This is a genomic window from Actinomyces minihominis (assembly GCF_900187855.1).
In the GTDB taxonomy this organism is placed as follows: domain Bacteria; phylum Actinomycetota; class Actinomycetes; order Actinomycetales; family Actinomycetaceae; genus Scrofimicrobium; species Scrofimicrobium minihominis.
The window spans coordinates 115344-230686 of sequence record NZ_FYEG01000002.1; the positions used below are offsets into that span (position 1 = coordinate 115344).

Here is a 115343-nt window from a genome sequence, read left to right on the forward strand (position 1 = left end):
CGGAATCGGTACCTGTTGCATCTTGGCACCCGTGGTTCGCTCGATCTGGTGCAGCCGACGGCGGTCCCGCGGAGTGAAGAAAGTGAGGGAACGACCAGCCCGCCCCGCACGCCCGGTTCGGCCGATGCGGTGGACGTAGATTTCAGGTTCAATCGGTGGCTCATAGTTCACCACCAGACCAATTCGCTCAACATCAAGGCCCCGGGCCGCGACGTCTGTGGCGACCAGGACGTCAAGATCACCGTTTCGCAGTCCCTGAACCAGGCGCTCACGCTCACGCTGGGCGATATCACCCGAGATGCCTGAGGCCCGAATGCCGCGAGACATCAGCGCAAGAGGGATTTCCTCGGCGTCGCGACGGGTGCGAACGAAGACAATGGCAGCCCCGCCCTCTCGTCCCTCGTGGTTACCGCGCATCTCCAGGACCCGTGCTAGGGCCTCGGTGCGCAGGTTCGCCTGCACCAGGGAGTAGGTCTGGTGAATGGTCTTGACGGTGGATGAAGCCGAGGTGACTTCGATCCTCAGAGGATCGGTCAGGTGCTTGGCGGCCACCCGCTCAATCGTCTTGGGCATCGTGGCGGAGAATAGTGCGGTCAGGCGCTCGTCAGGAACCGTCTTCAGGATCGTCTCGACGTCTTCGGCAAACCCCATGCGAAGCATCTCATCGGCCTCATCGAGGACGACGGTGTTCACGGAGGTGAGATCAAGGGCGCCCTTTTCGATCAGGTCCATCAAACGCCCGGGGGTGCCGACGACGACTTGAGCACCCTCTCTTAGGGCACGCAGCTGCGGGCCGTAGGAAGAGCCGCCATAGACGGTGACCATGCGGATCTTGGATTTGGGACCGGCAAGGGTCTCGAGTGCCTCGGTGGTCTGCAGCGCCAGCTCCCTTGTGGGAGCGAGGACGAGTGCGGCAACGCCCTTCTGATTGCCATTGACACGCCCTAGCAAAGGAAGGCCAAAGGCTGCGGTCTTGCCCGTGCCCGTCTGGGCGATTCCGACAACATCCTGCGCGGCCAGAAGGGGCGGGATCGCCGCCTGCTGGATCGGTGTGGGGTGTTTGAACCCCAGTTCATCGAGTACTACCAGTTGGTAACCCGGCAATCCCAGGTCAGCAAATGTGGTCTGGTTCGTCTCTTCAGTCATTTTTCCCCTCGATGGGTCGCCGCAAATGTCGCCACTACCCTCTAATCGCGCCAAGTGACGCCGGGTCAACACTACGCGGGCGACCTCGATAAACCGTGGTCGTGTGAGCACATCCACCCCGGTTTGCCCCCGTAGCGCATGCTCGAAGTCGGTCGGTGAGGCGACAGAGCGTACAATCGGACCAGTCAAATCGCGCCGAGCGCGACCGTGGGAAGGAAACTCTGTGCTACGCACTCACACGATGGACCAGCTTGATCTTGGTCTAGAGGGACAAACTGTCACACTGACCGGCTGGGTGGACCGCCGCCGCGACCACGGTGGAGTGATCTTCATCGACCTGCGCGACTCCAAGGGAATCGCCCAGGTGGTTGTTCGCGATGAAGAGGTCGGACACCAGCTGCGACCCGAGTACGTCCTGAAGGTGACCGGACAGGTTTCCAAGCGTCCCGAAGGTAACGAGAACCCGAACCTCCCTTCGGGCCAGATCGAAATCCTTAGCGATGACGTCGAGATCCTCAACACCGCGGCCCCTTTACCATTCCAGGTCTCCACGCACACCGATGAACCCGGCGCAGGAGAAGAGGTGCGCCTCAAGTACCGTTACCTCGATCTGCGCCGCGCCCCGGTCCAGAAGGCCATCCGCCTCCGTTCCGCGATGTCTCGCGTCACCCGTGAGACTCTCCTCGATGATGACTTTGTCGAGGTCGAGACTCCGACGCTGACTCGTTCCACCCCGGAGGGCGCCCGAGACTTCCTCGTCCCCGCGCGACTAGCCCCCGGATCCTGGTATGCCCTTCCGCAGTCGCCCCAGTTGTTCAAGCAACTCCTCATGGTCGGTGGCATGGAAAAGTACTTCCAGATTGCCCGTTGCTACCGCGATGAAGACTTCCGCGCGGACCGCCAGCCTGAGTTCACCCAGCTCGACGTTGAGATGAGCTTCGTGGATCAGGAGGATGTCCTCACTGAGACAGAGAAGGTTCTCAAGAACATCTGGGCTCTGATTGGCTACGACCTGACCACCCCGATTGCGCGCATGCCGTTCCTCGAGGCAATGGAGCGTTACGGGACCGATAAGCCCGACCTGCGATTCGGCCTCGAACTGGTCAACCTGACCGACTACTTCCAAGACAGCCCCTTCCGCCTTTTCAATGGCGCGCCTTACATCGGTGGGGTCGTCATGCCCGGCGGTGCCTCTCAGCCGCGCCGCACCTTCGACAAGTGGCAGGAATGGGCCAAGTCTCGCGGTGGGAAGGGTCTGGCCTACGTTACTTTCGCCGAGGACGGCACCCTTGGCGGTCCTGTCGCCAAGAACATCTCCGAAGAGGAGAGGACCGGTCTTGCCGAGGCCGTTGGCGCTCAGCCGGGGGACTGTGTCTTCTTCGGTGTTGGCAACCCGGATGATGCCCGCGCACTTCTCGGGGCGGTCCGACTTGAGATCGGACGTCGCCTCGAACTCATGGACCCGAACGAGTGGTCGTTCGTCTGGATCGTTGACGCCCCGATGTTCAAGCCTTCAGCTGCCGCCAAGGCGGAGGGCGATGTTGCACTGGGAGCAAGCGCCTGGACCGCTGTGCACCACGCTTTCACAAGCCCCAAGCCCGAGTACATGGACACGTTCGACAAGGATCCCGGCTCAGCACTGGCAAGTGCCTACGACATTGTTTGCAACGGCAACGAAATCGGGGGTGGCTCGATCCGTATCCACCAGCGCGCCGTTCAGGAGCGCGTTTTCAACGTCATGGGAATCGGCCAGGAAGAGGCGCAGGAGAAGTTTGGGTTCCTGCTGGACGCCTTCCAGTTCGGCGCTCCGCCTCACGGTGGGATTGCGCTGGGTTGGGACCGGATTGCAGCTCTGCTCAGCGGAGCCAACTCAATCCGTGACGTCATTGCCTTCCCGAAATCCGGCGGCGGTTTCGACCCGCTCACGGAGGCTCCGGGTCCGATCGATGCGGCTCAGCGCGCCGAAACCGGAGTGGACTTTACTCCTGAAGAAGAGGACGAAGAGGGCAAAGAGAGCGAAGAGGCGTAGTTTTAGGGTCCGAATGTCGGAGGTCACAGTTAGGCTTAGACCATGAAGACTGTTGAACTGCACCCCGATAACCCCCAACCACGACTCGTTCGACAGATTGTCGATGTTTTGAACGAGGGCGGGACCATCGCGCTACCCACAGATTCCGGGTACGCGGTGGCCTCCAAACTCGCCAACAAGGATGGTCTAGAGACGATTCGCCGTATTCGTCATCTCGATGACAAGCACAACTTCTCCCTGCTTTGCGAGTCTTTCGGGCAGCTTGGCGAACTGGTCATGGTTGATAACAAAGCCTTTCGAACGATCAAAGCTCTAACTCCCGGCCCCTACACCTTCATCCTGCCCGCCACCAAAGAGGTGCCCCGGATGACGCTGGTGAACAAGAAGAAGACGGTTGGCGTTCGCCTTCCTGATCACCGCATCACCCAGGCAATTGTTGAAGAACTGGGAGAGCCGCTGCTTTGCTCAACCCTGATCCTCCCCGGAGAGACAGAGCCGCTTATCTCGTGTGACGAGGTCGTTGAGGCAGTGGGCAATGAGGTGGACATCGTCGTTGACGGACCGGTGGGACTGGCTGGTGCCACCACTGTCATTGACTTTACGGCCGGATACCCCGAGGTGGCTCGGAAGGGCGCCGGCGACACCTCACTGTTCGACTAAATGGGACAGAACAGACTCGCTTCTCCCGAAGATAGAGTTGAGGAATGGATCTATTTGACGCCCTAGGTGTAGATGACTACGGGCTTCCTGAGGTGTCGCCATCCGGACCGCTCGCGGTTCGGATGCGCCCTCGCACAGCTTCGGATCTGCTGGGCCAAGACCATCTGCTCACCCCCGGTTCGCCACTTTCACGCCTCCTTGATGCCGGTTCAACTTCCGTCCCCTCAGTTATCCTCTGGGGGCCTCCCGGGACCGGTAAGACCACGCTGGCCTACCTGATCGCTCGTCAGTCAGGCAGGCGGTTTGCAGAGGTTTCGGCCGTAAGTGCAGGTGTCAAAGAGGTGCGTGAGGTAATTGCTTCCGCAAAGCACGCCCTCGCAGCGACCGGAAAAGAGACTGTGCTTTTCATTGATGAGGTGCACCGCTTTTCAAAATCGCAACAGGATGCTCTCCTTCCAGCGGTTGAAAACCACTGGGTTACCCTCGTTGCAGCTACCACTGAGAACCCTTCGTTCTCAGTTATCTCTCCACTGCTGTCCCGCTCTCTTCTCCTGGTGCTTCGCTCCCTTGATGACAGAGCGATTGCATCCGCGCTGGAACGCGCATTGGCAAGTGCGGATGGACTTGACGGTGCGGTGACTCTGGGAGAGGGAACCCTGGAGGTTTTGATCAGGGTTGCCGGCGGAGATGCCCGCAAGGGGTTGACACTTCTTGAGGCAGCCGCCGCAGTAACTCTCGACCGGGGTGAGACGGTAGTTGAGATTGAGGATGTTTCGACTGCTGCTGCCACGGCCCTGGTCCGCTGGGATCAGGATCAGCACTACGACGTCGCCAGCGCTTTCATCAAGTCGATGAGGGGCTCGGACGTAGATGCGGCTCTTCACTACCTGGCCCGCATGCTAGAGGCGGGGGAGGACCCAAGGTTTATTGCACGCAGGGTGATGATTCATGCCTCAGAGGATGTGGGCATGGCTGATCCCAGCGTCTTACAGACGGCCGTTGCCGCAGCTCAGGCTGTCGCCCTCGTCGGCATGCCCGAAGCCCAAATCATTCTTGCGCAAGCTGTCATAGCCGTGGCCACCGCACCCAAGTCCAATGCCGTTGTGGTTGCTATCGGTGAGGCAATGGCCGATGTTAAGGCCGGTCGTTCGGGTGCTGTGCCCATGCATCTGCGCGACTCTCACTACTTCGGAGCCAAGGGTTTGGGCCACGGCAAGGACTACGTCTACTCCCACGATCAACCCCACGCGATCGCCGCGGGCCAGACCTACCTGCCAGCCGAACTCTCCGGGGTTAGTTACTACCGCCCGACCGGTCGGGGGGAAGAGGCTCGAATCGGAGCTCGTCTAGAGGCAATTCGACGTATCCATGATGAAGCTCAGCACCTGTGAGGTGACTAACCACTCAGCCTAATCACGGTCTCATCTAGGGTTGAGCCACTTCTGTCCAGTAGTATTGCTGACGGTCGTTTTCTCGGCCGCCTGGGGTCTTAGCCGATTGAGTATCATTCTGCCTTCACTTTTGAGGGATTTGGTAACCATGGAGTTGGCCCCATGATTTCGCAGCAGCGAGGTCATGACACTACGAAACAGGAGAAAAAATGGCAGATAATCGTGCCCGCAAGCAGGTGCGCCAATCCCGCGCCCTCGGCATCGCGCTAACCCCGAAGGCAGTTCGCTACTTCGAAAAGCGCCCCTATGGCCCCGGAGAGCACGGCCGTACCCGCCGTCGCCAGGAATCTGACTACGCGGTTCGTCTGAAGGAAAAGCAGCGTCTTCGTGCCCAGTACGGCATTCGTGAAGCACAGATGGCCAACACCTTCAAAGAGGCTCGCGCCATGTCCGGCATGGCCGGTGAGAACCTGGTTTCACTGCTTGAGACCCGACTCGATGCCCTAGTCCTGCGTTCCGGTTTCGCTCGCACCATGGCTCAGGCCCGCCAGGCAGTTGTGCACCGCCACATCATGGTTGACGGCAAGATCGTTGACCGTCCTTCCTTCCGCGTCAAGCCGGGCCAGACCATCCAGGTCAAGCCCAAGTCGCAGACCACAGTTCCGTTTGAGATCGCAGCGGCTGGTGCCCACCAGGAAGTGCTCCCCAAGACTCCGGGTTACCTGGAAGTAGAGATCGCCAACCTGAAGGCCAAGCTGGTTGAAATTCCAAAGCGCGTCGATGTTCCCGTCGAATGCGACGTACAGATGGTTGTTGAGTACTACTCACGCTAAGTCATAAGCAAGGGGAGGACGGAGGCATTCAGCCCCCGTCCTCCTTGCTATTCTCAGACATATATGCCCTGCTAAGAGCCGAGAGAGAGACATGCGCACACACGAGATTCGCGACAGGTGGGTCAACTACTTCGCCGCCAATGGCCACGAAATCCGCCCTTCGGTACCCCTTCTTTCGCCAGAGCCCTCGATTCTCTTCACGATTGCGGGGATGGTCCCTTTCATTCCGTACATTACGGGAGAGGAAGAAGCGCCCTGGCCAAGGGTCGCTTCGGTGCAGAAGTGCATCCGAACCAACGATATTGAGAATGTTGGACACACCTCTCGTCACGGCACCTTCTTCCAGATGAATGGAAACTTCTCCTTTGGCGATTACTTCAAGGAAGGCGCAATCAACTTTGCGCACGACCTCCTCACCGGCTCTGTCGATGAGGGAAAGTACGGCCTTGACGCAGATCGCCTCTGGGTAACTATCTGGGAGGGGGATACCGAGTCCTACGATGTCCTTACCAAGCAGGTGGGAATGGACCCCAGGCACATCGTTCGCCTTTCACGCGACGAAAACTTCTGGTCCACGGGCCAGCCCGGGCCTGCCGGTCCCTGCTGTGAATGGCATTACGATCGGGGACCTGAGTATGGTCCGGAAGCCGTCGGGGGCAATGTAGACCCGGGCGGAGACCGCTACCTTGAGCTGTGGAACCTGGTCTTCGACCAGTACATGCGTGGTCCAGGTGAGGGGCAGGACTATCCGCTCCTTCACGAACTCGAACGTAAGGCCATCGACACGGGTGCTGGGCTCGAGCGTCTCGCCTTGGTTCTTCAGGACAAGCCCAACATGTTTGAAATCGATGAGGTTCGTCCCGTCATCGATCGTGTTGAAGAGATCGCTTCAAAGCGCTACGGAGCCAGCCCGGAAGACGATGTTCTGATGCGCATCATTGCCGATCACGTCCGTTCGTCGATGATGCTGATCAACGACGGTGTTCGTCCGGGTAACGACGGAGCTGGCTACGTTTTGCGCCGACTGGTCCGACGTGCGGTGCGGTCTGTCCGCCTGCTTGGTGTCGATGAGGTCACGCTGCCTGAGCTTCTGCCCGTGTCACGCGATGCAATGTCGCCCTCATACCCGGATCTGATTACCAACTGGGAGACAATCTCTGATGTCGCATACGGGGAAGAGGTCGCGTTCCGCCGCACCCTCGACTCTGGCACCATGATCTTCGAGACAGCTGTGTCATCAGCCCTCAAGTCAGGCACGGATGAGACGCCGATTCTTTCCGGCGAGGAAGCTTTTGCACTTCACGACACCTACGGTTTCCCAATTGATCTAACCCTGGAGATGGCCTCCGAAAAGGGTCTGAAGGTTGATGAGGCTAAGTTCCGTCGCCTGATGGAAGAGCAGAAGGAGCGGGCCCGTGCTGACGCTCGAGCCAAGAAAGCCGGTCACGTCGATGTCAAGGTCTTCCAGGAGATTGCCGAGGGGCTGGGGGGCGGCTCCGAGTTCATCGGCTACGACAGTGCCTCCGGTGAAGCTGAGATTGCGGGTCTCCTTGTCAATGGCGCATCCGTACCGGTTGTCGAAGGACCCCAGCAGGTTGAGCTGATCCTGACCCGGACCCCATTCTACGCTGAAGCCGGCGGACAGCGCGCCGACCAGGGCACCATTCGAACTGAGAACGGTGTCGAACTAGAGGTGTTTGACGTGCAGTCTCCTCTCAAGGGACTGTCGGTTCACCGAGTGATGGTTCCCGAGGGGACCGTTGCGGTAGGGGACAGAGTGTTCTCCCAAATCGATGAGGTACGACGACTGGCAATCGCCCGCGCCCACACCTCGACCCACATCGTTCACAAGGCACTGCATGAGGTCATCTCATCCCAGGCGACCCAGGCAGGATCGGATAACTCTCCGGCTCGGATGCGCCTCGACTTCCGCCACAACAAGGCTCTGACCCCGGGTCAACTTGGGGACATCGAGTCGATGGTCAACGAGAAGATGATGGATGACCTCGAGATTACCGAAACGGTGATGCCACTCGCGAAGGCCAAGGAAATGGGGGCAATGGCCCTCTTCGGAGAGAAGTACGGCAAGGACGTTCGCGTTGTCTCCATTGGCGGCGACTGGTCCATGGAAATCTGCCTGGGAACCCATGTGCCTTCGACCGGCAAAATCGGACGCCTTAATGTGCTCACCGAGTCGTCGATTGGCTCCGGGGTTCGGCGCATCGATGCCCTTGTCTCAGACTCTTCCTACCAGTTCCAGGCTGCGGAGCACGCGCTTGTATCCCAGCTCACAGGTATGCTCCATGGAACCCCCGAAGAACTGCCTGAGAAGATTTCGACCCTGCTTGACAAGATAAAGAACGCCGAGCGTCAGCTGGGTGCACTGCAGAGCCAGGTCCTCCTGTCCCGAGCTGTCGATGTGGCTGAAGGTGCTCGCCGAGTCCACGATGTTCTCGTGGCTACCAGCGATATGGGGACCGTATCAACGACTGATGCAATCCGTGATGTCGCACTGGACGTCCGTAATCGGCTCGGGGACTCTGAGCCCGCGGTGGTGGCACTCACCGGCGTCGTTGGCGACAGGCCCCAGCTGGTCGTTGCGACCAACCAACTGGCCCGTGACAGAGGTATACGGGCCGGAGATCTCGTCCGCAGCGGAGCCAAGACGCTCGGGGGAGGCGGAGGAGGCAAGCCGGACTTCGCCCAGGGGGGTGGAACCGATCCCAATGCGGTTCAGGCTGCCCTCGAGAATGTCGTAACCCAGGTGAGGGGAGTCCTGTCCTGAGGCGCGGGGCTCGGCTGGGACTAGATGTCGGCAAGGCACGCATCGGGGTGGCTTACAGCCCAGGCGATGCCCTTGTGACCATTCCCCTGGACTTCATCCCGGCTCGGCCTCCTGATCGCGCCATACGCCTTGTGAGCAGGCAGGTTGAAGAGAGGGGCGTAGTTGAGGTCGTCATCGGCCTCCCACGCCACCTGAACGGAGCCGAAGGGGAGTCGGCACGCTTCGTTCGAGAGTTTTCCCAGCAACTTGCACGTAAGATTCCTCAGGTAAGACTCTGTCTCGTCGACGAACGACGTTCCACCCTCTCTGCCAAAAGCATGCTTCATGAGGGCGGAGTTCGGGAGCGCGAGCAGAGATCAAAGATAGATTCTGTTGCTGCCCAGGTGATCCTGGAGCACGCCCTCGAACTTGAGCGTGCCACCGGATTGCCACCCGGCGAAGAAGTGGTTGCGGAAGGCAGTAGCAGGAGTGGAACAAGTGAGTAGCGAGAACCCCATGGCAGTGCCCCCTAAACCTTCCGGGAGCCAGTTCCCAACGCGCCGCGACCTTCACCGATCACGGATCCCTAGCAGGGGCGAGCCTCACGAGAGTCAAAATGACTCGAAATCGGAGGAACCTCCAGCGACTTCGGTTCCCCCTTCCACCGGGGTCTTTCCGACCAGGCGCGAACACCTCATCGAAACCGGGGCGCTGCCGCAAGTTCCAGCTCGACGTGCAAAGAAGTCACAGAAGGCCGCCTCCAAAAAGTTTGCGGCAGCCTCTCCACAAACTCCTCCCCAGGCGCCGCCGGCGCGGACCCGTCGTCACGATTCCGGAGCAGTTCCGGTCAAGAACACAGTTCGAGTTCCCGCTCAGAGGAAGGCCAAGAAGGCCCCGAAGTGGCGGGTCGCCCTCATCCTGATTCTTCTCCTCGGATTGGTCGGAGGAGCTGTCTACGTGGCTTGGACAACCCTCGGAGACTCGGGCACCCCAACGAAGGAGTCACTCGATTTCCCGGGTCCTGGAGAGGGAGAGGTTGAGGTCACCATCACCACCGGAGACCTCGGTTCTGACATCGCCCGGTCTCTGGTTGATGCCGGAGTCGTCAAGACGGTGGCGGGCTTTACCCAGGCTTTTGATGGAAACTCTGCGGCCTCGACTATCAAGCCGGGAACCTACACCCTCAAGAAGGGTATGACCTCGGCAGCCGCATTGGCTTGGCTTCTTGACGAGGCCAACAGGCGGGACAACGCGATCACAGTGAATGCCGGGCAAACTGCCGAGCAGATCTTCGAGAAGATGATTTCGGTGGGTGGTTTCACCCAGGAGCAGATCGACGCGGCCCTAGCTGACCCTGCCGCCCTCGGCCTTATTGAAGAGGCGGACGGAAACGTCGAAGGTTGGCTTGCCACCGGATCGTATGAGGTCGCCAACGGTGATGGTCCCACCGAGCTTCTCAGCGCAATGATTGAGCGCACCAAGATGGAACTTACTGAACTCGGAGCCCCCGAGGCTGAGTGGCAGGAAACCCTCATCAAAGCCTCGATTCTCGAGCGTGAGGCCGGCGCCTACGAAGACCTACCCAAGGTCGCGAGGGTGATTGCCAACCGCCTGGAAATGCCGGAAGCTGAGACACGCGGACTGCTGCAAATGGACTCAACTGTCCTCTACGGCGTTGGGAAGTACGGGGGTCTCCCCACGGCTGATGACCTTGCATCAGACAGCCCGTTCAACACCTATAGGTTCCCAGGCCTACCTCCCGCTCCCATTGCCTCGCCCTCTCCAGAAGCCATCGCGGCAACCATTGATCCCGCCGACGGAGACTGGCTCTACTTCGTGACCGTCAACCTGGATACAGGTGAGACGCTGTTTTCCTCGACCCTCGAAGAGCAAACAGAGAACGTGAAGCTACTCAGCCAGTGGTGTGAAGAGAACGAAGGCAGGTGCTAACCTTCCATGACTAAGTGGGCAGCCGTGATTGGATCACCAATCGAACACTCACTTTCTCCGGTCCTGCACTCCAGGGCTTTCAGCCTGCTTGGACTTGATTGGGAGTACCGCAGGTACGAGGTCGGGAAGGAGTCCCTTGCAAGCTTCTTCAGCGAAGTGGATCCGAACTGTGTCGGCCTCAGTGTTACGGCACCCCTGAAGCAGGCGCTTCTCGGGCAGACCGATGTCGCGGACGGCTTGGCAAAGTTGGTCGAGTGCGCCAATACGGTAGCTTTTCTGCCGTCGATGAGTGCCGCGTTCAACACCGATGTCCAGGGAATCGTCGACGCCATCGTCCCCTCGGTCAAGAGTCTGCAGAAGGGCATTCGGCGTTCGCTCCCACTTCTTGTTGAGGATGAGGGCGGACCACTCAGTGGTGCACCAGCACCCGTGGTCCTAGGAACCGGGGCAACGGCCAGCTCCGCACTGGCAGCGCTCAAATCAATCGGAGCAACTCGCGTCTACCTGGTGGGTCGTTCCTTCGCCGGAGCGCAGAACGCATTCTCTATCGGCCTGTCATTAGGCCTCGACGTGCACACTGTTCTGTGGAAAGTGGCTGACAGGTTTGTGGAAGCGTTCAATGAGGCTCCGGTGATGATCTCAACCGTTCCGCCGGCAGCCACCGAAGAGTTCGCTGGACTTCTTACCCCCGGTACCAGCTCAGTGCTTCTCGATGTCACATATTCGGGCGGTGAGTCACCACTCGAGGCAAAGTTCCGTCAGGTCGGAGCAACGGTCACCTCCCCGCTGATGATGCTGACGCACCAGGGACTTGCCCAGGTGAAGATCTGGACCTCTCGTGATGTGCCGTTCCAGCCCGTCTATGAAGCGGTACTCGAGGCCGCGGCGCGCCGGTGACCGGAGAGGCTGTCCAGCTCCTAGCGGCACTGGTAATCCTGACGGCTAACCTCCTGTGGCTGGGACTTACCGGCTCAAGACTTCTTTCTCGCTACCTGCCTGCCGAACGCCTTCGTCCGGTGACGCTGGTGTGGGGAAGTGCTCTAACTGGTTCCTTGGCAATCTACCTCGGAGCGGTCCAGCGTCCTTCGCTCCCGGGAGGTTGGGGATGGGGTGACGCTGGCACAGGAGTCGTCGTTGGTATCGGGGTCGTCCTCACATCACTGGGTTGGATCTCGATTCTGATCGACTCTCGGACCCTGCGCCTGCCCGATCCGATTACCGGGCTCATGGCCCTGGAAGTCCTTCTGTTCGTTCTACTTCCTCCCGCCCTGGGACATGTGGGCTCAGCATGGTTCTGGGCTATCACACTCGGCGCGGTAACTTGGACCGTGCCCCTCGTGGTGGGCTTCAGGTTGGGACAGGTGGGCAGGGGAGACATCAAGCTCGCACCCGTTCTCGGAGCGGCGCTCGCTACCTGTTCCTTCCGGATCGCGGTGCTCGGCCTCTTGGCTGCCTTCACCGTCGCTGCTCTTCGGGCACTGTTTCTCATGGCCCGCCCCGGCTCTCAAACGAGGTTTCCTTTCGGTCCCTACATGGTGGGGTCTGCGCTTGGCTGCTGGGTCCTCGCGGCGGTTGGACCAATGGTGCTCGTCTAGGGGGACTGTGGAAAGCTTGACTCATGATTACTTGGACCACCGCGGGTGAATCACACGGACCCGCCCTCGTTGCCTCCATGCAGGGTGTGCCGGCCGGAGTCCGCGTTGATACCGCTCTGATTGCAGAGGCGTTAAAGGAACGACGCCAAGGTTACGGACGCGGCGCGCGCCAGGCATTTGAACAGGACCGTGTCGAGATCCTCTCGGGGGTGCGCCACGGCTTTACGACAGGGGCACCGATCACCGTCGTCATTCATAACTCTGAGTGGCCCAAGTGGGAGGCCGTCATGGGTGCAGACCCGGTTCCCGCCGAGGCCCTTCAGGTGGATGCGGGTCGGGGAGATGTCAGAGAGATGGCTAGGAATCGCCCCCTAACACGACCTCGTCCGGGCCATGCCGACCTCGCCGGGGGACTGTCATACCGCATGGAGGACGCTCGCAACATCCTTGAACGGGCCTCTGCCCGCGAGACTGCCGCCCGGGTCGCCCTGGGTGCGATTGCACGCCAACTGCTCAGGCAGGTCTGCGGGACAGAGATTGTCTCCCACGTGGTGGGGGTGGGCTCCAGTGCGGTTCCGGTTCCGGACTTGCCGAAACCATCCGAACGGGCGCAACTCCAAGCCTCACCCGTAAGAACATTAAGTCTTGAAGCCGAGCACGCCTACATGGCTGCCATCGATGCAGCCAGCGAAACCCAAGAGACCATCGGCGGCATCGCCGAGGTGATTGCCTACGGCGTTCCCGTCGGCCTCGGCTCCCACGTCTCGTCCGACAGGAAACTGGATGCTGCACTGGCCTGGGGACTCATGAGTATTCAGTCAGCCAAGATGGTAGAGATCGGCGATGGAGCTGAGTCTGCTCGTCGTCTCGGCAGCTCAGCCCACGACAACATTGTCCGCCAAGGCGCCACGATAGCGCGTCAAACCAACCGTGCCGGGGGAATCGAGGGGGGTACATCCAACGGTGAGCCGATTGTGGCCCGAGTGGGTTTCAAACCGATCTCGACAGTTCCTCGTCCACTCCCAACCGTAGACCTGGTCGATGGAACTGCCACATCTGCATTCCACCAGCGCTCCGATACCTGTCAGGTCGTTCCCGGTGCTGTGATTGCTGAGGCGATGGTCGCCCTCGTCCTGGCCCAGAAGCTCACTGAGAGGTTTGGGGGAATGTCCGTGGCCGAGGTCGAAGAACAGCATCGCGCCCAGGAGCAGTACGTGGCGGGCCGCCTAGCACCACCAAGTTGGGGGGCCGCGCAGAATGACTGATTTTCCAAGTGAGGCACCCTGGTACCTCATTGGGCTTCCCGGAAGCGGCAAGTCCAAAGTCGGGTTCAACCTGGCGGCCGTTCTACGCGTACCTCACATCGATATCGACACTGAGATCGAGAGGAAAACCGGCAGGACTGTTGCGGAGATCTTTCGAGACGAAGGTAGAGAGAGATTCCGTGAGCTTGAAGCCCAGGCAATCCTAGAAACCGCCGACTTTCCAGGGGTGGTTTCCCTGGGAGGCGGGGCAATCGAGACCGATGCCGTTGCTGGCTTCCTCCGTGATCAAACGGTCATCTGGGTCGATGCAGACTTCGATGTTCTGGTAGCTCGAGTGGCACGAAGCAACCGTCGCCCGCTGCTGCAGGAAGACCCGGAAGCCCAGCTAGCCGAGCTCAAGGCACGTCGCGACCCCATCTATGCCCGACTGGCAAACTATCGCGTCACTTCCTCCAACGCACCCGCCGAGCGGGTTGTTCAGCAAATCATCAGCATGCTCCTTGGTTGGGAGTACACCCCGGTGAAGGGCAGCCACCGCTATAACGTCCTCACGGGTGTAGGCACAACCGACCTCCTCAAGGGATATCTTCCGCGGGAGGCAACGCGAGCCCTCCTCGTCTATCCCGAGTCTCTGCATGACGCCAGCAGACCGATTGCAAAGGTCCTCGGTGAGGCGGGGGTGACAGTTACCGATTTCTCCCACGTTGATGGGGAGCGGGCAAAAAGCATTGAGACGGTTGTAGAAGCCTGGGATCTCCTAGGCGAAGTGGGCCTCGGAAGACGGGATGTAGTAGTCACCTTCGGGGGAGGGGTCACGACGGACCTGGGTGGGTTCATCGCCGCATCGTGGCTCCGCGGAATTCGTGTCATCCACCTGCCGACCACACTGCTCGCGATGGTCGATGCTGCCCTGGGAGGGAAGACCGGTATTGACACTCCAGCCGGTAAGAACCTGGTGGGAGCATTCCATGACCCCCATGTGGTTCTCGTCGATCTGCTCACCCTGGGATCTCTACCCCAGGCCGAGTACGCTGCGGGCCTTGCCGAGGTGATCAAAACCGGGTTTATCGATGACCCGAAGATACTGCAGATCATTTCAGACCACCCCGAGATCGGCTCAGCGGTGTGGGCAACGGGGGAGGGTCTTCGCACCCTCACCGAAATCGTCTCCAGGTCCATAGCCGTGAAAGCGCGTGTGGTTAGCTCTGATCGCCTCGAGGGCGGCCTACGTGAGATTCTCAACTATGGGCACACGATGGGTCACGCGATCGAGCGCGCAGAGCAGTACACCATGAGGCACGGGGAGGCCGTTGCGATCGGCTCAGTTTTCGCGGCTCACCTGGCACACTCCCTTGGACTGATCCCGGAAAGTGTGGTCGCTGAGCATGAGGAAACTTTCGCCGCTGTCGGTCTTCCCACCCGCTACCGGGGCCAGATCCACGTCCTCATGGAGGGACTGCGCTCCGATAAGAAGGTCCGGCAGGGAAGCTTACGCTTTGTACTCTTAGGGGAGGATGGCAGGCCAACCGTTCGTGAAGTCAGTCCGAACGCAGTGGAGAAGTTGGCAGTTGATATGGGTATGGGAGAAAAGTGAGTTCATTTCCGAGCCTTGTCCTGGTGGGCGCCTCAGGCAGCGGGAAAAGTGAGGTAGCCGAAGCCTTGGGACTCCAACTCGGTCTACCTGTCGTTGAGTCTGAAGAGAATGCGTCACTCATTCTCGGATCTCCCGTGGGAGTCGCCATGACCGATGATCCCGAGTCTGCACTGGAAGCCCTCGCGGTGGCAGCTTGCGAAGTGCTCACCCCCAATGGTCCGGGAGCAGGCTCAATAGTTGTCCTCAGTGCCTCTTCGATACTGAACCCTGAAGTGTTTGAAGGCGTGGTTGAAGCCAAAGCAGGCGGCGCCAGGGTGGTGGGTCTACGTGCCTCGCTGTCGACACTGGTGCGTCGCAACGGTTTGGATGCGCCTCGTCCAGCCGCTCTAGGTACTCCGCGAGCGTGGTTTAGGGCGCAGTTGACCGTTTTAGAAGAGGCATACTCGAAAGTAGTCGACCTTTGGTGCGATACTGATACCTGCGATGGTTCCATGGCCGCTCGTTTGATCACTGCGGAACTCGGAGCTGATTCTCTTATCAAGGCACGAAACTGAACAGAAAGTAGCATCTGTGGCAACAACGAACGACCTCAAGAACGGAATGATCCTCGTCATCGACGGGAACCTCTGGCAGGTGGTTGAGTTCCAGCACGTCAAGCCAGGAAAGGGACCGGCCTTCGTTCGTACCAAGATCCGTAACGTTCTATCGGGCAAGACGGTTGACAAGACCTTCAATGCCGGCGTCAAGGTAGAGACCGCGACTGTCGACCGCCGTGACATGACCTATCTGTACCACGACGGTGAAGACTATGTCTTCATGGACGACTCCACCTACGAACAGCTTCCCCTCTCAGAGACCATCGTTGGGGACGCCCGCAACTTCATGATTGAGAACCAAAGGGCAGTTGTTTCCTTCCACGGTGACCAGGTCCTCTCTGTCGAGCTTCCCATTTCGGTAAACCTGCGCATCACCCACACCGAACCGGGACTGCAGGGCGATCGTTCATCTGCCGGTACCAAGCCTGCGACTCTCGAAACCGGATATGAGATCCAGGTGCCTCTCTACATGGATGAGGACACCCTGATCAAGGTGGATACCCGATCCGGTGACTTCCTCGGTCGCGTCAACGACTAGATTTCGCCCGCCGACTCAAGGCAAGTCCTCCTAGGACAAACTGGGGTACCGCCATAAAGCACTGCAGCGGTACCCCAACTCACGTAACGAAAGGACGGGTGATCCCGGTGGCACATGAACGCGGCAGGTTCACGTCAAGGACCAAGGCTCGTAAGCGCGCTGCGGAGGTCCTTTTTGAGGCAGACCAGAGGGGGATTATCTCCTCACAGGTTGACCTTCTCGACCTCCTTGAAGAGCGCAAGATGGTCAACTCGGCGCCCTCACCCCTTCCCGCGTACACAGTGGCTATTGTCGAGGGCGTTGCAGGCGACCTCGACAGCATTGATCGGTTTATTCGCTCCCACGCCAAGGGGGCCGGGATCGATCGCATTCCGGCGGTGGACCTGGCGGTCATGCGAGTTGCAGTGTGGGAGATGACGTCGAACAGCGAACAGGTTCCCCCTATCTCCGCTATCGACGAGGCCGTTTCCGTTGTCAAACAGATTTCGACCGACACGTCTCCCGCCTATGTCAACGCCGTTCTCGACGCGATCCGCAAGGAAGTTGCCGTAGCGACCCCGGCCACTAAGGGCGAAAAGACTGAGCCTGAGCCCCATCCACAGCCCGCACTGTCACTCGATGACCTCTCCAAAGCCGACTTCGACGTGGATGGACTGCTCGACGAGCTTCTCGATGAGTACTAGCCTGCTCCAGATCTGTTCCTAAGGATTATCTCGCGCGTAACTCCCCGGCGTGCCCTAGGGTTAGTGGTGTTATAGCACCGCCAAAGGGGGATGGACGTGGCACTTCCAAAACTGACCGCAGACCAGCGGCAAGAAGCACTGGCTAAAGCAACGGCCGCTCGCCAGCGCAGGGCTCTTGTAAAACAGAAACTCAAAAGTCGTGACCTGTCGTTAGAGGACTTTTTCACCGAGGCAGATGCCGACCAGGCACTGGGCCGAATGAGGGCCCAGGCAATGCTCGAGTCGATGCCGCGCATCGGCGTGCACCGCGCGAACCAGATCATGGAAGAGGTGGGGATCTCCAAGACTCGCCGCGTCAGTGGGCTCGGTCGAGTGCAGCGAGAGGCTTTGCTGGGGATCTTTGGAGAGTAACGAAGTCAACCAAACCGGGGAGCTGCTCGCAGACTTAGGCCTACCTGGCCAAAACGTGACGGGCGACGCAAAAGTTCTCTCGTGAGTCTCTTTTGTGCCAATCTTGGGTCATGAATGCCGCTCCACTTTTTGTAGTCGCTGGTCCCACTGCCGTTGGCAAGGGAACCGTGGTGCGTCGTCTCCGTGAGATGCACCCGCAGGTTACACTTTCGATCTCGGTTACCACCCGTGAGCCCAGGCCCGGGGAGGTCGACGGTGTGGATTACATCTTCGTCAGTGATGCTCAGTTCGACCGAATGGTCGACAACGGCGATCTGCTTGAGTGGGCCATGGTGCACAACCAGAACCGCTACGGCACCCCGGCAGCGTGGGTGGATGAGCAACGTGAGAATGGCCTGCCGGTCCTACTTGAAGTGGATCTAGCCGGAGCCCGCCAGGTAAAAAGGAAGGTCCCCGGGTGCCGTTCAATCTTTATTGAGCCACCAGCGTGGGAAGACCTCCAGAGGCGTCTCCTTTCCAGGGGGACCGAGACTCTTGAAGAGCAGGCCCGTAGGCTGCGCACTGCCCGTGAGGAACTGGCAGCTGCCGGAGAGTTCGATGTTGTCATCGTCAACCATGATGTCGATCGCACAGCTGTGGAGCTGGCTGAGGCCATGGGCCTGAACTAGAATGACGACGGTATGCGGGCACAAGTCCGCACGACTAATCCGCACGTAGCGGGCAAGAGGAGAAACTATGTCGGGAATCGTTGCCCAACCAGAAGGCATCACCTACCCGCCCATTGATGAGTTGCTTGAGCGCGCCGATTCCAAGTACGCCCTGGTGATTCTTGCCGCCAAACGGGCGCGCCAGATCAACTCATACCGCATGCAGCTTGAGTCGAACATGATCCAGACTGTTGGCCCCGTTGTGCCCTTTGAGGCCGACGATAAGGCCCTGGCAATCTCCCTTCGTGAGATCGTGGAAGACAAGCTGGAACTTGGAAGCAACGACTAGTAGCCGGGCCACCCCCACCGTTGTCATTGGTATTGGTGGGGGAATTGCCGCCTATAAGGTTGCGTTTGTTGTACGCGACTTCCGACGTGCGGGTTGGAAAGTCCATGTCATCCCCACCGAGTCGGCCCTCAATTTTGTCGGCGCCAACACCTGGAGTGAACTTTCTGAGAACCCCGTAACCACCAGTGTGTTCTCAGCTGTGGGTCCGGGTCATATTGAACTCGCCCGACGCGCCGATCTCATCGTCATTGCACCCACGACCGCTAATCTTCTTGCCAAGATTCGCAGCGGGATTGCCGATGATTTGCTCACCACCGTCGTGGCAGCATCAGCCGCTCCCGTCCTCTTGGCTCCGGCCATGCATACCCAGATGTGGCTCAATCCTGCGACACAAGAGAATGTCCAGGTACTTCGGGACAGGGATTTCACCGTCTTGGATCCGGCCACAGGGGAACTCTCTTCCGGTGATACCGGTCCCGGCCGTCTCCCGGATCCCGCCGTTATCACCGAGGCCGCCCTGGCCCTCTGGAATCACCACCAGCAGCGCAGTGAAGAAGGTGCTCTCACCGGGCGCCGCGTAGTTATCACAGCCGGAGGCACCGAAGAGGCTCTTGACCCGGTTCGTTTCCTGACCAACAGATCCTCCGGCTACCAGGGAGTGGCGCTCGCTCAGGCTGCGCTCGACCTCGGGGCGGAAGTGGTTCTAATTAGGGCTGCAATGACTGCCCCCCTGCCAACCGGAAAGCGGTTAACCGTGATTGAGGCACGGTCCGCAGGGGACATGGCGACAGCAGTGCACCGCGCTGTTGAAGACGCTGATGTACTGGTTATGGCCGCCGCGGTCGCTGACTTTACCCCGTCCCAGTTCAGCTCCTCCAAGATCAAAAAGACCGGGGACTCCGACACACTGACCCTTCAACTGTCTCGCACTGAAGATATTCTCGCCGCGGTCGCACGCTCGGCCAATCGGCCCGCAGCTCTTGTCGGTTTCGGCGCTGAGACCGGTTCGAAGGCAGAGGTGTTGGAGTTTGGCGCGGTCAAGGCACGCGCCAAAAAGGCAGATCTACTCGCCGTGAATCAGGTGGGGGAGGGAATTGGATTCGGAGATGTTCCGAACACCCTGCTGTTCTTTGATTCCGACGGGATCCTAACGGGAGAGACGTCTGGCTCAAAGGACCAGGTGGCAGCAGATCTGCTCTCTCGTGTTATCGATATTTTGAAAGAGAAGGACTGACCGTGTCCAGTGCGCTGCGCCCATTTACCTCCGAATCTGTGACAGAGGGGCACCCTGACAAGCTCTGTGACCGGGTTTCAGATGCCATTCTTGACCAGATGCTTGAACAGGATCCGGCCGCTCGCGTGGCTGTCGAAGTCGTAGCTACCAAGGGTCTGGTTCACGTCGTCGGAGAGATCACCACCGACGCCTACGTCGAGATCCCGGCTGTGGTCCGCGAAGAGATCGTCAACATCGGTTACGACTCACATTTTGCCGGTTTTGACGGTAACTCCTGCGGGGTCTCGGTCGCTATCGGCCAGCAGAGCCCCGATATTGCCGGGGGAGTGAACCGATCCCTTGAGAGTCGCGGTCTTCTCGACGAGGTGGTGGACCCACGCGACATTCAGGGGGCCGGCGACCAGGGCATCATGTTTGGCTACGCCTCGGATGAAACCCCTGATCTCATGCCCGCTCCTATCTGGCTGGCCCAGAAACTGGCCATGCGACTCGCTGAAGTCCGCAAGGAAAACGTGGTTGAAGGGCTTCTTCCTGACGGCAAGACGCAGGTCACCCTCCTTTACGAAGGGGACCGCCCGGTCGCGATTGACAACGTGGTTGTGTCTACTCAGCACGTCGAGAACCTGGGAGAGGGCGAACTCGCAGAACTCGTTGGGACCCACGTGATCGATCACGTTTTCCAGGAGAACGGGCTCGACCTCGACCTCAGCAACACGGTTCGTTTGATCAACCCATCCGGGCGCTTTGTTATCGGTGGTCCGGCGGCGGACGCGGGTTTGACCGGTCGCAAGATCATCGTCGATACCTATGGCGGAAGTGCGGCGCACGGTGGCGGAGCCTTCTCCGGTAAGGACCCGTCAAAGGTTGACCGCTCGGCGTCATACGCTGCCCGATGGATAGCCAAGAATGTGGTGGCTGCAGGCCTCGCCAGGCGCTGCCAAATTCAACTGGCCTACGCCATTGGCTCCTCCCGTCCGGTTTCGATTACGGTGGATACCTACGGTACCGGGGTGATTCCAGAAGCAGCTTTGGCCCGTGTTATCGAAGACGTGTTCGACCTGCGCCCCCTCGGTATCATTGAGGATCTGCGTCTCTTGGACACCAGTGCGGTCCGCTACCGAGATACGGCGGCCTACGGACACTTCGGTCGTCCAGGATTCACATGGGAAAACCTGGATCGCACAGACGCTTTGCTTGAGGCCGCGAAGGTTTAGATTTTCTGCATCAGGAAGGGGAGCCAGTGTCTCAACCATCCGATGCTAACCCAGACCTGCTGGAAGAGTTAGAGAGCTTCCCGGAACGAGCTTTCGCGAAGGTAATCGTTGATATTGATGCTCCGCACCTAGATGAGCCATTCGACTACTCAGTTCCCGAGGAGCTCCGAGAAGCGATAGCGGTTGGAACACGCGTCCAGGTACGTTTTGGACGTCGTCGCACCGAGGGATACGTTCGCCATCTTTCCGCCACCAACACCTTCGAGGGGCGACTGCAACCGATCATCAAGCTCGTCACTGAAGTCCCAGTCCTCTCCGAACGGCTTTTCGAGACGATTGACTATCTCGCCGTGCGCTACTGCGTGACGCGAAGCCAACTCATCTCCTTTGTCGTGCCTCCGAGGCGAGCGCGCGTGGAGAAGTCCCTGGCGGATGAGATCACCCGGGCTAGAAGTGACGGTCTTGGAGCATTTGCTCGGGAGGCCCCGGAGCCGACTCGCTCCAGTACGCAGCTCAGGACCGTTGCAACGGTTCTGCCGAGCCACCGAGATGCAATGATTCGTCAGCGGGTCCTCGCAGTTGTCAACGAGGGTAAGAGCGTTCTCGTCCTCGCACCTACGGCTCGAACCAGTCAGGATTTCGCCGAAGGGCTTGCGCGTGAGACTGACCTTCGCGTGGGACACATCGATGCCGAGCAGAGTCCCGACCGGCGCTACCGCGGCTACCTTCGTGCACTACTGGGAGACTACGACGTGGTGGTTGGCTCCCGATCTGCGGTGTGGACCCCGCTTCCCAACCTCGGAAGCATTGTCATCTGGGATGACGGAGATGACAGGTACAGAGAGCAGAGAACCCCGAGGTACGACGCCCTCGACATCGCTGTTTCACGAAGTCACAAGGAACACCTTGGACTGACCTCTCTTGCCTACGCCCGTTCCGTCAAGTCGCAGGCTCTGGTAGAGACCGGATGGGCTCAGGAACTGGTTCCGACGAAAGAGGAGGTTCTCTCCACGGTGCCCCGGGTGGCAATGTTCGACTCGTTCTCGGCCGAAAGGGAGGGTCCGACCGGATTTACCCGCCTTCCAGAAGCCGCCTACCGCATGATCAGGACGGGACTTGAGATGGGTCCCGTCCTCGTCCACGTTCCAGCAGCCGGAGCGGTGACGGAAACCGAGGACGGCTACGTGCGCATAGGATCCGACCGAATCCGCGATGAGCTGGCCCGCGCATTCCCAGACCAACGGGTCACTGCATCCTCTTCAACTGCCGGCCTGCTCCAACGCGTCGATAGTGAGCCCCAGGTCGTGGTCGCAACACCGGGCGCTGAGCCAGTTGCGGACGGGGGATACGTTGCGGTGATAATCACCGGGGCAAGTGGCGTCGCCTACCGCAACAGCCTTGATGGGGCACTGGAGGCGATGAGGCGGTGGATGGATGCACTCGCCCTCAGTCGCCCCCGTTCATCGGCGCTGCTGGTGGGAGAAGTTCAACCGGCGTTGCTGGACTCACTGGTTAGATGGAGTCCCGGGACCTTTGCCCGGGAGGAATGGCAGCGCCGCATGGAGCTGGGTTTCCCCCCGGCCAGATGGGTCGTTTCCATCGAAGGCCCACCTCGAAGCATCAAGTTGGAACTTGATGCGGCAGCGCGGGCTATTGGCGCCCCTGAACTGCACCTCCCCGGGAAACCCTTTCCCGATCTTGCACTGCTCGGTCAATCAAGCCTTACGGGGGAGGATGGTGCACCCCTTGAGAAAGTGGTTCTGTCGGTAGAGGCGCGTAGGATCCAGGCACTGATGCTGGCACTTGGATTGGCGCGCCGTTCTATCAGCCGGGACGGTGGCATACTTCCTCGGTTCGATGTCAACCCCTATTCGCTGGTCGATCCAGCACCATAGTAGAAGAAGGATGAAACTGCTTTGAGTCTTCGAGTTGTCTTTGCCGGGACGCCCGCGGTGGCCGTACCCACCCTTCGAGCGCTCTATGAGTCGGAACACGAGGTCGTTGGGGTTATCACGCGTCCTCCCAAGCGACGTGGTCGCTCCAAGGCCCTCATAGCCAGCGATGTTGCCCAGTTTGCCGACTCGGTCGGGCTGCCTCTGCTTGAGACGGAGCGGCCGGCATCCGAAGAGTCGCTGGCATGGCTCACCTCCCTAGGTGCAGACCTCGGGGTGGTGGTCGCATACGGCGCCCTCCTGCCCCAGCACCTTCTTGATGCTCTGCCCCTCGGATGGATCAACCTGCACTTCTCCGATCTGCCCGATCTGCGGGGGGCAGCCCCGGTTCAGCGAGCACTACTTCGCGGTGACACCTCCCTGACCAGCTCGGTGTTCCAACTCGAAGCTGGAATGGACACCGGCCCCGTTTTCTCCAGGGAGAAGCACGACCTCGGTCCAGAGATTACCTCCGGTGAAGCCCTGGCGAAGATGGCTCTTTCCGGCGCAGAACAGGTCACCGAAGTCGTTGATCTTCTCGCCTCGGGGCGGGCGGTTGCAACCGTTCAGGACACGGGTGTGAACGACACCCGCGTTTCGCTTGCCCCCAAGCTTTCGCGACAGGACGGGTTCGTTGACTTCGTTCGAAGCTCGACTGAGACCAAGGACCAGATACGCGCAGTCTCGCCGGATCCCGGCGCCTGGACTCTACTGCCAGATGGTTCGGTGATGAAGATCAGCGGCGCCACGGTGGTTGAACCGACCGGGTCGACGGGGCTTTCGGGGACGGTATCCTCAACTGGGAAGCAGGTCCTGGTGGCCTGCGGTGAAGGCCAGGTTGCACTTCGTGAGGTGGCTCCCGCTGGGAAGCGCCAGATGGCAGCGATCGACTGGTACCGCGGGGCTCGCCTCGAAGAAGGCGCGCGACTGGGACGGAAGAGGGAAGAGGGGAAGTAGATGGCGCACGGAAGCAACCGGGTTGATCCAGCCCGCCTGGTGGCAGCAGAGGTGCTGATTGAGGTCGAGGAGCAGGGGCGCTTTGCAAACCTGGTTCTGCCGAAGGCGCTGCGCGCCGAGCAGACGAAGAACCGTAAGTTTGACTACCGCGATGCCGCATTCACCTCGGAACTCACCTACGGAACTATCCGCCAGCAGGGGTTTCTCGACTTTGCCCTGGCAAAGCACAGCTCGAAGCCCCTGGTCGACCTCGACACGCCGGTGCTGGTCTGCTTGCGAATGGGCGCCTATCAGCTGCTCTTCATGCGTGTAGCGGACCATGCCGCGCTGTCAGAGACGGTAGAAATTGCGCGGAAACTGACGGGTGAAGGTCCCTCAAAGTTCGTCAACGCTATCCTCCGTTCCCTCCTTCGTGAGGGGAAGGAAGCTGTCTTCGAGAGGGGCGCCCTGATTGGCGATGAACAGACCAGGCTGTCCACCGTGCACTCGCATCCGGGATGGATTGTCTCCGCCATCGGGGATGCTCTGGTCGCGCGGGGGCTTCCCCGTACCGATCTCCCAGAGGCCCTCGAGGCCAACAACCAGGCCCCCCATGTCACCCTGGTGGCCCGCCCCGGACTGATTAGTCCCGGCGCCCTGGCCCAGGAAGTCGAGGATGTACTCGGAGTTGGGACGCGCCAGGGGATGCTGAGCGAGTTTGCCGTCGTCCTCGATAGTGGGGGAGACCCGGGGGCACTTCCGTCCGTGAGAGGGGGGCAGGCCGCCGTCCAGGACGAGGGGTCTCAGCTGGCCGCCATTCTCCTTGCCGAGGCTCCCCTAGACGGTCCAGATCAGAACTGGCTTGACCTCTGCGCGGGCCCCGGGGGCAAGTCCGCCCTTCTGGCCACCCTCGGCGCCGACCGCGGGGTGCAACTTGTTGCCAACGAGGTCAACCCGCTTCGAGCACGCTTGGTCCAGCGTTCAGTGCAGGCTGTTGACAACGTGACGGTGACAAACTCGGACGGACGGAAACTGCAGGTTGATCAGCAGTTTGACCGCGTCTTGGTCGACGCACCCTGCCTTGGGTTGGGCTCGTTGCGCCGCCGCCCCGAATCGCGTTGGCGTCACCACCAGAGTGACTTGGACGAGCTAGTTCCACTCCAAAAAGAGCTGCTTGAGGCGGGCATCCGCCTCGCACGACCCGGGGGCGTGATCGCCTGGGTCACCTGCTCGCCCCACACCGCGGAAACCCTAGCTCAGGTCAACGAGGCCATTGCGACCGGTCTGGTTGAACTTCTCGATGCCTCCAAGCTGGCCCAAGAAATGGTCCCCGAGGATCTGGGACTGGGTGGTGGGGATGAAACAGCCTCCAAGACGGTGCAACTTTGGCCCCATCGCCACGGCAGCGACGCCATGTTTATCGCGCTCCTGCGCCGCAACTAGAACCTTTTGACGAACGTTAGGCAAGATAGATGCACGTAAAGATAGCCCCCTCGATCCTCTCCTGTGATATCGGTTTGCTCAACAGCGAGCTCGATCGAATCGCCAGCGCCGACCTCGTTCATGTTGACGTCATGGACGGTCATTTTGTACCGAACCTGACGTGGGGTCTGCCGGTTGTTGAGGCCGCCGTTCGCCACGGTGGTCTCCCGGTTGACACACACCTGATGATCGAGGACCCCGATCGCTGGGCGGTTGACTATGCCAATGCCGGAGCCAAATCAGTGACATTTCATGCCGAGGCTGTCACGGCTCCCATCACCCTGGCCCGCAGGATTCGCGCGGCGGGTGCGAAGGCCTCCGTTGCCTTTCGTCCCTCAACTGACCCCGGGCCCTACCTCGACTTCATTGATGAGTTCGACATGGTCCTGGTCATGACGGTCGAACCAGGTTTCGGGGGGCAGCGTTTCCTCGATGCAACCCTGCCCAAGATTCGCCGTGTCCGAGAGGCAGTAACCGCTAGTGGGGCACAGGTTCTGATCCAGGTTGACGGCGGCATCGATCGAAAGACCATCATCGGAGCCGCCGAAGCAGGTGCGGATGTCTTTGTTGCGGGTTCCGCGGTCTTTGGGTCAAGTGACCCTGATGCAGAGATCAGGTTCTTGCGCTCTGAAGCCGAACGTATCCTGCGGGGAACACGCTTCTACCAGGCTTAGCCAACAGCGTAGGGCGATTCTTTCGAGGAGTTGGCGCTCCATGACATAATGGGTGCGCAGCTCCGGGGTCGGTGAAAGTCCGAGCCGGCGGTTATAGTCCGCGACCCGCCACAGGCGGTTGAATCGGTGAAACTCCGATACCGACGGTTAAAGTCCGGATGGGAGGAGCGGGTGGTCAAGGATACTTGACGTCACCCTGCCCCGGCGCGGAAAGGTTGCGTTGGCCGGCAAGAGGAAGTCGCCCTCACCATCTCTCAACTGGGTAGCCCCATTGACCCTGGTGATCATCATTGTCGCGCTCTGGTGGTTCCTGACCGCGGTGCAGGACATCGAACCCTGGGTGTTTCCCACTCCCGCTGCATTCATCAGCAAACTGACCACCCTCCTCAGTGAGGGGTGGATGTGGGAGCGCATTGCAGTCACCGCCGGTGAAGCTGTTATTGGCGCTGTCTTCGGAACGGCTGTTGCCCTGCCCCTTGCCTGGGGCATCTTCAACTTTGAGTTCATCAGAGCTGGTGTCGAACCCTTCCTTGGAGCCACCCAGGCGATTCCTGCTATCGCCATTGCACCTCTCCTCGTCCTCTGGATGGGCAATGGTTTTACCCCGATCATTGTGCTCTGCGCACTGATTACCTTCTTTCCGGTCCTCGTCTCGACAACTGTCGGCCTGCGCCAAATGGACCCGGATGTTCTCGATGCCGCGGCCCTTGATGGCGCCCACGGCTTGGCGATGATCCGTTACATAGAGGTGCCTCTTGTGGCTCCCTCCATGCTCGCCGGCATCCGCAACGGCTTTGCACTGTCTGTCACCGGGGCCATTGTGGGTGAGATGGTGATGGGCGGTTCTGGATTGGGCCAAGTCCTCACCCAGCAGCGCCACAACCTCGACACAGCCGGCATGTTTGTCACCGTTTTTGTCCTCGCCGTGCTTGCCATGAGCCTGTATGGCGTGATCTATAGAGTCGAACGCCGGGCCCGCCGTGATATCCGTCCCGAGCGCACGATGCGCCCAGTAGAAAGTGTTTCCCAATGAGCAGTATATTTTCTTCCTCTGGAACAAGGGTTAGGCACCCACTTGCACTTCTCGGAACGGTGGCAGCCACACTGCTTGTTGCAGCAGGTTGCTCCACCGGAGCCGGTGTTTCCGGCCCCGGCGTGGTCGAAGGTACGGGCCAGTCATCCCTGGAAGGGGAGTCTATTGACATTGGCACCGGCGGAGAGGGTGTGACAATCGGCCTTACCTATGTTCCCAATGTGCAGTTCTCACCCGTCTACGTAGCTGCAACGGATGGAATCTTCCGCGCCGCTGGGGTCGGGGTCACCGTGCGTCATCACGGCGCCGATGAGGGACTGTTCACCGCCCTCATGTCAGGGGACGAGGATGTGACGGTCGCCAGTGGTGACGAGGTGCTCCAGGCCCGCACCGCGGGAATGGACCTTGTCTCCATCGGTGCCTACTACCACGACTACCCGGTGGTGATCGTCGTGCGTGAAGACAGTGGCATCGAAACTGTTGCTGATCTAAAGGGTAAGTCGGTCGGGGTACCGGGTGAGTTCGGTTCGAACTGGTTCGGCTTGCTTGCCGCCCTGGAGGGTGCCGATCTAACTCGCTCAGACATCACGGTGGTGCCGGTCGGCTTCACCCAGGCGGCATCACTTGCTTCTTCCAGTGTGGATGCCATTGTCGGTTTCACCAACTCAGATGTCGTGCAGCTTGAAGAGCTCAGTGTTCCCATCCGGGTCATCCCTCTCACCGACGGACCCACCCCCCTGGTGGGGGCGTCGATTGTCACCACCAGTAAGTGGTTGGAGGCTAACCCCAAACTTGCCTCAGCCGTGGTTGACTCAATCACCGCCGGGGCCTCCCGTGTACTTCATAATCCCCAGCACGCCCTTGAGGTCACCACCTCGTGGGATCCGGCCCTGAAAGATCCGCAGACCCGTGCGGGAGCCTCTGCAGTTCTCGAAGCCACACTGCCCCTGTGGCGCGATTCTGCAGGAAAAGCCTCTGGACTACAGGACCTTGAGACCTGGGATGCCATGGGGGTCTTCCTCTCCCAGGTTCTCTCCGAGGCGATTCCTCCGGAAGAGGTCAAGCGGACCGTCACCAACGACTTCGCAACTAACTAGAGTCTGCTCCCGCGGACAGCTCCCCCCGGGTGGTTCGCAAGCCGTTAGTGTTTTCCCATGACCACCTTCGAGAACCTCTTTGCGGAACTGCAAGTCAAGGCCACCGAGCGACCAGAAGACTCGGGAACTGTTCGTGAGCTGGATGCGGGCGTGCATTTCATCGGTAAGAAGATCGTCGAAGAAGCTGCAGAGGTGTGGATGGCTGCAGAGTATGAGTCCCGAGACGACCTGGCCCTCGAGATCTCCCAGCTGCTCTATCACCTCCAGGTGATGATGGTCGCGAAAGATCTTTCCCTTGATGACATCTACAAACACCTGTGAGAACCATGTTGAGAGTTGCTGTGCCCAACAAGGGCTCCCTGTCCGAGTCCGCCGTAGAGCTACTTGCTGAAGCAGGCTACCGAACACGCCGGCGAGGCCGGGAACTGGTTCTCGTCGATGCTGCCAACGACGTAGAGATCTTCTTCCTCCGGCCTAAAGATATTGCCGTCTACGTCGGCCAGGGCCGTATCCAAGCGGGAATCACCGGCCGTGATCTGCTGCTTGACTCGGGTACCGAGGCGATAGAGATGCTCGGGCTCGGTTTTGGTCGCTCACGATTCCGCTTTGCAGCGCCGGCCTCCGAGATCACCGCCCTCGAGGAACTCCAGGGCAGACGAATTGCGGCTTCATATGATCGCCTCGTCACCGAGTACCTCCGGGCCAGAGGGATCGAGGCTCAGGTCATCCACCTGGATGGTGCCGTTGAGTCCTCGGTGCAGCTTGGGGTAGCCGATGCCATAGCCGATGTTGTAGAAACAGGCTCCACCCTCAAGGCTGCCGGCCTCACCGTGTTCGGGCCGACGATTCTAGAGTCCGAAGCGATCTTGATTACCGCCCCCCAGCACCTCTCCGATCCGGCACTCAGGGTCCTGGAGCAAAGACTTCGCGGAGTCATCGTCGCGCGCGATCATGTCCTGATTGACTACAACATTCGTACCGATAACCTTGAAGCCGCTGCGAAACTTGCTCCCGGTTTAGAGTCACCTACAGTTTCAACTCTGGCGGAATCAGACTGGAAGGCTGTCCGCGTCGTGGTGGTACGTCGAGAGATGAATCAGGTCATGGATGCCCTTTTGGATGTGGGGGCAGAGGGGATCATCGTCACCCAGCTAGTTGCCTCTCGACTACGCTAAAGAGGTTATGTCGGCTGAGGTTGGGGGCACTGTGGCGCAGGAGAAAGTTCAGGCACCGCTGAGAATCCTCAACCTGGCTTTAAACCTTCTCAACACGCGGCATGGCCTCACGCGGACAGACCTCATGCGTCTGGTGGCGGGGTACCAAGCGGAGGATGAGGCAAGTGCTCAGCGAATGTTTGAGAGAGATATTGAGCATCTGCGGCGCGCCGGCCTCGTCGTCGAAGTTCGCGATCGTTTCCACAGTGAAGCTACCTACCGCGTTTCGACATCTTCTTTTCCCTCGCAGGCCTCTTTCCTCAGTGAACGTGAGGTCGCGCTTCTCCTCCGTGCTGTCGACTCATGGGAGGGCAGCGGAGCGGTCGTGGCGCTTCGCAACAAGCTTCGCGGTTACACCTCCGGAGCGGTTGAGATTGCTGCCCACCCGACCCGTTTTGTCCTTGAATCAGCAGACGGTCTTGATATCGTGCAAACTGCCATTGCGCAGCGCAGGCCGATTTCTTTCGACTATGTCTCTAAGTCAGGAAGCTCGCAGCGCTCTGTAGCTCCCTGGCAGGTTATCGCCAGGGGCCGTGCTCTCTATCTCTGGGGATTCGACCTTGATGCCTGGGCCCCTCGACTGTTCCGCTTCTCCCGCCTTCGCAGTGCCCCGAAACTAACCGGAGAGGCCGGCGCGGTTGATCCAGAGGGGCCGCTCGAGCCGGTTCCCTTCGACCCCTCGACGTTCCTCATCGAACCGGAGCTCCTGGTGCGCTCTGACTCAGCCCCGATCACGAGGGCACACTCAACTCCTGAACTTGACGACCTCGAGAATGGTGATGACCCATCCTGGCAGAGACGGCGCGGGGTCCTCGATGATGCCGGAGTCTGGGAGGAACGGGCGCTACTCGAAGCCGATAGTGTTCGCATACTTTCCCCAGACTGGCTCAAGAAGACCATTGACAACCAACTTGAGACGGCGCGGGACTGGACGGGGGAGAGCGATGGCTGAGGATACAGTTGCGGCCTTATCTCGTCTGATTTCGCTGGTTCGACTGATCGATAACCAACCTGGGATCACAGTCGGCGAACTCTCGCAGCATTTCGGACGCAGCAAAGCCCGGATCCGTTCCGATATCCGCCTCCTCGATAGAGCCGGCGTGGACGACCTGCTTCCCGGATGCACTTTTGAGATCGACTATGACCTGTTCCTAGAGCAGGATGCGGTGTCACTTCGATCCCCCCTGAACATCGATGCGCCACTACCCATCACCCGCCAGGAGTTCGCAAGCGTTGTCACCGCACTTCAGGCCATGGCTCCGACCCTGGACGAGGACGACCTCCAGCTGCTCCCCCAAACCCTCTCGGCCCTCATTACCGCCCTCGACGCCACAGATGCCGCTGAACTGGGGACGGGATCGGGTCTCACCATCCCTACGATGTCCCAGTCCACACGGCAGATGATTCTGTTGATTCAGAAGGCCATGGTCGAGGGTCGCAGCATCACTTTCAGTTACCTCAACCGTGCCGGTGTCGAGTCGCACCGAGTGGTCACCCCGGAGGCACTGGTTCAAGAACGTGACGGATGGATCGTTCGGGGCATGTGCCACAGGGCGATGGGGGAGCGGAGCTTCCGCCTTGATCGTGCCTCCGGCCTCTCTCTTGCAGATAGCGCAACCTTTGCTCGACGTACCACTAGTCCCACCTCGAATCGCCTTGAGGAAGTAGGAGAAACCGTGACGGTCACACTCTCTAGCGAGGCCGCCTGGGCACTCAAGGAGTCTCCGGCACGCACTGTCAAGACAGCTCGAGATGGCACTATTGTCGCTGTGTTCCAGTCCTGGGACCCGGTTTGGATGCGCACAGAGTTACTCACATTGGCCCCCTACGTCCTCGACGTGTTGCCGCGCGTGTACCTTGAGGAAGCATCAGATTTTGCTCGGCGCGCTCTAGCGAGCCAGGAAAGGGGTCCTCATGGACGAAGTGAAACTTAGCCCCTCACAGCGGATGGAGCGTTTCCGTCGGCAGATGATGGTTGAGGAGTCCGGTCTTCAGCAGTACCTGGACTCCCTGCACTTCTCACCGGATGCCTTCCAAGAGGAAGCTCTCGAAATTCTTGCTACGGGTAGCTCCGTCCTCGTCTGTGCCCCGACCGGTGCTGGTAAAACTGTTGTCGGAGAGGGCGCAGCCTTCATTGCGCGCCAACGCGGACAACGTGTCTTCTACACGACACCAATCAAAGCCCTTTCGAACCAGAAGCTTCGCGACTTTCGTCAACGTTTCGGAGATGACGAAGTCGGGCTCCTCACCGGAGATACCTCGATAAACCCGGATGCCCCTATCGTGGTGATGACGACCGAGGTCCTGCGAAACATGATCTACGCAGGACAGAACCTAGATGATCTGGGCGTTGTGGTCATGGATGAGGTGCACTACCTTTCCGACCGCTTCCGCGGCCCTGTCTGGGAAGAGGTACTGATTCAACTGCCCCAGCATGTCCTCGTCGTGGCACTATCAGCCACCCTCTCAAATGCCCAGGAGTTTGGGCGCTGGGTTGGCGATGTTCGTGGGTCCTGCGAGGTGGTGGTTTCTGACCGACGGCCCGTTCCCCTCTATCAGCACATGATGGTCGGTCCGCGGATCTATGACCTCTACGCCCGCCCACGCGAAGCGGCTGCTGGAAAGGGCTCCAAGCAGATTAATCCAGACCTGCTTGAAGCTATGAACCGTGCCCAAGAACGTGACTTGGAAAAACGCGGGGGACGCGCAAGAGGCAACCGGAGGCGTCCAGCCCCCGTGTCCCGCTTCAGGGTGATTGACCGGCTTCGCTCGCGGAAGCTGCTCCCGGCCATTGTCTTCATCTTCTCTAGAGCAGGTTGTGATGAAGCGGCTTCCGAGGCCGCAACCTACGGCATGAACCTGGTTAACGCGAGCGAGCGAGAGCTGATTCGGGAAGAGATTGACGTTGCTCTTGCCACCATTCCGCCCGAAGACCACGGTCCCCTCGACCTCCACCGTTGGGCCTACACGCTTGAAGAGGGCGTGGCTTGCCACCATGCAGGTCTGTTGCCCCAGCAAAAAGAGGCAGTGGAACGGCTTTTTGCAGCGGGCTTGATCAAAGTTGTCTTCGCTACCGAGACCCTCGCGCTGGGAATCAACATGCCGGCCAAGACGGTCGTAATCGAGTCGATGGAGAAGTGGAACGGTAGTGAACACGTGCGCCTCTCTCCCCGTGAGTACACGCAACTGACCGGCCGGGCGGGACGCCGTGGGATTGATGTGGAAGGTCATGCCGTGGTCCTCCAGAGAGCCGTAGTCACCCCCGAGGAGGTCGTTGAGCTTTCCTCCGGTGGCTCCTATCCTCTGCATAGCGCGTTCCAGCCCAACTACAACATGGCTGTCAACCTTCTTTCACGACTGGACCTGGAAGAGTCACGCGATGTTCTCGAATCATCATTTGCGCAGTTCCAAACTGATGCTTCTGTCGTTAGGGAAGCTCAGAGGTTAAGGCGGGCTAACGCCACCTTGGAAGGCATCGCCAAGAAGCTCTCCTGCGACAGGGGAGATGCAGGGGAGTACTTCGAGCTTCGTGAGCAGATCTCGGCGCTTCAAAAGCATGCTTCAAGGCTTGCTCGAGAGAGTCGCGGTGTCCAGCAGGCGCATATTCTTCGCGACCTCAAAGTCGGGGATGTAGTCCGTTTCCGCCGCGGAAGAAGACTGCGAACCGTGGTGGTCGTGCAGGCTCCCTCCGCAGGATTCGCCACCCCGCTCGCCCGGGTTGTGGGGGATGATGCCAAGCCCGGTAGCATCGGTCCTCACGAGGCCGAAAATGGTCTCGAGGTGCTGGGACGGATGCCCGTTCCCGAGAGGGGTGCAAAGCGACCCTCTGATCGTAAAGACCTTGCAGCTGCGCTGAGACACCACGATTTCACCCGGGACGTGAAACGTAGTCGCCCTCGAGATGATCTGCGTGTCGCGAAGATTCTCGATGAGGTCTCCGACCTTGAACGAAAAATGAGAGAGCACCCGGTTCACAGTTGTCCCGACCGGGAAGCCCACGCGGTACTCGGGCACGATTACGCGCGGGCTCTGCGCGAGCGCAACCGTATTGCCTCCCGGATTAACTCCAGTAGTGCGCAGATTGTCCAAGAGTTCGACCGGGTCTGCACCGTCCTTCGTAAACTGAGCTTCCTCAATGAAAATACCGTCACGAAGCGCGGTAGACGTCTGCGGCGTATCTACGGTGAACGAGACCTGCTCACCGCTCAGATTCTCGCGGAAGGAGCCTGGGATGACCTCAAGCCAGAGGAGCTGGCGGCGATGGTCTGCGCGGTGGTTTACGAACCACGCGGAGACGACGGGGTCTCATCGATTCCTTCGCACTTCCCAACTGCGCGCCTCGAACTGGTGTGGACCGAGACCATGAGGATTTACGAGGAGCTGCATGCGGCAGAGGTCGCTGCGAGCCACGAGGTAACGACACCTCCGGCAGGACAGCTTCTTCCTGAAATGTACCGCTGGGCAAAAGGCGCCTCCCTGGCTTCAATCCTTGAGTCCAGTGAACTGTCCGGAGGCGACTTCGTACGCTGGGTGCGTCAGGTGCTCGATATGCTTGATCAGCTGCGCAGACTGGAAGAGTCTGAGATTCGCAGTGCCGCAACCAAGGCGCGCGATCGTCTTCTACACGGAGTGGTGGCTTGGACAGAGTTCGCGTAACCGGGAACGGTCTTTCAAGACGAAAAACCGCCACTGGTTCCACCTGGGTTGACCTCTTGCTGGTGCTTGTCTCCGGCACCGCTATGTGGGCGGCATTCCCCCCGGTCAATCAGTGGTGGCTGGTGTTTCCTTCGATGGCACTACTGGTTGCCCTGGTCGACCGTATACATCCTTGGCGCGGCGCTGGCTACGCGGGGCTGTGGGCCATGGCCTTCTTTATCCCGCACATCTCCTGGATGGAGACGGCGACGGATGGGACGACCATTTCATGGATTGCTCTGGCCGGCGCGGAAGCCTTCTTCATTGCTCTGTGGGGGCTGTCATTTTCGGCCCTGGGGACTTGGAACTGGGCGAGGACGATCTGGGGGGAAGTTCTTGGGGGAGCGCTGCTCTGGGTCACCTTCGAGGAGGTTCGCTCCAGGGTCCCACTGGGTGGATTTGCCTGGGGGAAACTTGCTTACTCGCAGGTCAATGGGCCTTTGGTCGGTCTGGCACCCCTCGGTGGAGAGATTCTCACTTCCTTCGCAGTAGTAGCGATCGCCATCCTCGTGCGGCGGTCGCTCGGTTTTGGTCGCCTCGGGGCGGGGGAGGACGGCATCGTCGCCCGCCTCGTTTCCCTGGCCACGGCGGTCGTCCTCTTCCTAGCACCAGCCGCCGTTCCCCTTGCGAACTCTCCCGAAGTCGGAGAGATCAAGGTAGCGCTTATCCAGGGCAACGTGGAGATCCCCATGGCCGAAACGTTTGCGATTCCTCGGAAGGTCACTGGCAACCACATTGATCAGACCAGGCAGATACTTGAGGATGGCCACAGCGTTGACCTGATTTTCTGGGGTGAAAATGGGGCGGACCTTGACCCTCGGGTGGATCCGCAGACCGCGGACCTCATCGGAGACGTTTCCCGCGAGTCAGGTGTCCCCATCCTTTTTGGTCTCCTCGAGTATCAGGATGACCTGCGGTACAACTGGATGGGAGTTTGGGACCCCCGCGAGGGACTGCTTGAGGAAATGTACGGCAAACAGCACCCCGTACCGTGGGGGGAGTACGTCCCCATGAGGGCGATCTCAGAGTTTCTCGCCACAGCAACCGCACAGATTAGCGTTGACATGGCTTCCGTCGATAATCCTGCCTACCTCGAGGTTGAACTAGGCGACGGTCGAAACGTGCCCATGGCCATTGGGATCTGCTTTGAGGTGGCCTATGAGCCGCTGATTGCCGAGGGCGTGGCCATGGGAGGTGAGTTGATCGTTATCCCTACCAACAACGCTCAGTTCCAGAACACCGCAGAGTCAGAACAGCAGCTGCAGATGGCACAGTTCCGCGCCGCAGAGTTCTCTCGTGCAACCGTTCAGGTTTCAACCAACGGTGTGTCCGGGGTGATTCGTCCAGACGGATCACTGGTGCAGGTCACGGGAACCCAGGAAGCCGCCTACCTGGTTGATACGCTGCCACTTCGGGACAGCAAGACACCGTTCACCTACGTTGCGGCATTCTTGCCCCAGCTCGTCATGGGCTTGGGACTAACGCTTGCAGCAACAAGCCTCGGCGCGTATGTCTACGCCCGAGGCCGTCGCAAGTTGTAAAGATTTGAGTCGTGACCGCCAACTAGGGTCGACGATAGTCAGTATCGAAAACGAGGTCGCCATTGCGGTACGCCTCGAGCTGCTCCTGGAGAAGCTGGTCAAGTTCTTCCAAGCTACGACGCTCAAGCAACATATCCCAGTGGGTACGTTGTGGCTTGAGCGCCTTGCCTTCTTCCTCTTCGATGACCTCTCCGATAATCTCGGCCATTTCGCCGCAGCGGCACTCCCAGGTGGCGGGCGGTTCAGCATCCAAAGCCATGGCAATCTTGAACTCGTGTCCATTGGCGCAGAGGTACTTGGCCTCAAAGCGGTCGGCGAAGACGACGCCTTCCTCAGACTCCAGCGACTTGGAACCGATTTGCATACCTCTTAGTGCGCGGTCAGCCATAGCAGCGTCTCTTTCTTTCGCGGGCGGGTCACGGCAGAGTATGCCGTGCGACATGACAGTTTACCCCGGCAGGTGTGCCATTCCCAGTGAGCAAGCCAAAGGTGAACACTAGCCACGATCCGATAATGTACATTATGTCAGATTACGGAGAGGAGCTGTTCCCCACGCTCGCCCATCTGGGCGGATCAGTGGATGATTTGGAAACCTCGCGCGCCCTCGACCTCAGAGCGAGCAGTTTCCATTCTGGAGATCCTTACTCCCGGATACCCGGTACGGAGGATGGCCAACACATTTTCCACCCGGTGTTCCGGACCTTCGAGGTGAACACTGACCGTCCCGTCGGCCTCATTACGCACCCATCCCGAAACACCTTCTTCATCGGCGCTCCACATGATTCGGTAGCGAAGTCCCACGCCCTGAACAGTGCCGCGAAGCTTCACGTCCACCGCGTGTACGTGCTGGTGCGGGGACATTACGAAGCCGCTCGGTTGGCCCGTCGGCGACGCGCCTCATCAATGCTGATGACCGAAGGGTCAGACTCAACCGGAAGGGCTGCCAAACTTCCCTCAACCTCACGCCACACGCGACCCACAGCGATGCCAAAGACACCCTGACCGCCCTGGAGTAGATCAACAATCTCATCCGGAGATGAGCACTCATAGACGGAAGCACCGTCGCTCATAAGCGTGATCGAGGCGAGGTCATCAATCCCCCGCTCCGAGAGCTGCTTGACCGCAACGCGCACCTGCTGCAGTGAAATTCCGGTGTCGAGAAGCTTCTTTACGACCTTGAGGACAAGGATGTCCTTAAATGAGTAAAGTCGCTGGCTACCAGATCCGGCCGCAGCTCGCAGGCTGGGTTCTACCAGTCCGGTCCGAGCCCAGTAGTCGAGCTGTCGGTAGGTAATACCTGTCGCTTCGCAGGCAACGGGCCCACGATATCCTGCACTGACATCAATCTGCGCCAAGGGATCGCCAAACAGCATCGGTTGACGTGCCCGGTCTGTCTGAGCAGGTAACTCTGGACTCACGGCATCTCCTTGAATCTTGGCTGACAGTAAAGTCTTCTTAAAGTCGCGGGTGAACCACCCACTGCGACCATCACTTGATAACGATAGCCCTTCCAACCAAGTCTAAGGCTCAAGTTGAAGGTTAGTGTCAGGGCGTGTCGGCATTGGAAAGATCACTCCCCCAGCGCTTCAATGGCGAGTTGAAGCAGGGCGCTGTGAAGAGCCCCCGTGAGCTCTCCCATTTCCTCTGCCTGGGACCTGGCGCGCTCCCGATCTCCGGGTCGATCACGCCGAGTAGTGGAGGAAACTGCCTGGTCAATGATATCTGCACTGCGGTCCGCACCAGCCCGAACGGCGCGGAGGTTTCGGGCAGGGATTCCGGCCGCAACAAGCTGGTTGATCAGCTTGACCACACGGATTGTTGCACTGGGAAACCGCCCACCCAGATCCGGAGAAATGAGACCGAACCTGACGTAGGCCTCCAGTTGCTCACGGCTGCAACCCGACAGCTCACCAAGCTCTCTAACCGTGACGGTTCGAGACTTGTCATGGGCCACGGTTATGCCATCGGAGGTGATCAGGCGTGCCTTCGGGACCAGCTCAACGTCGTGACCGGCATCGAGCGACTGAAGCTCGTCCCCAATCACCTTCAGTGGAGCGTAGGAGTCCCGCTGCTTGGTGAGGATAAAGCGGATTCGCTCGATGTCAGCCTGAGAATACTTGCGGTATCCGGCAGCTGAACGGTGCGGGGTAACCAGACCCTTTTCCTCAAGGAAACGAACCTTAGATACCGTTGTCGCCGGGAACTCCCTCGCCAGGATCTTGACGACCTGACCGATTGAGATGACAGCGTCGCGAGAGACACCCCTGGGCCAGGGCCCCTGGGATGGTCGTTGATCCGCGGAGGCCGCCTCTGTTGCCCTGAGAGCTCCGCTTCGTACCGCGCCCACTACTTGGCGGGTGACGGGTGGTACGTGAGGCGGTACTTCCCCACCTGGACCTCATCGCCGCTCTTCAGAACAGCCTGGTCCACCCTCTCCCGGTTGACATAGGTTCCGTTCAGAGCACCGGAATCCCGAACAATGTGGCCGCCGTCCCTGGCGATGAACTGACAGTGCTTTCGTGAGACCGTGACGTCGTCGAGGAAAATATCGGAGGAGGCCGAACGCCCCGCGTTAGTGGTCTGCTGATCAAGGAGGAAGCGCGCCCCGGAGTTGGGGCCGCGCTGCACAATAAGCAGCGCGCTTCCCTTGGGCAGGGCATCAACGGCTGCCTGATCCCTCATCGACAGGGGTGTTACGGGAATCTCTGAGGCATCAACCTCCTCAGCAGTACCGAAAAATGCTGTGCTGGTTGGATCGAAAGGTGCATCATTAGCCACTTCGTTGTCCTCCTCTACCCTGTCGTTCTCTTGCCAACTTCGAAGGAACGACTCTACAGACTTTCATTATCCTAGCCCGTTTCCTAGCGCGCACCCATCGCTTGAATCACTACTCAAGAAAATCAGCAGGGTGCCCGGTCTGGGCCACTAGTTAGTCACCGGCTGTGCAAACACGGGTTCCGGAGGGTCTACAACAGCAGTAATCTGCAGGTCATCCACCGTTTGCACCAGCACCGTTGCACCGTAAGCACGGTACTGAGATGCGGCTCCGCCACGGATCTCCAGCGCGACTGCCAGGGTTGAGCTATCCCCGATAGCGCGCCATTCATAGGGCGGCTGCAAGACAGTCCCACTGGCCACAATAGAGTCGTTTTCGTCACGCCCGAACCAGGCCCTAGCGTTCAGGCGCACCCCGTTAATTGAGATGCTCTCCGCCCCCGTATTGCGCAGTTCTGCGAGGGTTGTGACGAAAACTGAGACGGGTAGTCGCCCCTCGGGGACACCGACATTGAGAATCACCCCCGGACCTTCAACCGGGATACTTCCCGCGGCGATCTCGGCACGCTGCGTCGCCTGTGCAACTGCATCACGAGCTGTCTGCTGCGCATCGGCGGCCTCTTCAAGATCACTGATCTGCGCCTGCAACTCCCGTCGCTCGTTGCGGAGATTCTGTTCACGCTGGTCCAGGTCGCTGAGAAGTGTCACCAGCTGGTCTTCGTTCAGCCCTGCCAAGGGGTCCGTAGCCTGGGTTCGTACGGTGGTCGTGATGGCAAACCCGACAAGGAGGAACAGCACCAGAAGCAAAAAATGCATTGGGCGAGGTTTCGAAACAAAAGACCTGCCGAATCTCTTCGAACTGAAGCCCTTCGTTCCGTGCGCCGCGTGCTTTCCACTATTCAGACTCATCTCACGCCTTAACGATCAGGCGCCGAATCGATGCCGAGTTACTAAAGATTCGAATGCCGAGGACGACGATGATCGCCGTGGTCATGGCCCCACCAACGCCAAGTTGAACGCCAAGAAAGACCAGGAAGCAGGCTATGAGAACGTTCCAGAAGAATGACGCCATGAAAACGCGGTCGGAAAAGACCCCCTCGAGCCAGGCTCTGAATGCCCCAAAAAGTGCATCCAGCGCTGCCACGACAGCCACTGGAAGGTAGGGCTGAAACTCCGCTGGAATTACTGGGTCGAACACGAGACCCGCAATGACACCGATGATCAGACCGATAACAGCGATCATTTGGGACTCCCTCCTTCTTCCTCTTCCTATGGTGAAAATGTCCGGTCAACTGCTAGCTGATTGGTTGAGACTCCGATGTTGGCAACGGTAGTCCACCGAGCACAAGATTCTCGGCACGATCCTCTCGGATAGTCGCCCCCGTGGCCCGCCGGATATCTTCGATCTGGCCCAAACCAGGTCCAGACTGGAGGCTGTTCATGATGCCCACGGGGTCACCGATAGCCTCAATGACATAGGGGGAGGTAACCGGGATTAGGTTGACAAGAATTAATGAACCCCCGGTGCGAATCGAGGTCTCTGCTCCGAGTCTCTGACCGTTCACCGCGATGGCCTCAGCCCCAGCGGCCCAGAGAAGGTTGGTGACCGCCCGAAGATCGGTATCTCGGAAGCTGCTTGCTTTTCCCGAAAGGGATGTCCCCTCCTCCACAATCGTCACCGTGACCCCGGGTCCCGTCACCTTCGTACTTGCTGCACTAAGCGTCACCGTTGGACTGATCTCACTGACCACACCCTCAAGTTCCCCCTGCTGACGAACCTGCTCCGCAAGGTCCTGATTCTCACTAACAAGCAACTGAACACTCTCCTGCCCCGCGTGAACCTGCTCTGCAAGGAGTAACCGGGGGTCGGTTTCGTCACTGCTCTCTGCCCTTAGGTTAAGCGCAGCAACCGTGATCAAAAAGCCCAAGATGGCAATCAAGAGGCCGATTATCGCGCGTTTCAGAATCGATCTGTGAACCGGTTTCTTTGTCGCGTACTCCGCATATCCCGGATCCAATGCGAACTGTTCGATGTTCTGCAGCAGCAGCATCGAGGCTGCCGGGTTCGGTGCGGCCCCATCCTGCTCGGGACGCACCGGAGGCAGAGTGTGACCCATGCTTCCCCCTTCGACCGGCCGCAGCTACCCACGGGCCTAGAATGAGCCCATGGCATCCTTAACAGAGATTCGTCCCCAGACTACTGCCTGCTCCTTGGACAAGGCACTAAAAGGCACTGGCGCATGGAGGGTTTGGACCGGAGGGGTGGGCTTGATCGAGCCCTCTCAAACCATCCGCGACCTCATGGTCACAGGCGTCACAGTGAGTACAGAAGACGTAGATACCGACTGGGTTTTCGTTGGTGTTCCCGGACTTCGTCGCCACGGCGCAGCTCTCTCGCGCCTCGCGGCAGCGGAGGGAGCCACCGTCGTGGTAACTGACGAGGACGGTGCCAACCTGGCTGCGGACGCGGGCGTGCCCATTATTGTCGTTGATAACCCACGGCGAGCCGCCGGCCTAATAGCCCACAACATCCATTCCGGAGAGCTGGGGGTCCCGAGCAACTTCCTGGTGGCAGGCGTAACCGGAACTAACGGCAAGACCACCACCACTTACTTCCTGCGCGCCGCCCTCGCCTCCAAGCTTGGAAAAATGGGCCTTCTCGGCACCATTGAGGTCGATACTGGCAGCTTCTCCACACTTTCCGAGCGCACCACCCACGAGGCCCCAGTCGTACACAGGGCGCTCGCAGCCACCGCCCAGGCCGGACTCAAGGGAGCAGTCGTCGAAGTCTCCTCGCATGCCATGTCGCTGGATCGAGTTGGTGGGGTTCAGTTCGACCTCGGTGTCTTCACCAATCTCCAGCACGATCATCTCGATTTCTATGACAACAGCATGGACCTTTACTTCGAGGCAAAAGCTCAGCTCTTCGAGGCAGAACGCACCCGCCTGGGGGTCGCCGCGGTTGATGACGCGTACGGTCGTCGCCTGGTCCGGGAAGCCACCACCCCGATGACTGCGGTTCAGGTCCTAACCAACGATGTCATTGAGGGTCTTGATGCTCCCCTGTGGCGCGTTAGCGACATTACTGTCGACCCCTCGGTCGGTGGCAGCTCATTTACCCTCCATTCCCCTGACGGCACGCAGTTTCAGGCGTCATGCCCGATTCCAGGGGTCGTCAACGTGCAGGACGCCGCCCTCGCCATTGTTGGGGCACATCTGCTCGGAGTCAGTGTTGAGGATGCTATTTCCGGAGTGCGTGTCGCTCCCCCGGTGCCGGGACGTATGCAGTGGGTCCCGAGCGCCGAGCACCAGCCGGCCGTGCTCATCGACTACGCCCACACCCCCGAGGCCCTTGAGCACCTGCTTGAAGATATCCGCCCCCTCTGCTCGAAGAACCTGGTTCTGGTCTTCGGAACCGACGGTGATCGAGATGCGACCAAGCGCGTTCCCCTTGGTGAGATTGCGGGCCGCGGAGCCGACCTTATCTGGGTAACCGATGAGAACCCCCGCTGGGAAGATCCCACCATCATGCGCAACCAGCTGCTCGAGGGAATCCGTGCGGTGCGCCCCTCCCTCGACGGTGTCATTGAAGTGACTACCAGCCGCAGGGATGCCGTCCGAGAAGCCATCTACCGCGCGAGCGCCGGAGACGTTGTAATTATCTCTGGAAAGGGTGCGGAACCGTACCAGGACTATCGCGGAGTCCACCACCACTACATGGATGCACCTGTCGCCCGGGAGGTTCTAGATGCCTACATCAATGAACCAAGCGCGCACGCCCCAAACAACTGAAGTCCCGACCTCCTGAGGAATGAAAATGCAAGAGAATCCCCTGGCCGAGCGCGTCCCCTTTGAAGACGGTGAGGAAGAGTTCATCGAGCCCACAGAAGACGAGGTCGATGAGCTAGTCGAGGACGAAGATGCAGAAGAACTCGAACTGCGCCTCAATGCCATGCGCGCTGACCTCGCGATGTACAACCTCGAGGAGGAGGACCTTGCCCTACTGGAGCAGGGCGACGACTGGACGGTCAACTCACTCGAACACTCACCCAAGCCGGTTGTCGCCGTCATTGGACGCCCCAATGTTGGAAAGTCCACCCTGGTCAACCGGGTTCTGGGGCGCCGAGAGGCTGTCGTACAGGACACTCCCGGAGTAACGCGCGACCGCGTTCTCTACGACGCAGAGTGGGCCGGGGTTGACTTCATCCTCGTTGACACGGGTGGTTGGGAAGTCGACGTGAAGGGCCTGGATCGGCAGATCGCCGAGCAGGCAGAGTTAGCCATTGGCCTGGCCGATGTCATCATTTTTGTCGTCGACGCAACCGTGGGGGCAACCTCGACTGACGAGCAGGTCGTTCCCCTGCTGCGTCGAGCCGGAAAGCCCGTGATTCTGGCGGCGAACAAGGCCGACTCGGTACTCCAAGAATCCGATGCAGCCTACCTCTGGTCCCTGGGACTGGGCCAGCCCTACCCGATCTCTGCCCTGCATGGCCGAGGCACGGGAGACATGCTGGACGCCGTAGTTCGGGCACTTCCCGAGGAGGCAGCGATCCCAACAAGGGCACGCTCCTCGCAGATGCGCAGGGTGGCTCTGGTTGGCCGTCCCAATGTCGGCAAGTCATCCCTGCTGAACGCCCTCGCCGGAGAGACCCGCGCCGTCGTGCACGATCTTGCCGGTACGACTCGTGACCCGATTGATGAGGTCGTCGAGTTCGACGGCAGAGAATGGGAGTTCGTAGATACCGCTGGTATCAAACGCAGACTGCACCGCACCAGCGGGGCCGATTACTACGCCTCCCTTCGCACGCAGGCTGCTCTGGAGCGCTCTGAGGTTGCCCTCGTCCTCATCGATGCTTCAGTTCCCCTGACTGAGCAGGATGTCCGTGTGATCCAACAGGCCGTCGATGCGGGTCGGGCCATCGTGATCGTTAACAACAAGTGGGATCTGGTCGATGACGAACAGAGGGTCTCAATCACCAAGCAGGAGGAGCGGGAGTTGGTCCAGGTGGACTGGGCGCCGCGCATCAACCTCTCGGCGAAGACTACCTGGCACGTGAACCGCATTGCACGCGCCCTGGATACGGCACTTGAAGGGTGGGAAACCAGGATCTCGACAGGGAAGCTCAACGCTTTCTTCGGTCGACTTACCGCGGCCCACCCCCATCCCCTGCGCGGGGGACGCCAGCCACGTATTCTCTTTGGGACTCAGGCGTCAACGATGCCCCCCAGGTTTGTACTGTTCACCACGGGCTTCCTGGACCCGGCCTACCGTCGGTTCATCCAGCGCCGACTCCGCGAGGAGTTTGGTTTTAAGGGAACCCCAATTCAGATCTCGGTTCGGGTCAGGGAACGTCGAGCCAGAAAGTAGTGCCCCGCACCGAGGGGCCCCGGAGACTTCGAGCCAAGTGAAGAAGGAACAGCTGTGTTTGGTAGTTACATCGCAATCGGTGATTCATTTACTGAAGGACTGGGCGACGAACGATCTGACGGGACTCTTCGAGGATGGTCCGACCTCCTCGCCGAGGGCTTGGCTGAGGCGCACGCATCGGTTCGAGGGGCTGGCGATCCGGCATTTCGCTATGCCAACCTGGCGATTCGAGGACGGAAGATCGAAGCCATCATTGCGGAGCAGATCGAGCCTGCACTTCGGCAACAGCCAGACCTAGTCTCGTTCAATGCAGGGGGCAACAACATGCTCCGACCCAAGTTCAGTGCCGAGGAAGCCCTGGCAGAGTCACTGGGGGCTGTTGAGCAGCTTGTTGCGGGCGGAAGCCACGTCCTCCTCCTTGCTGGCCCCGATCCCGTCAACAACCTCCCCCTTGGAAAGGTCTTCTCCGAACGAGGCGCCAGATACACGGCACTGACCAGGGAAGAAACCCGGGGAATGGCGGGTGTCACCTTCGTCGATAACTTTAGTGACCGGGCTTTTGAGGATTCGACCTACTGGTCTGAGGATGGTCTTCACCTCTCGAGTGCGGGCCACCTCAGGGTCGCAGCCAACTGCCTCCAAGCACTGGATGTGCAGTTTCCCGCCGACTGGGATGACCCCTGGGACCCGAAACCGGATCGGAAGAACTACCGCTCGGCCCGCTACCTCGGTACACATGTTGCGCCGTGGATCGGTCGGCGCCTGACCGGGCGCTCCTCAGGCGATGGCCGATCGGCCAAACGTCCACTACTGACAGAGGTCGAGGTGCAGCGAAAGGACTAGGTCGGTCGAGGATCCTGCCAGTCCGAATGGTGGCTCGCACTGGGCAAACCCCAGACTTTTGGCACACTTACGGCTAGCCCACCCGCAACTAGAGACAACTTGGAGCTCACCTTGTCGGCACACCCAGAAACTTCCGGACTGATTCATCGCTACATGGACTGGCTGCCGGTCCAGCCGGGTCAGCCGATTATCAGCCTTGGCGAGGGATCCACCCCCCTGGTCTACTGCCGCCATATCTCCAAGCTGGTCAACAACGAGGTCTGGGTCAAGGTCGAGGGCGCCAACCCCACCGGATCGTTTAAGGATCGGGGAATGACCATGGCTGTGACCATGGCGGCGGCACGCGGAGCACAGGCCGTCGTCTGTGCGTCCACCGGCAACACCTCGGCCTCGGCTGCAGCGTACGCGGTGCAGGCCGGAATGACCCCCGTCGTGCTGCTTCCCGCGGGCAAGATCGCCCGTGGCAAGCTGGCCCAGTCGGTGGTCTACGGCGCACGGATCGTTCAGATTGACGGTAACTTCGACGACTGCCTTGACGTGGCACGAAAGTTAGACGCAAACTACCCCATCGCCCTCGTCAATTCGGTGAATCCCGACCGAATCCAGGGGCAGAAGACCGCATCCTTTGAGATTGTCGACAGGTTGGGTGACGCTCCGGATATCCATATCCTCCCCGTGGGTAACGCAGGCAATATCACCGCCTACTGGAAGGGCTTCCGGGAGTACGCAGCAGCCGGTATTTCGTCGCGACTTCCCCAGATGTGGGGTTTTCAGGCGGCTGGGTCCGCCCCGTTTGTCGCCGGACACCCCATTGCGGATCCAGAAACGATTGCCACCGCGATCCGCATTGGCAACCCCGCATCTTGGAACCAGGCGATTGCCGCACGTGACGACTCCGGGGGACGCATCAGCGCCGTCACCGACTCAGAGATCCTGTCAGCACAGGCGCTACTTGCCGCCCAGGAGGGTGTGTTTGTCGAGCCAGCCTCTGCAGCAGGCGTGGCGGGTCTGCTCAAGGCCCACGCCGCCGGAGAGCTACCCACAGGCAAGACCATCACCATTACGGTGACCGGGAACGGTTTGAAGGACATTGACACAGCGCTGCTCGATCGCGACATTGTGGCCGAGGTGCTCCCGGGTGATGTCGAGGTCGTCGCCGCAAGTCTGGGACTCTGAGCCCCATGGTTGAGGTACTCCCTCTCGGACGTTCGGCAACCGTTCTGACGCCGGCCACCACGGCAAACCTGGGTCCGGGGTTTGATGCGCTGGGCCTCGCCTTGAACTGGGTTGATCAAGCTTCTGTCCGCGTGATTGAACGTGGATTCGAACTCACCCTAACCGGTGTGGGATCAGGAAGCCTTCCCCTTGACGAGACCCACCTGGTTGTCTCAACGATCCTTCGTGGACTTGAGAACCTGGGTGTGAAGGCAGGTGGCCTAGCCTTCACAGCACACAACACGATCCCGCTTGCACGTGGTCTCGGATCTTCCTCCGCGGCCATCGCCTCGGGACTGGCGCTGGCGTGGGGTTTGGCCCGTCCTCACCAGCCCCTCGACCGGTACTGGGCATTCACACTTGCCGTCGGTCTGGAGGGACACCCGGACAACGTCGGTCCTGCCATCTATGGCGGCCTCACCATCGGATGGTTCACCGACGGGGTGTGGAAGGTTGTGGGCGCTCCGGTTCATGATGACCTGAGGGTCTGCGCCCTGGTACCCGACACGGTGCTCGAGACAACTACGGCTCGTTCGGTCATGCCCCGGGAGATTCCGCTGAGTGATGCCATCGCCAACTCTGCCCACACCGCCCTGCTGGTCCACGCTTTTTCTGAGGAACCCCGGTTTCTGTTTGATGCCACCTCGGATCGACTCCATCAGGAGTACAGGCGTGCCCTGTACCCGAGTTCCATGGCGCTTGTCGATGTCCTGCGTGATCAGGGCCTAGCCGCATGCATCTCCGGTGCCGGACCAACAGTTGTTCTCCTCCACACTGAGGGTCAGGGGGCACTTGTCGATCTCATACTGGACGGACTCCTGTCAGGTGACTCTGACCTATCCGCCTTCAAACGATACGCACTGGGTGTCGGCGAGGGGGTCCAGGTCCTGCCGCCCTCCCAGTAGGCAGATAAAAGCGGGGCCACCCCGTCGTCCTCGTCGTGGCAGCCCCGCAGTCTCTTTTTCCCTAGTAGCCGTGTTCCTTCGCGACAAGCTCAGCCAGTTCAACCGCGTTGAGTGCGGCTCCCTTTCGAAGATTGTCTGAAGACACGAAGTAGACCAAACCGCGATCACCCGCCACGGACTGATCTCGGCGAACCCGCCCGACGAAGGTTCCGTCACGACCTGCGGCCTCAAGTGGATTCGGCAGGTCGACCAGCTCCACCCCGTCCATATCGGCCAGTGCTGCCACGGCCTCACCAACCGAAATGGGCTTCTCAAACTCTGCATGCACCGTCAGTGAGTGCCCGGAGAAAACTGGGACCCGAACACAGGTGCCGCCAACTGCCAGATCTGGAAGACCGAGGATACGACGCGATTCGTCACGCAGCTTCTGTTCCTCATCGGTCTCGCCGCTGCCGTCCTCAACAAAGTTTCCGGCCTTGGCCACGACGTTGAAGGCGATGGGAGCCGCGTAGACCTTTGGCTGCGCATGATCAACGGCGGAGCCGTCAGTGGAGAGTCCCTCAATGGGCTTGTCTCCCCCAACCACTGCGCGGACCTGGGAACCGAGTTCTTCAACTCCGGCGAGTCCACTGCCGGAGACGGCTTGGAACGTGGTCACACGCAGGGCGCGTAAGCCAGCAAGGTTATCGAGAGCTTTCAGCGAGGGCATCGCTGCCATGGTGGTGCAGTTGGGGTTCGCAACGATTCCCAGGGGGCGATCGAGCATGTCCTTCGGGTTCACCTCGGAGACCACCAGGGGCACCGAAGGGTCCTTTCGCCACCCGGACGAGTTGTCAATGACCACCGCACCAGCCTGCGCAAACAAGGGGGCAAACTGCTTCGAAGCTGTCGCACCCGCAGAGAAAAGGGCCACGTCAATCCCAGTCAGGTCCTCCGGCGTCACCGCCGACACGTCCTCGACGGTAATCTCGCGATCCCGCCAGGTCATCTTTGTGCCCGCTGACCGGGGCGACGAAAAGAGGCGAAGTGATGCAACCGGATAGTCCCGCTGCGCAAGTAGGTCCAGAACGACCCCGCCGACCTGACCCGTTGCACCAACGACCGCAACGTTTAGGCCCTGCTTCTCTGTGGTCATGTTGTTTCCTCTCTCATGACTATGGCTCTCACAGAGTACGAGGACGTTCGGCACACTGAAACGGGCGACCATTCTGCGGACCACCCCTGCGCTCTGCTCGAGGTCGACACCGGGGCCGATAGACTATCGTCATCAAGACCCTGGAGGAAATGTGGAAATCATCGTGCCTCGCGAGTTCCGACTCGAGACCGTGCCGGCAACCATCACGCTGTCAGAAAGTGACCTGGAGGCCCTGGTCGGAGAGTTTCCGGCAGAGCTGACCACTACAGACCGAACGGCCACCTTCAGGTTTGAAAGCCCACGGGCAGCGGCGGACTTTGTTGACTCCCTTGATAACCAGATCCCCTACTCAGCTCGAGAGATGAGCGATGAGGACCAGGAAATCTTTGGAACCCCAAACCTGGGCTCGGTAGCCCGGGACATCATTGGGTCCAAGTCCGCCCACCTTGAAGGTGCAGACAAAAGGGCCCGAGCCTGGGGAGTCGCTGCCTTCTCCGTCGCAGTCTCGGGCACCGTTGTCGCCCTGACGGCACTGGTGATTGGGATTATCTCCATTGCCATCCAGTAGGTGAGCTAGTCGTCGAGGTCGATTGCCTCAAGGACCAGCTGGTAGTCGGGTTCCTGCTTGATCTCAGGAACCTGCTGGGTATAGGAGACGGTTCCGTCCGGTTCAATGACGACCACGGACCTCGAGAGCAGGCCCTGAAGCGGTCCCGTCGTCATGGTCACCCCGTAGTCATCACCGAAGTTTGAGCGGAATGCCGACACGGTGATGGCGTTGTCGATTCCTTCGGCGCCGCAGAAGCGGTCGAAGGCAAACGGCAGATCCTTGGAAACACACAGTACGACGGTGTTTGGAAGCACCGAGGCAATCTGGTTGAACCGTCGCACCGACTGGGCACACACCCCGGTATCCACCGAGGGGAAGATGTCCATGATGATTCGCTTTCCAGCAAAGTCAGCATTCGTCACGACGTCGAGGCCGTTTCCTACCAGTTCGAATCCGGGGGCCTGCGTACCCTTTTCAGGGAGGAAGCCAACTGTCTCTATTTCATTTCCATCAATTGTTATCTTTGCCATGGACCTATCGTCCCACCTGGGCCATCTGAATGCCAGTCTTGCTGTCAGCCTGTCGGGCTTTCTCAAGGTACTCTTGGACATTCGGTAGTCGACCAGTTAGTGCGCGAAGAGCGTAGAGAATTGCTGCCAGGTCAACAAACTCCTGTGTCAGTGCCCCCACCATCGCCGGAATGGCGCCGGTGGCGGCGATCAGCATCAGCCCAATACTCAGGATAATGCCGATCCAAATCGCGGTAAGTGCAACCCGCATGGTCTGCTTGGCGATCGTGTGAGCGTCTGCCACCTTCCAGACCGAGTCGGGAACGATTACGGCATCGGCAGCCTCTCCCGCGGCCGTGGCGCCGCGTGCACCCATGGCAATGCCGACCTCTGATGCTGCGAGGGCTGGAGCGTCGTTCACCCCGTCACCGACCATCAGGGTGGGGCGCGGCTGCAGGCTCTTGACCAGCTTCACCTTCTCTTCGGGGCGCAGCGAGTACTGGACGTTCTCGATGCCTGCTCGAGAGGCAATCTCACGTGCAGTACCCTCCGAATCACCTGTGAGCATCTGGATGTTCTCTACCCCGTGGTCCTTCAGGTAGGCCACCAGTGCCGGAGCGTACTCCCGCATCCTGTCGGCCATGATGATCGCTCCCGCGGAAACCCCGTCAATCGACACGTAAGAGGCGACCTCACCCGGATCCAGGTCTGCCTGCGGCACGGAGGCGGTCGAGCCAGCCGAAACGAGAGCCTCCTGAACGAAGGCTTTGCTGCCAACCACAACGGTTCTTCCACCGATCACCGCGGTGACACCGGAGCCAGCCGACTCTTCAGCCTGATCGGGTACTAAGAGTTTCTCTCCGGCATTCTGGGCTGAACGCACGATTCCCAGAGCGAGAACGTGTCCCGAGTACTGCTCCGCCGAGGCAGCGAGCCGCAGCACCTCGTCCTCACTGAACTCAGAGTCTGCGTCAACCCGGACCACCACTGGGCGACCACCGGTAATGGTGCCGGTCTTATCGAAAGCAGCACTGCGGATGTTGGAGAGGGACTCCATGACTGCTCCACCCTTGAAGATCACACCGTTCTTGGCGCTGCGCGACAGTCCGCCCATGAAGGCAACCGGAGCGGCAATCAGAAGCGGGCAGGGTGTGGCAAGGACGAGTACCTCTGCAAAGCGAACGGGGTCACCGGAGATCATCCAGGCTGCGCCCGCGATAATCAGCGACAGAGCAGTGAAGGGCACCGCGAACCTATCCGCAATCCGCACCACCGGAGCCTTCTGCTTCTCGGCGTCCGCAACCAGGGCAATAATCTGCTGGTACTGCGAGTCCTCGGTGGTACGCACGGCCTCAACTCGGACGGCTTCGTCGCCATTGAGTGACCCGGAGGGAACCTCCTGCCCCTTTCTCAGCTCAACCGGAAGCGACTCTCCGGTGATGGCTGATTCATCAAAGCTACCCCGGGGGCTCACAAGCTTGGCATCTACCGGAACTACTTCACCTGGGCGAACCAGGAGGCGGTCCCCCACCTTCACATCGGTCGCGGGAATGTCCTCAATGGACTCATCCTCGTCGGCTACGCCCGACTTCATCAGGTGGGCGGTTTGGGGTGCTTGTTCGAGCAGTGAAGTCAGAGCACTCCTGGCCCGGTTCGCCGCGTAGTCCTCAAGCGCCTCACCACCGGTCAGCATGAGAACAATGATCATTGAGGCGCCGTACTCGCCCACCGCCAGGGTCGCTACCATCGCGATTACGGCGAGGATATCGAGGCCGAAGTTGCCGCGCAGCATGTCCCGAACCATGTTCACGACAGTCCATGCGACCACTCCACCGACGTAGACGGTCGCAATAACCTGGGCAACTGTGCTGTATCCACTGAGGGCAAGAATGAGGACCAGGAGGCCGAGGGCGAGTGTCACTCCGACCAAAGGGTAGCGGCGCGCTGCATCTCTAATCTTTCTCATGCGGATAGCATTGCCAGTTTTCGGCAAGATTTCAAGGAAGGTAAGGGTTGCCAACCTTAGGACGACAGCCAGCGACACGGCAGCTTCTACGGGCCCAGAACTGCCTCAAGGCCCTATGATTGCAGTGTTCAGGCGGGAGGCTCCGTATCGGTGAGTCCTGACCTACTTATACAGAGGAGACCATTGTGGCGGACAAGACATCTGCAAGTGAGAAGCTGCGCGTAACAATAACCACCTACCGTTGGGGTTTCGGCATTGCGGGCTTGGTAGCAATCGCTATGGGCATCTTTGTCTTGGTGTGGCCGAATGAAATGGTGAAGATCGCTGCCCTGCTAGTAGGGATCTACGCAGTACTTTCCGGACTGGTCTACATCTTCACGGCCATTCGAGCTAAGGAGCTCAAATCACTTGCGCGGATTACCCGCGTGGTTGCGGGCATCGCCTTCATCACGGCCGGTCTTGTCATGCTTAGCTTCCTCAGTGCCTCAGCAGTGGTCCTCGCAAACGTCCTCGGCGTCATCCTGGGTATTTTGTGGATGGTCGAGGGCGTCTCTGCACTTATGCTCTTGCGTGGTCGCGTCGAACAGAACGCTCTGGCAACAGGCTATGCAATCGTTGCGCTTGTAATTGGGGTCTTATTACTACTCACCCCGGTGTGGGGAACCGCGTTCTTGCGCTGGATGATCGGTTTTGGTCTTGTCCTACTGGGCATTGCCCAGGTTTACCGGGCCGCGATGGCATCGCGTGAGATCAAGGTCAATATTGAGGTCAAGGAAGGCTAACGACCGCAAAAGTCGAAGAGGCGCCAGCTCCAAGTGGAGCTGGCGCCTCTCTTCTACTTACGACCGAAGCTGAAGAAGCCGCCCTTTGAGGATTCGGACTTCGGGTGCCCGTCGCACCACTGTCCCTTGGGAACGCTGGCCTTGACTGCGGCCACATGCTGCCCACAGCCACTCCATGTTGTCTTACCGCAGGTCTTGCACTTAACTGGTGAACACATAGTTTTTCAATCCTTTGTTGTTACTTTGTTGAAGTACTGCATCGAGCCTTATTTGATGATCTCAACCTCGGGAATAACGCCCCCGGCAATCGCATCACGAATGGTCAGCATGCCCCCGGACAGATTGCGAACATCATCGAATCCCTCTTGGACGAGGATCCGTTCCGCGAGGAAGGACCGCACACCCGACTGGCAGTGGACCCGGACTGGGCGACCGCCTGCCGCCTCTCGCACCTCGTCAAGGCGTGCCCGCAACTCGGTGTGAGGAATGTTGAGAGCCCCTTCCAGATGCCCTGAAGCAAACTCGCTTACACTGCGAACATCTAAGACCAGGCTGGTCTCTAGAACCTCGGGGATCTCGCTCGCATACCACAGCTTTGTAACCCCATCCATAACATTCTGACCGTAGTAGCCAATCATGTTGACGGGATCCTTGGCGCTGCCGTACGGGGGCGAGTAGGCCAGGTCAACGTCAATGAGATCATCGATCTTGAGTCCGCCGAGCATTGCGGTTGAGATGACATCAATGCGCTTGTCGACACCCTTGGGCCCAACTGCCTGAGCACCGAGGATTGCCCCGTCTTCCTTTGCGAAATGGACGGTGAGGTGGATCTGCACGGCCCCGGGGAAGTATCCGGCGTGGTCCATCGGGTGGGTGTTAGCCGTGTGGTATTCGATTCCCGCAGCATCTAAAGTGCGGGAGTTTGCTCCGACCATCGCTGCGGTGAGGTTACCAACACGGACCACTGCGGTGCCCAGCGGGCGCGCAAACGGTCGGGGCTTTGCCCCTTCCCTGGAGGAGCCTGCAATGTCATCAGCGATGAGGCGCCCAGCCCGGTTGGCTGGTCCTGCTAGCGCAACCGGACGCAGCGCCCCGGTAAGAGGATCGAGAGATGCAACAGCGTCACCACCGGCCCAGACATTCGGGGCGCTGGTACGTCCGTGGTCATCAACGATGAGCGCACCGCGTTCGTTCTTGAGACCAGCTGCGGTGAAGATCTCGGTAGCGGGACGAACCCCGATGGACAGGACAACCAGGTCCGCCTCTACCGAGCTTCCATCGGCCAGGTTGACCTGACCGGAGTCACCCTTCTTTTCGATGGATACTGCCGCGACCCCGTCCCGTACGGTTATGCCAAGGCGGCTGAGTTCGTCTGTAAGGCGCGCGGCAACCTCCGGTTCTGCCGGGGGAAGAACATGGGGGGCCAGCTCAACGATGGTGGTCTTTACTCCCTGTTCTGCCAGCGCCTCGGCAGCTTCCAGTCCGATAAACCCGGCCCCGAGGACGACTGCTTGCTTGACGTCTCCAGCTTCAATCCTTCGGCGCATCTCAAGTGCATCCGGGACGGTGCGAAGGTGCCACACGAGGTCCGAGTCAAACCCGGGAAGGTTGGGTCGCAGAGCCACTGCCCCGGGGGCCAGAACGAGATTGTCGTAGGTCAAGGTTTCCTCCCTGTCCCCGACGCGTACGGTGAGTGCCTTCGCATCCGTATCTAGGGCAACAACATCATGGCCTGTGCGCACATCCAGGTTTAGGGAAGCCTTCAGCTTCTCCGGGGTCTGCACCAACAGCGCGGCGTCATCCTCTATCTCTCCACCCACGTAATATGGCAAACCGCAGTTCGCGTAAGAAACGTAGGGGCCCTGCTCAAGGACAATAATCTCTACGGTTTCATCGAGGCGGCGCAGGCGCGCAGCCGCACTCATCCCTGTTGCTACTCCCCCAACGACAACTGTGCGCATGCGGGTGGTCCTCCTACTGTTCGATTTCAACGTCGATTACTATACCCCATGGGGTATCAAGAGCGGGGTGTGTGGATTGTCTCCACACACCCCAATTAACTCCTGTTAACCACCTGCGCTAGTCGTGCGAATGGCCTTTCAGGACCATACGCATGATCGTCAGATCAAACCCAACAAACTTCACAAACTGCGGGATCAAAGACTTCCTTGCCCGCAAGGTTGCGTCGGTTGGTAGGGGTGCAGCTGCAAGGTCTGCGACTGGTCCCCCAACGTACTTGTCAGTAGTAGTCGACTCCGACATTGTTTCCGCCTTCTCACTTGTCATCTCAATCACTCCGGAATCAAGAACCAGAAGGGGTTAGCCTTCGCCTTGTAGATGAATAGGTAGTGCAACATCAGCTTCACCCAGTGCCCGGACAATCCAATGTCTCCGCGGGTGTCTTTGATGTCGCGACCCGTCGGGTACTTCACGTAGTCAGGTACGACCGGCATCATTGTCATCGCAGCCGCAGAACCCTGGGTCATTCCCGTACCTGCGGACGCGACACACGCGGCCCCCATGTTTGCCATGGAAGCAGATACTGCAGTCGCATTGGGGTCCTTGATTCGCTTAGCGATCGTCTGCGCAACAGCCTTGCCCATGACGCCCGAAGGCATTCCCGTCCTCGGCGGAGCAGGTGCGATCATGGTCCCGTTTGGAGTGGTCCGAGGGCGCGAGATCTGGTGGGGTGGAGCAAACGCAATACCAACTGCAAACACGTTGGGGAACAACGGGGCCTCATAGGTCTTGGGCCAGTCCGCGGCTCGCCACTCCTCGTAAGGCTTCGGCGTGTAGTCGGCGTCAACCTTCATGAATCCGGACGGGGCAAACATCTTTTCAGAGATATCCGTGCCGTCAGCATCGAAGGCCTTGAGTGGGACCCCACCGAACGGGGGAAGCAGCATCGCGAAATCAAATGACAGCTTGTGCTTCTCACCATCGAGCGTCTCATACGTGATGACGCCATCGGCAATCTGTTCGACCGCGGTTCCAAGGATGGCTTCGACGTTGCGCTCCCTGAACAGCGACCCTGTCCACAGTTCAGAAGAGGTCTCAAAACCCCGGTCGACGAAGGTCATGCCATCAACGCCAAAGTCTCCAAGTTCCGCCTCATTTGTGAGGAAGACTAGCCTAACCATGTCGCGAACTCCGGCTCTACGAAGTCGATCGTCGACGTTGAAAACATACTCGAAAGCAGCGCCCTCACAGGTGCATGTGCCATGACCCGTTCCGACCACCGCAACCTGCTTCTGACCCGCTCTGGCACGCTCAATCAGCGCGTCCAACTCCCTTGCCGCATGTACAGCATGGTCGGCGGTGCACACCGAAACAGTCTCACCCTGATCCGGGCCGAGGCCCGGCGTCGCTTCAAAGCGCAGCTTGGGCCCTGTTGCATTGATCAGATAATCGTAAGGGATGCGCGCCCTGCGTCCTTCTTGCCCGGGCAGCGTGCTCTCAACCTCGACGAATCCACTATCGACGCCATCACCACCGTTCGGCCAAATCTGGGTGGCCTTGGCTTGCACCAGGTTGATGCCCTTTTTCTTGTATATCGGGGCAAGCGGAAACAAGACCTTCTGCTGAGGCATTGTTCCAACACCAACCCAGATGTTTGATGGAATCCAGTTCCAGTCCCGATTTGGCGTAACAACCGTTACGCTGTGTTCCTTGCCAAGTATGCGACGCAAATGCAAGGCTGCTGTGTGCCCTGAAACGCCGGCGCCCAACACCACTATGTTGGCCATGCGCATTCTCTCCCTTAATGATGTACGCGTGAACGAGGACGCCGCTCATTCGATGACGTCCTCGTCTCAAGCATACGCCCCCCGGGGTATTTTGGAGCGAGATTACGATTCAGGGAACAATATGGTCCGCCGCGCGGAACAGCTCGTACCATTCAGGACGCGTCAGTTCGACGATTCCATCTGCGATCGAGGACACGCGCCCCGGGTTGGTGGTGCCGAGGACGACCTGCATCTTGGCGGGATGGCGAGTGATCCACGAGGCAGCAATGGCCTCGGGAGAGACACCATACTTCTCAGCCAGCCGATCTATGACCCGGTTGAGCTCCGGGTAGCCCGGGTTATCGAGGAAGACCCCGTCGAAGAACCCGGCCTGATAGGGCGACCAGGCTTGGACGGTAATTCCATTCACCCGGCAGTAATCAAGGATTCCTCCGCCGTCAATGACGACAGACTGGGGGGAACCGATCATGTTTGAGGCGACGCCCTGGGCAATGATGGGTGAGTTCGTGATTGACAGCTGAAGCTGGTTCACCACCAGGGGCCTGGTCACTGCAGTCTTCAAGAAGTCGATCTGACGCGGCGTGTGGTTTGAAACGCCGAAGTAACGAACCTTCCCGCTCTCATACAACTCGTCAAATGCACGGGCAACCTCAGCGGGCTCTACCAGGGCATCGGGACGGTGAAGGAGTAGGAAGTCAATGTAGTCGGTCTTGAGAGCTGCGAGAGAGCCCTCGACCTGTTTCATGATGTGTTCGTAGGAGAAGTCGAAGTAACCTTCATCGCGGACAATGCCGCACTTCGTCTGGAGGATGATCTCTTCGCGTTCCTCACCGGACAGATTGAGGGCCTCTGCGAAGCGGGTTTCACACTGGTGCCAGGCGGATCCGTAGATGTCTGCGTGATCGAAGAAATCGATTCCACCTGCGCGGGCCGCATCGTAGAGTTCTCGAATCTCTGCGTCTGACTTGTCGGAGATGCGCATCTGACCCGATATGACACGGGACGCTACGACATCTGTTTGGGGCATTTTTGCTGTAATCATTGGCGTTCCTTGTACATTGCGACGAGTGCGACCCGTTTTCCGTAAACTATGGGCCATGAACAAAGCATACGAGGCTCTTGAGCCAAACATAAAGGCTGTAAACGAGTTCTGGGCTGGTGCGGTTGATGAGATCGAGGTCCATTCGGACAGCGCTCTGTTCGGCGAGCAGACTCAGGCCGGACTTATTCCTCCCGTCTTCCAGTTTTCTGACAATCGTGAGGACGCCACCCACATGGCACAGTCGGTCCTCAGTGGCAAAACCACCACGCTGACCACCCCCCTGGTTGACTTCACCAGAGAGGGTTTGGCTCTACCCGCGCCGGGCGATATGTCCATCATCTGTGATGGTGACGGCATGCCCGTGGCTCTGGTCTCTGACACTGATGTCAAGACCGAGTGGGATGCCGACAACCCCACCGACAAGGTCGTGGTTGAAACCTTCGAGGTTATCTACCGTTAGCGGACGTGGCCGTCGCCAACCACGATCCACTTGGTTGTCGTCAACTCGGCCAGTCCCATCGGACCGCGCGCATGAAGCTTCTGGGTAGAAATCCCAATCTCAGCGCCCAGTCCGAACTCGCCTCCATCAGTGAACCTGGTGGAGGCGTTGACGTTAACCACCGCAGAGTCGACCTCAGCAATGAACCTCTCACTGGACTGCAGTGAAGAAGTACAGATCGCGTCGGTGTGTCCCGAAGACCACTTCTGGATGTGCTGCAGCGCCTGGTCAAGACTATCGACCACCCTAATTGAGACCTCTAGCGCAAGGTACTCGGTCCCCCAGTCTCCATCGTTGGCCAGCGCAACCTCAACCCCTTCGGGAGCGCGCGCCACCACATCTGCATCTCCGTGGATGACGACCCCTGCTTGACTGAGCCGGGGCAGAAGCTTCGCGAGGAAGCTGTACGCCACCTCCCTGTGGACCAGGATCGACTCGGCTGCGTTGCACACCGAGACCCTGTGAGTCTTCGAGTTCATCACTATTCCTAGCGCCTCGTCCTCGTCCACCCGAGAGTCGACGTAAACGTGACAGTTTCCCACCCCCGTCTCAATGACGGGTACGAGAGACTCACGCACCACGGTCTGAATCAAACCCGCACCACCGCGAGGAACGAGAACATCAACCAGGCCCCGGGCCCGCATTAGAACTACCGACCCCTCACGTCCATAGGCGTCAATCGACTGGACCAGATCGGCAGGAAGTCCCTGTTCAACCAGGGTTTCAGAGATGACAGAGACCAGTGCCGTGTTGCTCTCCAGAGCTGCGCTTCCGCCACGGAGCACCACCGCGTTGCCACTTTTCAGGCCGATACCTGCTGCATCAACGGTGACATTCGGTCGGGCCTCATAGATCATCCCGACGACACCCATGGGAACCCTGACCTGACGCACGCGCATTCCGTTCGGAAGTGTGTAACCACGAATAACATCACCAATGGGGTCACGAAGTGCAGCCAGATCGCGGAGGGCGTCCGCTATCCCATCAAGACGCTCCGGTGTCAGAAGGAGGCGGTCAAGCAGTCCCTCTGATAGTCCCGCGGCCCTTTCCCGATCCATATCTCGGGCGTTCGCCCGCAGAATCAAGTCCTGATTAGCAACCAGTGCGGCTGCTATCGCTTCCAGCGCGCGATCCTTAGTTTGCGTGGAGGCCTGGGCCAGGGTCCGGGCTGCCACTTTTGCTCGCGCAGCAATGTCGAGGACGGCTAACTCGAGAGCATCGGGAGCGGACTGGGAGTTGACGGCATTGTTCACAGTGGTCATGGGACCAACCTAAGCCGCAGTGCCCACCCGCGCTAGCCGGGCCAGAACGTGGACTTTCAGCGAGTCCTGCGGTGTCGTGCCATGACGACCAGCTCATCACGGTGAACCACTTCGTGGGCATAGCGTTCCTCGAGGATCTGCTCCACCTCGTTCATCGAGAGGCCCGCTATCTGGGGAATGCGTGGGGCTGAGAACCCAGCGGTCCCCCGCGCAATGACCGTCCCGTCCTCAGTTGCGATCTCAACCGCATCCCCGACCCTGAAGTTCCCCTCTGAACCGAGGACACCGGCAGGCAGGAGGGATGCGTTCCGGTCGGTCACTGCCCGGGCTGCTCCTTCATCAACGTAGATGCGCCCCTTAATATCCGCGGCGTAAGCCAGCCACAACTGGCGCGCGGGAAGCCGGGTCGCCGTGGTCTCAAACCAAGTGCCCACGTCCTCACCCCGCAGCGCCTCATGAACACTAGCGGCTGAAGTAAGTAGAACCGGCACCCCCGAAGACATGGCAATCGCGGCCGCCTGAATCTTGGTCACCATCCCCCCTGTGCCAAAGGCAGAACCACGGCTGCCAACATCCAGTTGCTCCGCCTCGGTGAAGCTGTGGATCACATCTATCTTCTTGGCATCTGGAAGTCGTGGGTTCCTGTCATAGAGCGCGTCAACATCCGTGAGGAGCACAAGGACATCAGCATGGATAAGATGTGCTGTTAGCGCAGCGAGACGATCATTGTCACCAAACCGGATCTCGTCCGTTGCCACAGTGTCATTCTCATTGACGATGGGCACAACACCGAGCCTAAGCAGTTCGTCCAGGGCTCGACGGGCATTCTTATAGTTGGTCTTACGCAGGACATCCTCGGCGGTGAGGAGAACCTGTCCCACGGTGTAACCCAACTCGGCGAACTGGCGGGTGTACTCGGCGATAAGCAGTCCCTGTCCGACACTGGCGGCAGCTTGCGCCCCCGAAAGGGTTCGGGGTTTTTGCTTGAGCCCAAGGGGTCCCATGGCGGCAGCCTGGGCGCCCGAGGAGACCAGAACAACCTCCTGACCTCTGGTTCGGCACACCGCAATGGCTTCGGACAGCTCCCGAACCCGAATGAGGTCGAGGTGCCCATCGGGTCTGGTCAGCGAGGAGGAACCGACCTTGATTACAATGCGGCGCGCGTTGGGAATAGCAGCTCGAGAAGTAACCGCGGGGGGCTTCACCCCGGTCTTTTCACCCCTGGTCAATGTCACTCCCTGCGCCTCGTACTGTCGAACCAAAGACATAGTAGTTGCTGCGGTGAAGCTGGGAATCGAGAAACTACCTACTGGCTACCCTCGCTCCAGCTCCAAAGCTCCTCCCCGTTCCCATCCGAAATGCGAACCTTCTGCAACCCCTCAAGATCGATCTCGGTACGAATGAACCGTGAGCCATCAGGTTCCGTGGTCTTGTAGATTAGGCGCCTGTTCTCGACGAGGACGGTTTCAGTCTTGGCTGTCACCAACCACGAGTGGCGCCGACGAAGGGCAACGAGTTCGCGGTACTGCCTCAGTACCGGCTGGCCGAAGGGCAAGAGATCGCTCGGGTTCAGCGGCATAGGGGGCCGAACCGCATCATCCCCGGTTGCGGTCTGCTCTTTGATCCCGGTGAATCCCTGCTCATCGCCATAGTAAATCGAGGGGATACCACCGACCGTCATCAGTATCGCAAACGCGATCACGGCTCGATCGAGGCCGAGGGTCGAGGCAATACGACTTACATCGTGGTTACCCACAAAGGTGTTGGGAACGAAGTGGCTCAGGAAGTCATTGTGCCTTCGGAGGCTCCACTCCAACTCGAAGAGGTTTTGGTCCAGCAGGCTGGACCAAATGGCCTTCCACAGCTCATACTGCGTCACGGAGTCGATCTTCGACTCTTCCACAAAAGCCGTGTAGTCACCGTGGATCACCTCCCCTAGGAACCAGGCTTCCGGAAACTCATCACGTAGCGGTGGAATAACCTGCGCCCAGAACCAGGGAGCCACAGAGTACGCAGCATCGAGCCGCCACCCATCAACTCCCCGTTCCAGCCAGTACCGCATAACATCACTGACGTAGTACCTGGTCGCAACACTCGCGTGGTTAAGTCGCACCAGCGCCCCGTGGCCCTCAAACACGCGGAGCTTCGGACCACCGGTGGCGTCCCAGTCAATGTCAAACAGGTCAGACTTTGCCGAGCTGGCTCCGGCCTCGAGTACCTGGCGAAGCTCAGGATGGTCTGAACCAACGTGGCTAAAGACCCCGTCAAGGAGAATGCGAAGGCCGCGTGAACGGCAGGCCGCCACCAGGTAGTCGAAGTCCTCAAGGGTGCCGAGGCGCGGATCAATCTGGAACTGGTTCAAGCTGTCGTACCCGTGGGTTGAAGATGCGAAGATCGGTCCGAGGAGCAGACCGGAAACCCCGAGCTCAACGGCGTAATCAAGCCAGTTGACAAGCTGGCGTAAACGCGGGGAAGCGTCCTCGACTAAGTTGACGTCCCTGATGGGGGCTCCGACAAATCCAAGGGGGTAGACGTGCCACCAGATGGCGTGTTCAACCCAGTTCACAAATAGCTCTCTTTCATCTTCACCAGCAAGCCCAAAACTTTCCCCCCGAGCCTATCCCCTGTCTAGAAGGCGAAGACCGCTGCGATGAAGAGTGCAAAAAGACCCAGGTGGGCAAGACCGGCCTGCACTGACGTTCGACGCCTCGTGTAGGTGACCACCAGCAACGCGACCGTTGCCACAAGGAGTGCAACATCTACCGGGGCGAGACCGAAGGTGACTTCCCTTCCGGTCACGGCTCCGATAACCAGGACGGAGGGAACCGAAAGCCCCACGGTTGAGACAAAAGCTCCGAGGCAGAGGTTGACCACGCGCTGCATCTCATTTGACGCGGCCGCCTTGATCGCGGTGAGGGTCTCCGGGGTAAACACGATGGCGGCTATGACAATCCCCCCGAATGCAACGGGAAGCCCCAGGCCCTGCACACCGAAATCTATGAGGACAGCAAGGTGTTCGGAGAGAAGCGTGATCAGTACGAGCAGTGCGATGAGCAGTCCGAACCTGACGGGAACCGAGTCCCCGATCCGCTGGAGTATTGACTGGGTGGGCCCGACTACCCGAGGTTTAACCCGTCCCGAGGGTTCGTCCTCAAACAACCTCCTCCACCTGCCCATCTGGAGAAACAGGAAGACCCCGTAACCAAAACCCACCACCACCGCCGTGATCAGCGCAGCAGCACTCGGAAACGACGCCGTATAGGGGCGGAACACCAGGGGGCCAAGGAATGTCCACCCGGCCAAAACCACAATTAGGACCAGGTAGATCCGGGTTCCGACAGGGTTGTAGGACTGGGGTCCATTTCGGCGGTACCCCACGACCAGTGCGGTTCCCACCACCAGGTTGAAGATGATCATCATGACCGAGAAGATCGAGTCACGAGCAATCGTCGGTGCCGGGCTGGGTCCCAGGAGCACAGCCGAGATCATCACGACCTCGATAATCACCACGGAGAGCGTTAGAACCAGGGATCCATATGGTTCACCAAAGCGCCTCGCAAGCGCGTTAGCTTCGGTGAGGACACCAAAGGAAGCCAGGAGGATGGTGGCAACAAGCGCAGTGAAAAGCAGGATTGAGCCCGCAAGCGGCATCTCTGCCGGGTTCGGGTGAAGAAGCTGGAGCCCCACCACTGCGAGAACGGTTACGACTAGACGACCAAATCGAAGCATCGACTATCACTATCTGCAAGGTCGTCCCCGCGGGAAACTTTCCCTTCGGGCCGTCCCGGAGGGGTTGTCACTGCTTGACAGCGGCAGTCTAGCAATCAGGTTTTGGAGTAGCCATCTTCAATGACTGTGAGCTTGCCACTTTTGGGGTCGAGGATTAGTCCGTGGACGGGAATGGAGTTGGGTATGAGGGCGTAGTCACGGATGGTCCTCACGTCTTCCCTGACCGATTCGACCTCATCATCGATGGTCTGCCAACTGATGGCGGCCGCTTCCTCGGCGAACGATGGGTCGGCGGACGTGAGGAGGTCGACGATTCCCTGATCGCTGTATTTGAACATGCCGCAGTCAGAGTGATGTACGACGAAGATCTCCCGGACTCCGAGGAGTCGAACTGAGATAACCAGGGAGCGGAGCGCGTCATCAGAAGCTCGCCCTCCGGCATTTCGCAGTACGTTTCCCTCGGGAATCTGAATCCCCATTGATGGACCCGGTTCGAGCCTGCAGTCCATGCAGGTGAGGACTGCGATATGTCGAGTGCTTCTCGGTCCCATTTCCGGGGAGTACGGGAAGGTCGCGACGTACTTGGCGTTGTCCTTCAGAACGTTTTCCAGCTGAGGCATGGGGTTAGCCTAATGGGGAGGTCTTTTGCTCCACCGCCTGTGACCAACCTTGAAATAGATCTTGACTAGCCGGTTGCTTCGACGTATCGAATGGCCTTTGAGCGGTGAAGTTTCGCTCATGCCCGACCCAAAACGCGAGCTGTGAGGTCAATGGTTCGCCCGGTATCCCAGGGCACCGTCCAGCCCATCTCTTCAAATAGGCGATCGAGGATCATCGCGGTGAAGCCCCAGACAATCTGGTTGTCAAATTGTGGGCCGAGGACGAAGAGGGGGCCGGTTACTGTCTGTCCTCCGTATCTGAGAACGGAAGATCCACGCGCATCTGGGCTCAGGAGCTCTCCCACCGGCACCCTGTAGACATCGACTGTCTCTACCCCGTCTGGAATCAGGGGGTGCTTTTCGTTCCACCAACCGAGGACGGGGGTGACGAGGTTACCGCTGTTGATGAGGTGGACGCTGGAGAGTTCACCGATTACGGTGACTCCACCTTCTGGGAGCCCGGTCTCTTCTCGGGCTTCTCGGAGAGCGGTAGCGATGGGGTTGGCGTCTTCGAGATCTCGTCCTCCCCCCGGGAATGCGATCTGACCAGGGTGGTGGCTGAGTGAACCAGAACGGCGCAGTAGGAGAAGATCTAGTTCGTGGGGTGCTGGGCTCGGGGCTGCGGCCGGTGTGGTGTCGAGGACGCCGAAGAGGATGAGAACTGCTGAGTCTCGCACAGCGGTACCTGGTCGTGGGGCCGGGACACCGAAGTCGAAGGTGGAGGCCCGCTCAACGAGTTTTTCGAGGTCGTGGAGCGCACTCTCAATAGTTGCCATGCGGCAAGCCTAGGCCGAGGAGCGAGGGGATCCCACTCCTCATTTCGGGGTTCATACAGACAGCGAAATGGCGTCTCTACCCTCTGCGCATTCTCTTTGCTCCCTGCCAGAGTTCTCTAAGAAGGGCTTCATCGAAGAGTTGTGTCTGGGCATCATCCTCACCGTTGGAGTTGCCGTGCACTTCTCGGTGCAGCTGTTCCATCCGCAGGTCGAGGTTTTCTGCAGCCTGAGCAGCTTGAGTGAGTTCTTCGACCAGGTGGTCTGGAACCGCGCCCTCGTACTTGTAGAAGATTTTGTGCTCCAATGTTGCCCAGAAGTCCATGGCGACTGTGCGGATCTGTACTTCAACCGGTATGCGAATGGGGCCGGTTGAAAGAAACACCGGAATGTCGATGATCGCGTGCAGGCTCTTGTAACCATTGGGCTTGGGGTGCGCTATGTAGTCCTTGATCTGGATCACTGTGACATCATCCTGTGAGGTCAGAGCCTCAAGCATCCTGTAGGTGTCAGCGATGAAGCTGCAGGTGATGCGGACCCCTGCGATGTCGTGGATGTTCTCCCTTATCGCGTTGATGCTCGGCGCAACCCCCCGTGAGCGCATTTTGCCCACGATGCTCTCCGGGCTCTTGACCCGTGAGGAGACATGCTCAATGGGGTTGTAGCGCTGCAGGTGGGTGAACTCCTGCCGAAGGATGTTGACCTTTGTGAGTACCTCGTCGACGGCAAACTGGTACTCCATTATCATTCGAGTGAAGTTTTCGCGCATCTGGCGAACGACTTCGGTCATGTCCTCAGCTCCCATGGGGAGGACGACTGAGTTCGAGGTAACGGCAGGTTGTTCCATTCCTCGAGTCTATTCCTGAGGTTATGAAGCCAGGGAACGTTTGCGGAGCTTCCGCTCAAAGCGGAGGTTATTGCCCTCGCCCAATCACTGCTCCTCCGACGGGACGAACCTGCAGGATGTGGCACATATCCGGTCCCAAAACCGCTTCAATCCCCCGCTTGAAATCAGCGGCTTCGTCCTCGGGAACATAGGCCTGAACCGTTCCCGCAAAACCACCACCATGGACCCGTACGGCCCCCGCTGATCCCAGGAGGTGTTCCGCCAGCGCGATCGTCAGTCCGACCGCCTGGTCCTGAGGAGTTGAGTCCGAGTAGATGTTTTGCAGATGGCGTGCGGACGAGGTTCCCGAGTCCTTGACTAAGCGCAAGAAGCGCTTGAAGTCACCTCGCGTCAGTGACTCAGCTAGTTCGGGGACCCGAGCATCGTCCTCGAAGAAGTGGATGGCTCTCAGAACTGCGCGGTCGTTGGTGGCCTCCCGCAGACCCGACAGCTCAGACCAGAACCTGGCAGGTTCGACATCCCGCAGCTTCTCGACATCGAAGTACTGCGCCACTGCACCCATGTCGTGGGTGATGGCCGTGTAGTCATCAGTTAGATCTGCGTGATCGGCACCGGAGTCAATGATGCAGAGGACGTGCCCGGAATCCTCCATCTCGAAGTCAATCTGTTCGACTACGGGGTGGGCGGGGTCGTTGAAATCAATGCTTATGACACCCCCGATGGCGCAGGCCATCTGATCCATGAGGCCGGAGGGCTTCCCGAAGTAGACGTTCTCTGCAAACTGTCCAATCTGCGCTAGTGCGACAGGAGGCACTTCTCCGCTGCAGTAGAGAGCGTTGAGAATGTTACCAATCAGCACCTCGTAGGCCGCCGATGAGGAGAGGCCGGAGCCCGCCAGCACCTGGGAGTCAACCACCGCGTTGAAGCCTCCGAGCAGGTAACCCCTATCAGTGATGCCCTTGGCAACCCCCCGAACAAGTGCCGGGAACCTCCCGACTTCGTCCTCACGAATGTCCAGGTCGCTGATGTCAAGCACCAACTGGGGGTACCCCTCCTGAAGGATCCGGATCTCGCTGGTCCCGTTCCGACCCGCGCAGGCGATCATGTCCATCGATACCGAGGCCGCCAGGACGCGCCCGTGCTGATGGTCCGTGTGGTTGCCAGCCATCTCGGTGCGTCCCGCCGCCGTGACCAGGGTGGCCTCCGTTCCGGGGAACGCCTCCTCATAGGTTTCGACCAGGTGACAGAATCTGGCGCGAGCGTCGTCCAGCTGTGAGTCTCGCCTTCCATAGAGCGACCCCAGCTCTTCATCGAGCGATCCATCATTGAGTTTCACAAGCAGCTCATTCGGCTTCATGATGCCAATGTTAGCGTAAACATCTCCCTGCGGGTGTTCATTCTGTAAATGCTCTTTGCCACCATCCCTGTCTTCAGTGCAACATTGACCCCATGAGAATCTTGTCGATCCAGTCAGCGGTCGCCTACGGGCACGTTGGCAATTCCGCCGCAGTCTTCCCTCTTCAGAGAATGGGACACGAGGTCATGCCGGTCAACACCGTGCTGTTCTCGAATCACACCGGCTACGGCCACTGGAAGGGACCCATGATGTCGGGTCAGAACGTCCGCGACGTTGTCGAGGGCGTGGACGCCCGCGGAGGTCTCAACGACACGGCTCTGGTCCTCTCTGGCTACCAGGGAGGAAACGATATCGGCGACGCCATTCTGGACTCGGTGAAACTCACCAAGGAACGTAACCCAGAAGCTGTGTACGCCTGCGACCCGGTACTGGGAAGCGCCCTCAAGGGCTGTTTCGTCTCCACTGAAGTGCAGGAACTGGTGCGGGACCGGGTGGTCCCCCAGGCTGACATCATCACTCCAAACCAGTTCGAACTGGGGTTCCTCACCGGAACTGACCCGCACACACTTGAGGAGACCCTCGATTCGGTCGCCGCAGTCCGAGCGCTTGGCCCCACCACCGTCCTCGTCACCTCGGTAGCTCGCCCTGACGCCCCCGACAACACGATCGAGATGCTCGCGGTCAGCGATGAGGGTGCCTGGCTGGTGCAGACGCCCCTCCTCGACTTCCACCCCTCCGGTTCAGGGGACGTCACCGCTGCACTGTTTGCTTCGACACTGGTTGAGACTGGGAGTGTTGCCGAGGCTCTTGCCCGGACCGCCGCCTCAATCTTTGAGCTCGTTGAAGCAACATACAGAGCAGGTTCGACAGAACTGCTCCTCGTTGAGGCGCAGGAGGCATTCGTCAATCCCCGCTACTCCTTCGAGGTCAACAGGATCGCCTAAATAGAAAAGCACTGAGTCCGCCCCGTATCGAGATGATGCGGGGCGGACTCTTGCAATTCGACAAAAAAGCAAACCATTTACGCAAGGGTGTTTGCACCTAAATAGATCTGGGCCCTATGCTTGGCAAGTGAGGTTAGGCAACCCTAACTTCTAGACTTGGCGAATGGGACATGCGGTCCCGCTAGCATGACTTGATCGAGGAGATCCCGCATGTCGCTTTCGAAGCGCTTTGCCCTGCCGGCCCTGGCCGTAACCGCAACAGCAGCCCTGGCTCTCACCGGCTGTACGGCAGAGACCCCAGAGGCGGATCCGAGTTCGCAGAGCTCAGTTACCGCGACTTCTTCTAACGACTGCGCCTATCCCCTCACCGTCACCGACATGGCGGGAAACGATGTCGTTGTTGAAAGTGCCGACAGCATTGTCGTCACCGACAACCGCGCCTTTGGGATCCTCAGCAGCTGGGGAGTCGTACCGAGTGCCGCCCCTCGCACCATCATGTCCCCGAACAACCCCTGGGCTGCGAATGAAGAGATCCTTGACATCGGGAGTCACGCGGAACCCAACTTTGATCAGGTCATCGTCGCGGACCCGACCCTCATTATCAACGGTTACCGCTACAACGACCATGCCGACAAGATGAAGCAGGCCGCTCCGGAAGCAGCATTCATCGATATGTCCAACACCGACCTCACCCCGGTCGAGTACGCCACCGCCCAGGTCGAACTTCTCGGTCAGCTCTTCTGTCAGGAGGATGAGGCCACCGCCCTCATCGAGCAGTTTGATGAAGCCGTAGCCGCGGGGCGCGACGCCTATGACCCGGCTATGACCGTCATGGGCCTGGTAACCAACGCCAACGAGATCCGCTACTCCAACCCCAACGATGGGCGCGGCGCTTCAGTCTTCTTCGAACTCCTCGAACTCACCCCGGCTCTCAATACGGCTGGAACAACCAACCACCAGGGTGACGACATCTCCATCGAGGCCATCGCGCAGGCAAGCCCAGACTTCCTCATCGTCTTGGATCGTGATGCTGCCGTTTCGTCGGGTGGTGAGAGCACCCCGGCGCTGGAGCTGATCAACGGATCAACCGCGCTCTCCACCGTACCGGCCGTCGAAAACCAGGCCATCTACATCCTTCCCGCCGACTTCTACCTCACGGAAGATATGCCGTCATACATCGAGGTCCTCAAGGGACTGACAGCAGCGTTCCAGGCTCAGAAGTAGCCGTCCCAAGTTCACTTCGGACCGGAAACCATGACGAGCACTCTGATACGGCGCCACGTGACAGCCACGCCCGGGAGGGCTTCTGTTTCGCGCGTCGGTGATTTTCACTTGGCTCTGCGCAGGTGGACGCCAGTCCTGATGGCCACCGTCCTCACGGTTCTACTCATTGGTCTGTCGATGTATATCGGGGTGGCCGACGTGACTGCAGAGTCGGGGCTGGGTGGCGAGTTTCTATGGATCACTAGGTTCCCCCGCACGGTGGCCCTCGTCCTTTCCGGAGCGGCCATGGCCATGGCTGGTTTGGTCATGCAGCTGCTGACGCAGAACCGCTTCGTCGAACCAACGACCGTGGGCACGACCGAGTGGGCCGGCCTAGGACTGCTGCTCGTCTACGTCTTCTTCCCCATGGCAGGCCTCCTGACGAAAATGGGTGTCGCCATCGCATTCGGGTTTATCGGCACCATGATCTTTTTTGCTTTCCTGCGCACCGTTAAGTTGAAGTCCTCCCTGATCGTTCCCATCGTCGGGATCATGTTCGGTGCCGTGGTCAGCGCCATCTCCACCTTCATTGCGATTCGGTTCAATCTGCTGCAGACCCTGGGAGCTTGGTTCGCGGGCAGGTTCACGGGCATCGAGGTCGGACGCTATGAACCCCTGTGGATCGTTCTCCTCACCTGCGCCGCTGTCGTCCTCCTTGCCGACCGTTTCACCGTCGTGGGGCTCGGGAAGGAAGTGGCAACTAACGTCGGCCTCAACTACGAGCGGATTGTCCTTCTCGGCGTCGGGCTCGTATCAATCACTACCGGCGTGGTCACCGTTGTTGTTGGGGTCCTTCCCTTCCTCGGCCTCATCGTCCCCAACCTGGTCTCTCAGGTTCGCGGCGATAACCTGCGCACAAACATTCCCTGGGTGTTCCTCACCGGTATCTGGATCGTGGTTATCTGTGATCTGATCGGGCGCGTCATCATCATGCCCTTCGAAGTACCTGTCTCCCTGGTGCTCGGAGTAGTGGGATCCGTCGTCTTCATTGCCATGCTCCTGAGGGCGAGGAGGGGCGGTGCCCACTAGTGCTCCCATCCGAGCCGCAAGCGGGGTCAATCTTCATGTACCCATGAGGCCGGTTACGCTCGGTCATGACACAGTCGCTACGGCGAGGCAGCAGAGCCGAGCGGTCGGGGCTTTTGTGTCGGCTTCACACCGGGCTCGCTACGGTCTAATCCTGGGAGGGCTGATAATTGCGTCCGTGGTGGTCTGCTTTCTGATCCTCACCTGGGGCAACAGCTTCACGCCTTTCACCGACAAGTGGTGGCGTGTCACCAGCATGAGGGTGAGTGCCGTGGTGGTGATTCTGACGGTGACCTTCGCGCAGGCGGTTGCGACCGTGACGTTTCAGACCGTCACCAACAACCGGCTTATCACACCCTCGATAATGGGCTTTGAGTCGCTGTTCGTCCTCGTTCAAACCGGCATCGTCTACTTCATGGGGGCCAGTTCACTTGTGGGCCTCAGTAGCACTACGCAGTTCCTCATCCAGTCGACCGTGATGGTTGGTTTTGCGGTTCTGCTCTACTCCTGGCTACTTTCGGGTCGCCTCGGCAACCTGCACATCATGCTTCTGGTTGGAATCGTCATCGGGACTGGTCTGGGGGCCCTCTCTACTTTCATGCAACGCATGCTCGATCCCAATGAGTTTGATGTCCTACGGGCCCGTCTCTTCGCCAACATTGGCTCCGCGGAAACGGAACTGCTGCCCCTCGCCCTCCCGATTTGCCTGATTGCTGGCGGTGGGGTTTGGCTGCTGGGCCGACGCCTCAATGTCCTGGCCCTGGGCCCCGAGGTTTCGGCGAATCTCGGTCTGAACCATCGGCGCCAAACCATGTTGATGCTGACCCTGGTGGCTGTTCTCATGGCGGTGTCGACCTCCCTGGTCGGACCGATGACATTCCTCGGCTTCCTTGTGGCGACCCTCGCCTATCTCGTCACAGATACTCATGACCACCGTCGGATCCTCCCGGTGGCTTGGCTGGTGGGGATCGTTGTCCTCGGCGCGGCCTACCTGATGTTGAAACATGTTTTCCCGATGGTGGACGCCGTGATGATTATCGTCGAGCTGGTCGGAGGCGTGGTCTTCCTCGGCTTCCTCATGAAGCGAGGTCGGCTGTGATCACTATTGATAGCGTCACCAAGCGGTACTCCAAGGATGTCCAGATCGGCCCGGTGAGCCTCGAGCTTCCAGCCGGCGGCGTGATTGCCCTGGTCGGCCCGAACGGGGCTGGCAAGTCGACCCTTCTGACGATGATGGGCCGACTGATGACCCCCACCTCCGGTTCCATCACGATCGGGGGACTGGATGTAAACACTGCTCCTGCGAGGGACGTGGCGCGGAAGGTATCAATTCTGCGGCAGGAGAACCACTTTGTCACCCGGCTCACCGTGCGCCAACTGGTTGGCTTTGGTCGCTACCCGCATAGTGGGGGGCGTCTTACCGAAGCGGACGAGGACGCAATCTCGCAAGCCATCGACTTTCTGGATATGACCGACCTCGAACAGAGGTTCTTGGATCAGCTCTCCGGAGGGCAGCGGCAACGGGCCTACGTGGCGATGGTGCTGGCTCAGGACACCGAATACTTACTTCTTGATGAGCCTCTCAACAACCTTGATGCTCAGCACTCCGTCCAGATGATGACGCAGCTGCGCCGGGCCGCAGACGAACTGGGAAGAACCGTCGTCATCGTCCTCCACGATATTAACTTTGCGGCAGCCTACAGCGACTACATTGTTGCAATGGATGATGGCAAGATCGCCATCGCAGGCACACCTGAGGAGATCATTCGCGACGACGTGTTGAGCTCGGTTTTCCGCACTCCGGTAACCGTCGTTGATGGTCCTGGCGGGAAGTTTGCGGTCTACCACCGCACCTGAGCGGCCAGTATCAGTCTTCGTTCGAGGTCGATGTCCCTGGCGCGGTACTGAAGAGGTAACGGGAAACCCGCCTGAGAATGCTGGCGACATCAATGTCTCCGGGTGATAGTGCGTCATACATTTGCAGGCCATCCCAGAGAGCCACGAATATTGCCGCCAGTTCGTGATGGGTGAAGACCTGTCCTTCCTGGTCCTTGCCCTCCGGGTTCCCCGGGATAAGACTTGCCCAGAAGCCGACCTGGTCCAGATTCCACCAGATGGTAGAAATAGAAGACAAACGCCCTCCTCGTGTCTTAAATCGGACATTTGAAAGGTGCCACTGTGCAAGGAAGCAACACGCCCACGACTGGTAGACAAGCCAACTGGCGACCGGGAGTTCCACTAATTACATCGCGCAATGCGTTCATTCTGGCCGGGGTGCTTGTCGCCCTGATGGTAGCCGGGAGCCTGTGGGACTACCCGGTTTCTCTAGAGCTCTACAACCCCACCAATGTCGTCGGGATCTTCGGGGCGGCCTTTGGTGAACTTCCATTGGGAATGGCACTGCTAACCTCAGGAACTCTTCTCATTGTCTACCGAAACCGTGAGAGAAAAGCAGCGGGCATCGGCCAGGCAGTTGGTGGGTGCCTCCTCTACGTCCTCGGTGCGGGATCCATTATTTACCTCCCCACCAGATACCTCGCCTGGCCCATCATCATCGTGCTGATCATCGGCGCAGCAATTGTGGTTGCGACCACGCTGGGAATACTCAAGGTCACCGACAATACCGACCGCAAGGTGGTCGTCCGGGTCGCCCTCATTCTGTTCATCGTTCCGCTGGTGGAACTCATCCTTGTCAACATTGTCAAGATCGGTTGGGAGCGCCCACGCATGCGTTTCCTTGCTGAGACGGATGCTGTCGGTTTTCACTCCTGGTGGGATCCCGGTACACCTGAGAAGGCAGGTTTGGTCGAGTCCGGAATCGCCTCAGAAGAGTTCAAGTCGTTCCCCTCTGGACACACCGCTAACGCAGCCAACCTGATACTCCTCACCGTCCTCGTTCCCCTTCGAACCAATCTGGAAAAGTACTCGGGACTGTTCCTGTGGATCGGTGCTGTCTGGGGAATCTTCATCGGGTTCACCCGCATCATCGCGGGAGCCCACTTCATTACCGACACCGTCGTGGGGTTCACTATCACCTTCATTGTCATCCTCATTGCATACCGGATCGCATTTCCACCGGCGTCAAGTAACCCACCGGATCTTGCGGCAGGGGAAGCAACCACGAAACACCAAGTACGAAAGGACGACGCAAAGTGACACGGGACCACCAGGCCTTCATTGACCAGATGACGCTCGAAGAGAAGGCCTCCCTGATGTCGGGAGCCAACTTCTGGAACACCAAGGCGATCGAACGCCTCGGCATCCCTTCATTCATGTTGACCGATGGACCCCATGGGCTACGAAAACAGGGCGGTTCTGCCGACCACCTCGGCTTACACAACTCGGTTCCTGCCACCTGCTTCCCCACTGCCTCCATGTTGGCGAACACCTGGGATCCAGCGCTCCTCGAGGAGATCGGGAAAGCCCTGGGAACTGAAGCAAAGGCCGAGGGCGTCAGTGTACTTCTCGGTCCGGGGAACAACATCAAACGCAACCCTCTCGCGGGCCGCAACTTCGAGTACTTCTCGGAAGATCCCCTTCTAGCAGGCAAGCTTGCTGCCGCCCTGATTCGTGGCATTCAGTCCGAGGGCGTGGCTGCTTCATTAAAGCATTTTGCTGTCAACAGTCAGGAAAAGCACCGCATGAGCATCGACGAGGTGGTCGATGAACGGGCTCTTCACGAAACCTACCTTGAAGGGTTCCGCATCGCGGTTCAAGAAGGTAATCCCCACACGGTGATGTCTTCTTACAACCGCCTTGAGGGTATCTATGCCAATGAGAACGAGGAACTCCTAATGAACATCCTTCGTGGCCGCTGGGGCTTCGAAGGGCTGGTCGTCACGGACTGGGGCGGCAACAATGATCGAGTCGCGGCGATAAAGGCGGGCAATGCCCTGGAGATGCCCGCATCAGGGGGCATTTCGGATGCTGAAATCGTCGCGGCAGTGAAGGCGGGTGAACTCTCAGAAGACCTCCTCGATGATCGTGTGGAAGAGGTCCTTACGCTGATCGACCTCACCTCCACTGCAAACCCACACCATCCCCGGTTTGAACCCGTTGAAGTTGATTTTGATAGACACCATTCGCTGGCCGTTCGTGCAGCAGAAGAGGGAGTTGTTCTTCTGAAGAATGAGGACCGCCTTCCCCTGGTGCCCGGAACCAAGGTGGCTGTGATCGGTGACTTTGCGGGTTTCCTGCGGATTCAGGGCGCAGGTTCATCGAGGGTGAACCCCACCCGAGAGATCTCACCTCTTGATGCCCTGACCCAGGCCGGCCTCGAGGTTATTGGCTACGAGCCCGGCTACAAACGTCACGGGGGCATATCGAAAGCAAAGCTGCGCAGAGCCCTTCAGCTGGCCTCTGAGGCGGACAACATCATCCTCTTTGTCGGTCTCGATGAGTCGCTTGAAGCCGAAGCTCTGGACCGCCCCCACATGCGTATCCCCCGGGAACAGCTGCGTCTCATCCACGCACTCCTCGCCGAGGGGCACAGGCCCATCGTCGTCCTCGTCGGCGGCTCCCCCATGGAACTGCCCTTCGCGGATCACGTCGATGCGATCATGGCCGGTTACCTCTCAGGCCAGGGTGGCGCAACCGCGATAGCTCGCGTTATCACCGGCGCGGTGAACCCCAGCGGCAAGCTGGCTGAAACCTATCCGATTCGGTACGAGGACGTTCCCTCATCGACCACCTACACCAAGACCGAAGCCGCATCGCTGCACAGTGAGAGCATCTTTATCGGCTACCGCTACTTCGACAAGGTTGGCGAAGAGGTTCGATACCCATTCGGGCACGGGCTGTCCTACACCCGGTTCACTTACGGCTCGCTCGAAGTTCACAAAGATGGGGTAACCGTTTCGGTATCAAACACCGGCAAGAGCGCAGGATCAGAAACTGTCCAGGTCTATGCCGCACCAGAACACCACGAAGATTTTGTGGCCCGACAGCACCTGGTGGGGTTTGCCCGGGTACACCTCGAACCGGGCGAACAGGCCGAACTCAACATCCCATTCTCCCAACATGCCTTCAGCGCCTTTGACGTCATCAGTGATGACTGGAAGGTCCGCGGAGGGTGCTATGAGATCCGAGTGGGTGCCTCATCTCGAGATATCCGCCTTTGCGCGGATCACGTTGTGCCCGGAGAAGAGTTTCCCCTCTGCAAAGACCCCGGGGCGATCCCCGCCTACATTTCTGGGCAGGTTCATGGTGTCACAGACGAGGAGTTTGAGGTTTTGATGAACCGCGAGCTCCCCGAAACTTTCTGGACGGGCCAAGAACCTTTCGACCGTGAGTCAATCATTGCGCAGACCGTCGGACGCGGCGGACTGGCAGGGGCCATCGGTGGCTCGGTAAAGCTCGCGGAACGATTCTTCAATGCGATTGGCAAACCTATGTGGGCAAACAACACCAACTTCGTCCTCGACATGCCACTTCGTGCCCTCCCCCGATTGTCGGATGGGGCATTCAGCGAAGCCTCGCTTGATGGACTAATCGACATGCTCAACGGCTCAACCTGGTCCGGCTTGCGAACCTTCATTAGTGGGTTCTCGGACACAACTCAAGACGCCCGTGACAACACAGGCACTACCAAGTAGGAACGCAAGGCAAATGGCAACTCGCAAAGAAATTAAGACAGCTGCGGTGGCAGAGGCTGAGACTCTTAAAGCTGCTCGCGCTGTCCGCTCCGCAGAGCTAGCAGCAATGGACCCGACCGCCCGGAAGGCGGCCAAGGCTGCAGACCGGGCTTCTGCCCGGGCGGCTCGAGCCGCCGAGAAGGCGCAGAGAAAAGCGGCCCGAGCGGGAATGAGCCGCAGTGCGCGCCGCGCTGACAAACGGCAGACTCGAATTACCCGAAAGGTCATCAACCGTCCCCGCCGAGCAATCGGTTGGGGCGTAGTTGCCGCCATCGGTGTCCTGGCCGTCGTGATCGCCACCCCGTACGTCACCGACATCTCTCGTCTATTCCGTATCAATGCTGACTCTCAGACACCAGCCGGCGTAGACGCACGGGTCTATGGACAGGCAGTTTCACGACAGATTGCTGATGAGGGCCTCGTCCTCCTCAAGAACGAGGAGCAGATTTTGCCCCTCGAAGAGGGCGCAGTGAACGTTTTTGGAATGGCTTCTTTTAAGCTGCGTTACGGTGGCGGAGGCTCCGGCGGAGCAGATCAATCCCAAGCCATCTCACTATATGAAGCCCTCGAGATGGAGGGGATCGACTACAACCCCGACCTCTACCAGACCATGATTGACAATGGGGCGAAGTCTGCGACTTCCAACTCAACCGGCCTCGTCGATGTCGTGAAGGGAATGCTCACCAAGGGGGGCGGAGATGAGATTGATCCGAGTTACCTCACCGCTGAAGTGATGGCCAATGCTTCACAGTTTGCTGAGACCGCACTGGTGGTGATCGGTATCGACAGCATTGAGGTCCAGGATCTCTCAACTGAACACCTGCGACTCAATGATGTCCAGCGCGCTCTCCTTGACACCGTAACCGCCGAGTTTGAGGATGTCGTCGTCATAGTCAACTCCGGCAACCAGATGGAGCTCGGTTTCCTTGACGAGTACCCGCAGATCAAGGGTGCCATCTGGATGGGTACTCCCGGGCCCTATGGCGCGGTTTCCCTGGCGAGGGCCCTCACCGGTGAGGTGAACCCTTCGGGACGGCTCCCCAGCACCTACGCCTATGACGTTGAAAGTGCACCGTCGACCGTGAACCTCGGCAACTACCAGTACGACAACGCCAAACGCGGCTTCATTAACTACGAAGAGGGTATCTATGTCGGATACCGGTTCTACGAGACCTTCTATGAGGGCGATGATGACGCCTACTGGGGAGCTGTTCAGTTCCCATTTGGCTTCGGACTGTCCTACACGGACTTCGAGTGGAAAACCTCTGAGCCTGTGATCTCTGATGACAGTGTCGCGGTGGTTGTCCAGGTCACCAACAGGGGTGAACGAGCCGGTAAAGATGTCGTCGAGGTCTACTACTCTGCCCCTTACATTGCGGGCGGTATCGAGAAGTCCGCGGTCGAGCTCGGTGGTTACGCCAAGACCAGCATGCTCGAACCTGGAGCATCTGAGACCCTGAAGATCGTCTTCCCCAAGCGTGAGATGGCATCCTGGGACACCGAGGGCGGGGGCCGGTACGTCCTCGACGCAGGCAACTACCAGCTTCATGTTTCCACTGATATTCACCGTCCAGTTGAGAGCTTTGACTTCACGGTCGATGACACCATCTTTTACTCGACCGACGAGGTGACTGACACCGAACTCGGTAATCTCTTTGATTACGTCGAGGGCGACCTAACCTACCTGTCACGGGCAGACTGGGAGGGGACCTACCCCGACGAAGCCAAGCGTAACTTCACCGCAAGCGATGAACTCCTAGCCGCCATGCCGACGCTCTCGGAGCAGCTTGCTTCCGGAAATGTAGAGGCGACCGAAGGTGAGGTTCCAACTTACGGGGCCCAGAACGGCATCGTTCTTGAAGACCTCAAGGGCCTCCCCTACAACGACCCCATGTGGGACCTCTACCTGGATCAGTTCACGTCGACAGAGTTGGTCAACCTTCATTCACGAGGAGCCTGGGGCACAGCTGAGATCTCTCGTCTGGGGATCCCCTCGACAGTGATGCTCGACGGTCCCGCTGGACTCAACTCTTTCTTCACCAAGATCACCGCGGCTTCATACCCCACGGCAGTCGTTGTGGCTGCTACTTGGAATGACGCCCTGGCGTATGCACTAGGTGAGGCCATCGGGCTGGAGGCCGTCGCCTACGGTGTCCAGGGTTGGTATGCACCGGGGATGAACATTCACCGTACCGCCATGGGGGGCAGGAACTTCGAGTACTACTCGGAGGATCCGCTTCTTTCAGGCAAGATTGGTGCCGCAATGGTCGCCGGAGCAGAGGCTCAGGGAATCACCACGACGATGAAGCACTTTGTCCTCAATGATCAGGAGATCAATGCTCGCTCCGGTGTCAATGTGTTCACCAGCGAGCAGGCGCTGCGAGAGATCTACCTGAAACCCTTTGAGATCACGGTCAAGGAGGGTGGGGCCAGCGGCGCCATGTCCTCATTCATCCACCTGGGTCCAAAGTGGGCCGGCGGTAACCCTGAGCTGCTGCAGGACCTGCTGCGTGAAGAGTGGGGCTTCGAAGGGTTTGTCACCACCGATGCCGTCCTCGGGGCATTCATGGACCCGGCGCAGGCCGCCGTCAGTGGCAACGAGCTGATGCTGACTCCGATTCCGACAGCCACAGCGCGAGCTACCTTCAAGGCGCTCGACGCCGATCCTGTCGGGATGGGGCATGCTCTCCGTGATCGTGCCCACCAGACCGCCTACACAATCCTGCAGTCCAATCTCTTTGACTAGGGTTGTCTGGCCTTAGTTAGCTCGTGACCGGGGGTTCTTAATCCACACTTCCGCCGCGGCTCTCAAGCGTCCGGCCCAGGTAGGTCTGGGTCGGGCACTGCTGCTTTCAAGGTCACTGATTCGACCCTCAAGGAACTCCTTTAGCAGTGGTCCGAACTGGTCGAACTCGATGAGAAACCCGTCGTGACCGCTATGGGAGCGAACCGTGACCACCCCGGCGCAGGAAGGGATCTCTTCGGCGATCACCTCCGAGGCTTCGGGCAGGCAGAGACGGTCTGAGTCCACGGCAATGACCAGGGTCTGGGCTTCTATTTGAGAGAGGGCGGCGCTCAGCCCTCCTCGTCCTCGACCCAGGTCGTGCGACATGAATGCTTCTGTGAGCACCCGGTAGGAGTTGGCGTCGAAGCGATTCACAAATTTGGCACCCTGGTGTTCCAGGTAGGACTGGACCGCATAGCGCCCCCCTGACCAGGGGTCCTCTGCTCCCTGCGGTTCCGCGCCGAACCGGCTCTCCAGCTCAGGTGCGCTGCGGTAGGTGGTGTGGGCGATCTGCCGCGCAATCCCCAGTCCGATCCTGGGACCTTCCCCCAGAGGCGCCTCGTAGTAGTTACCGTCATTGAATGCGGGATCGTTCAGGATGGCTGCCAGTTGCGTATGGGCCCAGGCAATCTGGTCGGCGGTCGTGGCCGCCGTCGTGGCTACGGGGACAAGTCTTTGGATGCGCCCCGGGTACATCACCGCCCACTCCAGTGCCCTCATTCCTCCGAGCGAACCGCCGACCACCATCGCCCACTTCTCGATGCCGAGGGCGTCGGCGAGCTGAACTTCAGCCTGAACCGTGTCGCGAATGGTGATGAATGGGAAATCGGAACCCCAGCGTAAGGAGGGGGAAACGCCGGGGTCCCGAAGTGATGCGGGTCCCGTTGACCCCTGACATCCCCCGAGGATGTTGGGAGCGACAACAAAGAAGTCCTCGGTGTCGATAGGGGCCCCGGGGCCGATCAGGTCTGTCCACCAGCCCGCGGTTGGATGTCCCGGCCCAGCCTCGCCCGCCAGGTGGGAGTCGCCGGTGAGTGCGTGCAGGATGAGAACAGCATTGGAGCGCTCCTCATTCAAGGTCCCCCACGTCTCATATGCCAGCGTGTACTCCGGCAGTAGTCCTCCCGCCTCCAGGGGAAGTGGACCGCCGGTGAAGAAACGACGTCTCCCAATCGGATCGCCCTCAAACCAGGCCCCCGAAGTCACTGGACGTCCGTCCCCAGCTCCGGCGTTCCTCTTCATTGCACTCCCCCTTTAGATCTCGCTTGGGCACTGCGGCCTAGGCTGCCCTTTCGGACTGCTCCTCATCTCCACGAACCGCGGCGGCGGCAGCAAAACCTAGCTCGAGGTCGGAAATGATGTCATCAACATCCTCCAGGCCCACTGAGAGTCGAACCAACCCGGGAGTGACCGCAGACTTTGCCTTGTCCTCATCAGAAGCCTGGCTGTGGGTAGTTGAGTAAGGATGAGCAACCAGGGAGCGAACGTCTCCGAGGTTTGCCACCAGCGAGTGCAGTTTGAGGGCGTTGACGAAGGCCCGGCCCGCCTCTTCCCCACCAACGAGGTCGAATGAGACCACTCCGTTGGTACCCTTGGGCGCGTACTTCTTCGCCAGTTCGTAGTAGGGCGAGGACGGCAGGCTAGCGTAGTGCACCTCAGTGACGTCCTCGCGATCTTCGAGCCAGCGGGCAATCTTGAGGGCGTTCTCGGTGTGGCGTTCGATACACAAGGAGAGCGTTTCGAGGCCCTGCGCCAGCAGGAACGCGTTGAAAGGCGAGATCGAAGAACCTAGATCACGTAGCAGTTGGACTCTTGCTTTGATGATGTAGGACACGTTGGCTCCAAGTGCCCCACCCTCTCCGAGGTCCCGTGCATAGACAAGGCCGTTGTAAGAGGGGTCTGGCTGGTTGAACCCGGGGAAACGCTCTGGGTCTCGGCCGTAGTCAAAGGTTCCCCCGTCGATAATCACACCGCCGAGAGTGGTCCCGTGGCCGCCCAGATACTTGGTGGCCGAGTGGGTTACCACGTCGGCGCCCCACTCGAGAGGTCGGATCAAGTAGGGGGTTCCCACGGTGTTGTCGACAATTAGCGGTACACCAACCTCATGGGCGACGTTGGCGACTCCCTCGATGTCAAAGATATCTGCCTTGGGATTCGGGATCGTCTCCCCGAAAAATGCCTTGGTGTTCGGCTGTGCCGCAGCACGCCAGGAGTCGAAGTCGTAGGCGTCCTCGACGAAAGTGACAGAGATGCCCAGCTTGGGAAGGGTCTGCGAGAGGAGGTTGTAGGTGCCTCCGTAGAGGCTTGCCGAAGAGACAATGTGGTCCCCGGCACCCGCAACATTGAGCAACGCGAAGGTGTTCGCAGCCTGTCCTGAGGCAAGGAGAAGTGCCCCGACTCCCCCCTCTAGGTTGGCGATCCGATCTTCCACCACCTCCTGGGTAGGGTTGGTGATGCGGGTGTAGATGGGGCCAAGTTCGGCAAGCGCGAACCGATCAGCCGCCTGCTTGGCACTGTCGAAGACGAATGCGTTCGTCTGGTAGATCGGTAGGGCCTGAGCTCCCGTGGTGGGGTCAGGGCGCTGACCGGCGTGGATCTGACGTGTTTCAAAGGACCAGTTTGCAGACATTGCTTCTCCCAGATTTTTCTGTATGTGTATGGGTAGGGTTCTTTTTTCGTGGCAGTCCGGGAGGGGCTTTGTCTTGGGTGCCTGCCAAGTGCCACGTTCTCACCGGTGAGAATGACGCACTTGTGCTGGCCGCGGAGGTACAGGGAACCCAACATGGGTGTGCGTAGGCACAGTGTTAGAAAAGGGGTTCCGAAGTACCCGGATCAGCTACTTGACACGCGAATCATCTCGCGTTGGCTCTGCCTGTCAGTGCGTCCGTTTAGCGGCACATTCGTTTGAACATGCAGGTAGGTTAGGCAGCTCGATCCCCGACCTTCCAGCCTTGTCCGCATAGTGAGCACCATCTCAAAACGGAGAAGCGAGCTACTGGTGACCAAAGACGACTCCCCTGATCCCGGGTCCATGGCAACTATGTGTGGTGCGGTAAGTTGATCGGTATGGTGAAAAACCAGAGGGGGAGGACGGAGCGCAGCATTGCAGCCCATAGGTGACCAGCAGACGTGGGACCAGCGAACCCACGGCCCACTGATGCTTGCAAGTGTCGCGTACCTGGTGGCTTACACCTGGCGTTCAATGGGTGACCTCACGGGGGTCTGGTGGTATGTTGCCTCGGCAACCATGATGATCACCTGGGCCATGTTTGTCATCCAGTACCTGATCAACGTTCTCACCGCCCCGCACAAACTGCAGTGGATCACCACGCACTGGTCCAACCTGATTTTTGCCCTGTTTCCTGTCTTACGCCTCGTGCTGCTACTCAAGTTCCTCACCAAGATCGGTGGCCGCAGGGTCTCTGCGGGCGACCAGCTGCGTCTTCGCGTGCTGGTCTACGGCGTCTCGGCATCGGCAATACTCATCTACACCTCGGCACTAGCTGTTCTCGAGGCCGAGCGTCACGCTCACGGTGCCTCAATCACCAACTTCAAGGATGCCCTTTGGTGGGCTTGCGTTACCGTCACCACGACCGGCTACGGCGCCTATACCCCCGTCACCAACTCGGGACGCCTCATCGGTGTGTTGCTCATGTTTGGTGGTCTGGCCCTACTCGGAGTCACAACTGCCACCCTGGCCTCTTTGATGACAGAGATTGCGGCAAGGCATGGGGACGACACCGCTGAGCCCGCGACCCGCGGGCAGATACGTGATCTTACCGACCAGATTGCGGCCCTGCATGCGACCCTGCAAGAAAAAACATCTCACCCGGAAACCACCACCGGGGGTAATGCTGGCACCACTGATCCACCCGGTTTCGAACATTCGGAACCCAACTCGAACCCATAGCTCTTTTGATTAGGAGGCCGTACCAGTTGTGATTGACCAGCAGGATGAGGTAGGTGCGTCGGAGCCAGCTTCTTTGGCCTCCAGGGTGACCTCCCGGCCCGAAGATGACCCCCGCTTTCAACGGATTAGAGCAAAGCTTGAGGCAGCAATCCTAGAACTTGCCTCCGCAAAGCCGGCGGAGCAGATTTCAGTATCTGAGTTGACCACCGCAGCGGGTGTCTCCCGAACAACGTTCTACAAGCACTCCACCTCGCCGTCTGCATTCCTTGCCGAGTATCTGATCGAACGGCTTCGTCCCGTTCTTGATCCCATCGCCCACCTGCTCGATTACACGGGTCCGGGATACCTGCTCAAGTGGCGCCAGATTCACCTCGACCTCCTCGCCCACATCGCAGAACTTGAAAAGGTCTACCAAAAGGTTCTCCTGGTCGGCACAGAGTCGGTGGTCCTCACCATGATCTCCACCTACTTCGAAAGCGTTTTCGGCGAGTTCGTCCGCTCCTTTGCCCGCCGAGTTGATGGCCCGCCCCCTTCGGCACTCTGGGTGCAAATGGCATCTTCACAGCAGGTTTACAACACCGTCACCCTAATTAGCTCCTGGCTCAAAACCGGGATGGAGGCCAGTGTTGACGAAGTGGTAGCCGCATACTTCACCCTTCTTCCCCCCTGGCAGGAAGCCCGCTTTTCCGAGTCGGGTCGCACTACGCTTCGGGTCGATCCGGTGGTGGGACTACTCAGCGCAACCTTCGACGCAGATGGCAAGTCCCAGGGTAGTGAGAGGGGTGCCGATCCCCACCTGCTTGTCGGACGAGGACGGATCAACCTGGGAACCGCCTCCCTCCCCTCCGAGCCCGTGGACCCCCTTGAAGATGAGGACTCCTAGGCACTCGGATCTACGCCTTTGGCGCCAATTGCAGGCCATTGATTTATCTGTTCGTGACCCTACCGGTAGTCTTGGACCATGACTGATCTACCCCCAAGCGACGTCCCAATGTCGGGGACCCCGGAATGGTTGCGAACGGTCAATGACCGGACCGCACTGCGTCTACTCACAACGCATGGATCACTCAGTCGGTCCCAGATCCGCGAGCTTTCGGGGGTATCAAAGCCCACGGCCAGCCAGATGGTGCTACGCCTTGAACGTGCGGGACTCATCGAGCCAACTGGAATTATCTCTGGGCCCCGTGGACCGAATGCTGTCACCTACGGAGTGCGGTCCGACAGCATAGTTGGCGTCGCCATGACGATGGAGATCGGCCTTATTGAAGCGGTGGTTGTTGATCCGACCGGAACCGAACATCCAATAGTGAACGTTCCGCTCCCTAAGGACCCCTCCCCTGTCGTAGATACCCTGGCTGCTGTTGAAGCTGCTTGCCGCGCAGCCGAACTCGATCCGGGGGTGTGTAGTCACGTCATGATTAGCGTCCAGGCAGCGGTCAACCACGACACAGATGAGCTTGAGTTTGGGGGGACCCTCCCGGGCTGGCCCACTAGGGGCGCTCGCAGGATTATCGAAGAGGGTACGGGGCTGACCGTCATCCTTGAGAACGACGCCAATCTTGCCGCAGTCGCTGAACGACAGCGCCTCCCCAAAGAGGAAAGGGATGACTTCGTCTTCCTCTGGCTCGGGACAGGCCTCGGTGCGGGACTGGACATCGACGGTAAACCTCGTCGCGGAGCAACGGGGGACGCCGGCGAGGTCGGGTACCTTGAGCTACCACTTTCAGCGGCTAGCATTGACGGCGCCGCAACCAACTACTCCGAGTTCCTCACAGATGATGCACTCATGCGCATGACAGGGGCTCCCACCTACCTCGAGGCTCTGGATCTCCTCGTCCAGGATGATGAGTTACTAGCGGATTACGCCAAGCGGCTATCGCTTCTGATTCAGCCCCTAGCCGGGATTCTCGACCCCGCTTCCGTAATCCTGGGTGGACCCACCGGGACGGCGGGCGGAGAGAAGCTTGCGGCACTGACACAGGAGGAAGTCGGTTCACGCCTCTCCGTAGCTGCCACCCGAACGGGCCGTAGAGCAGCCCTGCTGGGATCCCGAACCCAGCTTCTCAAAGTGCTGCGCAGAGAGCTGGAACTCAGGATCGAACAGGGTGCCTAAGCGCTAGTCTGCACGACCGTAGTCACGCACAATCTCCAGTGCCCTTGGCTGATCAAGCGCCGACATGTAGGGCAGAGGGTTGAGTCCGCAGGCGATGACATAGTCAGTTATCTGCTCACGAACCACTCGAACTAGCTCATCGCGCTTCCAGGGCTTGGAGATGTAGTGGTCGAGGTGTGCGTCGTTGACGGCTCGCACCGTGTCTTCCAGGTCAGCCTGGCCTGTAACCAGGACCTTCCGCGTCTCAACCAGTTGCTCATCCCCCGCAAGCTCAACCATGAAGTCAACCCCGGTGGTACCGGGAAGGCGGTGGTCGCACAGGGCTAACGCCAGAACATCACCGTCATCGAGGATCTCATTGATAACCTCCCAGGCGTCCTCCACATCCTCGGCAGGCTCAATCCGCACCGCCGGGGATAGTTCAATCAGGTCGCGTTCCAAGGCTGCCCGAACTTCTGGTTCGTCCTCGAGAACCAAAATTGATAGTTTCACTGTTCCTCCTGTGGTGGTGCGATCGGAAGATCGACAACAACGGTGGTGCCGTTCGGTCCGGTGTTTAGGCGCATTGTGCCGTGGTGTTTGCTAACGATGGATCGGGTGACACCAAGGCCGACCCCCATTCCAAAACGAACCTGGCCAGACTTGGTGGTGAACCGCGGTTCGAAAACATGGGGCAAAATCGACTCTGGGATACCGGGCCCATCATCTTTGATTTCCACCCTAAGCCAACCCGGGGTCGGACTGCCTGTCGTAACTTCGATCGTTCCTAGTTTGCGACCTGCGGGTGATGAGCCGTTTCCGGATGCCTCTGTCACCGCTTCGGCTGCGTTCGTGAGCAGGTTGGTCCAAACCTGAGCTAGTTCACCCGGGTGGCACTCCAGAGTCGGAAGATCCTCGTAAAACCTCACGACCTCGACCTCGTCCAACTTATGCGAAAGTAGACGGATCGCATCATCGATGTTCTCTTGAAGATCAACCCCGCCCACTTTGTCACCATCTGGGCGTGCGTACGACCGCAGTGACGACACCAGCTGTGTAATACGTGTCGCGGCCGAGCGAAGATTACGCAGCTGGGTTCCGATTGAAGCCGCCTGCTCTGCCGCCTCAAGAGAAAGACCTGAGCGGCGCTTCAAAGCCCGGGCAAACTCGGGATCCCTAATCCCCGCCAGGGTGAGGCGCTGCGCCACTGCCGGATCACCGGTGATCTCGGTGAGTTCTCGGCGAAGTTGCCGCTCGGCCCGGGTGGACAGTGATGGAACTTCCTGGCCGCTCTTCAGGGCGGTAAGAGCCTGGTCGGACCACTTCTTCGCCGGGGCAGTCTCGAGGAGTTTTGTGACGTCCTCCCCCAGGAACTCACTGATGCGTTGGATAGCTGCCATGGGATTGTTGAGTTCGTGAGCGATGCCAGCGGAGAGCGCGCCAAGGGAAGCAAGTCGTTCCTGCGCGGAAAGTTCCGTTCGAGCATCCTCAAGGTTGCTTAGTGCAGTAGCCAGCAGTGTGCGTTCAGTTTCGAGCTGATCGGATAGTTCGGCATTTTCGATGTGCAACTCTTCCGCTCGGCGCAACCTGCGGTCAAGGGAACGGATGAAGAGGGTGGCAACGAGGATGGTGATGTCCGGGTGGCCTTCGATCGCAGAGTTGAGCTGCTCAACGGTTAGTCGAACCCCTCGCACCTCGCTGGTGGTGACTGCATTCAGGAGGGCGCGCCGGCCCTCGGAGACCGCGAGGAGACCAATAATCCGTCCCGTTGATTCCTCGTGCATGACGATGTCTCCACCGGGGCTCTCATGGATCAGGGCTACGGACCCCTCGAGAATGATCGTCACCTCCTCCACCCAGTCGCCCTTGGTCGTAAGGCGTGTCCCCACCGGAATGGTTAGGCGGGGCTGCGTCCCCAGAGTCTCTTCTATCTCGCTGAGTACCCGACCGATGATTACTGAGTCCGAATAAGGTTGCTGGAAGAGTGACGAGACATGCGGAACTGTTCCAACCCTGCCGTGTTCATGAAAGAGCTGCACCTGAGCCTTCATGCTCGAAATGAAGGCATCGGGCCGCAGGTCACCGAGATAGCCCACCCAGTCCAGGCGACCCAGGTCGATCATCCGTTCCGCGCCGGTGATCTCTACCTTGGTGCTGAGGACGATAAACCTGGTGTCCCGGCAGGCAGGGCACGACAGCAGCGGGGCTACCATCTCATCCGCCGGCCGTGTCCCTTCACCGACGATCAAGACGTACAGTGCAACGAGGCTCGGCGCGTCGTCCCCCTGTTCCCCGGCGGGGCATCCCAGAGCGAATCGCGCCTCATCTGGAGTGGCAAACCTGCGCACCTCAACCAGATCGGTGAGGCCATCTTGAAGTAGCTGCGCGATGCGGTCATGGTGCTTCCCCTTGCCAACGACTGCCGCGAGGGGAAGCTCTCCGATACCCAAACCGTCTGGGTTCTGCCGGGGTAGGGCCCCCATCTAGACCAGGCCCATGAGTTGCCACAGGGGCGGCATGGCTAGTGCAAGTGCCAAGGTCGCGACCAGACCGACAATCACTCCGATGATGGCCATGTCCTTCACGGAGACCATTCCTGTGGAGTAGGCGATCGCGTTCGGTGGGGTTGAGATCGGCAGGGACATACCGAGTGAGGTGGCAATCGCAACGACCACTGCAATCATCATCGTGTTGGTACCGGGAATGGCAACTGCAAGAGAGATTGCGAGCGGGACAAGAAGGTTTGCGGCCGCCGAGTGTGACATGACGTTGGCGAACCCGAGACCAACAAAGCAAAGGACGAGGATTACCCCCATGGTTCCGAGGGATTCCCACCCGATCGAGTTCACCAGCCACGCGTCAAGACCGGTGGCGCCGACCCCTGTACCAAGTGCAATGCCGCCCGAAACCAACCACAAAACCGGCCAGTCAAGCTTTTTGATATCCCCGCCATCCATGACCCTCAGGCAGAGGAGGAGGGCGACGGGAATGAAACCAACGGTGTTGGAGGAGATTCCGTGGAGGGGCTCGGTCATCCACAAGGCGATGGTGAGGGCTGCAACAGCGTAGAAGATCTTGGCCTTAGAGGTCATGTTCCAGTTGGCTTCAACCTCAAGCTTGATGGTCTCGCCACGGGGAATGAACAGGGCACAGATCAGGAGCCACGAAGCAAAGAGAACGACCAGCGCGAACGGGGTAGCCATGAGCGCCCAGTGCGCGAATGAGACGTCGATCCCCTGGGTGGACAGTGCTCCGATAGCAATCGCATTCGGTGGGGTGCCCACCGGTGTTGCGATACCTCCGACGTTGGCCGCCAGGGGAATTGCCAGGGCAACTCCGGCTCTGGCCTTGGGGTCCTTGATCGAGTTAAGGATGGGGATCACGACCGCGAACATGGTTGCAGTTGTTGCAGTGTTGGACATGAAGGCTGAGAGGATGCCTGTGATCAGCATTAGTCCGAGGACGGTTGAGCGTGCCGAGCCCGCAAAGGGCTTCAGCATCACTGCCGTGATGTTCTTGTCTAGCCCATACTTCTCTGCCCCGTCGGCGATCATGAAGCCGCCAAGGAAGAGGATGATCACCGGGTTCGCTAGAGCCGCAAAGTAGGCCGAGGCGGGCAGTGCGGCCTCGGCGAGCTCAGGGCTGGCCGCGAACGGATCAAACAGCGCCCCCTGGGCGACCAGAAGGACTTCGAGAAGGATGACGAGGACGGCGGTGGCCGTGAGAGGCACCGCCTCCGTCACCCAGAAGACGATTGCCAGCAGGAAGATTGCCAGCATCCGCTCCCCGGGTTCATCCAGGTTCGGCACATCCACGATCAGAGGAATGAGGAAAGCGATAAATCCGAAAAGCAGTCCGAACTTCTGGACTCTGGTCAGACCGGTCGTCGTATCACCGCCGGTCCGTGGTCCTCCAGAGGAACCAGGCCCCCGAGTCTTCCCACCTCCCCCCCTGCGTGATCGGGGTTTGATGGCACGATCTACCTTCGTGGGCCGTGCTGCGCCAGAGCGCACGGAGTTTCCCGAAGTGTTCCTGGATGCCGCGGATGAAGTTGAGAGCATGGCGCCTTCGTCAGAGGGACTCATACCTAAAAGGCTAGTGCCAGAAGCGCTCCCAAAGTTAGGCCCTAGGGCCGACGTGACCCCAGTTCAGACCACCTTTTCCTAGAAGTTGAACGCGCCGATGCCCCCGCCGAGGATCGAAACGACAATCGTGACAATCCAGGCCATGGTCCGGTTCTCACGGTATCCGGTTAGGGGTCGACCCCACTTATCCGACTGGGCTCCGACCAGGGTCATGATCAGGTCGATGAGGTACCAGACGCCAAAACCGCCCACAGTTATGAGCTTGAGGAACCCGGTTCCGTATTTACCTAGGTAAAAGCGGTCAATTCCAAGGACTCCGAGGATCCACGAGAGCAGCCAGGTGACAACGAAGGACTTTGTAGGAGCAGGAACGTAACTGTAGGACATAGGAACCTTCAACTGATCGGGCACAGGTTACCCGGGTGGGACCTGGCGTGCTGTGAGCCAAAGTGTGCCACACTACGGGCGTGAGCGGATGAGAGCAGGAAAAGTGACCGTGTTCTAACCGAGGGCAACTGCGGCCTTGAAGGCCTCGACGGCGGCCTGAACGTCCTCTTCAGAGTGCGCAGCCGAAAGCTGGACACGGATCCGCGCCTCACCCCGGGGAACCACGGGGAAGCTAAACGCAGTGACATACACACCCAGTTCGAGCATTCTCGAGGCAACCGTGGTGGCGGTGCGCGCCCCGTCCTCACCGGGAAACATGACCGCGATAATCGGGTGGTTTCCCGGAAGCAACTCGAACCCGGCCTCTTCCATCAGGGTGCGGAACAGGTTTGAAACCTTCTCTAGGTGCTCTCGAGGCCCATCGGCAGCCCTGGCCAGCGTGATTGCCTCAGCTGCCCCCGCCACGATCGAAGGGGCCAGCGTGTTGGAGAACAGGTAGGGTCTGGCCCTTTGCCGAAGCAGGTCAACAATTGCCTGGTGGGCAGCTACGTAACCGCCCGAAGCCCCTCCGAGGGCCTTGCCAAGCGTGCCGGTGAGAATATCGACCCGATCTTCCACCCCATACATCGCGGCAACTCCGCGTCCTTCTGGTCCGACAAACCCCGTCGCATGAGAGTCATCGACCATGACCAGGGCTCCGAACTCATCAGCCAGATCGCAGATCTGCGGCAGTGGGGCGTAGTAGCCATCCATCGAAAAGACGCCGTCGGTAACGATGACAGTGGTAACTGCGCCGGCATCCCGCGCTGCCTGAAGTTGGTTGCGCAAGTCCTCCATGTCTCGGTTGGCATAGCGGAACCTCTTTGCCTTCGATAGGCGGATCCCGTCGATAAGGGATGCATGGTTCAGCGCGTCAGAGATGATCGCATCATCGGGGCCGAAAAGCACCGAGAAGATTCCGCCGTTAGCGTCGTAGCAAGAAGAGAAGAGAATGGCATCATCGCGGTGCAAATAGGCCGCGATCTGTTTCTCAAGGTCGAGGTGCTGTTCCTGGGTACCGCAGATGAAACGCACTGAAGAAAGTCCGTAGCCCCAGCGATCGAGGGAATCGCGGCTTGCAGCAACAATGCGTGAGTCATCTGCAAGGCCCAGGTAGTTGTTGGCGCAGAAGTTGAGGGCCTCCCCGCGTTCGGTAGCGACCCTTGCACCCTGCGGACCAAAGAGGGGACGCTCCTCCTTGTAGAGGCCGGCTTCACGAATCTGCTGCAGGGTCTCTTCGACCTGCGTCTTGTTGGCGTACATCTACTTCTCCCAATCAATCATGACCTTGCCGGCCCGCCCTGAACCGGCCGTTGCAAATGCCTCTTCCCACTGATCCGGAGTGAACCGGTGGGTAATCACAGACCTCAGTGCCTCACGTAGCTCCGGCGAAGTCTCGGTGAGGAATGTCGCTACATACCAGGTGTCATACATCTCCCGGCCGTAAACTCCCTTAATAGTGAGCATGTGGGTGATGACCTTCCCCCACTCAATCGCGAAGGGTTTGGTTGGCAAGCCAAGCAGGGCGAGCATGGCCCCGTGGTTGCAGAAGTCAACCAGCATTTGCAGCGCAGAGGGCGCGCCGGAGAGTTCGAGACCGACATCAAACCCCTCACGGATCCTCAACTCGACCATTGCTTCGCGCAGTACTTCAGCGTCGGGTTGCAATGCCCTATCTGCGCCAACCTTGCGCGCCATGTCGAGGCGGTCTTCATTCAGATCGGTAATCACCACGTGTCGAGCTCCGGCGTGTTTCGCCAGAGCCACACACATGATCCCAATCGGGCCGGCCCCGGTAATAAGGACGTCCTGTCCGGTCAGGGTGGCCTGCTGGCAGGTGTGAACAGCATTGCCCAGGGGGTCAAAAAGGGCTGCCAGCTCTGCATCAATCGTATCTGGCTGCACCCAGGCATTCTCGAAGGGGACGACGACATAGTCGGCAAAAGCGCCGTCCCGGTTCACCCCAATTCCCTTGGATCGAACACACATGTGCCCGCGGCCAGCACGACAGTTACGGCAGCGACCGCAGACCACATGGCCCTCAACGCTAACTCGCTGCCCCAGCCTTAAGTCCTCCGCGCCTTTTTCGTCCTCAACTCCGGGACCCAGTTCGACAATCACCCCCGAAAACTCATGGCCCAGCGTCTGGGGCAGCGTCATCGCTCCCGGGGCTCCTCCGTCCCAGCGGTATATATGGAGGTCCGTGCCACACAGCCCCGTCCGCTCCACACGGATCTTGATCTCTCCCCAACCGGGAACCGGCTCTGGAATCTCCACCAGTTCCAAGCCTGGTCCCTCACTGGTTTTCCTCAGAGCACGCACGGATCCTCCTCCGCTAGGCCAAAACTGGCACTGGCTTGTCAAGAGCAGTTAGCTGTGGTCATCTCCCGCAATGGGAATGACGCACGATCATTCTAGGAGGCGCAGATATCCTCGGATGACTCCGGAGTTGCCCTAGAACACCTGAGCCAACCAAAACCGCCTACGCTAAGCACCCCGGGGGGGCGCTTAGCAGTCAGGCTTCAAGAAACTCCCGAACATCAAGGCCGAGCCTAGCCCCAAGCAGTTCACCTTCCGGCGAGAACTCCTCCGCAAGCGGATAGAAACCAAGACGCTGGTAAAAAGCCTGGGCACCCCGGTTTTCGCCGCCAACTCCAAGTGCCAGTTTCCTGACACCTCTTGCCCATACCGCGCGCGCAAACACCCGTATGAGGGAGCGACCCAGTCCCCTTCCCTGAGCTTCAGGGAGGAGGTCAATGTGGAGCTCAGCGGGATAGTCCGCTGCAAACCTGGTCACCTGGGTCTCAGGCTGCTCACCCCTTCTACGCATTGCTCTGTCGGCACTGGTCCAGCTGCCATCAACCGGAAGGAGATCCTCATAGAGGGGAGTCCACTCCGTTTTCCACCACCGCACAAAAGCTGTGACATCAGCGGTGCCCAGAACGTACCCGACCACCGAAGTTATGCCCTCATCTTCCATTTCCACGACCCAGGCAAGCTCGGGGTCGTGCTGAACGTAGGGGTAGGCATAGATGGCGGGAAGCAGTTCGTCGCTGGCATACTGCCCTGTTGCATCGGAGCCGGAGGCGCCGGTGAGGACACAGACTCGACCTACGTCCGCCCAGTCGGAGGGCTCATAGGGTCGGATCGTGAATGTTGGTTCAGCTGCCATTTGCTAGTCGTCTTCAATCAGAGGGATGGGGCCCGCTAAGACTACGGCCTCTTAGTCAGTTAGGTGTTGACAGGTCCGCGCTGTCAACACGGCGCCTGCGAGTGAGGCCGCGCTTACGGGCACGTTCCACACCTGCTTGTTCCTCAACGCTGAGCGCGTATCCACTGCGTCGAAGCAGAATGATTGAGCCGATAATTGCCACCAGAACCAGTCCGACTCCGAAAATCATGAAGTGTGCAATCGAGTTGACTTCACCAACCATCCAGTCGAAGTTCATTCCAAAGTAAGAGGTGATGAAAGTAATGGGAATAAACACGGCGGCCATGGCGGTTAGGACATTGACCTGGTTCCCCTGCCAGAACGTCATTTGCGACTGCAGCGCATCAGCCGTGTGGCGTAGGGAATCATCAACCGAATCGATGAGCACCTGGGTGTGATCAACAATCTTCACGTAGGACTCAAGCAGGCCGAGGTCGTCCGCTTCTGCGCCATTCACATGAGGTGGATCGATCAATGCGGCGCGTGCATTCACCATGTAGGAGGGGAACCTCAGTGAGATGGTATGAAAGACGGCGCGGTAGGCGGCTAGTTCAGCCCCCTGCTCCGGATTGGGCTTGACTGTCTTGACAATCTCTTCGTTGAGTTCCCCGACTCGAACGGCGGTCTCGGTGAGCCCCCGTTGAACGGTAATCATCATCAGCCGAAGCGTGTCGGCAAGAAGGCGCACGGGAGAATCGCTGATGTTGGTGATCCGCTCCATGATTCGTTTCCTAATAAATAGCATGCCGGCGTCACCTCCTTGGCGGACCGTGAGCAACCGGTGTTCGTTCCAGTGGAAAAGAACCAGGTGAGCAGGGCTACCGTCAAGGTCATCAATCCAGGCCACCCCGTGGACATCCTTGGGCGTCAGCCGAAACGGAAGTTCCAGGCGGGAAGCAAGAATATCGAGGGCCTTCGTCGGATCAAGATCGAAGGTCTCCAGAAAATGGGGGGCCTCGGGATCATCCGGACCATCAAGCCGGGCGTCGACCCAGAGCGAGTGACCCATTTTGCAGGCATCGGCCTTGGTTAAGGCGTGGTCAAAGGGACTCTCACTGAAAGACGCACCGTCGAAAACCGTAATCTCCATGTATTCCAGCTTAGGCGGGCGCTTACATTGCGGCAGAAGGGGGGCTCCCGGCAGACAGGACCTGCGTCCAACACTCCTGGAGAACACCAAAATAAGGCGATGGGAGTTGCTCAAACAGTTGGGTGCCGGGGGCATCATGGTGGTGCCCGTCACCTCGCGGATGCTATGGATCGGCAAGGATGTACGGGGGAACATCTCAACCACGCAACACGGGCTTTACTCTTTCGTGCCCCTGCTTCCCTAAACTCACCTGCGACCACTATCACTTGGCGTATCCTCTGGGCCCGGATAGCCTGTTAATACCCGGGCTGGTATTCAGGTATCGCGATGATGCCCCCGCCTGGGTTCTCAGAGAAGAGAAAAAGGGGAACGTTATGGCTGGACGCCTAGACGGAAAAGTAGCAATTATTACCGGTGGTGCAAGCGGTATGGGAGCCGCGGACGCCAGACTCTTCGTTAAGGAGGGAGCTAAGGTCGTTATCACCGACCTCAACGTCGAGGGCGGTGAGGCGTTGGCAGCGGAACTTGGCGAGAACGCCATTTTCATGCAACACAACGTTGCCAGCGAAGAAGAATGGAACACTATCGTCGCAGGTACGATCGCCGCGTTCGGACGAATCGACGTCCTGGTCAACAATGCGGGCATCCTCCTCATCAAGCCGATGGAAGAGACCACCCACGCTGAGTTCACCCGACTCATGAACATCAATGTCGAGGGTGTTTTCCTTGGGATGAAGGCAGTGACACCTCACATGCGTAACCAGGGATCGGGCGTCATCATCAACATGTCTTCAGCCGCTGGCATTGTCGGGCAGGTCCAAACCGTCGCCTACTCGGCGTCGAAGTTTGCTGTACGTGGCATGACCAAGGCCGCAGCCATGGACCTCGGGCTTTCCGGAATCCGTGTGGTCTCGATCCACCCCGGTTCAATCGCAACACCTATGACCCAGGTTTCGGGAGTCAAGGTGGATCTGCCTCTTCCGCTTGCCCCCCTTAACCGAAACGGTGCCCCAGAGGAGGTCGCCAACGTGGTGGCATTCATTGCCTCCGATGATGCCTCCTATGTCACCGGTTCAGAGATCGTTGTCGATGGGGGTCTGACGATCGGTGATACCCCGCAGGTTTACGGCATGCTTGGCAAGTTCCGTGAGCTGACAGAGCAGGGCCTCATCTAAGAGATCCCCAGCCAGAGGTAGGGGTGTTTGCCGGAAGAAACCGAAAGACACCCCTAACTCTCTCTGCGCTTCTAACCACCCGATCCGGTGGTGGCTGGAGCCGGTGAGACTCCGCCGGCGGGCTCTGCTCCCTGTGCGGCGACCTTTTTGCGGTCGAAGACCTGATCGCAGTCCATGCGAGCCTTAGTCAAGTCCCTGGAGTGCATCTCAGCATGCTTGCTTTCGCGCTTCGACGTATCGCTGGTGAACCTGTCGGTAATGATCTTGACGATGTTCATTATGAAGAGACACACCAGGTTGTAAAGCAGGATCATCCCCACCACCTGCCAGGAAACCCTAGGAACGAAACGCCGAAACCAACCAGGAGCACCGCAATGGTTGCCATGGTCAGAAGCGTGGTCCACAACTGCCAGGCTGGAAATGGCCTGAGGAAAAACCAGTTTCACGCCCTCGCGACGAGGACGAGTAGGTGACCTCCCGTCACCAACTGAAGGAAAACGATCGACTCGATTGCGCCGTTGTCAGTGATCCCGAACGACTCTCCCGCCTTCATCTGCGTGGCCCAGACGAGGACGATCATCGACTGAACAACTGCGAAGAACCCGAGTGCAGATGCCGTGGCGATAATCTTTTTCATGTGCCACCTGACCGGCACCTTGCTGACATTGGCATTGTCGTAGGCGATCGTCATGATTGGGACATCGTCTAGGAGAGAGATGACGATGATCATCAAGGCGCTCAGGGGCGCGAAGTCGAGGAAGATAGTTCCGAGAACCACCAGGAACATGATGTTGATGGTCAGTGCGATCCGATCTGCACGTTGTTCAAAACGTTGTTGTGGAGAAAGGTTCTCACAATGCGGACTCGGCTATTGCCACCTAGTCTTATGGACACGTGACTCGGCCCACGTCTAGATCAGATCTTGCACAAAAAGTCAAAGCATCCAGTACGAGAACGCCCCGAATGAGAGCATCATGAGCACATCCCCATCCCCCACTTCCCCCCTTTCAACCCCCAACCATTGATACGGCTGCCATCGCGGCGGTGGGCCTTGTGGAACCCTTTTCGGTAGTTCATCTTCACCGGCAGTTCAACGCGAACCTCACGGAGAAGGGCTTTAACAAGGGTCCACCCTGACCTTCTCTGGCCCAAGACGACGATGCCTGAGCCGAAGCACATCTGGAAGCAGCGCTACGAAGAGATCAACAACTGGGAGAAACGCTTCTACGACCAGGGGACGATCATCGTCAAATTCTTCCTTCACATTTCTAAGGCTGAGCAGGGGAAGAGGTTCCTGGCACGGATTGAGGACCCTTCAAGAAACTGGAAGGTCTCCCCCACCGACATGACTGAACGCGGCTTCTGGGACGACTACACGACGGCATTCACCGACATGCTCAACCACACTTCGACTGACTTTGCGCCGTGGCATGTCATCTCAATGAATCACAAGTGGTCCGGCCACCTCCAGGCACTCTCCATTTTGGTTGAGGCGCTAAAGGCAGCCAATCCGCAGTACCCGGTGGTCGATGACAAGATGCAGGCAACTCTCGCCCAGATGAAGAAAGAACTGTTGGAAGGCAAGTAGGCACGGTACTGCAGCAGACACGGGGAGGGGCCCACTCGACCACGAGAGTCGAACTGGGCCTCTCAAACTGCCTCGGGAGTTACGGCCTCATCCCCAAGCCACCCTGAATCATGATGGTGTCCCCCGTCAGGTAGCGGGCGTCGTCGCTACCGAGGAACACGCAGACGCGACCGATGTCCTGCTGAGCATCTCCGTAGCGTCCCAGTGGAATCGACTTGATGTTCTTCTCGAACATCTCGGGGTTCTCTTCACCCCATGCCGCCAGCTTGTCGGTCATCACAAGGGGCGCAACCACATTGACGTTGATGTTGTAGACACCCCATTCGTTGGCTGCCACGCGCGACAGACCACGGATGGCCTCCTTAGCTGCCCCGTAGGAACTCTGTCCGGGGTTACCCGACAGCCCTGCTCCGGAAGCAAAGTTGATAACCGACCCCTCGGTCTCTCGAAGATAAGGGAACGCGTGCTTCATAAAGAAGAAAGTTGCGTAGAGACCCGAGTAAATCGCCTTGTCAAAATCTTCCTTTGAGTGCTGAATGAGTGTCAGACCCGATGCGGAGGTTTGCGCGCTGTTAATGAGGACGTCAATCTGTCCAAAGTGCTCAACCGTTTTCGCGAGGGCCTTCTCAACCTGCTCCTCTTCAGCACCGTCAACAATAAGTGTGAGAACTTCGGTTCCGAACTCTTCCTCTAGTTCCGCCTTGGTGACATCCATTCCGCCCTGGAAGATATCGGTGAGAACCATCTTGGCGCCCTCTGAGGCAAATGCCCTTGCGACTCCCCTGGCGATTCCGCCACCGCCGCCGGTGAGGACGACTACCTTTCCAACCATTCGCTTACAAGATTCCACTGTCATTCTCCTTTGAACGATGCGGCCCCTGTTGGCCTTCGCCTCAAGAGTAGGACGACCCGACCCCTTTCGCAGGTGAGAAAAGTGAAAACCCACTGACAAAGTCAGTGGGTTTCTCAACGAGTAAATGTCTCAACCATCTTCTCGAGTGGAGCTAGGGAGATTCGAACTCCCGACCTCTTCCATGCCATGGAAGCGCGCTACCAACTGCGCCATAGCCCCGAACAAGACATAACTATACCCAGCGGTAACTCTGCCCGGCAAATCAGAAGGCAGTGCGCCGCACCACAGCAAAAGGGCGAAGTGCGCTGCCTTTTGAGCCGTTAGTTGATCTTTGCAGCCAGGTTCAGAAACACGCGAGGGGAACGTCCCCACAAGCTGTCGAGGGCGTAGTAGTCACGGGCTTCGGGAAGGAAAATATGCACCACTACGTCCCCGTAATCTAGGAGAAGCCAGTCTGAGTTTTCGTCACCCTCGACGCGGGGAGAACGACCCAGCGCTGCATGAACCTCATCCTGGACGGCTGACCTGACACCCCTGAGGTGCCGGGGGTTATCAGCGGTGACAATTACGAAGGCGTCGCTGAAGGGAAGCACCCCCGTCACGTCAATCCCGACAATGTCCTCAGCAAGTGCGTCGGATGCGGCGGCCGCGACCTCGGCAACGAGCTGCTCTGTCCCTGGTTGAAGAGTCATCAATCTCCCTGGTAGTTATATAGGTTCTGTACTGAGTCTTGACCCAATATGGCGCCAACGCAAGACTCCTCCGGTCAAATGTGAGTTGCTACTTGGCTCTCACTTCTGTGAACTGCGGGCTATCTGTAAAGACCGTACTTGCTGATGTACTGCACCACTCCGTCAGGTACCAGATACCAGATTGGTTCATTGTCCCGCACGCGTCTGCGACAGTCACTAGAGGAGATAGCCATGGCAGGAACCTCAACTAAAGACACCCGATCACCGGGAAGATCCCCAATATTCAGCTCATGTCCCGGTCGGGAAACCCCGATGAAGTGCGCGGACTCGAATAGCTCATCGACATGCTTCCAGTTGAGGATGTCCTGCAGCGCGTCGGCACCCGTAATGAAGTACCACTCCACATCAGGTTCCTGAGCTCTCAAGTCTCGCAGTGTTTCATAGGTATAGGTCAGTCCCCCACGGTCGATGTCGACCCGTGACACGGTGAACCGGTTGTTCGAGGCAGTGGCAACAACGGTCATGAGGTAGCGGTGCTCGGCAGCCGCAGTCTCACGTTGCTGTTTGAATGGTTGGGTGGAAGTCGGGACGAAAACCACCTGCTCTAGGCCAAAACTATTCATCACTTCAGACGCTGCCACGAGGTGCCCGTGGTGGATCGGATCGAATGTCCCACCCATGATCCCGATGCGGCGCTTAGCCTTCATCTCACCGACTCCAACACTCACTGCAACCGGCCTTACTCGCCCGAACCGGGATCCGTCCAGATCCCTGCTGCGCGTTCATCTCGAAGTTCCTGCCGAGCAGCTTCCTTTGCATCCATCTTCTCGAGGAAAGCCGCGCGACGCTCACGCGCGGTGGAACGCGTCCGCTCATAGAGACGCGGATCCTCTCCGCGGCCTGCCAGCAGCTCTGCGCCAGTCGACACCGTGGGCTCCCAGTCAAAAATAACGCCCCCCTCAACCGGGCCGATTACAACGGGGTCACCCGGAAGCGCCCCGGCCTTCAGCAGCTGATCCTCTACCCCGGCGGAAGCGAGACGATCCGCCAGATACCCCACGGCCTCATCGTTACCAAAGTTGGTTTGCTTGACCCACAGCTCTGGCTTACGCCCACGAACCTGGTAGACGCGCTCTCCACCGTGCTGGATCTTGGTGACGGTAATGGCCTGCGACGAACCAACAGCTCGAGGACGGATCACTACGCGTGCCTCTTCAAGCTCCGCTTCCTTGACCCGGTTCTCTTCCACGATCCTTGCCAGGCCGAATGAGAGCTCCCGTAGTCCCTCATGTGACACAGCCGAGACCTCGTAGACGGGAAGCCCCCTTTTCTCAAGGTCGGCCTTGACCATGTCGGCTAGCTCGCGCCCATCTGGGACATCGATCTTGTTCAGGATGATGACGCGCGGCCGCTCAGCCATGGGGACATAACCCTCAACCTGACCCAGATCGCCCTGGTAGGCGGATAGTTCGGCTTCAATCGTGTCGAGGTCGCTAACCGGATCACGTTCAATCTCAAATGAAGAGGTGTCAATAACGTGTGCAATCACAGAGCAGCGCTCAATGTGTCGCAGGAAGTCGAGTCCAAGGCCCTTGCCCTCAGAAGCGCCGGGAATGAGGCCGGGAACGTCAGCGATGGTGTAGCGCTGTCCCGCGGCGTCTACCACCCCGAGATTGGGAGCCAGTGTGGTGAACGGATAGTCCGCAATCTTGGGCCGCGCCGCCGACATGGCAGCAATGAGCGAAGACTTTCCAGCCGAGGGGAAGCCGACCAGTGCAACATCGGCGATCGATTTGAGTTCGAGGACTACATCCGTCTCTTCACCGGGCTCGCCAAGAAGGGCAAACCCTGGAGCGCGACGAGCCCGATTGGCTAGAGCAGCATTTCCGAGACCACCGCGTCCCCCCTCAGCAACAACCAGTTCATCGCCCTCTGCCGATAAGTCTGCAATCAGTTCACCATTTAGGTCCTTGATAACAGTTCCGATTGGTACCGGCAGCACCAGGTCATCCGAGTTCTTTCCGTGACGCAGGCTCCCTGCGCCCTGGGTTCCGTTGGCAGCCTTATGGTGGGGCCGATGGTGGTATGTAAGCAATGTCGTCTCTTGATCACTGGCACGGAAGATCACCGAGCCACCACGACCACCATTACCCCCGTCGGGTCCACCCAGGGGCTTGAACTTTTCCCGATGTACGGAGGCGATTCCATGACCGCCGCTGCCTGCAATCACATTGACCTTCACACGATCAACAAAGTCGGCCATTTTCGTCCTCCACTAGGTTCAGAACCATCATTCCCTACCCTTCCGACATCGGGCGGATTCGACCTTCGCAGCCCCGCCACCATTCTGTCTTCCAGGTACGCAAAAAGGACACCCGCTGCGCGGATGTCCCCCTCGCTAAAAGTAGTATTACGCTACCCCGCCCTAGGCGGCGACCTCGGTAACACTGATCGCACGACGACCACGGATGTTGCCAAACTCGACGTTTCCGTCGATCAGGGCGAACAGGGTGTCATCTTTGCCGCGACCAACATTGTTGCCGGGGTGGTACTTAGTGCCACGCTGGCGAACCAGAATCTCGCCTGCGGAAACGTACTGGCCACCGAAACGCTTCACGCCGAGGCGCTGTGCATTCGAGTCGCGGCCGTTACGGGTAGAGCCAACGCCCTTCTTTGATGCCATCTCTCAAGCTCCCTTAGATACGGATCGGCGACTAGCCGATTGCCTTGATTTCAACCACAGTCAGCGGCTGGCGGTGACCAAGGCGCTTACGGTAACCGGTCTTGTTCTTGTACTTGATGATGCGGATCTTGGGACCCTTTGCATCACCAATCACCTCAGCGGTGACGGTCTTGCCTGCAAGCTTGTCCGAGCCGACCAGAGCGGTTTCGCCGTCAACAATCATGACTGGCTCAAGCTCAACGGTCTCTCCAACTTCAGCCGCAACCTTGTCGATCACAACAACGTCGCCAACAGCAACCCTGTCCTGATGGCCGCCAGCCTTAACAATCGCGTAGACCACGTTTTGCTCATCTCTCGTCGGAAAAATCTTCGATTCGACGCCGAGGCGCCGACTAGTAAATCTAACGCAAACCACCGTGAGCCGACAACCTACGGCCCGTGTTTCCCGCTAATTATGAGTGTGTAGTTCGGCACGTTGCAAGCATTCGCCCCGAACTACCACCTGACTACTGCTGAAGGAGGTCGCGAACTGCAGCTCGCGCCGACTCTTCTTTGCTGCGTTGGTCCTCACCTTTAGGTGGGGTAATCCCATCTCCCGTTGCCTTTGAGCCCGTTGCGGCCTTTCCGGGATCCAGGGGTCCCGTGACGACAGCTCGGCGACGCACAGGGCGTGTTACAGCTTTAGAAACCTGGTGCTGGGTGGGAAGAACGATGTCTTCCACCGCGGTTGGAACCGACTTGGCAGCCTTCGTTTTCTCACCCTTCACGGACTTTGCCTCAGCGGGAGGCGCCTGAGCCGGAGAGGAGGACTCGGCCTCGTTGTCTCGGGCGGGGGCCTGCGCTTTCTGGGCTCGGCGCGGCTGACGCTTCGTCTGAGTCTTCCGGGGGGACGACTCTGCTGTCTGCTCCTTGCCACCCGAGAAATCAGCGGCGGGGTCGGCGGGTGGGACCGCGACCGTCGCTGCAGCGATAGCAGTCAGAGCAGACTTGACCTTTTCTTCACCAATGTGGCTGTCCACCGGCTGGGCAGTTGCACGTTCCTCAGGCTGGCGCTCACGGTGACGTCGTTCGTCCCCCTGGCGCTGCTGATCTCCGCCACGCTGCTTCTTCTTCGACCCTGAGCCCACCGCCGCGAACGAGCGGTCCGCTTCGACGGGGTGGTCGTGGACGATAAACCCTCGTCCCTCACATGCCTCACATGAGGTGGAGAAGGTCTCAACCAGTCCCTCACCTACGCGCTTTCGAGTCATCTGAACGAGGCCGAGTGAGGTGATCTCAGTAACCTGGTGACGAGTGCGGTCGCGACCAAGCGACTCAACCAGGCGGCGCAAAACCAGCTCTCGGTTGGCTTCGAGCACCATGTCGACAAAGTCGATGATGATGATGCCACCGATGTCGCGAAGACGAAGCTGACGAACGATCTCTTCAGCAGCCTCAAGGTTATTGCGGGTAACCGTCTCTTCCAGTGTTCCACCAGAACCTACGAACTTTCCGGTGTTGACGTCAACTACGGTCATCGCTTCGGTGCGCTCGATAATTAGGGTGCCCCCGCTTGGGAGCCAGACCTTGCGGTCCATCCCCTTGGCTAACTGAGGACGAATACCCTTTTCATCAAAGACGTCGCTCTTCGAGTTCCACTTCTCAAGCCGATCGAGCAGTTCCGGAGAGAGCTCCTCGACATACTCGTGGACCGTCTGCCAGGTCTCTTCGCCCTGAACAACCAGCTTGGCAACATCCTCATTAAAGAGGTCTCGAACAACGCGAACGACCATTTCGGGCTCTCCCCGCAGCAACACCGGAGCTTTACGAGTCGTCTCGGTCTTCTTCTCGATCTTCGCCCACTGCTTGGTTAGACGATCCACGTCGTCACGCAACTGGTCTTCAGCGGCACCTTCCGACGCGGTTCTGACGATAACGCCAGTCCCCTCGGGAACGATCTGCTTGAGAATCTTCTTTAGTCGGTTGCGTTCGGGCTCCGGAAGCTTTCGGCTGATTCCAAGAACAGTGGAGCCGGGGACGAGGACGAGGTAGCGGCCAGCCAGCGTTATCTGGCTGGTCAGACGCGCTCCCTTGTGACCGATTGGATCTTTCGTCACCTGCACGAGGACGTTGTCGCCCGGAGCCAGCGCCGACTCAATGCGACGTGGCTTACCCTGCATGCCCAGGGCGTCCCAGTTCACCTCACCGGCATAGAGAACCGCGTTGCGGCCCCGACCGATATCAACAAAAGCGGCCTCCATCGAAGGCAGAACATTCTGGACCTTACCCAGGTAGATGTTGCCCACCACCGACTGGCTGGTGCGACGGGCTACGAAGTGCTCAACCAGGATCCCGTCCTCAAGAACAGCGACCTGGTCTGATCCATCCTCGTGGCGAACGATCATCTCCCGGTCAACGGACTCACGTCGGGCCAGGAACTCAGCCTCTGTGATTGAGTGGCGACGACGACCTTCTTTACGCCCCTCGCGGCGACGCATGCGCTTGGCTTCAAGTCGAGTTGAGCCGCGGATTGACTGAACCTGATCGACGTCGCTTGACTCACCAGTTTCACCCGAGTCTCCCCTGGTTCGACGCCGGCGACGACGGCTTGATGAGCTCGACTCAGAACCTTCCGCTTCGCCCGGCTCCAAGACGGGGGTCTCCGTCTGTGGCTCAGCACCTTCTTCCTCAGCTGCCCTGTCCTTTACCGAGGTCGAAGGCTTGCCGGAACCCGTTGAGGCAGGCTGCTTCTTCTGGCCCTGAGTCCTCTTGCTTGGCTGCCGCCCCTCACTCTTCGTCTGGGAATCTCCCCCCTCGGTCTTCTCCGAGGGCTCCTGCTGCTGAACCGGCTTAGTGGACTCAGCACGGCGATTGCCCGCTCGCTCACGGCGAGGACTTGCCTCACGGGCCGCGCCCTCGTTGCTGTCCTTGACTGCTGCGGGCTTCTGCTCCGGGGCCTGGAACACAGGTGCTTGGAACAACAACGCTGCCGCCGGTGTCTGAGGCAGCGTTACCTGCTCCTCGTTGTGGCTACTCAATTTTCACTCCCACGCATCCAGTGCCGTCCCACACCAAACGCACTGAAAGCTCAAACCAACTCGTCCTCACAAGTGGGACGGAAACTTGACGGGCCATTGCCAGGATTCAGCAGAATCCCCAACCACGGTTGGATCTGCCGGCCCCACCCGAAGGTGTGTTCGGGGGCCCTCGACTGTTATGTTACATCACGGCCCCGGCCGCCCCTAGGGGACGACGCCGGTAGAGAAATAGCTATCGTTCCTTGCCCCCTGAGAATCCTCCCGCAACTCAGCCCCATAATCGTGCTATTTGTGAGCGATCTGGACGCGTAACATGGAATATTAGATTCAGAGACAGGCTAAGTTGGCTGTAGGCGTGCCGTCAGAGCAGTCGGCAACCTCAACCTGGGTCGAGGGGTGCCGGTCCATGTCCGGGTCAGGACAGCTGACGGCTAGCACACCAGATTTTTGCAGTTTTTAATGAAAGGCCAATTGAATGGACGTCCTATCGACAGCCTTAGATACTGTCGCCATAGGGAGGTGGCAGTTCGGGATCACGACTGTCTACCACTTCCTCCTAGTGCCGCTTACGATCGGTCTGTCGCTCTGCGTAGCGATCATGCAGACCTTCTGGTACTCAACCGGAAAGGATGTGTGGCTCCAGGCCACACGCTTCTTCGGCAAGCTTCTACTAATTAACTTTGCCCTGGGTGTGGCCACGGGTATCGTCCAGGAATTCCAGTTCGGTATGAACTGGTCGGAGTACTCGCGTTACGTCGGTGATATCTTTGGCGCCCCGCTTGCCATTGAGGCACTTCTGGCCTTCTTCCTTGAGTCGACCTTCCTGGGTCTGTGGATCTTTGGTTGGGGACGGATTTCGAAGGGCGTTCACCTTCTGATGATCTGGCTTGTCACAGCCGGCGTGAACCTGTCAGCCCTGTGGATTTTGGCCGCTAACTCGTGGATGCAGCACCCGGTGGGAACCATCTTCAACCCGGAAACCGGTCGCGCAGAACTCGATGGTGTTGGTGGCTTCTTCCAGCTGATTATCAACCCCGTAACCTGGTTTGCTTTCGGCCACGTTGTCACCTCAGCTTGGCTTCTGACCGGTACATTCATCGCCGGCATCGCAGTGTGGTGGATGACCCGAGCAGCCCGCCTGGGCGGAGAGGCCGGAATGAAGGAGGCGCGTGAAATCTGGCGTCCCATCACCCTGTTTGGCCTTGTCGTCATCATTATCGGTGGCCTCGGTACCGCTGGAACCGGTCACTTCCAGGGCCAGGAGATGGTCAAACTTCAGCCGGCCAAGATGGCGGCTGCTGAGGGCATCTGTGTTGACACCGAGGGCGCTTCGTTTACCATCGCCATGTTCGGGGACTGCCCCACCTCCGTAGACGGAGTCCAGCCGACTCGAATCATCACGGTTCCGGGCGTTGCCTCTTTCATGGCTTCTAACTCATTCACCGCTGAGGCTGAGGGAACCATTGACATCCAGGCCCGAATGGTCGAAATGCTGAACAGCAACGAGGTCTTTGTCGAACGCTATGGTGATGCAGCACAGTACGACTTCATTCCGCCACAGATGCCCGTGTTCTGGTCCTTCAGGATCATGATCGGCTTCGCTGCTTTCTCGGCACTTCTCGCCTTGGCTGCACTGTGGACACTGCGTAAAGACAGGATTCCCACCTCCGTGTGGCTCGGTCGCTACGCGATCTTCTCCATCCCCATGCCGTTCATCGCAGCCTCAGCGGGTTGGATCTTCACCGAGATCGGGCGTCAGCCCTGGGTGGTCTACCCGAACATGGCCGCACTGCAAAATGGTGATCCCCTGGGTAATATCAGCCAGCTGACAGCCACGGGTATCTCCACCTCGGTCAGTGCCGGACAGATGCTGACAACCATGACACTGTTCACTCTGCTCTACCTAGCACTCGGGGTTGTCTGGGTTTGGTTGATGCGCAGATTCATCATTGAGGGCATACACCCGACATCTGAAGAGAGCAAGAAGGATCCTTCTGCTCAAGCCCTTCACTTCGGATACTGATAGGAGCCGATTGAAATGACAGCCCTAGTAGTTATCTGGTTCATACTCATTGCAGTCCTGTGGACCGTCTATCTCATCCTCGAAGGTTTCGACTTCGGTGTCGGAATGATCCTTCGTACCATGACCAAGTCGGATGAGGAACGCACCGCGGTCGTTCGAAGCATTGGCCCGCACTGGGACGGTAACGAGGTCTGGCTCCTCACGGCAGGCGGCGCGATGTTCGCGGCCTTCCCGCTGTGGTACTCGACCATGTTCTCCGGCATGTACATGGCGTTCTTCCTCCTCCTCGTCCTTCTGATTCTGCGCATCGTTGCCATCGAATGGCGTTCAAAGATCATCTCTAAAAAGTGGAGAAACACCTGGGACTGGTTCCAGACCATTTCCGCATTCGGTGTTCCGATCATCCTCGGCGTCGCCTTCTCCAACCTGGTTGCAGGTATGAAGATCGAAGCCCAGCAGTGGTCGATGGTTGACGGACGCCTCTCGATGACAACCGTTGATCCGAGCGCCGTGCAGGATGCAATGGCAAGCGGAACTCTGGCCTACAACATGGTCGGAAGCTTCTGGTCACTCTTCACTCCCTACACCCTGTGGGGCGGCGTGACTATCGCGGCCATTTGCTTCGCTGGCGGAACCCAGTTCCTTTCCCTCAAGATGGAGGGCGACCTCCAGAAGCGTGTTACGGCCGCATCAGCTCCGGCTTCGATCGTTGCTGTTGTCACCGGAGCCGTTTGGGTCACCTGGGGTCAGCTGGCCTACTCGAGTAACCAGTGGTCCTGGCTGCCGCTGCTCCTAGCAGCAGTCGCCCTCATCCTGACCGCTTTCTACTCACAGAAGGCATACCGGAACGAGAAGCTGGCACTCACGTACTCCTCACTCGGAGTGGCATTCGCAGTTGCATGGGTCTTCTCGACCATGGCTCCGTACGTACTGAAGTCTTCGATTGATCCGGCGTACTCGCTGACCATGGAGTGGGCTTCCTCGACTACTCCGACACTGACCGTCATGCTGGTTGTGGCAATCATCTTGGTTCCGATCGTTATCGGTTACACCCTGTGGTCCTACTGGGTGTTCCGCGGACGCATCAACCCGGAGGAAGCAAGTATTCCCACCGGTCTGCACGCGAAGCTCATTCGCCCTAAGGCCAACTTCCTAACCGGCAAGCAGTAGTGGTCGGTTAGGCTCAAGAAGGGCGGCTCCCGGTCTAATCGGGAGCCGCCTTTTTGCCCCTCCCAAAACCTGAGACAATGGTCCCGTGAAACCTTTTGATCCCCGTCTGCTCAAGTACGCACAGTCAACGCGCCGCTTCATAATCGAGATTGCGGTGCTAGGTCTTGTCACCGCCATCCTGGTGATCGCCCAGGCGTTCATGATCTCGAACACGATCAGTCCCGTCATCACCACCGGCGCGGACCTGCAGAAGGTTCTACCCACGCTGCTCGTCCTCGGCCTCATTGTGATTGTCAGGGCCCTGGTGGTGTACTTCCGCGAATCGCGGGCCCACAGAGCCGCCGATCAGGCGATCGATCAGCTCCGCAGAGAGGTGACCCAGAAGGCCGTTAGTCTTGGGCCACGTTGGCGTGCCCGGCACGGAACTGAGACAGCCTCCCTGCTGACTCGCGGCCTCGATGATCTGGAACCATACTTCGTCAAGTTCCTCCCCCAGCTGCTACTGACAATCACCGTCACACCGCTGGCTCTTCTAACCATCCTGATCCTTGACTTCTGGTCGGCTCTGATTGCGTTCGTCGTCATTCCCCTGATCCCTATTTTCATGGTTCTGATCGGGCGTTTGACCCAGGGTTTCTCGCAGAAGAAGTTGATCGCAATGGAGCGCCTTGGCGCACAGCTGCTCGACCTCCTCACCGGGCTGCCAACCCTGCGGGCACTAGGTCGTGAAAAGGGTCCACGCAAACACCTCATAGAACTGGGGAAGCAGAACACTCACACCACCATGCAGACCCTGCAGGTCGCCTTCCTCTCCGGGGGCGTCCTAGAGTTCATGGCCACCCTTTCGGTAGCGCTGGTGGCGGTCCAGGTTGGAATGCGAATGGTAACGGGCCAACTCAGCCTGTCCGTGGGTCTGGTCATCATCATGCTGGCCCCCGAGGTATTTGAACCCCTACGGCAAGTTGGCGCACAGTTCCACGCTTCAACAAACGGCGTGGCAGCAGCTGAAGAGTGCTTCCAGATCCTTGAAGAGGACGAGCCCGCCCACGGAACAGCAACTCCTCCTGCGGCCGGCAAAACCCCCATCATCATCAATGATCTTTCCGTGGCAGCTCGCGGCGCCTGGGCACCGCACTCCCTAAGTGGCACCATCGAACCGGGAAAGATCACCGCCCTCGTCGGCCCCTCGGGATCAGGTAAGTCGACAACCGTGCAGGTTCTGCTCGGATTCGAGGATGCAACCCGCGGAGCCGTCCTCATCCAGGACAGTGCGGGCAACGCCCTCCCCATCGATGAAGTTGACCGCGAAACATGGTGGCAGGACATCGCCTGGATTCCCCAGCACCCGACAATTACCCCGGGAACCGTCTTACAGAATGTTTTGGCTCACGAGGACGAAGCGCCGGGAACTGAAGTCACCCCTTCCCCATCGGAGGCCGTGCTCATTGCAGCTAGAGCCACCGGTTTCGACGCCGTCGTGAACTCTCTTCCCAATGGTTGGAACTCCGTCATTGGCTTTGGCGGAATCGGGCTTTCAGTCGGTCAACGCCAACGGCTCGCCCTGACCAGGACACTGGTGACCCGTCCTTCGCTGCTTGTTCTAGATGAGCCCACAGCCCATCTTGACGCGGTAAGTGAGAGTCAGGTCGTCGCAGTACTGGAAGAGCTGAAGACCACCGGTTCCACCATTCTTGTTATTGCCCATAGGAACGCAGTGGTTCAGGCTGCTGACACAGTTCTTGAGGTGGAGGCCGAGGCCGCCAGCGCGGATGATTTCGCCGCCTATCCGCAGCTCAATGATGACTTTGAACTTCTAGACCTCAGTGGAACTCTTCCCGGGCTCCTTGACCCGTCCGCGCTGGAACCTGTCGAAGTCGATGATGCACACGTAAATCTGGAGGTACGGAAGTGATCTGGTTCCTCACGAAACCCGAGCGTGCTGCGCTGCGCCGTATCGTCAAGATGCTGGGCCTTCGACCCGGCGGAATGGCCCTTTCCCTTCTGTTCGGTGTGGCCGGACTTGGTTCCGCCATCGCCCTGGCTGCCGTCTCAGCATGGCTGATCGCCCGGGCTTCCCAGATGCCCCCGGTCCTCTACCTCAGCGTCGCTGCCACATCCGTTCGCATGTTTGGTGTGCTGCGCGCCGTCTTCCGCTATGTCCAGCGTCTTGCCAGCCACCGGGTTGCCCTCGACGGCATGGACTCCCTCCGCCTAGAAATCTACGACTCCCTCACCACCGGCCCGATTGACCGGGTTGCCGCGATCCAACGCGGTGACTTACTCTCGCGAATCGGGGCAGACATTGACGCCGTTGGTGACTACATCGTCAAGTCCCTCCTGCCCTTCCTGGTTGCAGCCATCGTTGGCGTGGGAACCGTGATCGGGTTCGCCTTCCTTTCGATTCCCGCGGCCATCATTCTCGCCATCGGCCTGATCATCTCCGGTGTGGTGGCTCCCCTCCTCATGACCAAGTCAGCTCGGGCCGCAGAGAAAGAGGAGCAAGCGGCTCGGACCCAGCTTGCGGTCACCACCCTCGGTCTTCTCGAGTCGGCCGATGAACTGTCGGTGTCCGGTCGTCTCGCGGCCACCTACCGCCGCCTTCGCCACACTTCAAAGGCGCTCGACCGTGCGCGCGGCCTGGCTGCCCGCCCAGCCGCATTCGCCACCGCACTCGACCGCTTCGCCATGGGCGGCGTGGTGGTCGGCGTCATCCTGGTCGCGGTTCCTGAAACGAACGCCGGACTGGTCGCAGCAGTCGCACTTGCCGTCCTCGTCCTCACCCCACTGACCGCCTTCGAAGGTACCGCCGAGCTCGGTGCAGCCGCAGTCCAGATGATTCGGTCCGCGCGAGCCGCAGAACGAATCTCCGACCTCCTCGGTCCCGAGGATGCCAAGGTTGAACCGAGCCACGATATTCCCGTGGCAGATGAGCCCCATCTCAGCGCTAAAGACCTCACCGTGGGTTGGCCGGGCCGGACCCCGGCTCTCCAGGGCGTGAACCTCGACCTGAGCCCCGGACACGTCGTGGCCGTAGTTGGTCCGTCTGGGATCGGTAAGTCAACTCTCCTTTACACTCTCGCGGGAATGTTGGATCCTCGGGGTGGGTCTGCTGAACTCAACGGTTCACCGGTGTGGGGCGGAGATCGGGACCAGGTGACCCACGCTGTCACCCTCACCACCGAAGATGCTCACATCTTTGCCACCACTGTGGTCGAAAACCTGCGTGTGGCAAGGGCAGATCTGACTGATGCTGAAGCAGCCGAACTTCTCGATGAGGTGGGACTGGGATCCTGGCTGGCCTCTCTCCCTAACGGACTGGACACGCTGATCGGTGCCGGTGCAACTTCCATCTCGGGTGGTGAACGAAGGCGTCTACTTCTGGCACGCGCTCTCGCTTCGCCTGCTCGCCTGCTTCTCCTCGATGAGCCTGGAGAGCACCTTGATGCTGAGACCGCGGATGCAGTCATGCAGTCTCTGTTCGAGGGCGGCGGGCGGGGCCGCGGCCTAGTGGTAGTAACGCACCGGCTGTCCGGACTTGAGAAGGCAGACCGCGTCATCATCCTGGAGCCCTCTGATGATCCGCACCTCCCGGCCCTTGTCGGAGCGAGTGGCACCCACAGCGAACTTCTTGAGACCAACCCCGAGTACCGCTGGGCCGCCCAGCAGGAGAAATCATGAACGACGCCTCACTCGACAGCTGGTTTGAAGCTATCCGTCGCTTCACCAAACCCCTAGTTGAGGACCCGGTTGATGAGGACGAGGGCGAGACCCTCGAACTCTTCACGGAGACGGCGCTCGAGGCGTCCGGCTCGCACCTGGCCGCCCTCTACCTGCCTGCAGTGGGCGGGTACTGGATCTGCGAGGCCGCTTCCGGCGTCACCTCGGAGGGGCAGCCCGGCTTCACCATGATCGGGACCCCCTTCGACCTCGACCCAGCCCGCCGGCTCCTCCTGTCTGAAGGCCGTGCACTTCCCCATGGCCTGAGCCTCTACATTCCCCTCAAAATCCAGGGGGCAGTTGAAGGGTGCCTGGTCTTGACCCGCCGCCCCGAAGACCTTCCCTTTTCGGAAGAGGAGCAGCTGCGCGGAAGTGCCTTCGGAATGCAGGGTGCCCTCGCCCTCGACCTGATTGGCTCGCGCCAGGCCCATGACCTGGCCGTCCTCTTCGAGGAACGCGAGCGCATTAGTCGCGACCTCCACGACCTGGGGATTCAGCACCTCTTCGCAACAGGAATGCTGCTGCAGCGGCTCAAGCACGATGTAGGGACAGGACTCTCCCCCCGCAAGACCGAAGCCGGTCTTCAGGAGGCGATGGAACGTCTGGACGAGGCCGTGCGCCAAATACGCAACATTGTCTACAGGCTTCGTGACGATGATGAGGCGATGGGCCTGGTCGATGCCGTTGAGCGGGAGGCCTCCGTGGCACGCGCCCACCTGGGCTTCGCTCCGACAATCACCTTTGAGGATAACGGAAACCTACTGCGACCTGGATCTGAACCCATGGCACGTTTCAGGGTCGAGGTCGCGGACCGTGTGAGTGAGGCAATCACCGAGGACATCGTCGCTGTGATCAGGGAGTCTCTGACCAACATTGCAAGGCACGCGGGCGCCCACTCCGCTCACGTCACAATCAGCCTCTACGGATCTGGCCCAACCGGCGAAATCCAGGTGCTTGTGGTCGATGATGGTGCCGGGGTCGATCCCAGCCAGACACGAAGTTCCGGAATGGCAAACATGAACCGCCGGGCGGTTAACCACGGCGGTTCGTTCGCGTTCAGCTCCGGCCCCAGGGGAAGGGGTACTTCTCTGGTCTGGCGCTGCCCGCTGGTCTAGCGAGAAGTTTGGCCCTGGTTGTGGGTGCTTCCCTGGCGCCACGGAACAGCACGCTGAGAAGCCACCCAGGCTGCCACCTGCGTACGTCGCTGAAGGCCCATCTTGGAGAGCAGCGAAGTGATGTGGTTCTTCACCGTCTTCTCGGCGATCCCCAGCGACTCACCGATCTCACGGTTCGACATTCCGTCACCGATGAGATCGACGACGCGCTTCTCTGACGGTGTCAAAGAAGCTGTTGGATCATTGGACTTCGCCTGTCGACGGGTAACAGTCGCCTGGTCGAGCATAATTCGCCCCTCAGAAACTGCGGCGATAATATCGTTGATCTCAGAACCACGAATCGTCTTGAGGACGTAGGCGCGAGCACCGGCATCCAGAGCTTCCGAAACCGCAGCATCATCATCAAAGGTGGTGAGGACGATGGCTTTGGCACCCGGGTTGAACTGCTGGAAGCCTCGCATTACATCGATTCCAGTACCATCTGGGAGCTGGAGGTCGACCAGCAGCACGTCGGGGGTCACGATGGCACCCCGACGCAGTGCGTCCTCGACGGTCCCGGCTTCGGCTACCACCTGGAAGCGGGGGTCTCGATCAACGATGTCTGCGATTCCGCGCCGTACGATCTCATGGTCGTCCACTATCATTACGCGCACAACCAGGTCCGGCGACTCGACGTTTCTGTTCACCCTGCAATGATACGGGAAAAAAGTCCCATGAACGCCCCGGTCCATGCACGTCTGGTCGACTGGCTAAGGTTTTTGGACTCTTGGACCAAACCTCGCCCTCACTAACTCTCTTCCGGGGGCGGCTGGCAGCTCGGGCAGTAGTGATGTGACCTTCCATTGACGTTCTCACGAACGATCAGTGCTCCGCAGACTAAGCACGGTTCACCTTCGCGCCCATAGACGTGCAACGACCGTGCGAAGTAGCCCGGGTCTCCATCGGTGTTGAGGTAGAGGGAATCAAAGGAAGTCCCTCCCACTTCTACCGCTTCGACCATTACATCCCGAGACATCTCAACGACCCTGGTGACAGTTTCTGAAGGGAGCGAGCTGGCTCTTTCCAGACCGTTGATTCCGACACGGAACAGCGCTTCATCCGCATAGATGTTGCCAATTCCAGAAACAATGGCCTGATCGAGCAGCGCCGTCTTGATGAACCGACGCGTCTTACCCAGCGGCTTTGTCCAGGTGTCCAGGGGAACGTCCTCGAGAGGATCCGGGGCAAGGGCCACTGCGCCCTCAGGAATCAACCGCCCCGATGGGTCTTCAACAAGGGGTGAGATGGTGAGATGCCCAAACATTCGTGGGTCAATAAACGAAGCGTGCTTGCCGCTATCCAGAGCGAGGCGCACGTGTTCATGTCGTGCAAGCGGCTCTGCACTCGTATCAACGACGCGAACGTGACCGGACATTCCCAAATGGATAACCAGGGACAGATCCGAGTCCTCAAGGAGAAGCCACATAAACTTGCCCCGGCGCTCCACCCCCGTGACAACGGCATCGGTCAGGTGAGTATGGAGGTCGATCATCCCCTGCGCGTTCTTGCGCACCAGACGACCACCTTCTCCTTCAACCCTTGTGATCGTGCGACCTTTCAGGTGTCGCTCGATGCCACGCCGAATCGTTTCGACTTCGGGCAACTCAGGCATGTAGTCCTTCCGTGAGTTTGGTCAGCGCAGCACGCGCAGCATCGTTTTCAGCCACCTTCTTCGAGGGACCGACCCCCGTGGCAACCATTTCGGTGCCGAAGAAAATCTGGGCTTCATAGGAGCGATCGTGGTCCGGTCCGTGACCAGTGACAGTGAACTCAAAGTCCCCCCACCCGTGCTCTTTGGCCTTGAGGGAGAGCGGTGTCTTCCAATCAGCAATAGCTTCGGGGTCCTGGGCACGGTCAATTATCGGAGCCAGGTGCTTGAGCAGAGCTTTGCGGGTTGGCTCCAAGCCCTGCGAAAGGTAGGTGGCGCCGATCAGGGCTTCCATTGTGTCGGAGAGGATTGAGGCTTTGTTGCGCCCCCCGGTCTTGTTCTCTCCCACTCCAAGCAGGATGAACTCTCCGAGACCGATGGACCGAGCCATCTGCGCCAGAGGTTTCTGCGAGACGACGGCATTGCGAATCCGGGCTAGGTCACTTTCCGGAGCATCCGGGTAGCGATGAAAGAGCTCATCGGTGGCGACCACAGAAAGAACTGAATCCCCGAGAAACTCAAGTCGTTCATTGTGCGTTTGCAACCCGACCTCAAAGGCGAAAGACCGGTGGGTTAGTGCTTGAACCAGAAGCTCGAGGTCTACGTCTACCCCCCAGGCCTCAAGAAGCTCTGCGGCATCCTTGTTGATCGCACCCGAGGGTGCCTTCTTAGCCATTGTCTTGCGCCAGCAGTGACTTCAGGGCCGCAAATCGGGGATCGAGGAACTCGTGTTGGTGGTCCTCGGGGAGGTCGCGTCGAGGAACCCCGCAGTGTTCACAAATCCCCTCGCAGTCTTCCTCACACAGGGGTTGCATCGGAGCTTCCGCAAAGATTGCGTCCCTCAGCATGGGTTCAAGGTTCACGGCGTCCTGCTCGATCACGTAGGCGGGGTCGAACTCATCCCCTTCAATCTCGATATCAGGTGCGAATGCATCCGATTTACGAGCCCGGGAACGATCGCTGGATGCGACCTGGGTATAGAGTTCGGCCGCATCGACCTCGATCTCAACTTCCAGGTCATCGAGGCAGCGCACGCACTGGCCAACCAGGTTGACAGTCGTGCGCAGTTCGACATACACCCCCTGATCAACGCTGGTGACAGCCACCTCGAGGGGGACGACGGTGCCCTCAGGAAGTGTCAACACCTCGGTGTTCCACCCCGCCGGGGCGACCCAGTCGAGGGCGTGTTCGATCCTGGTACCTGTCAGTCGGGGCTGGTCCCGAAGCGACAGCATTAGGTCAGCTTTGTCAGCCATTGGCAACTTCTCTCCTCTGCGGTTCCCCAAGGGGGAAACCGACTAGTCGAGATCGATATTAGCCGCCTCGTCAACCCCATCGCGGTTTGAGAGAGCGCGCATACCTGCTTCGGTGCGGCGCAGGAGGTCTTTCAGGAGGTCAGCTGTCTGTCCGAGTGAGTGGGAGACGTAGTCCTCGGCGCCCTGGCGCAGCTGGGAAGACTCACGCTTGGCAGCGGTCACAAGTTCGCGGGCACGCTGCCCGGCCAGTTCGGTGACATGGTCTGAGGAGATGAGACGATCAACCTGTGCGTGTGCATCTGCGAGCATTGCCTCAACCTCAGCGGCAGCTCGCGACTTGACGTTGGTGGCCTCTTCGGTGGCACGCGCAACCTTGCGCTCGGCCTCATCAGCAGCCTCAGCCAGGATGGTGTCCGACTTGGCCCGAGCGTCCTCCAGCAGGGTTCGGGCGCGCATTGAAGCCTCTGCCATTGCCGCTTCAGCAACGTCGTCGGCGCGACCAAGCACGGCATCCGCGTCCGCCACGACCGCATCGGCTGCAACCAGGTCATCAGGAAGCGCATCGCGAGACTGGTTGACAAGGTCGAGGATCTCAGCCTTGTTGAGGACAATGTTGGCGGAGAGCGGGACCGCACGAGCACTCTGCACCAGGATCTCAATCTGGTCCAGAGCAGCGATTACTGTCGAGGGGCCGTAGCCCGAGTCGTCAACGTACTCTTCCACCCTCTCCGTTGAGCCAACCTCAAGTTGTGCTTCAGGAGTGACATCTAGGGGAAAGTCGTCCTGGGCCTCATAACGTTGCGGCATCGTTACTCCTCAATTGAGATCCTGCTGTTACTAGTGGGTGGCGCGCCCATCGGGGCGCCACCTCGAAACCTTTGTCAAGTCTAGGGTCTGTGACGCCCACGAGTGCGGGCAACTCACGGTCTCTTAGAGATTGCCCGCAGGACCGGCTCCGGGACCAGCCCTTCAAGGTCAGCCCCGTAGTTGGCCAGTTCCCTAACGATCGATGAAGACAGGGTCGCCCACTGCGGGTTGGTCGGCAGAATCAGGGTGTCGAGGTCGGATAACCGAGAGTTCACAGTTGCCTGGGTGTACTCCCATTCCCAGTCCGAGGTCGATCGTGCCCCCTTGACAAGGACATGGGCACCTACTTCTCTAGCAAAGTCGGTTGTCAGGCCCTGGAACTCACCGACCGTAACGTTTACCAGCAGGGGGTCCTGGGCCACGACCTGTTCCAAGAGCTCCACCCGCTGCGCAACGGGCATCCAGCCCTGCTTAGCATCATTGAACCCGACCGCTACAACCACCCTGTCGAAGATCTTCGCGGCCCTGGTAATGAGGTCAAGGTGTCCGTTGGTGGGAGGGTCAAAACTGCCCGGGAAGAGTGCTGTCACCATCTGTCAATCCTAAAGTTCGCTGGCTGCAACCTTGAGGTACCACGCCGCCGTATCCCCCCAGCTCTTGCGACTGATCAACGCCAGTTCGGGTGGAATTTGGGGCTCCAGGGAACGCGCATCGCGCTCAAGCACAATGGTTGCATCAATGTCGACCAGGGCCACCAGCTTCTGCAGCGTAATGGTCACCGTGTCTTCTGAGAGGCTGTAGGGCGGGTCGACAAAGACCAGGTCGAACCCACTGGGAGTGGACGGGCGACCCAGGTAGTCGATAACATCTGCGACCACGACAGTGGACCGATCTGCGAATCCGCAGGAATCGACGTTGGTTCTGATCACACCCGCGGCAGAAGCCGCCTTTTCTACCATGACGGCAGAGGTCGCACCGCGGGACAGTGCTTCAAGTGCCAGGGCTCCAGAACCCGCAAAGAGGTCGAGCACCCTGCATCCTTCTACGACGTCCCAGGAGCTCAGTTTCGAGAAAATTGCTCCCCGGACCTTATCTGAAGTCGGCCGGGTTCCCTTCGGAGGGACCTGCAGACGTCGACCCTTTGCCAACCCTGCGATGATTCGGGTCATCCGCTCAGTTCCTCTCTAGCCAGACTGCTTCCGCACCGAGTGCAGCTTCAACTTGTCCCGCCAGGTCCCGGTGGTCCTTCAGACCCGGATCAGAATCAAGGATCGCTGCAGCGATGCTTCGTGCCGCAGCAATTATTGCTCCATCGACGCGAACAGAGAGAAACTTCAGCCCGGATAGGTGTCCCGACTGGGCATGACCCAACACATCTCCTTCGTTGCGAAGGCGCAGGTCGATCTCTGCAAGAGTAAAACCATCGGTCGTTGATGCCACCGCCTCAAGGCGCTCGGCTGTAACCGGGGACTGGCTGGAACCATGGACCAGGAGGCAGACGCTCTGAGAGCTTGACCTGCCCACCCGCCCGCGAAGCTGGTGCAGTTGGCTAAGACCAAATCGCTGGGCTCCGAGGATGATCATCAGGGTTGCCTCTGGGACATCAACCCCAACCTCAACCACGGTGGTGG

109 protein-coding genes, 1 tRNA gene and 1 riboswitch (2 of these 111 cut by a window edge) are annotated in these 115343 nt (G+C 59.3%); of the genes, 57 read left to right on the plus strand and 53 right to left on the minus strand.

Annotated elements, in window-relative coordinates:
- Positions 1-1146 carry the 5' portion of a DEAD/DEAH box helicase gene (locus CS903_RS02590; protein WP_099331998.1) on the minus strand. Its footprint begins 657 nt before the window's first position, so only the first 1146 of its 1803 coding nucleotides appear in the window; its start codon is at positions 1144-1146; the stop codon falls past the left edge of the window.
- A 223-nt stretch (positions 1147-1369) separates the two neighbouring features.
- On the opposite strand from CS903_RS02590, the gene aspS reads away from it, so the two are divergent.
- The 31 genes from aspS to lnt all read left to right on the plus strand — a co-directional run bounded on the left by aspS (position 1370) and on the right by lnt (position 35502).
- Positions 1370-3175, plus strand: a complete 1806-nt coding sequence (aspS, locus tag CS903_RS02595) for an aspartate--tRNA ligase (RefSeq protein ID WP_099331999.1) — start codon at positions 1370-1372, stop codon at positions 3173-3175.
- A 42-nt stretch (positions 3176-3217) separates the two neighbouring features.
- The gene (locus CS903_RS02600; protein ID WP_099332000.1) at positions 3218-3835 is read left to right on the plus strand and encodes an L-threonylcarbamoyladenylate synthase; all 618 of its coding nucleotides are present in this window, start codon (positions 3218-3220) and stop codon (positions 3833-3835) included.
- Between the two features lie 44 nt (positions 3836-3879).
- Positions 3880-5226, plus strand: a complete 1347-nt coding sequence (locus CS903_RS02605; protein ID WP_099332001.1) for a replication-associated recombination protein A — start codon at positions 3880-3882, stop codon at positions 5224-5226.
- Positions 5227-5435: 209 nt separating this feature from the next.
- Entirely contained in the window at positions 5436-6059 is a 624-nt protein-coding gene (rpsD, locus tag CS903_RS02610; protein ID WP_099332002.1) for a 30S ribosomal protein S4, read from the plus strand.
- A gap of 91 nt (positions 6060-6150) precedes the next feature.
- Positions 6151-8844 (plus strand): alanine--tRNA ligase, encoded by a 2694-nt coding sequence (alaS, locus tag CS903_RS02615; protein ID WP_099332003.1) that lies wholly within the window; start codon positions 6151-6153, stop codon positions 8842-8844.
- A 14-nt stretch (positions 8845-8858) separates the two neighbouring features.
- A complete protein-coding gene (gene ruvX, locus CS903_RS02620; RefSeq protein ID WP_277984867.1) occupies positions 8859-9329 on the plus strand; it encodes a Holliday junction resolvase RuvX in 471 nt (156 codons plus the stop codon).
- Positions 9322-10773, plus strand: a complete 1452-nt coding sequence (mltG, locus tag CS903_RS02625) for an endolytic transglycosylase MltG (protein WP_242491722.1) — start codon at positions 9322-9324, stop codon at positions 10771-10773. Before ruvX ends, mltG begins: the two co-directional genes overlap by 8 nt.
- Positions 10774-10779: 6 nt before the next feature.
- Entirely contained in the window at positions 10780-11670 is an 891-nt protein-coding gene (locus CS903_RS02630) for a shikimate dehydrogenase family protein (RefSeq protein WP_099332005.1), read from the plus strand.
- The gene (locus CS903_RS02635) at positions 11667-12368 is read left to right on the plus strand and encodes a prepilin peptidase (RefSeq protein ID WP_099332006.1); all 702 of its coding nucleotides are present in this window, start codon (positions 11667-11669) and stop codon (positions 12366-12368) included. The genes CS903_RS02630 and CS903_RS02635 overlap by 4 nt, the downstream gene beginning before the upstream one ends.
- Before the next feature lie 23 nt (positions 12369-12391).
- Entirely contained in the window at positions 12392-13633 is a 1242-nt protein-coding gene (gene aroC, locus CS903_RS02640) for a chorismate synthase (RefSeq protein WP_099332007.1), read from the plus strand.
- A complete protein-coding gene (aroB, locus tag CS903_RS02645) occupies positions 13626-15227 on the plus strand; it encodes a 3-dehydroquinate synthase (protein ID WP_099332008.1) in 1602 nt (533 codons plus the stop codon). Before aroC ends, aroB begins: the two co-directional genes overlap by 8 nt.
- Entirely contained in the window at positions 15224-15781 is a 558-nt protein-coding gene (locus CS903_RS02650) for a shikimate kinase (RefSeq protein WP_099332009.1), read from the plus strand. The genes aroB and CS903_RS02650 overlap by 4 nt, the downstream gene beginning before the upstream one ends.
- A 16-nt stretch (positions 15782-15797) precedes the next feature.
- Positions 15798-16361, plus strand: a complete 564-nt coding sequence (efp, locus tag CS903_RS02655) for an elongation factor P (RefSeq protein WP_099332010.1) — start codon at positions 15798-15800, stop codon at positions 16359-16361.
- A gap of 107 nt (positions 16362-16468) precedes the next feature.
- Positions 16469-17044: a transcription antitermination factor NusB gene (gene nusB, locus CS903_RS02660; protein WP_099332244.1), complete on the plus strand. Its 576-nt coding sequence runs from the start codon at positions 16469-16471 to the stop codon at positions 17042-17044.
- 96 nt (positions 17045-17140) lie between these two features.
- Complete coding sequence (gene mihF / locus CS903_RS02665) at positions 17141-17455, plus strand: integration host factor, actinobacterial type (RefSeq protein WP_099332245.1); 315 nt, start codon at positions 17141-17143, stop codon at positions 17453-17455.
- A 110-nt stretch (positions 17456-17565) separates the two neighbouring features.
- Positions 17566-18123: a guanylate kinase gene (gene gmk, locus CS903_RS02670; protein ID WP_099332011.1), complete on the plus strand. Its 558-nt coding sequence runs from the start codon at positions 17566-17568 to the stop codon at positions 18121-18123.
- A 67-nt stretch (positions 18124-18190) separates the two neighbouring features.
- Positions 18191-18451, plus strand: a complete 261-nt coding sequence (rpoZ, locus tag CS903_RS02675) for a DNA-directed RNA polymerase subunit omega (RefSeq protein WP_099332012.1) — start codon at positions 18191-18193, stop codon at positions 18449-18451.
- Positions 18435-19685 (plus strand): bifunctional phosphopantothenoylcysteine decarboxylase/phosphopantothenate--cysteine ligase CoaBC, encoded by a 1251-nt coding sequence (gene coaBC / locus CS903_RS02680; protein WP_099332013.1) that lies wholly within the window; start codon positions 18435-18437, stop codon positions 19683-19685. The genes rpoZ and coaBC overlap by 17 nt, the downstream gene beginning before the upstream one ends.
- A 2-nt stretch (positions 19686-19687) precedes the next feature.
- Positions 19688-20899 carry a methionine adenosyltransferase gene (gene metK / locus CS903_RS02685; RefSeq protein WP_099332014.1) on the plus strand — a complete coding sequence of 404 codons (1212 nt, stop codon included), beginning with the start codon at positions 19688-19690 and terminating at the stop codon, positions 20897-20899.
- Positions 20900-20925: 26 nt separating this feature from the next.
- Complete coding sequence (locus CS903_RS02690; RefSeq protein ID WP_099332015.1) at positions 20926-22794, plus strand: primosomal protein N' family DNA-binding protein; 1869 nt, start codon at positions 20926-20928, stop codon at positions 22792-22794.
- A gap of 21 nt (positions 22795-22815) precedes the next feature.
- Positions 22816-23787: a methionyl-tRNA formyltransferase gene (gene fmt / locus CS903_RS02695; RefSeq protein ID WP_099332016.1), complete on the plus strand. Its 972-nt coding sequence runs from the start codon at positions 22816-22818 to the stop codon at positions 23785-23787.
- Positions 23788-25209, plus strand: a complete 1422-nt coding sequence (locus CS903_RS02700) for an RsmB/NOP family class I SAM-dependent RNA methyltransferase (RefSeq protein ID WP_099332017.1) — start codon at positions 23788-23790, stop codon at positions 25207-25209.
- 29 nt (positions 25210-25238) lie between these two features.
- Complete coding sequence (rpe, locus tag CS903_RS02705) at positions 25239-25922, plus strand: ribulose-phosphate 3-epimerase (protein WP_099332018.1); 684 nt, start codon at positions 25239-25241, stop codon at positions 25920-25922.
- Positions 25923-25976: 54 nt separating this feature from the next.
- Positions 25977-26096: riboswitch (FMN riboswitch) on the plus strand.
- Positions 26097-26202: 106 nt separating this feature from the next.
- Complete coding sequence (locus CS903_RS02710; RefSeq protein WP_370737641.1) at positions 26203-26955, plus strand: ABC transporter permease; 753 nt, start codon at positions 26203-26205, stop codon at positions 26953-26955.
- On the plus strand, positions 26952-28052 hold the full coding sequence (locus CS903_RS02715; RefSeq protein ID WP_099332020.1) for an ABC transporter substrate-binding protein: 1101 nt from the start codon (positions 26952-26954) through the stop codon (positions 28050-28052). Before CS903_RS02710 ends, CS903_RS02715 begins: the two co-directional genes overlap by 4 nt.
- Positions 28053-28109: 57 nt before the next feature.
- On the plus strand, positions 28110-28373 hold the full coding sequence (locus CS903_RS02720) for a phosphoribosyl-ATP diphosphatase (protein WP_099332021.1): 264 nt from the start codon (positions 28110-28112) through the stop codon (positions 28371-28373).
- A gap of 5 nt (positions 28374-28378) precedes the next feature.
- Positions 28379-29227, plus strand: coding sequence for an ATP phosphoribosyltransferase (gene hisG, locus CS903_RS02725; RefSeq protein WP_099332246.1), 849 nt, complete (start codon positions 28379-28381; stop codon positions 29225-29227).
- Positions 29228-29258: 31 nt separating this feature from the next.
- Positions 29259-30218: a helix-turn-helix transcriptional regulator gene (locus tag CS903_RS02730; protein WP_164996651.1), complete on the plus strand. Its 960-nt coding sequence runs from the start codon at positions 29259-29261 to the stop codon at positions 30216-30218.
- Entirely contained in the window at positions 30211-31200 is a 990-nt protein-coding gene (locus CS903_RS02735) for a helix-turn-helix transcriptional regulator (RefSeq protein ID WP_164996652.1), read from the plus strand. The genes CS903_RS02730 and CS903_RS02735 overlap by 8 nt, the downstream gene beginning before the upstream one ends.
- On the plus strand, positions 31181-33922 hold the full coding sequence (locus CS903_RS02740; protein WP_099332024.1) for a DEAD/DEAH box helicase: 2742 nt from the start codon (positions 31181-31183) through the stop codon (positions 33920-33922). The genes CS903_RS02735 and CS903_RS02740 overlap by 20 nt, the downstream gene beginning before the upstream one ends.
- Positions 33904-35502 (plus strand): apolipoprotein N-acyltransferase, encoded by a 1599-nt coding sequence (gene lnt, locus CS903_RS02745; protein WP_099332025.1) that lies wholly within the window; start codon positions 33904-33906, stop codon positions 35500-35502. Before CS903_RS02740 ends, lnt begins: the two co-directional genes overlap by 19 nt.
- A gap of 22 nt (positions 35503-35524) precedes the next feature.
- On the opposite strand, the gene CS903_RS02750 is transcribed toward lnt, so the two are convergent.
- From CS903_RS02750 to CS903_RS02785, 8 genes are all read right to left on the minus strand, one after another.
- Complete coding sequence (locus CS903_RS02750) at positions 35525-35890, minus strand: RNA polymerase-binding protein RbpA (protein WP_099332026.1); 366 nt, start codon at positions 35888-35890, stop codon at positions 35525-35527.
- 185 nt (positions 35891-36075) lie between these two features.
- Positions 36076-36363, minus strand: a complete 288-nt coding sequence (locus CS903_RS02755; RefSeq protein WP_099332027.1) for an acylphosphatase — start codon at positions 36361-36363, stop codon at positions 36076-36078.
- A complete protein-coding gene (locus tag CS903_RS02760) occupies positions 36363-36875 on the minus strand; it encodes a MerR family transcriptional regulator (RefSeq protein WP_099332247.1) in 513 nt (170 codons plus the stop codon). Before CS903_RS02760 ends, CS903_RS02755 begins: the two co-directional genes overlap by 1 nt.
- A 197-nt stretch (positions 36876-37072) precedes the next feature.
- Positions 37073-37849 carry a transcriptional regulator FtsR gene (ftsR, locus tag CS903_RS02765; protein WP_099332028.1) on the minus strand — a complete coding sequence of 259 codons (777 nt, stop codon included), beginning with the start codon at positions 37847-37849 and terminating at the stop codon, positions 37073-37075.
- The gene (locus tag CS903_RS02770) at positions 37849-38280 is read right to left on the minus strand and encodes an FHA domain-containing protein (RefSeq protein WP_242491724.1); all 432 of its coding nucleotides are present in this window, start codon (positions 38278-38280) and stop codon (positions 37849-37851) included. Before CS903_RS02770 ends, ftsR begins: the two co-directional genes overlap by 1 nt.
- 147 nt (positions 38281-38427) lie before the next feature.
- Complete coding sequence (locus tag CS903_RS02775; protein ID WP_164996653.1) at positions 38428-39093, minus strand: DUF881 domain-containing protein; 666 nt, start codon at positions 39091-39093, stop codon at positions 38428-38430.
- Between the two features lie 94 nt (positions 39094-39187).
- Positions 39188-39520 (minus strand): small basic family protein, encoded by a 333-nt coding sequence (locus tag CS903_RS02780; protein WP_099332030.1) that lies wholly within the window; start codon positions 39518-39520, stop codon positions 39188-39190.
- Positions 39521-39572: 52 nt separating this feature from the next.
- A complete protein-coding gene (locus CS903_RS02785) occupies positions 39573-40394 on the minus strand; it encodes a DUF881 domain-containing protein (RefSeq protein WP_099332031.1) in 822 nt (273 codons plus the stop codon).
- 49 nt (positions 40395-40443) lie between these two features.
- Here CS903_RS02785 and CS903_RS02790 point away from each other — a divergent pair, with 49 nt between their 5' ends.
- From CS903_RS02790 to thrB, 5 genes are all read left to right on the plus strand, one after another.
- Complete coding sequence (locus CS903_RS02790; RefSeq protein ID WP_099332032.1) at positions 40444-42069, plus strand: Mur ligase family protein; 1626 nt, start codon at positions 40444-40446, stop codon at positions 42067-42069.
- A gap of 25 nt (positions 42070-42094) precedes the next feature.
- Positions 42095-43645, plus strand: coding sequence for a ribosome biogenesis GTPase Der (gene der / locus CS903_RS02795; protein WP_099332033.1), 1551 nt, complete (start codon positions 42095-42097; stop codon positions 43643-43645).
- Between the two features lie 54 nt (positions 43646-43699).
- Positions 43700-44488, plus strand: coding sequence for an SGNH/GDSL hydrolase family protein (locus tag CS903_RS02800; protein ID WP_099332034.1), 789 nt, complete (start codon positions 43700-43702; stop codon positions 44486-44488).
- Between the two features lie 153 nt (positions 44489-44641).
- Positions 44642-45664, plus strand: coding sequence for a threonine synthase (gene thrC, locus CS903_RS02805; protein WP_099332249.1), 1023 nt, complete (start codon positions 44642-44644; stop codon positions 45662-45664).
- A gap of 5 nt (positions 45665-45669) precedes the next feature.
- Positions 45670-46608, plus strand: a complete 939-nt coding sequence (thrB, locus tag CS903_RS02810; RefSeq protein WP_099332035.1) for a homoserine kinase — start codon at positions 45670-45672, stop codon at positions 46606-46608.
- A gap of 61 nt (positions 46609-46669) precedes the next feature.
- Here thrB and CS903_RS02815 read toward each other — a convergent pair whose 3' ends face one another.
- Positions 46670-47743, minus strand: a complete 1074-nt coding sequence (locus tag CS903_RS02815; RefSeq protein ID WP_099332036.1) for an aspartate-semialdehyde dehydrogenase — start codon at positions 47741-47743, stop codon at positions 46670-46672.
- 151 nt (positions 47744-47894) lie between these two features.
- Here CS903_RS02815 and CS903_RS02820 point away from each other — a divergent pair, with 151 nt between their 5' ends.
- On the plus strand, positions 47895-48311 hold the full coding sequence (locus CS903_RS02820; RefSeq protein ID WP_099332037.1) for a hypothetical protein: 417 nt from the start codon (positions 47895-47897) through the stop codon (positions 48309-48311).
- 5 nt (positions 48312-48316) lie between these two features.
- On the opposite strand, the gene tpx is transcribed toward CS903_RS02820, so the two are convergent.
- The gene (gene tpx / locus CS903_RS02825; protein ID WP_099332038.1) at positions 48317-48823 is read right to left on the minus strand and encodes a thiol peroxidase; all 507 of its coding nucleotides are present in this window, start codon (positions 48821-48823) and stop codon (positions 48317-48319) included.
- Between the two features lie 4 nt (positions 48824-48827).
- Positions 48828-50768 carry a heavy metal translocating P-type ATPase gene (locus CS903_RS02830; RefSeq protein WP_099332250.1) on the minus strand — a complete coding sequence of 647 codons (1941 nt, stop codon included), beginning with the start codon at positions 50766-50768 and terminating at the stop codon, positions 48828-48830.
- A gap of 185 nt (positions 50769-50953) precedes the next feature.
- On the opposite strand from CS903_RS02830, the gene CS903_RS02835 reads away from it, so the two are divergent.
- Positions 50954-51550, plus strand: a complete 597-nt coding sequence (locus CS903_RS02835) for an HdeD family acid-resistance protein (RefSeq protein WP_099332039.1) — start codon at positions 50954-50956, stop codon at positions 51548-51550.
- Between the two features lie 53 nt (positions 51551-51603).
- On the opposite strand, the gene CS903_RS09810 is transcribed toward CS903_RS02835, so the two are convergent.
- The 4 genes from CS903_RS09810 to CS903_RS02860 all read right to left on the minus strand — a co-directional run bounded on the left by CS903_RS09810 (position 51604) and on the right by CS903_RS02860 (position 56338).
- A complete protein-coding gene (locus CS903_RS09810; RefSeq protein ID WP_099332040.1) occupies positions 51604-51768 on the minus strand; it encodes a DUF8730 family Cys-rich protein in 165 nt (54 codons plus the stop codon).
- 48 nt (positions 51769-51816) lie between these two features.
- Positions 51817-53511 (minus strand): FAD-dependent oxidoreductase, encoded by a 1695-nt coding sequence (locus tag CS903_RS02845; protein ID WP_099332041.1) that lies wholly within the window; start codon positions 53509-53511, stop codon positions 51817-51819.
- 330 nt (positions 53512-53841) lie between these two features.
- Entirely contained in the window at positions 53842-55302 is a 1461-nt protein-coding gene (locus CS903_RS02855) for an NAD(P)/FAD-dependent oxidoreductase (RefSeq protein ID WP_306345667.1), read from the minus strand.
- A 103-nt stretch (positions 55303-55405) separates the two neighbouring features.
- Positions 55406-56338 (minus strand): aldo/keto reductase, encoded by a 933-nt coding sequence (locus CS903_RS02860; protein ID WP_099332042.1) that lies wholly within the window; start codon positions 56336-56338, stop codon positions 55406-55408.
- Positions 56339-56393: 55 nt separating this feature from the next.
- On the opposite strand from CS903_RS02860, the gene CS903_RS02865 reads away from it, so the two are divergent.
- The gene (locus CS903_RS02865) at positions 56394-56798 is read left to right on the plus strand and encodes an ASCH domain-containing protein (RefSeq protein WP_099332043.1); all 405 of its coding nucleotides are present in this window, start codon (positions 56394-56396) and stop codon (positions 56796-56798) included.
- Here the strand turns inward: CS903_RS02865 and CS903_RS02870 are convergent.
- The 8 genes from CS903_RS02870 to CS903_RS02905 all read right to left on the minus strand — a co-directional run bounded on the left by CS903_RS02870 (position 56795) and on the right by CS903_RS02905 (position 65464).
- Complete coding sequence (locus CS903_RS02870; RefSeq protein ID WP_099332044.1) at positions 56795-58099, minus strand: glutamate-5-semialdehyde dehydrogenase; 1305 nt, start codon at positions 58097-58099, stop codon at positions 56795-56797. The two genes, CS903_RS02865 and CS903_RS02870, sit on opposite strands and share 4 nt — an antisense overlap.
- Before the next feature lie 56 nt (positions 58100-58155).
- Positions 58156-59367 carry a glutamate 5-kinase gene (gene proB, locus CS903_RS02875; RefSeq protein ID WP_099332045.1) on the minus strand — a complete coding sequence of 404 codons (1212 nt, stop codon included), beginning with the start codon at positions 59365-59367 and terminating at the stop codon, positions 58156-58158.
- Between the two features lie 38 nt (positions 59368-59405).
- Positions 59406-60665, minus strand: coding sequence for an alpha-amylase family protein (locus CS903_RS02880; RefSeq protein WP_099332046.1), 1260 nt, complete (start codon positions 60663-60665; stop codon positions 59406-59408).
- Between the two features lie 62 nt (positions 60666-60727).
- Positions 60728-61828 (minus strand): calcium:cation antiporter, encoded by a 1101-nt coding sequence (locus CS903_RS02885; protein WP_099332047.1) that lies wholly within the window; start codon positions 61826-61828, stop codon positions 60728-60730.
- A gap of 95 nt (positions 61829-61923) precedes the next feature.
- Positions 61924-62448 (minus strand): beta-class carbonic anhydrase, encoded by a 525-nt coding sequence (locus CS903_RS02890; RefSeq protein WP_099332048.1) that lies wholly within the window; start codon positions 62446-62448, stop codon positions 61924-61926.
- A 116-nt stretch (positions 62449-62564) separates the two neighbouring features.
- Positions 62565-63263, minus strand: a complete 699-nt coding sequence (locus tag CS903_RS02895) for an NUDIX hydrolase (RefSeq protein WP_099332049.1) — start codon at positions 63261-63263, stop codon at positions 62565-62567.
- Positions 63264-63339: 76 nt separating this feature from the next.
- Positions 63340-64107: a GTP pyrophosphokinase gene (locus CS903_RS02900; protein ID WP_099332050.1), complete on the minus strand. Its 768-nt coding sequence runs from the start codon at positions 64105-64107 to the stop codon at positions 63340-63342.
- A gap of 67 nt (positions 64108-64174) precedes the next feature.
- Positions 64175-65464: a galactokinase gene (locus tag CS903_RS02905; protein WP_099332051.1), complete on the minus strand. Its 1290-nt coding sequence runs from the start codon at positions 65462-65464 to the stop codon at positions 64175-64177.
- Between the two features lie 92 nt (positions 65465-65556).
- Here CS903_RS02905 and pdxY point away from each other — a divergent pair, with 92 nt between their 5' ends.
- The 5 genes from pdxY (at position 65557) to CS903_RS02930 (ending at position 70554) form a co-directional block, all read left to right on the plus strand.
- Positions 65557-66408, plus strand: a complete 852-nt coding sequence (gene pdxY / locus CS903_RS02910; RefSeq protein ID WP_099332052.1) for a pyridoxal kinase PdxY — start codon at positions 65557-65559, stop codon at positions 66406-66408.
- Between the two features lie 210 nt (positions 66409-66618).
- Complete coding sequence (locus CS903_RS02915; protein ID WP_099332053.1) at positions 66619-67632, plus strand: ABC transporter substrate-binding protein; 1014 nt, start codon at positions 66619-66621, stop codon at positions 67630-67632.
- Between the two features lie 30 nt (positions 67633-67662).
- Positions 67663-68700, plus strand: coding sequence for an ABC transporter permease (locus CS903_RS02920; RefSeq protein WP_099332054.1), 1038 nt, complete (start codon positions 67663-67665; stop codon positions 68698-68700).
- Positions 68690-69796 carry an iron chelate uptake ABC transporter family permease subunit gene (locus CS903_RS02925; protein ID WP_242491725.1) on the plus strand — a complete coding sequence of 369 codons (1107 nt, stop codon included), beginning with the start codon at positions 68690-68692 and terminating at the stop codon, positions 69794-69796. The genes CS903_RS02920 and CS903_RS02925 overlap by 11 nt, the downstream gene beginning before the upstream one ends.
- Positions 69793-70554, plus strand: coding sequence for an iron ABC transporter ATP-binding protein (locus CS903_RS02930; RefSeq protein WP_099332055.1), 762 nt, complete (start codon positions 69793-69795; stop codon positions 70552-70554). The genes CS903_RS02925 and CS903_RS02930 overlap by 4 nt, the downstream gene beginning before the upstream one ends.
- Before the next feature lie 10 nt (positions 70555-70564).
- On the opposite strand, the gene CS903_RS02935 is transcribed toward CS903_RS02930, so the two are convergent.
- Positions 70565-70831, minus strand: a complete 267-nt coding sequence (locus CS903_RS02935) for a hypothetical protein (RefSeq protein WP_099332056.1) — start codon at positions 70829-70831, stop codon at positions 70565-70567.
- A gap of 44 nt (positions 70832-70875) precedes the next feature.
- Here CS903_RS02935 and CS903_RS02940 point away from each other — a divergent pair, with 44 nt between their 5' ends.
- From CS903_RS02940 to CS903_RS02950, 3 genes are read left to right on the plus strand one after another with little or no spacing between them, the layout of a single operon-like run.
- Complete coding sequence (locus tag CS903_RS02940) at positions 70876-71853, plus strand: phosphatase PAP2 family protein (RefSeq protein WP_099332057.1); 978 nt, start codon at positions 70876-70878, stop codon at positions 71851-71853.
- The gene (locus CS903_RS02945; protein ID WP_207203731.1) at positions 71850-74291 is read left to right on the plus strand and encodes a glycoside hydrolase family 3 C-terminal domain-containing protein; all 2442 of its coding nucleotides are present in this window, start codon (positions 71850-71852) and stop codon (positions 74289-74291) included. Before CS903_RS02940 ends, CS903_RS02945 begins: the two co-directional genes overlap by 4 nt.
- Before the next feature lie 13 nt (positions 74292-74304).
- On the plus strand, positions 74305-77076 hold the full coding sequence (locus CS903_RS02950) for a glycoside hydrolase family 3 protein (RefSeq protein WP_099332058.1): 2772 nt from the start codon (positions 74305-74307) through the stop codon (positions 77074-77076).
- 12 nt (positions 77077-77088) lie between these two features.
- Here CS903_RS02950 and metX read toward each other — a convergent pair whose 3' ends face one another.
- Positions 77089-78357 carry a homoserine O-acetyltransferase MetX gene (gene metX / locus CS903_RS02955; protein WP_099332059.1) on the minus strand — a complete coding sequence of 423 codons (1269 nt, stop codon included), beginning with the start codon at positions 78355-78357 and terminating at the stop codon, positions 77089-77091.
- Between the two features lie 37 nt (positions 78358-78394).
- Positions 78395-79744 carry a bifunctional o-acetylhomoserine/o-acetylserine sulfhydrylase gene (locus tag CS903_RS02960; protein ID WP_099332060.1) on the minus strand — a complete coding sequence of 450 codons (1350 nt, stop codon included), beginning with the start codon at positions 79742-79744 and terminating at the stop codon, positions 78395-78397.
- Between the two features lie 474 nt (positions 79745-80218).
- On the opposite strand from CS903_RS02960, the gene CS903_RS02965 reads away from it, so the two are divergent.
- The 3 genes from CS903_RS02965 to CS903_RS02975 all read left to right on the plus strand — a co-directional run bounded on the left by CS903_RS02965 (position 80219) and on the right by CS903_RS02975 (position 83138).
- Complete coding sequence (locus CS903_RS02965) at positions 80219-81025, plus strand: potassium channel family protein (protein WP_099332061.1); 807 nt, start codon at positions 80219-80221, stop codon at positions 81023-81025.
- A 28-nt stretch (positions 81026-81053) separates the two neighbouring features.
- Positions 81054-81908, plus strand: a complete 855-nt coding sequence (locus tag CS903_RS02970) for a TetR/AcrR family transcriptional regulator (protein WP_099332062.1) — start codon at positions 81054-81056, stop codon at positions 81906-81908.
- Positions 81909-81986: 78 nt separating this feature from the next.
- On the plus strand, positions 81987-83138 hold the full coding sequence (locus tag CS903_RS02975) for an ROK family transcriptional regulator (RefSeq protein WP_099332063.1): 1152 nt from the start codon (positions 81987-81989) through the stop codon (positions 83136-83138).
- 3 nt (positions 83139-83141) lie between these two features.
- Here CS903_RS02975 and CS903_RS02980 read toward each other — a convergent pair whose 3' ends face one another.
- The 8 genes from CS903_RS02980 to CS903_RS03015 all read right to left on the minus strand — a co-directional run bounded on the left by CS903_RS02980 (position 83142) and on the right by CS903_RS03015 (position 91929).
- The gene (locus CS903_RS02980; RefSeq protein ID WP_099332064.1) at positions 83142-83630 is read right to left on the minus strand and encodes a response regulator; all 489 of its coding nucleotides are present in this window, start codon (positions 83628-83630) and stop codon (positions 83142-83144) included.
- The gene (locus CS903_RS02985) at positions 83627-85600 is read right to left on the minus strand and encodes a sensor histidine kinase (RefSeq protein WP_099332065.1); all 1974 of its coding nucleotides are present in this window, start codon (positions 85598-85600) and stop codon (positions 83627-83629) included. The genes CS903_RS02980 and CS903_RS02985 overlap by 4 nt, the downstream gene beginning before the upstream one ends.
- Positions 85601-87202 (minus strand): SLC13 family permease, encoded by a 1602-nt coding sequence (locus CS903_RS02990; RefSeq protein ID WP_242491726.1) that lies wholly within the window; start codon positions 87200-87202, stop codon positions 85601-85603.
- Positions 87203-87280: 78 nt separating this feature from the next.
- Entirely contained in the window at positions 87281-87589 is a 309-nt protein-coding gene (locus tag CS903_RS02995) for a TM2 domain-containing protein (protein ID WP_099332067.1), read from the minus strand.
- 114 nt (positions 87590-87703) lie between these two features.
- A complete protein-coding gene (locus CS903_RS03000; protein ID WP_099332068.1) occupies positions 87704-88891 on the minus strand; it encodes a glycine C-acetyltransferase in 1188 nt (395 codons plus the stop codon).
- Positions 88892-89950: an L-threonine 3-dehydrogenase gene (gene tdh, locus CS903_RS03005; protein ID WP_099332069.1), complete on the minus strand. Its 1059-nt coding sequence runs from the start codon at positions 89948-89950 to the stop codon at positions 88892-88894.
- Between the two features lie 193 nt (positions 89951-90143).
- Positions 90144-90800 (minus strand): GNAT family N-acetyltransferase, encoded by a 657-nt coding sequence (locus CS903_RS03010; protein ID WP_099332070.1) that lies wholly within the window; start codon positions 90798-90800, stop codon positions 90144-90146.
- 55 nt (positions 90801-90855) lie between these two features.
- Complete coding sequence (locus CS903_RS03015) at positions 90856-91929, minus strand: CorA family divalent cation transporter (protein WP_164996654.1); 1074 nt, start codon at positions 91927-91929, stop codon at positions 90856-90858.
- 374 nt (positions 91930-92303) lie between these two features.
- Here CS903_RS03015 and CS903_RS03020 point away from each other — a divergent pair, with 374 nt between their 5' ends.
- Positions 92304-93104 carry a glucose 1-dehydrogenase gene (locus CS903_RS03020; RefSeq protein WP_099332072.1) on the plus strand — a complete coding sequence of 267 codons (801 nt, stop codon included), beginning with the start codon at positions 92304-92306 and terminating at the stop codon, positions 93102-93104.
- Positions 93105-93175: 71 nt separating this feature from the next.
- On the opposite strand, the gene CS903_RS09280 is transcribed toward CS903_RS03020, so the two are convergent.
- Both CS903_RS09280 and CS903_RS03030 read right to left on the minus strand, forming a co-directional pair.
- A complete protein-coding gene (locus CS903_RS09280) occupies positions 93176-93418 on the minus strand; it encodes a hypothetical protein (protein ID WP_129587574.1) in 243 nt (80 codons plus the stop codon).
- A 128-nt stretch (positions 93419-93546) separates the two neighbouring features.
- Positions 93547-93891, minus strand: coding sequence for a hypothetical protein (locus CS903_RS03030; RefSeq protein WP_099332074.1), 345 nt, complete (start codon positions 93889-93891; stop codon positions 93547-93549).
- 372 nt (positions 93892-94263) lie between these two features.
- Here CS903_RS03030 and CS903_RS03035 point away from each other — a divergent pair, with 372 nt between their 5' ends.
- Positions 94264-94692 (plus strand): polyphosphate kinase 2 family protein, encoded by a 429-nt coding sequence (locus tag CS903_RS03035; protein WP_099332075.1) that lies wholly within the window; start codon positions 94264-94266, stop codon positions 94690-94692.
- Between the two features lie 79 nt (positions 94693-94771).
- On the opposite strand, the gene CS903_RS03040 is transcribed toward CS903_RS03035, so the two are convergent.
- From CS903_RS03040 to CS903_RS03075, 8 genes are all read right to left on the minus strand, one after another.
- Positions 94772-95548 (minus strand): SDR family NAD(P)-dependent oxidoreductase, encoded by a 777-nt coding sequence (locus tag CS903_RS03040; RefSeq protein WP_207203732.1) that lies wholly within the window; start codon positions 95546-95548, stop codon positions 94772-94774.
- A gap of 143 nt (positions 95549-95691) precedes the next feature.
- Positions 95692-95764, minus strand: a tRNA-Ala gene (locus CS903_RS03045).
- 101 nt (positions 95765-95865) lie between these two features.
- Entirely contained in the window at positions 95866-96237 is a 372-nt protein-coding gene (gene rsfS / locus CS903_RS03050; protein WP_099332077.1) for a ribosome silencing factor, read from the minus strand.
- 119 nt (positions 96238-96356) lie between these two features.
- Entirely contained in the window at positions 96357-96944 is a 588-nt protein-coding gene (gene nadD, locus CS903_RS03055; RefSeq protein WP_099332078.1) for a nicotinate-nucleotide adenylyltransferase, read from the minus strand.
- Between the two features lie 32 nt (positions 96945-96976).
- The gene (gene obgE, locus CS903_RS03060; RefSeq protein WP_099332079.1) at positions 96977-98500 is read right to left on the minus strand and encodes a GTPase ObgE; all 1524 of its coding nucleotides are present in this window, start codon (positions 98498-98500) and stop codon (positions 96977-96979) included.
- Positions 98501-98662: 162 nt separating this feature from the next.
- On the minus strand, positions 98663-98920 hold the full coding sequence (gene rpmA / locus CS903_RS03065) for a 50S ribosomal protein L27 (protein WP_099332080.1): 258 nt from the start codon (positions 98918-98920) through the stop codon (positions 98663-98665).
- Between the two features lie 31 nt (positions 98921-98951).
- Entirely contained in the window at positions 98952-99260 is a 309-nt protein-coding gene (gene rplU, locus CS903_RS03070) for a 50S ribosomal protein L21 (RefSeq protein WP_099332081.1), read from the minus strand.
- A 166-nt stretch (positions 99261-99426) separates the two neighbouring features.
- Complete coding sequence (locus CS903_RS03075) at positions 99427-101937, minus strand: Rne/Rng family ribonuclease (RefSeq protein WP_370737637.1); 2511 nt, start codon at positions 101935-101937, stop codon at positions 99427-99429.
- Between the two features lie 475 nt (positions 101938-102412).
- Here CS903_RS03075 and CS903_RS03080 point away from each other — a divergent pair, with 475 nt between their 5' ends.
- The 5 genes from CS903_RS03080 to CS903_RS03100 all read left to right on the plus strand — a co-directional run bounded on the left by CS903_RS03080 (position 102413) and on the right by CS903_RS03100 (position 109962).
- The gene (locus CS903_RS03080) at positions 102413-103960 is read left to right on the plus strand and encodes a cytochrome ubiquinol oxidase subunit I (protein WP_099332082.1); all 1548 of its coding nucleotides are present in this window, start codon (positions 102413-102415) and stop codon (positions 103958-103960) included.
- 15 nt (positions 103961-103975) lie between these two features.
- On the plus strand, positions 103976-105130 hold the full coding sequence (gene cydB / locus CS903_RS03085; protein WP_099332083.1) for a cytochrome d ubiquinol oxidase subunit II: 1155 nt from the start codon (positions 103976-103978) through the stop codon (positions 105128-105130).
- An 85-nt stretch (positions 105131-105215) separates the two neighbouring features.
- Positions 105216-107042, plus strand: a complete 1827-nt coding sequence (gene cydD, locus CS903_RS03090) for a thiol reductant ABC exporter subunit CydD (RefSeq protein ID WP_099332084.1) — start codon at positions 105216-105218, stop codon at positions 107040-107042.
- A complete protein-coding gene (gene cydC, locus CS903_RS03095; RefSeq protein WP_099332085.1) occupies positions 107039-108808 on the plus strand; it encodes a thiol reductant ABC exporter subunit CydC in 1770 nt (589 codons plus the stop codon). The genes cydD and cydC overlap by 4 nt, the downstream gene beginning before the upstream one ends.
- Positions 108805-109962 (plus strand): sensor histidine kinase, encoded by a 1158-nt coding sequence (locus CS903_RS03100; protein ID WP_099332086.1) that lies wholly within the window; start codon positions 108805-108807, stop codon positions 109960-109962. Before cydC ends, CS903_RS03100 begins: the two co-directional genes overlap by 4 nt.
- Here the strand turns inward: CS903_RS03100 and CS903_RS03105 are convergent.
- The 8 genes from CS903_RS03105 to CS903_RS03140 form a co-directional block, all read right to left on the minus strand.
- Positions 109959-110606 carry a response regulator gene (locus tag CS903_RS03105; RefSeq protein WP_099332256.1) on the minus strand — a complete coding sequence of 216 codons (648 nt, stop codon included), beginning with the start codon at positions 110604-110606 and terminating at the stop codon, positions 109959-109961. The two genes, CS903_RS03100 and CS903_RS03105, sit on opposite strands and share 4 nt — an antisense overlap.
- A gap of 143 nt (positions 110607-110749) precedes the next feature.
- Positions 110750-111613, minus strand: coding sequence for a bifunctional DNA-formamidopyrimidine glycosylase/DNA-(apurinic or apyrimidinic site) lyase (gene mutM, locus CS903_RS03110; RefSeq protein ID WP_099332087.1), 864 nt, complete (start codon positions 111611-111613; stop codon positions 110750-110752).
- Positions 111606-112325 (minus strand): ribonuclease III, encoded by a 720-nt coding sequence (gene rnc, locus CS903_RS03115; protein ID WP_099332088.1) that lies wholly within the window; start codon positions 112323-112325, stop codon positions 111606-111608. The genes mutM and rnc overlap by 8 nt, the downstream gene beginning before the upstream one ends.
- On the minus strand, positions 112318-112905 hold the full coding sequence (locus CS903_RS03120) for a YceD family protein (RefSeq protein WP_099332089.1): 588 nt from the start codon (positions 112903-112905) through the stop codon (positions 112318-112320). The genes rnc and CS903_RS03120 overlap by 8 nt, the downstream gene beginning before the upstream one ends.
- A gap of 42 nt (positions 112906-112947) precedes the next feature.
- The gene (locus CS903_RS03125; RefSeq protein ID WP_242491727.1) at positions 112948-113712 is read right to left on the minus strand and encodes an ATP synthase subunit B family protein; all 765 of its coding nucleotides are present in this window, start codon (positions 113710-113712) and stop codon (positions 112948-112950) included.
- Positions 113713-113825: 113 nt separating this feature from the next.
- The gene (gene coaD, locus CS903_RS03130) at positions 113826-114305 is read right to left on the minus strand and encodes a pantetheine-phosphate adenylyltransferase (RefSeq protein WP_099332090.1); all 480 of its coding nucleotides are present in this window, start codon (positions 114303-114305) and stop codon (positions 113826-113828) included.
- 9 nt (positions 114306-114314) lie between these two features.
- Positions 114315-114881, minus strand: a complete 567-nt coding sequence (rsmD, locus tag CS903_RS03135) for a 16S rRNA (guanine(966)-N(2))-methyltransferase RsmD (protein ID WP_099332091.1) — start codon at positions 114879-114881, stop codon at positions 114315-114317.
- Between the two features lie 4 nt (positions 114882-114885).
- Positions 114886-115343, minus strand: partial view of an ATP-dependent DNA helicase RecG gene (locus CS903_RS03140; protein WP_099332258.1) — the end only. 1771 nt of this gene lie beyond the right edge of the window; the window shows 458 of its 2229 coding nt (coding positions 1772-2229); its start codon lies beyond the right edge, outside the window; its stop codon occupies positions 114886-114888.

Excerpts from the sequence above, each read along its gene's own strand:
- CS903_RS02750 (WP_099332026.1), bottom strand. The coding sequence starts at position 35,890 with ATGGCTGACCGCGCACTAAGAGGTATGCAAATCGGTTCCAAGTCGCTG.
- CS903_RS02865 (WP_099332043.1), top strand. The coding sequence starts at position 56,394 with ATGAACAAAGCATACGAGGCTCTTGAGCCAAACATAAAGGCTGTAAAC.
- CS903_RS02985 (WP_099332065.1), bottom strand. The coding sequence starts at position 85,600 with ATGGGGGCCCTACCCCGGCAGAACCCAGACGGTTTGGGTATCGGAGAG.
- rpsD (WP_099332002.1), top strand. The coding sequence starts at position 5,436 with ATGGCAGATAATCGTGCCCGCAAGCAGGTGCGCCAATCCCGCGCCCTC.
- CS903_RS02915 (WP_099332053.1), top strand. The coding sequence starts at position 66,619 with ATGTCGCTTTCGAAGCGCTTTGCCCTGCCGGCCCTGGCCGTAACCGCA.
- gmk (WP_099332011.1), top strand. The coding sequence starts at position 17,566 with ATGAATGCCGCTCCACTTTTTGTAGTCGCTGGTCCCACTGCCGTTGGC.
- rsfS (WP_099332077.1), bottom strand. The coding sequence starts at position 96,237 with ATGACTCTTCAACCAGGGACAGAGCAGCTCGTTGCCGAGGTCGCGGCC.
- nadD (WP_099332078.1), bottom strand. The coding sequence starts at position 96,944 with ATGAAGGCTAAGCGCCGCATCGGGATCATGGGTGGGACATTCGATCCG.
- CS903_RS03100 (WP_099332086.1), top strand. The coding sequence starts at position 108,805 with ATGAACGACGCCTCACTCGACAGCTGGTTTGAAGCTATCCGTCGCTTC.
- CS903_RS02950 (WP_099332058.1), top strand. The coding sequence starts at position 74,305 with ATGGCAACTCGCAAAGAAATTAAGACAGCTGCGGTGGCAGAGGCTGAG.
- CS903_RS03030 (WP_099332074.1), bottom strand. The coding sequence starts at position 93,891 with ATGTTCCTGGTGGTTCTCGGAACTATCTTCCTCGACTTCGCGCCCCTG.
- rpoZ (WP_099332012.1), top strand. The coding sequence starts at position 18,191 with ATGTCGGGAATCGTTGCCCAACCAGAAGGCATCACCTACCCGCCCATT.
- CS903_RS02895 (WP_099332049.1), bottom strand. The coding sequence starts at position 63,263 with ATGGCAACTATTGAGAGTGCGCTCCACGACCTCGAAAAACTCGTTGAG.
- CS903_RS02755 (WP_099332027.1), bottom strand. The coding sequence starts at position 36,363 with ATGTCCCCGCACCAGCACGTACACGCGGTGGACGTGAAGCTTCGCGGC.
- aroC (WP_099332007.1), top strand. The coding sequence starts at position 12,392 with ATGATTACTTGGACCACCGCGGGTGAATCACACGGACCCGCCCTCGTT.
- hisG (WP_099332246.1), top strand. The coding sequence starts at position 28,379 with ATGTTGAGAGTTGCTGTGCCCAACAAGGGCTCCCTGTCCGAGTCCGCC.
- CS903_RS03105 (WP_099332256.1), bottom strand. The coding sequence starts at position 110,606 with ATGATAGTGGACGACCATGAGATCGTACGGCGCGGAATCGCAGACATC.
- CS903_RS02785 (WP_099332031.1), bottom strand. The coding sequence starts at position 40,394 with ATGGGTCACACTCTGCCTCCGGTGCGTCCCGAGCAGGATGGGGCCGCA.
- CS903_RS02960 (WP_099332060.1), bottom strand. The coding sequence starts at position 79,744 with ATGTCTGCAAACTGGTCCTTTGAAACACGTCAGATCCACGCCGGTCAG.
- CS903_RS02920 (WP_099332054.1), top strand. The coding sequence starts at position 67,663 with ATGACGAGCACTCTGATACGGCGCCACGTGACAGCCACGCCCGGGAGG.
- CS903_RS02780 (WP_099332030.1), bottom strand. The coding sequence starts at position 39,520 with ATGATCGCTGTTATCGGTCTGATCATCGGTGTCATTGCGGGTCTCGTG.
- CS903_RS02600 (WP_099332000.1), top strand. The coding sequence starts at position 3,218 with ATGAAGACTGTTGAACTGCACCCCGATAACCCCCAACCACGACTCGTT.
- CS903_RS03120 (WP_099332089.1), bottom strand. The coding sequence starts at position 112,905 with ATGGCTGACAAAGCTGACCTAATGCTGTCGCTTCGGGACCAGCCCCGA.
- mutM (WP_099332087.1), bottom strand. The coding sequence starts at position 111,613 with ATGCCTGAGTTGCCCGAAGTCGAAACGATTCGGCGTGGCATCGAGCGA.
- alaS (WP_099332003.1), top strand. The coding sequence starts at position 6,151 with ATGCGCACACACGAGATTCGCGACAGGTGGGTCAACTACTTCGCCGCC.
- metX (WP_099332059.1), bottom strand. The coding sequence starts at position 78,357 with ATGAAGAGGAACGCCGGAGCTGGGGACGGACGTCCAGTGACTTCGGGG.
- CS903_RS03020 (WP_099332072.1), top strand. The coding sequence starts at position 92,304 with ATGGCTGGACGCCTAGACGGAAAAGTAGCAATTATTACCGGTGGTGCA.
- CS903_RS09280 (WP_129587574.1), bottom strand. The coding sequence starts at position 93,418 with ATGATCCTGCTTTACAACCTGGTGTGTCTCTTCATAATGAACATCGTC.
- CS903_RS09810 (WP_099332040.1), bottom strand. The coding sequence starts at position 51,768 with ATGTGTTCACCAGTTAAGTGCAAGACCTGCGGTAAGACAACATGGAGT.
- CS903_RS02775 (WP_164996653.1), bottom strand. The coding sequence starts at position 39,093 with ATGCATTTTTTGCTTCTGGTGCTGTTCCTCCTTGTCGGGTTTGCCATC.
- CS903_RS02715 (WP_099332020.1), top strand. The coding sequence starts at position 26,952 with ATGAGCAGTATATTTTCTTCCTCTGGAACAAGGGTTAGGCACCCACTT.
- CS903_RS03035 (WP_099332075.1), top strand. The coding sequence starts at position 94,264 with ATGCCTGAGCCGAAGCACATCTGGAAGCAGCGCTACGAAGAGATCAAC.
- CS903_RS02990 (WP_242491726.1), bottom strand. The coding sequence starts at position 87,202 with ATGAGTCCCTCTGACGAAGGCGCCATGCTCTCAACTTCATCCGCGGCA.
- proB (WP_099332045.1), bottom strand. The coding sequence starts at position 59,367 with ATGTCTTTGGTTCGACAGTACGAGGCGCAGGGAGTGACATTGACCAGG.
- CS903_RS02900 (WP_099332050.1), bottom strand. The coding sequence starts at position 64,107 with ATGGAACAACCTGCCGTTACCTCGAACTCAGTCGTCCTCCCCATGGGA.
- CS903_RS02885 (WP_099332047.1), bottom strand. The coding sequence starts at position 61,828 with ATGCTTCGATTTGGTCGTCTAGTCGTAACCGTTCTCGCAGTGGTGGGG.
- tpx (WP_099332038.1), bottom strand. The coding sequence starts at position 48,823 with ATGGCAAAGATAACAATTGATGGAAATGAAATAGAGACAGTTGGCTTC.
- CS903_RS02735 (WP_164996652.1), top strand. The coding sequence starts at position 30,211 with ATGGCTGAGGATACAGTTGCGGCCTTATCTCGTCTGATTTCGCTGGTT.
- CS903_RS02760 (WP_099332247.1), bottom strand. The coding sequence starts at position 36,875 with ATGCTGTTTGGCGATCCCTTGGCGCAGATTGATGTCAGTGCAGGATAT.
- coaD (WP_099332090.1), bottom strand. The coding sequence starts at position 114,305 with ATGGTGACAGCACTCTTCCCGGGCAGTTTTGACCCTCCCACCAACGGA.
- CS903_RS02740 (WP_099332024.1), top strand. The coding sequence starts at position 31,181 with ATGGACGAAGTGAAACTTAGCCCCTCACAGCGGATGGAGCGTTTCCGT.
- aroB (WP_099332008.1), top strand. The coding sequence starts at position 13,626 with ATGACTGATTTTCCAAGTGAGGCACCCTGGTACCTCATTGGGCTTCCC.
- CS903_RS02905 (WP_099332051.1), bottom strand. The coding sequence starts at position 65,464 with ATGAAGCCGAATGAGCTGCTTGTGAAACTCAATGATGGATCGCTCGAT.
- CS903_RS02890 (WP_099332048.1), bottom strand. The coding sequence starts at position 62,448 with ATGCCTCAGCTGGAAAACGTTCTGAAGGACAACGCCAAGTACGTCGCG.
- rsmD (WP_099332091.1), bottom strand. The coding sequence starts at position 114,881 with ATGACCCGAATCATCGCAGGGTTGGCAAAGGGTCGACGTCTGCAGGTC.
- CS903_RS02870 (WP_099332044.1), bottom strand. The coding sequence starts at position 58,099 with ATGACCACTGTGAACAATGCCGTCAACTCCCAGTCCGCTCCCGATGCT.
- der (WP_099332033.1), top strand. The coding sequence starts at position 42,095 with ATGCAAGAGAATCCCCTGGCCGAGCGCGTCCCCTTTGAAGACGGTGAG.
- obgE (WP_099332079.1), bottom strand. The coding sequence starts at position 98,500 with ATGGCCGACTTTGTTGATCGTGTGAAGGTCAATGTGATTGCAGGCAGC.
- cydB (WP_099332083.1), top strand. The coding sequence starts at position 103,976 with ATGACAGCCCTAGTAGTTATCTGGTTCATACTCATTGCAGTCCTGTGG.
- rnc (WP_099332088.1), bottom strand. The coding sequence starts at position 112,325 with ATGGCTAAGAAGGCACCCTCGGGTGCGATCAACAAGGATGCCGCAGAG.
- thrB (WP_099332035.1), top strand. The coding sequence starts at position 45,670 with ATGGTTGAGGTACTCCCTCTCGGACGTTCGGCAACCGTTCTGACGCCG.
- CS903_RS02860 (WP_099332042.1), bottom strand. The coding sequence starts at position 56,338 with ATGATTACAGCAAAAATGCCCCAAACAGATGTCGTAGCGTCCCGTGTC.
- CS903_RS03000 (WP_099332068.1), bottom strand. The coding sequence starts at position 88,891 with ATGTACGCCAACAAGACGCAGGTCGAAGAGACCCTGCAGCAGATTCGT.
- CS903_RS02605 (WP_099332001.1), top strand. The coding sequence starts at position 3,880 with ATGGATCTATTTGACGCCCTAGGTGTAGATGACTACGGGCTTCCTGAG.
- thrC (WP_099332249.1), top strand. The coding sequence starts at position 44,642 with ATGGACTGGCTGCCGGTCCAGCCGGGTCAGCCGATTATCAGCCTTGGC.
- rpe (WP_099332018.1), top strand. The coding sequence starts at position 25,239 with ATGCACGTAAAGATAGCCCCCTCGATCCTCTCCTGTGATATCGGTTTG.
- CS903_RS02700 (WP_099332017.1), top strand. The coding sequence starts at position 23,788 with ATGGCGCACGGAAGCAACCGGGTTGATCCAGCCCGCCTGGTGGCAGCA.
- CS903_RS02830 (WP_099332250.1), bottom strand. The coding sequence starts at position 50,768 with ATGAGAAAGATTAGAGATGCAGCGCGCCGCTACCCTTTGGTCGGAGTG.
- CS903_RS03125 (WP_242491727.1), bottom strand. The coding sequence starts at position 113,712 with ATGCCGCAACGTTATGAGGCCCAGGACGACTTTCCCCTAGATGTCACT.
- CS903_RS02995 (WP_099332067.1), bottom strand. The coding sequence starts at position 87,589 with ATGTCCTACAGTTACGTTCCTGCTCCTACAAAGTCCTTCGTTGTCACC.
- CS903_RS02815 (WP_099332036.1), bottom strand. The coding sequence starts at position 47,743 with ATGACCACAGAGAAGCAGGGCCTAAACGTTGCGGTCGTTGGTGCAACG.
- CS903_RS02975 (WP_099332063.1), top strand. The coding sequence starts at position 81,987 with ATGACTGATCTACCCCCAAGCGACGTCCCAATGTCGGGGACCCCGGAA.
- CS903_RS02630 (WP_099332005.1), top strand. The coding sequence starts at position 10,780 with ATGACTAAGTGGGCAGCCGTGATTGGATCACCAATCGAACACTCACTT.
- rpmA (WP_099332080.1), bottom strand. The coding sequence starts at position 98,920 with ATGGCATCAAAGAAGGGCGTTGGCTCTACCCGTAACGGCCGCGACTCG.
- CS903_RS02845 (WP_099332041.1), bottom strand. The coding sequence starts at position 53,511 with ATGCGCACAGTTGTCGTTGGGGGAGTAGCAACAGGGATGAGTGCGGCT.
- pdxY (WP_099332052.1), top strand. The coding sequence starts at position 65,557 with ATGAGAATCTTGTCGATCCAGTCAGCGGTCGCCTACGGGCACGTTGGC.
- CS903_RS02720 (WP_099332021.1), top strand. The coding sequence starts at position 28,110 with ATGACCACCTTCGAGAACCTCTTTGCGGAACTGCAAGTCAAGGCCACC.
- CS903_RS03080 (WP_099332082.1), top strand. The coding sequence starts at position 102,413 with ATGGACGTCCTATCGACAGCCTTAGATACTGTCGCCATAGGGAGGTGG.
- CS903_RS03010 (WP_099332070.1), bottom strand. The coding sequence starts at position 90,800 with ATGGCAGCTGAACCAACATTCACGATCCGACCCTATGAGCCCTCCGAC.
- CS903_RS02855 (WP_306345667.1), bottom strand. The coding sequence starts at position 55,302 with ATGCGCATGGCCAACATAGTGGTGTTGGGCGCCGGCGTTTCAGGGCAC.
- CS903_RS02790 (WP_099332032.1), top strand. The coding sequence starts at position 40,444 with ATGGCATCCTTAACAGAGATTCGTCCCCAGACTACTGCCTGCTCCTTG.
- CS903_RS03040 (WP_207203732.1), bottom strand. The coding sequence starts at position 95,548 with ATGACAGTGGAATCTTGTAAGCGAATGGTTGGAAAGGTAGTCGTCCTC.
- CS903_RS03015 (WP_164996654.1), bottom strand. The coding sequence starts at position 91,929 with ATGGAGATTACGGTTTTCGACGGTGCGTCTTTCAGTGAGAGTCCCTTT.